Raw genomic sequence first — 111,991 nt, forward strand, 5'->3', positions numbered from 1 at the left:
CGGCATTCGCAAGATCATGGCCATCATCGGCGATTCTGCCAACGCGGGATCGGTCGGCCTGCACCGCGCGCTCGGCTTCACGCTGGTGGGCGTCGTCGAGTCCTGCGGCTGGAAGATGGGCGCCTGGCGTGATATTGTGATCATGCAGAAAACACTGGGCGCCGGCGACACTTCGCCACCCCTGGATACCGCGCCCCCCTCTTCCTCACCCTCCCGCCCCTGATTGCATTCATGAAAAACAAGAACAAGACACTGGCCGCCTGGCTGGCTTTTGCCGGCGGCCAGCTGGGCATCCATCGCCTCTACCTGTACGGATGGCGCGATCTGCCGGCCTGGCTGCATCCCCTGGCCGCTGCCCTGGGCTGGTGGGGCGTTCAGCGCGTGCGGCAGTACGGCCAGGACGACCAGCTGGCGTGGGCGCTGGTACCGCTGCTGGGTTTCACCCTGGCGGCCACGGCGCTGACGGCGATTTATTACGGCCTGATGGCCCCCGAAAAATGGAATGCCAAACACAACCCGTCGGTTGCACCGGACAGTGCTTGCGGCAAAACCAACTGGATCACCATGGCGGCCGTGGTCCTGGCCCTGCTGTTCGGCACGATTGCGCTGATGTCCAGCATCGTGTTCAGCTTCCAGCGCTACTTTGAATACCAGGTTGAAGAAGCGCGCAAGATCAGCCAAAAGAGGTAGCGCCCCCACGGTTGCTCACTGCGTGTAGCGCCCTGCCCCCCGAGGGGGCCGCTGCGCCTGCGGACTGGCAAAGCCAGATCCGCGGCCCCTGCTTGACGAAGATCGCCCGCGCGCTAAATCCGGACGTGATCAGAAAACCTGCAGGCTGACCCAGTAGGCGATGGCCGCGACAAAGGCCGAAGCCGGGATCGTGAAAACCCAGGCCCAGACGATGTTGCCGGCCACGCCCCAGCGCACCGCGGAGGCGCGCTGGGTGGAACCCACCCCGACGATGGCGCCGGTGATGGTGTGGGTTGTCGACACCGGAATGCCCAGACCGGTGGCCAGAAACAGCGTGATGGCGCCGCCGGTTTCCGCACAGAAGCCGCCCACGGGCTTGAGCTTGGTGATTTTCTGGCCCATGGTTTTCACGATGCGCCAGCCGCCGAACATGGTGCCCGCGGCAATCGCGACGTAGCAGCTGACAATCGCCCAGGTTGGCGGGGCGCTGTCGCTGGCCGAGGTGTAGCCGGTGGCAATCAGCAGCATCCAGATGATGCCAATGGTTTTCTGCGCATCGTTGCCGCCATGGCCCAGGCTGTAGGCGCCGGCCGAGACCAGCTGCAGGCGCCGGAACCAGCGGTCCACGCGCGACGGCGTGGCGCGGCGGCAGACCCAGGCGACCAGCACCATCATCAGCGAGCCGAGCAGAAAACCCAGCAACGGCGAGACAAAAATGAAGGCCACGGTTTTCAGGATGCCGCCGGCCACCAATGCCCCGGCGCCCGACTTGGCCATCACCGCGCCGACGATCCCGCCAATCAGCGCATGCGAGGAACTGCTGGGAATGCCGTAGTACCAGGTCACCAGGTTCCAGCTGATGGCGCCTATCAGTGCGCCGAACACCACATGGGTGTCGACAATACCCGGCTGCACAATGCCCTTGCCCACGGTGGCGGCCACACTGAGGTGAAAGACAAAGATGGCGACAAAATTGAAGGTCGCTGCAAACAGCACCGCCTGCCCGGGCTTGAGGACCCCGGTCGACACCACGGTGGCAATCGAGTTGGCCGCATCATGAAAGCCATTCATGAAGTCGAAGGCCACCGCCAGAATGACCAGCATGACCACCACCCACAGGGCCGTCTGTACGGTCTCCATGTTCAGGAGTTTTCGAGGACGATGCCCTCGATCAGGTTGGCCACGTCTTCGCATTTGTCCGTGATGGTTTCCAGCAGCTCGTAAATCGCCTTGAGCTTGATGACTTCGCGCACATCAGGCTCTTCGCGAAACAGCTTGCTCATGGCCGAGCGCATGACGCGGTCGGCATCGGACTCGAGCTTGTCGATTTCCTCGCAGGTCTTCAGGGCGGCTTCGGCCGTGGCGGCGTCGCTGAGCCTGCCGATCAGGGCGACCGCGTCTTTCAGGCGCTCGCAGCATTTGACGCTGAGGTCCGTCAGGCGCACGATCTCCTCGGTCATGTGGTGCACGTCGTACAGCGCCATGGTTTCGGCCGAGTCCTGGATCAGGTCGCAGACATCGTCCATGGTGTTGATCAGCGAATGGATCTGCTCGCGGTCGATCGGCGTGATGAAGGTCTTGTGCAGCATGCGGTTGACCTCCTGCGTGATCCGGTCGGCCGCGCGTTCGGCGTTGTCGACTTCCCGGTTGTAGGCTTCGCGCTTTTGCACATCGCTGTAGTTGGCCACCAGGTTGGAGAACGCGCGGGCAGCCTCCACGATGCGGTCAGCATGCTGGTTGAACAACTCGAAAAAATTGCCTTCACGCGGCAACAGTTTGCCAAACAGCATCTTCAACTCCTCGGGGGTGCATGTCAGTTATATATGACAGATTTGTGACTATCGGGAGTTTAACGCCCCCACGGTCGCGCACTACGTGTCGCTCCCTGCCCCCCCGAGGGGGCCGCTGCGCCTGCGGACTGGCAAAGCCAGATCCGCGGCCCCTGCCTGGCTAAGATCCGCTCGCTCCCAAGGCCCTGGGTCAGGCCGACCGGAAGATGAAGTACACCGCGCCCACCATGCACAGCGCCGCCCACAGGTAATCGAGCTTGAGCGGCTCGTTGAGGTAGAACACCGCGAAGGGGACAAACACCGTCAGGGTGATGACCTCCTGCATGATCTTGAGCTGCCCGATGTTGTACAGCGTGAAGCCGATGCGGTTGCCAGGCACCTGCAGCAGGTACTCGAACAGCGCAATGCCCCAGCTCACCAGCGCGGCGATGTACCAGGGCGCGGTCGCCAGGTTCTTCAGGTGGCCGTACCACGCAAAGGTCATGAACACGTTGGACAGCAGCAGCAACCCGATGGCTTGTGCCGAGATCGGAAGGGATTGCAGAAATTGCATAAAACTCCGTGTTGAGTCGTTGGGCCGCCCCGAGGTCACTCCAGGTCAGGCAGCAGCAGAAACACCAGGCTTGAGAGGTTTTTAATGGCTCCAGCCCTTATCCAGCCTGCTCGACCAGCTATAAAACCCATAGCAGTCAACAACACCACCGGAAACAGGGCGGCAAACACAGGTGAATTCATGCGGCGATCTTAGCCGCGTGCCCTACACGCGACGGGCGCCCTGCCCCTCAGGCCCGGGCAATCCAGCGCTGGTGGGCGGCGAGTTTTTCCACATCGCGCCAGGACTGGCACTGTCCGGCCATGCGCGGCCAGATGCGCAGCAGCAGCTCGCACTCGGCCAGTGTGTCGGCCGCCGCCTGGTGCCGCGGCGCGCAGATGATGCCGAAATGAGCCAGCCATTCGTCGAGTGCGCGCGCCTTGACCCTCTCATGGGTCACGGCGCACAGCTGCTCAATGTCCACCCAGCGGTTCGGCAGCCCCGCGCCCAGGTGCTGCAGGACATGCCGGCCAATCATGGCCTGGTCGAACGGAGCGTGAAAGGCCAGCAGCGGCGAGTCGCCGATGAAGTCCGCAAAGGCGCGCAGGGCCTGGTCGGGCGGCACCCCTTCACTCTGGCGCTGCAGCCCGATGCCATGCAGCAGGATGTTGTCTTTGCTTGATCCGACCGAAGACTGGCGCAGCACCACCTCGAAACTGTCGCCCGGCATGATGCTCAGGCGTCTGGCCGTCCAGTCCACCTGCACGGCAATGGCGGCAATCGCCAGCAACTGGTCGCGCTGGGGATCCAGCCCGCTGGTCTCCACATCAAGCACCACCCAGCGCGCCTCATCCGCGCCGGCCAGCGCGGCGAAAGGCTTTTTCAGCCAGTCCGCCCAGCTCATCGTTCGTAGTCCAACTGCAGGCGCTGCTGCAGCGAGCGCGCCACGCGAAACGACTCGCGCAGGATGCGCCTGTCGATGTCGTTCAGACGGTCGACTTTCAGGTGATTCGGCTGCTGCGGCGAGGCCGTGCCTTCGAGCTGCACGCGCAACCGCAGGGTCTGCAAAAATTCGAAACCGCTGACCCAGGCCTGGTATTCGGACGGGGCCAGCCCCAGCAGCGGACCAACGGCGTCCAGCCGTTCCCGGGTGTTGGTGGCCGTCACGCCGCGGCTGAGCGAATAAATGCGCGCGACATCGACAAAAATCGCGGCGCCCTGCAGCTTGAGGTCAATCATGCCGTCGTCGTCCACCGCAATGGAGCCGGTCCAGTTCAGCGGCGGGCTGTGCATCAGCGCGTTGGTCGCCAGTTGCTTGATGAAGCGCGGCGCGCGCCGCGCCGACTCGCTGATCTCCTGGCGCAGGCTGTCGGCCAGGCGCGCATCGCCGGCCAGCGGCCGGAAGTCGAAGTAAATGCTCGCATTGAGCAAATCCTCGGGCGCCCCGTGTTCTATCCAGTGCGCAAAACGCTCACGCCACTGATGCAGGGTCAGGCAGCAGGCCGGCTCGCTGGCCATGATGCCGCCGCGGCACAGCGGGTAGCCGCAGGCATCGAGCGCCACATTGACCTCACGGGCAAAACGCAGCGCGGCCTCGCGCTGGGCCGGCGTCGTGTCGTCAGGCAGGATCAGCGCGTTGTCCTGGTCGGTCGCAATGGTCTGCTCGCTGCGCCCTTCCGAGCCCAGCGCCAACCAGCACAGGCGGCTCAGATCGATGCCGTGCTCCCCGGCCTTGATCTCCAGCAGGCGCAAGGTGAGCACGTCGTTGAGGTGGCTGATCAGCGCCGTGAGCTGGCGCGCATGCACCCCCTGGCCCAGCAGGCTGTGCGCAAACCGCCGGATGTCCTGCGCCACGATCTTGAGCATCTCCACATCGGCGGCAGAACGGATCGAGGTGCTGACCTGCTTGAGGCTCAGGCGCTGCATCGCAAACAGGTCGCGCTCCGACACCACACCCACGGCGATCCCGTCACGCGTGACCGGTACATGGCGGATGCCGTGTTTGCTCATCAGGAGGGCCGCGTCCAGCGCCGTGTGTTCGTGGCTCAGCGTCAGCACCGGCTGCACCATGGCCTGCGCGATGGGCGTGTCCAGCGGCAGCTCCGCCAGCGTGACACGGCCCAGGATGTCATACCGCGTGAGAATGCCCAGCGGCCGCCCGCCCTCGTCGGTCACCAGCATGGAGCCGATGCGCTGCTGGTGCATGCGGCTCAGCGCCTCGCGCAGCGGTGTGCCGGGCGGACAGGTCACCGGCGCCTGGCGCGCGACATCGCCCAGCGGTGTCTCCAGCGACTGTTCGGCCAGCGCCTGCGAGGCATAAGCCACCTGCAGGGCGCGCCGCGAGAGGTCCAGGAACTTGAGGATGCGCCGGTTCAGGAAGTCGGCAAACGGCGGGCTCATCACGGCCAGCGCATGCATGGAAGCCAGCGGCAGGGCCAGCACAAAGGTGTCGGCCACGGCGCGGTAGGACGCCGTCACCGCGCGCTGCGCCAGCGCTGCACTGACGGGAAACAGCTCGCCCGGTTCGTAGTGGAAAGCACCGCCCGACAGCTCGGCCAGCCCGCGCTCGCCGATCACCGCGCCCTGGCGGATGAAGAACAGTTCCGTGACCGGCCCGCTGTCGGGCTCGATCAAAATTTCTTCGGGTGCGAAGTAGTTTTGCCGGGCATGGCTCAAGAAGAAGTCCACGTCGCCGGCCTGCATCTGCGCAAACGGCGGATGCCGCATCAGTTCCTGGCGCAAATTGGCCAGCAGGCTGCTCGACGGGCTCAAGTCGGCGTTGAGCAGGGAAAGAGGCTGTTCGGCATCCGTCACGGGCGTCTCCTGATATTTTGAAAACCATTATCCGGGAAGGACTTGCTGTTGTGCTGATTCAGCGCAAACGGGGCCACCGTTTTGCCCCAATCCCACTCCTGCCCGTTCGGGCTGAGCCTGTCGAAGTCTGTGCAAGCTTGCGCTTCGATGGGTGTTCAAACAAGCCGGGTCTCGGCCCGGCGGCCGACTCACTTTCTCTTGCGTCGCCAAGAGAAAGTAAGCAAAGAGAAGGCGACCCGATGGTCTGGGACCCTCCGCTTCGCTACGGGCAACCTGCGGTGCTCGACAAAAGCGGGGGCTCGCTCGAACTCGGCTTCGCTCAGACAATCGCAAGCCCTGATCCGTTTTTGCCTGTGCTCCTCGGCCCAGCCCGACGGGTGGAGAAGAGAAACCAAATACCAGAGACAAAATCCGGAGTCCTTGAAGCGCGCAGCGCTTCAAGGACGGGAATCCCAACAGACCGTCACGTTTGCACGCGAGCAAAACAAGCACACGTGATGCAAGGACCTGCCTTCAATCAAGCAGGGGCCGCGGAACCGGCTTTGCCGGGCCGCAGGCGCAGCGGCCCCCTCGGGGCTGGTGCCTTCGGCTCCGAACCTGCTTGAGCAGGTTTGGACAGGCACCAGAAGCGAAGCCTCTGGCGAGCGGCGGCCTGCAAGGTGCGGGAGCTACGCGCAGCGAGCGACCGTGGGGGCTCTAGAAGCTCGCCTGCAAACCCACCTTCAAGCTGCGCCCCGGCAGCGGCGCTTTCGGAAACGCCGTGCTGGTCAGCACCGAACTCGCGCTGTAGGCCAGCCTGTCGGTGAGGTTGTCCAGCCGCGCATACCAGAGCAGCGTCGCGGCGCCGGCCTTGACGCGGTAGGACGCGGCGGCGTTCCACAGCGTGTAGGCCGCGGTTTCCCCGGTGGGCGACGCCGGTACACGCTTCTGCGCGGCGTTGTGGTCGAAGCCCAGGCTGGTGCCCCACGGACCGCTGGCCCACAGCAGCGAGGCGCCCACGCGCCAGGGCGCAATGCGCGGCAGCGGCTGGCCGTTGCTGAGGTTGGTGGCGCGCACCATGTCGCCGCGCAGCGCCAGGTCCACCTGCGAGGCACCTTCCAGCAGGCGGATGTTGCCGCTGGCCTCGACGCCGGTGAAACGTGCGCGCACCTGCTCGTAGCGGAATTCGGCCAGCGGCTTGAACTCGGCACCCGTCGCGGTGAAGCCCGGGTTGCCAGTGTCTTCCACCGGATTGACCGCGCCATCTTCCGCATTGCGCCTGACGCCAGCCGTCTGGTTCAGCGCGATGTAGTTCCTGAAGCGGCTCACATAGCTGTTGACCTTGAAGCTGTGCCCGCCCGACTTCCAGGCCGCGCCTATGTCGAGGTTGCCTGACTGTTCTTTTGTCAGGCTGGCGTTGCCTACTTCATAGGCGGCCGTGGCAATGTGCGGGCCGTCGGCAAACAGCTCGTAGTCTTTCGGCGCGCGTTCCGTATAAGCCAGGTTGCTGGTCAGTTGCCAGCCGGGCGCGGCATTCCACAGCGCGCCCAAGGCATAACTGCCGGGCTTGAAGTCCCGCGTTGCCGGCGTGAAGCGCGTCACCAGCGGATTGCCGAAAGACTCGACCTTGACCGACTCCAGCCGGCCGCCCAGGCTCAGCTTGCCCCAGTCCGTGCCCAGCTCTTCATAGGCAAACACCGCCGACTGCGCCGTCTTGCTGTAGGGGGCAAAGGCTTCCGTGCCGTCGGCGGAAAAACGGTTGGACTCGGTCTGGAAACCCAGCACGCCGTCGAGCTTGCCGAGTTTCGCGTGACGCGCTTCCAGCCGGAAATCGCTGCCCTTGTTCTTGAACACCGTTCCGGCGGTCGCGCCTTCGAACTCGGTGTGGCCGTAGTCAGTCTGGCTGTACTGGCCCTTGATGCTCTGGATGGGCCCGCCCAGGTTGCGCACTTCGCCTTCGATCGCATAACGGTCCGACTTCATGCCGAGGGTGACTTCGTCTTCCGCCACCGTGCCGTAGGTGCTGCGGTAATTGCTGGCCGACGCGCCGAGGTAGCCGTTGTCGAAAAACACCGAGCCGCCGACGGCACCGCCATGCACGTCGCTGGCCGAGTTGCAGATGCGGCGGGAGCTGGTGGTCACCCCGGCCTTGGTGCAGTTCAGGTCGCGCGGTACGCGCGCGTCGCTGGTCTCGCGGTCGAAGGCATCGACGTGCAGGCTGTAGCGCTTGTTGCCGCCTTCGAGCAGCACAGCCTTGCCGCGCTCCGAGTTGCCGCTGGCCAGGCTCAGGTCGGCCTTGCCGCTGATCCCACCCTTCTCGTCGAACTGCGGCTCGCGCGGGATGCGGTTGTCGATCACGTTGACCACGCCGCCGACGGCGCTGCCGCCGTACAGCAGGGCGCCGGGGCCGCGCAGCACCTCGATGCGTTCGATGCTGATGGGATCGGCCGTGACCGCGTGGTCATAACTCAGGCTGGAGGCATCGAGCGCGCCGCCACCGTTGGCCAGGATGCGGATGCGGTCGCCGTCCAGCCCGCGAATCACGGGCCGGCTGGCGTTGGGGCCGAAGTAGGTGCTGCTGACGCCAGGCATGCCATCCAGCGTTTCACCGAGCGTGGTTTTGGAGCGCAACAGCAGGCCGGCGCCTGAATACTGCGTGGCGGGGGTGATCAGGTCCGTCGCACCCAGCGGGTTGCCGGTGACGGTGATTTCTTTCAGTGTGGGCGCCGCTGTCTGGGCGTGGGCCAGCGAGCAGCCGAGCGCGAACAGGGCGAACGTGGCCGTGCCGATGGCAGGGCGGGGGAATGGTTTTTTCATGAGGGCTCGTTGAATCGGAAACAGAAAACGTCAAGCAACGACCATGCGGCCGCGCTCGACAACTTCGGGAGTTCAACGAGCCCGGGGTGGGCCGCGTGCTTCGAAAAGCGCGGCCCGGCGGGCGAGTACTTCGCCTTCCAGAAATTGAAAAACAAACGGGGAAAGCACCATGGGCAGCGCCAAGGGCGGCGCAGCCGGCAGCACATCGCTGTGGCACAGCTGATCGAAAACGCGGCAATCCGAATCGTCAAGATGGACGGAGAAAAGATCCGCGAGCCAGCCATGTCCACCCGCGCGTTCATGCGCGTGGTCGTGCGCATGAGCATCGACCTCAAGGAGTTGTTGCGCAGCCGGACGGTCGCCACCAGCGCCGTGAACCAGGCCGTGAACCAGGCCGTGCATCTGGCCGAGCACCGGCGCAAGCAGGAGCACCAGGACCAGATAGCCCCAGGCTGCCCGCCACACCATGCGCCTGAAAACCATGGGTGTTTACTTCACCGTCACCGCATCGTTGATGCGGTAATACAGGCCATAGGAGTCGTCGTGCAGCACCTGCAGGCGGCCTTCCACCACCACGACCTCCATGCTGTATTTCACCGGGGTTTTGGTCTTGACCTCGACCATGCTTTCCGGCCCGCCCGGCACGCAGAAGGAGCAGGTCAGCGGCACCGACGACAGCAGGAAGTGGCGCTGCTTTTCACCCGGCTCCAGCGGCATCATGAAGCCCTGGATGCGCTGGGTCTTGCCGTTCATGCCGAGCTGGCTTTCATTGAACACCGGCAGGATGCGGTTCTTCTCGTTTTTGGTTTTCACGTCGGTCAGCACCGACCAGGGCACCACGTCGCCGCGCGGGGCCAGCGGCGCATACGGGCTGTTGGCCCCGTGCACACCCGCGCCCTGCCCGGCCGGCAGCGCCAGGCCGTCCGGTGCGGCAGGCGCCGCCTTGGCCGCCGCGGGCTTGCCGCTGCCGGCAGGCAGGGGCGAGCTCAGCTGCGCGCGTGCGGCGCCTGCGGCGAACAGCAGGGCCAGCAACAGCGGTGCCGTCTTGAAAGTGGTGGAAGCAGAGGGGCTCATGGGTTCTCCAGAAACGTTGCAGTGGCGGCGCGTCAATGCGCGTGTTTCATGCCGCAGTATTTTCCCACCGCCAGCCCCTTGCAGGAAGCCTGCAACTCTTTGATGCAGACATCTTCCTTCTTGCCCGACTCCAGGCATTTGGCCGCGGCCTCATGCGCGGCCGCCATGGCGCGGTGGCGCTGGATGTCTTCCTTGGTTTCTGCGTCCTTGTGTTGCGCATGCGCTATTGAAAACGTAGCTGTCAGCGCAAGCGTGGCAAGGGCAGGAAGCATTTTTTTCATATATTTCTTGATCATGGGGTTCACCTCGACTGTAAAAGTTCAAACACAGGGACCCGGTAGGCCTCGTACGCGGGCAGCAGCGCTGACAGCAGCGCCACACCGACGGCCAGAACCGGCACACTCACCAACCCGACCGGCCACGACAACGCACCGACCAGGACCGACTTGTCCAGCTGCAGCAGCCAGGCGAGCAGCGCCATCAGCCCCTGCCCCGCCAGCACGCCGATCACGGTCGCCAGCAGCGCCAGCCACAGCGCCTCGCACAGCAACAGCGCCGCCACCTTGCGCGGCGGCGCGCCCAGCAAACGCAGCAGCGCCAGGTCGGCGCGGCGCTCGCGCACGGCGCTCCACAGCGCGATGAACACGCTCAGGCCCGCCGTCAGCAGCAACACGCCAGCCAGCGCGCGCAACACGTCGGTGCCCACGCCGATCATGCCCAGCAGACGCGTGATCTCCAGCGCCGGCGCGGCCGCCTGCATCTCGGTGCTGCTGTTCACAAAGCGCGGAAAGGTCACCGCCGCCAGCGGCGTGCGGTACTGAATCAGCGCCAGCGTGATTTCGCGCTCGTCTTCCAGCACCTGGCGGTCGTCGGCGTCGAGGGCCGTGTGATCTTCATGGACCTGCCAGACGGAATCCAGCGCCGTCAGCACCAGCCGGTCCAGCACCGAGCCGCCGGGCGCCAGCACGCCGCTGACGACGTAGGGCGTCTGTCCATGGCTGTCACCGCCGCCGGCCAGGCCGTGGCTGCCGGCGAAGCGGTCGCCCACCTTCAGGCCGGTTTGCTTGGCCACCTGCGCGCCCAACACCGCCTGCATGGGCGCCGTCCAGACGCTGCCCTGCGCAAACGTCGCCTGGTAATGGGTGAGGTAGTCCGGCGTGGTACCCACAATGCGGAAGCCGCGCAAGCTGTCGCCCAGGCTGAGCGGGATCAGCTTCGCCACATGCGGGTGTTGTTCGAGTTCCTTCACCGCCGCCAGCGGCACGTTGCCGGTGGGCGCGTCGATGTGGAACACGCCCGAGAGGATCAGCTGCATCGGGCTGCCCTTGGCGCCCACCACCACGTCGATGCCGGCCAGGTCGCGTTCAAACGCCTGGTCGATCTGGTGGCTGACCAACAGCACAAAGCTCAGCGACGCCAGCCCGAGGCTGAGCAGCAGCACGTTGAGCCCCGCCGCAAGCGGTCGGGACCAGAGGAAACGCCAGGCAAATGCTATGGTATTCATAGCTGCTCGCGCCCGAGGTACAAGGGCTGGAAGCCGATTTGACTATCAAGACTGGCTGAAACACGCGAATCATGCGTTGCAATCACCAGCGTGGCGCCCTGCTGCCTCGCCGTGGTCTGCAGCAATTCCACAGCTTGCCGCGCCGCGTCGTCGTCCAGACTGGCCGTCGGTTCGTCTGCCAAGATCACCTGCGGCTGCAACAACACCGCCCGCGCCAGCGCCACACGCTGCGCCTGCCCGCCCGAGAGCTGCGCCGGCTTGCGCATGGCGAGCTCATTCACACCGAGCGCCGTGAGCGCCTCGCGGATGCGTCCATCGTCCTGCGCCTGACCGGCGGCCCACTGCGCGATCGCCAGGTTGGCGTGCACCGTCAGCGCGCTGCTCAAATGAAGTTTCTGCGGCAGAAAACCAATCGTCTTCGCGCGCCAGGCATCACTCGCCACTTTGCCCAGCGCGGTCAGCGACTGCCCGGCTACCGTGATGTCGCCAGCGGTCGGCGTCAGCAGCCCAGCCGCGAGTGCCAGCCACGTGGACTTGCCCGAACCCGATGCGCCGCGCAGCAGAAGCACCCCGCCCTGCACAACATCGATGTCGTCAAAGCGAAGCGCCGGCCCGCCGGGGTACTGGTAGGCCAGTTGCCGCGTACGGATCACGCTGGCAGGCCCTTGGCGCTGGTGGCGCAATCGGCGCACACGCCCCGCACCGCAAAGTCCAGGCTCATGCCCTGGTAACCCAGCGCCTTCAGGGCTTCGAGCGCCGATTGCGCCGCACGGTCGAGGTCGCCGGCGCTGGCCTGCAAGGCGTTCTCCAGCGGGCTGTCGCGGTGGCAGCTCTGGCATTCAAAGTGCGGCATCGCATGCACACCCGCCGGCATCGCCTGGTAGCGGCGCACCCGGCTCGCATCCACCCGGCAAAGCAGCAGGCCGACTTGTGTGAGGCGGTCGATCAGGCGGTAGAGCGTGACGCGGTCCAGCGGCGCAATTTCCGCCGCCTTCGCCTTCTTTCCCGTCTTTGTCATTGCGGACTGGATCCGCAATCCAGGCCGTTCTTCTCCCTCGGTCAGCGCCGCCTGCAACTGGGCATGCGTGTAACTCGTGTCCGGATGCGCCAGTAGCCACCCCAGCACGCGGCGCGCAGCAATCGTGCGGCGCAGGCCGTGGGCTGACAGCAAGGCGTCGATCGGGTCTGCTTCTTTGTGGTGGAGGACAGTGGCCATGGGATATCGGGCAACATGCGCTGCAAGTGGTGATACATAACGCAATTTGGTTGCATTATCACCGAAACCCCGGAGGCTGGCCAGGCGAACACTGTAAAAAATCAGGGGGTGTCCCAGGCACGGCGGCATGGGGCAACCCGAATGCCGAATTCTCTACGAATGTCGCGCAAGGGCATGTGCAGGTACGGCTCAAAGTTGTTCTAGGGCCAACGGCGCCGTTGCCGCGCACAGCGAACCAAGGTGCGCGGAATCAGGAGCCTCATCGTCGTGCGCTAAAAGGGGATGTCGTCGTCGGCGTCAGCGGCCTTCGCGGAGTCTACCTCGTACAACTGTACCTCTTTGCCTCCGACTAATGGAGACTGCGATAGTTTCAAGAAGGCCACCGATCCTGCCTCAATCTCTTGCTTGAGTTTTGTCTCGAAGTCATCAATATTTTGATTCACCAGTCTACGCTTCGGTCCAAGCAGACCTGAAAGACTAACTGCAGTTGAGCCCGTAAAAGTCTTTGCAGAGGTACTCAAAATCTTCAAGAAGTCGTCAAAACTCTCAGCGATGGTGTCGAGCGCCTTCGCTTTTTTCTCAAGAATGAAGACGGAATTCAATAAATGTTCCACGATCTCAAGTGCAACGCGAATGTCAGATTCCTTAGGTTCCTTAATTTCATGGGCCGCATCGTTACCCAAAAACCTAATGGCATGTAGGCGACGCTTATCGCCGTTGGACACATGCCCTGCTTTGTATAGCTGATCAATGCGCTTTTCAAGATTCGTTCCAGAAACCTTGAGATGGTTGCACACCGCCTCGATGCAGGCACGAAGTCCAACACTTGCTAATACATAGGCTCGTTGGCTAAGCGCACTCAATGTCTGCTTATAGACCCGCTGAATCAGTCGTGGAAGAAAGTAGGTGTCGGAGAGCGGGCGATGCCCAGATAGTACGCTTGGATATAAGTGAGTTGTGACTTGATGGGAGTAACTCCCTTCGTCATCTTCCTCCACCATTTCGTAGTCATCGTTGCGGTGCCTGAAGCCGCATGTGTGGCATCCGAGGCAACGAATGATTTGCCAAGTGTCCTTCTCGTGGTAAACGTCTGGACTGGACTCGTCCACATGCTGAGACAGGACCTCATGCCTTGTGCTGCGAGAGCACGCCCTGCAGTCGGCTCTGATGGTTTTGTTGGTGCTCATGTAGATGGGCAAATTGGGCGAGGTCTAACTATGTATGTGCACGACCAAACCAATGGTGTAGCTTGGTGAATGCGGGTTAACGAGAACATCAGGTCGATTTTTAAGTCTATGTCAGCCAAGGAGTTCCGGCACATTGCGGCTCCCAGTTAAGTCGATAAAATGAAAACCGCACATCGCAGATCATAGGCGCGAAACTGGAACCCTTCATCCTGCAAATGCAGGAGAGACCGAAACCTCAACACCGGTCAAACCCAGTCCAGGTACCGCACAAAACAATCCTCATGACCGACAAACAAACGCCCGTCGTTTCCGAACCTCGCCCCACCCACCTGCGCACCCACAGCTTCCACGGCCTGGCCCCCGGCCCCAAGCTGCTGGTCCTGGGCGCCGTTCACGGCAACGAGGTCTGCGGCGCGAAAGCCACCGCGCAGTTGCTGCAGGACATCGACAGCGGCCAGCTCAGCATTGAACGCGGCACGGTCACCTTTGTGCCCGTCACCAACCCGCTGGCCTACCAGCTCAAGCAGCGCACCGGCGAGCGCAACCTGAACCGCAACATGGCGCCGAGCGCGATTCCGCAGGATTTTGAAGACCGCATAGCGAATGTGTTGTGCCCACTGCTGGACGCGCATGACGTGCTGCTGGACCTGCACTCCTTCCACACCGGCGGCGCACCGTTTGTGATGATCGGCCCGCAGAACAACATGGGCACGCTGGAACCTTTCAGCCAGGCCGAAGCAGAAATGCAGCTCGCCCTGTGCACCGGCGCCCCGCGCATCGTGGAAGGCTGGCTGGACACCTACGCGCGTGGTGTGTCGCGCCGCGCTGCGGCGCCTCCTGTTGCTGGTGCGGCGCGCGCGCTGACGCTGGCGATCAACCCGAACTACGGCGTCGGCACCACCGAATACATGCGTTCACGCGGCGGCTACGGCGTGACGCTGGAATGCGGCCAGCATGACGCCCCGCAGGGCGTGCAGGTGGCGCGCCATGCGATCTTGCAGACGCTGGCGCTGCTGGGCATGGTGTCGCAGCCGATGGAAGCCTCAACTGCCGAGCGCGAAATCCTCCGCCTGGTCGATGTGACGGACCGCGAACACGCGGGCGACAGCTTCAGCCGCGAGTGGCGCAGCTTTGATGCGGTGCAGGCCGGCGAGCTGATCGGTATGCGCCAAAGCGGCGCCGAGGTAAAAGCGCCGCACGACGGTTTTGTGGTGTTTCCCAACCCACGCGCCGAGCCGGGGCAGGAGTGGTTTTACATGGCGCGGCGCCGGGGCTGATTTCAAGCAAAAAATGCCTGTAGCCCAATAATAACGGGCACCATCAGCTATCACATCAGGAGCATCCACACCCTGTAGGGAGCATCACAGACTCTTCGCCGGGCAGGCAGCTGTGCAACACAAGCTCAGCTAAACACGCCAATATGCCTGCGCTTCCGGCGGGAGCGATGCAAGCACATGCTCCAGTTCCTGCGGGTCCACATGGCGGCGCAGGGCCAGGGCCACGTCGTGGATGGCCGTGTCGGGCGAGAAGTTGTGCGCCTTGCGCAGTTGCTTCACTTCCCCGGTCATGGACGCGCGATCGCTGAAGGCCAGCCGGGGCTGTTCGGTGTCCCAGTCGGACACAAAAATAGCGCGCAGCACTGCCGGAAGAACACCTGCAAACCGAAGCGCCTCCGGCACGCTGAGCCGGCGACGAAACACATGCAGCACGCCGACCACCATGTTGTAAGCCATGTTCGTGGTGGACAGCCCGGCCAGGTCACGCGCGTCGACCATGAACTTCTCGAACTCGACGGAGGCGCGCTGGTATTCGGCGGGGATGGTCATGACGTCGGGGCGGAGGATGTGCTCGGCACGGGACGCTCAGGTCTTGGCGTATTCCGAAAACGTCTTGCGGAACTTGGCCACCTTGGGACCGGCGACCGCCATGCAATAACCCTGGTTGGGATTTTTCTCGAAGAAGTCCTGGTGGTACTCCTCGGCCGCGGAGTAATTGCTGACCGGCAATACCTCGGTGACCACCGGCTTGCCGAACAGCTTTTGCGCGTTCAGCTCATGGACCATGTCCTCGGCCACCTGCTTCTGCCCGGGCGTCGAGTAGTAAATGCCGCTGCGGTATTGCGTGCCGCTGTCGTTGCCCTGGCGGTTCAGCGTGGTCGGGTCGTGGATCACGAAGAAAATTTCAAGAATGGCGCGCAGGCCGATTTGTGCCGGGTCATAGACCAGCTTGACGACTTCGTTGTGCCCGGTGGTGCCGGTACACACCTGCTCGTAAGTCGGGTTGTTGACATGGCCGTTGCTGTAGCCCGACTCGACGTCCACGATGCCGCGCACCTGCACAAACACCGCTTCGGTGCACCAGAAGCAGCCGCCGCCCAGCGTGATGGTCTGCGGGCTGGTGCTGTTCGATGGGTCTTGTGTCATGGGTGGTGGTCCTTGTTTGGTTACGATCGGTCGGTTCCGGCTTGTTTTCGCGGCCCCGACCGAATGGTATTGAATTCAGGCGTCGATCATCCGGCAAACAGAAAAACCCCTTGACCGTCCTGCCGTCGCCCGACAACCTGTTTCCTGAAGTTCATGAGTCAAATTGGCCTCCAGGCCTTTCTGTACCTGCGCAAGCAGCTATTTATTTGAGAGCATTTTGAATGATGTCACTGGGTGAACTCAAGCCGATTCTTGCCACGCTGGTGCTGCCGCCCGCGGCACCGCTGCTGCTCGCCCTGCTGGGCCTGTTGCTGGCGATCCGCAAAAAGGCGCCTGGCCTGCTGCTGGCCTTTGCCGGTGTGGCCCTGCTCTGGTTCCTGAGTTGCCACGCGGTCGCGGTGTGGCTGGCGCAGACCCTCCTGCCGCAGCATGCGCCGGTGACGGTCGCCGCGCTGAAAAGCAGCGGCGTGCAGGCGATTGTGGTGCTGGGCGGCGGAGTTCACCCCGTTGCACCGGAGTATGGCGAGGCGCAGTCCTCCCCCGCCGCGGCCATGCGCCTGCGTTACGGTGCCTGGCTGGCACGCCAGACCGGCCTGCCGGTGGCGTTTGCCGGCGGCATGGGCTGGGGCACGGCGGAAGCACAAGTCCTGTCGGAAGGCGAAGTCGCCCGCCGCATGGCTCAGCAGGACTACGGCCTGAAGCTGCGCTGGATCGACGACCGCTCGCGCGACACGGCGGAAAACGCCAGCCTGCTCAGGCCGCTGCTGCAAAAGGACGGCGTGCAGCGGATCGCGCTGGTCACTCATGCCTGGCACATGCCGCGTTCGGTGCTGGCGTTCGAGCGCGCCGGCTTCACCGTAACCGCCGCGCCCATGGGTTTCATGCTGCCCAGCCGCAATGGTGTGCTGGAATGGCTGCCCTCCGGCAATGGCCTGGAGGATTCGCGGGCCATCCTCAGGGAGTGGCTGGCCCTGCGCATTGCCCGGCCTTGATCTGCCGCAAGCTTTACCCCACCTTCACCTGCCCGAGCCCGGATAAAGTGGGTGGGTCCCTTGACGGACGGGGAGCAAGGCACTACATTACTAACCAGTCAGTCAGTAACTAATGTCCATCTCCAAATTCCTCAGTGATACCACCGCCACGCTCTCGGCCAAACGCGAGCGGCGCAAGGAAGCGCGCCCCGGCGAGCTGCTCGATGCCGCGCTTGACCTGTTTGTCGAAAAAGGTTTCGCCGCGACCCGCGCCGAAGAAGTAGCCGCCCGCGCCGGCGTTTCCAAGGGCACGCTGTTCCTGTATTTCCAGAGCAAGGAAGAACTGCTCAAGGCGGTGGTGCGCGAAAACATCTCGGGGCGCTTCAAGGAGTGGAACGACGAGTTCGAACGTTTTGAAGGCACGGCCGCCGAGATGCTGGCCTACTGCATGACGGTGTGGTGGGAGCGTGTCGGCGCCACCCGGGCCTCGGGCATCACCAAGCTCATGATGAGCGAAGCCGGCAACTTCCCCGAAATCACCGCGTTCTATCAGCAGGAAGTCATCCTGCCCGGCCAGGCGCTGTTTCGCCGCATCATGCAGCGCGGCATAGACCGGGGTGAATTCCGGCCGATGGACCTGGACTACGCCATCTACAGCGTGATTGCGCCCATGATTTTCCTGATTCTGGCCAAACATTCCGCAGGCACCTGCGCAGACCCCAGCCTGCAGGGCAACGCCACCAAATACATCGCCACCCAGGTCGACACCATCCTCCACGGGATCTGCGTGGCCCCCACCACCGGCAAGGCAAAAAAATGAAACCCTGGATCAAATGGGTCATCGCCCTCGTCCTGCTGCTGCTGCTGGCCACGGCCGTGTGGGGCACGCTGTCAGCACGCAAAAAGCAGCAACAGGCGCTGGCCGACTCCACGGCCGCCAAAGCGCAAACCGTGGTCGAGCTGGCGGCCACCGATGTGTTCCAGGCCAAAACCATGGAGCTGAGCCAGGGGCTGCCGGTGTCGGGCTCGCTCAAGGCCGTCAACTCGGCCTTCGTCAAGACACGGGTGGCCGGCGAACTGCAGGGCCTGACGGTGCGTGAAGGCGATACCGTCAAGGCCGGGCAAGTGCTGGCACGTATTGACGCCAGCGAATACCAGTCGCGCATGCGGCAGGCGCAGGAGCAGGCCGATTCGGCCAAGGCGCAGATCGACATCGTGCAGCGCCAGTACGACAACAACCAGGCCCTGGTCAACCAGGGCTTCATTTCCAGAACGGCGCTCGACGCCTCGCTGGCCAACCTCAACGCGGCCAAAGCCACCCACCGGGCCGCCCTCGCCGCTGCCGAGGTGGCCAAAAAATCGCTGGACGACACGGTGCTGCGCGCACCCCTGTCGGGCCAGGTTGCACAGCGCCTGGCGCAGCCCGGTGAACGCCTCGGGGTGGACGTGCGGGTGCTGGAAATTGTGGACCTGAGCCGGCTGGAATTGGAAGCCAGCCTGAGCGCGGCCGATGCACTGACAGTGCGCCACGGCCAGAGCGCGGTGCTGCAGATAGAAGGCAGCGCGCAGACCGTCAAGGCGACGGTGGCACGCATCAACCCCAGCGCGCAGGGCGGCAGCCGCAGCGTGCTGGTGTACCTGGGCATCGACAACCCGGCCGCGCCCCCGGGCCTGCGCCAGGGCCTGTTTGCGCAGGGCACGCTGGGCACGACGCGCGTGCAGGCCCTGGCCGTGCCGCTGAGCGCCGTGCGTACCGACAAACCCGCGCCTTATGTGCAGGTGGTGGACAACAACCAGGTCGTGCACAAGCCGGTGGAGATGGGCTTGCGCGGCAGCAGCGGCGCAGACGCGGGCAACGGCACCCTGGTGGCGGTCAAAGGGCTGGCGGAAAACGCGGTGGTCATCGCCGGTGCCGTGGGTGCCCTGCGCGAGGGAACGGCCGTGAAGTTCACGCAGGCGCCCGCCTGGGCCCAGGCTCCTGCCGCGCCCGCACCCGCTTCCGTCAAAACCGCGCCCTAAACCGGTATGTGGTTCACCCAGGTCAGCCTGAAAAATCCGGTCTTCGCGACCATGGTCATGCTCGCCATCGTGGTGCTGGGCCTGTTTTCCTACCAGCGCCTGCAGGTCGACCAGTTTCCGAACATTGACTTTCCGGTGGTGGTGGTCACCACCGAATACCCCGGCGCTTCGCCCGAGATCGTCGAGAGCGAAGTCACCAAGAAAATCGAGGAAGGCGTCAATTCGATTGCCGGCATCAATGCGCTGACGTCCCGCAGCTACGAAGGCCAGTCGGTCGTCATCATCGAATTCCAGCTGCAGATCGACGGCCGCAAGGCCGCAGAAGACGTGCGCGAAAAGATTGCTTCGCTGCGTCCGCTGCTGCGCGACGAGGTCAAGGAGCCGCGCGTGCTGCGTTTCGACCCGGCCAACCGCGCCATCTGGTCGGTTGCCGTGTTGCCGATGGCTGCAGGCGCCGGTCCTGCAGCGGCAAGCACAGCGGCCTTGCCCACCGCCGTCGAACTGACCAACTGGGCCGACCAGGTGCTCAAGAAGCGGCTGGAGAACGTGCGCGGCGTCGGCTCGGTCAGCCTGGTGGGCGGCAGCAAGCGCGAAATCAACATCTACCTGAACCCGCAGGCCATGGAAGCGCTGGGCATCACGGCCGACCAGGTGGCGAGCGCCGTGCGCAACGAAAACCAGGACCTGCCGGTGGGCGCCATCCGCTCACTGGCGCAGGAACGCGTCGTGAAAATCGACGCCCGCATGAAACGGCCCGAAGACTTCGGCAAGATCATCGTGGCGCGCAAGGTGTCCGCCGCCGGCGCGGGCAGCACCGTCACTGTGGACCAGGTCGCCAGCATCCGCGACGGCTCGCAGGAGATCGACAGCCTGGCGCTGTACAACGGCCAGCGCACCTTGCTGCTGACCGTGCAGAAAGCCCAGGGCGAAAACACCATTGCGGTGGTGGACGGGCTGAACAAGGCGATCAAGGATCTGGAGGCCCAGCTTCCGCCCGGCACGCGGCTGGAGCAGATTGGCGACGGATCGCGGCCCATCCGGGTGGCGGTTGAAAACGTGCGCCGAACACTGATCGAAGGCGCGTTGCTGACCATCTTGATCGTCTTCCTGTTCCTGAATTCGTGGCGCTCCACGGTGATCACCGGCCTGACGCTGCCAATCTCCATCATCGGCACCTTCCTGTTCATGAACCTGTTCGGCTTCACCATCAACATGATCACGTTGATGGCGCTGAGCCTGTGTGTGGGCCTGCTGATCGACGACGCGATTGTGGTGCGCGAAAACATCGTGCGCCATGTGCAGATGGGCAAGCCGCCCTACCAGGCCGCGATGGAGGGCACGCAGGAAATCGGGCTCGCGGTGCTGGCCACCACGTTTTCCATCGTGGCGGTGTTCCTGCCCATCGGTTTCATGGGCGGCATCATCGGCAAGTTCTTCCACGAGTTCGGTGTCACCATCGTGGCGGCGGTGCTGATCTCGATGTTCGTCAGCTTCACGCTGGACCCCATGCTGTCGAGCATCTGGCATGACCCCAGCATTCATGCACACGGCCAGCACGGCAAACCGGTCACTTTCTACGACAGGACCATAGGCCGGGTGACCGGCTGGTTCGAACGCGCCACCGACTCGCTGGCCGAGACTTACCAGCGCATCCTGCGCTGGTCCCTGGTGCACAGGCTGGCCACGGTGGGCCTGGCCCTGGCGATTTTTGTGACCAGCGTTTTCATGGTGCCCCTGCTCGGCACCGAGTTCGTGCCCAAGGCCGACTTCTCGGAAACCTCGCTCAATTTCTACACGCCGGTGGGTTCGTCGCTGGAGGCCACCGAAGCCAAGACGCGGCAGGTCGAAACCATTCTGCGCGAATTCCCGGAGGTGAAATACACGCTGTCGACCATCAACACCGGCAACGCCCAGGGCAAGATGTACGCCAGCTTCTACGTGCGCCTGGTGGACCGCAAGGACCGGAGCCGCAACGTGGACGAGATGTCTGGCGTGCTGCGCGAACGCCTCAAGCAGGTGCCAGGCATCACCGTCACCCACGTCGGTCTGCTGGACTCGGTGGGTGGCAACAAACAGGTCGAGTTCTCGCTGCAGGGCGCCGACCTGAAGGAGCTGGAACGCCTGACCGGCCTGGTGATGGCCAAAATCAGCGGCATCCCCGGCCTGGTGGACCTGGACTCCAGCCTGAAGGCCGACAAACCGACCATCGAAGTGGACGTCAAGCGTGATGCCGCGTCCGACCTCGGCCTGTCGGTCTCGCAGATCGCGGCCTCGCTGCGCACCCTGGTGGCCGGGCAGACGGTGGGCAACTGGCGCGCGCCCGACGACCAGACCTACGACGTGAATGTGCGGCTAGCACCCAACGCCCGCAATACACCGCAGGACCTGGAGCGCCTGCCCTTCATCAGCAGTGTCATCGGCAGCAATCCCGACGGCTCGGCCCGCACGGTGCGCCTGAGCCAGGTGGCCACGGTGAAAGAAGCCACCGGCCCGAACCAGATCAACCGGCGCGACCTGACCCGCGAAGTCGCCATCAACGCCAACGTCTACAACCGCTCGGCCGGTGAGGTCTCTGCCGACATCCGCACCGCGCTCGACAGCATCAGCTTTCCGCCCGGCTACCGCTACCAGTTTGGCGGCTCGACCAAAAACATGGCCGAGTCCTTTGGATATGCCATCTCTGCGCTGGTCATGGCGATCCTGTTCATCTACATGATCCTGGCCAGCCAGTTCAAGAGCTTTCTGCAGCCCATGGCCCTGATGACCTCGCTGCCGCTCACGCTGATCGGCGTGGTGCTGGCGCTACTGCTGTTTCGCTCGACGCTGTCGATGTTTTCCATCATCGGCGTGGTGATGCTGATGGGCCTGGTCACGAAAAACGCGATTTTGCTGGTCGATTTTGCTATCCGCATGCGGGACGAAGGCATGGAACGCAGCGAAGCCCTCTTGACGGCCGCCCGCGTACGCCTGCGCCCGATTCTGATGACCACGCTGGCCATGATTTTCGGCATGGTGCCACTGGCCTTTGCACTGACCGAAGGCTCGGAGCAGCGCGCCCCCATGGGCCAGGCCGTGATTGGCGGCGTCATCACCTCCTCGCTGTTGACGCTGGTGGTGGTGCCGGTGACCTATTGCTACCTGGATGATCTGGCGCAATGGTTCAAACGAATCTTCACCGGCCGGCGTGCCCTGCCCGCCCCTGGGGGTGCCTCCCAACTAAAATGATGGGTTTCCCCCGACAGTCCCACCGTTTATTACAGACCACACCATGAACTACGAACAAGCCCGTTTCAACATGATCGAGCAGCAAATCCGCCCCTGGGAAGTGCTGGACAGCCAGGTGCTTTCCCTGCTGGCCGTGGTCAAGCGCGAAGACTTTGTGCCGACCGCGATGCGGGCCCTGGCTTTTGCCGACATGGAGATCCCGCTGGGCTCCAAACCCGGCCAGTGCATGCTGGCGCCCAAGGTCGAGGCGCGCGTCCTGCAGGACCTGGCGGTGCAAAAACATGAAAAAGTGCTCGAGATCGGTACGGGCTCCGGCTACATGGCGGCCCTGCTGGCCCACCGCGCCCAGCAAGTCATCACGCTCGAGATCGACCCCGACCTGGCCCAGCTGGCCCGCGACAACCTGAAGAAAGCCGGCGTCTACAACGCTGAAGTGCGCACCGGCGACGGCGCCGCCAAACTCGGCCAGGCCGTCTCCGGCAACGACCCGCTGAGCGGCCCCTTCGACGCGATTGTGCTCAGCGGCTCGGTCGCCGAAGTGCCGCCCGCGCTGCTGGCGATGCTGAAAATCGGCGGCCGGCTCAGCGCCATCGTGGGTTTTGAGCCTGTCATGCGCGCCACACTGGTCACCCGCGTCGGCGACGCCGCCTTCCGCACCACGCAGGGCTGGGACACGGTTGCTCCACGCCTGCGCAACTTCCCTGAACCCTCGAAATTCAACTTTTAACCCGAGCCGTCCCGATGATTGACCAACTGTCCCCCGCCGACTTCACCGCCTGGCTTGCCAGCCTGCCGGCCGGCGGCCCCGCGCCCATCGTGCTCGATGTGCGGGAGCCGTGGGAAGTGCAGACAGCGTCGGTCAAGGAAGACGGTTTCAGGCTGCTGCACATTCCGATGCGCGCCGTCCCCGCGCGGATTTTTGATCTCAAGGAAGAACTGCCGGCCGACCAGCCGGTGGCCTGCCTGTGTCACCACGGGGCGCGCAGCCAGCAGGTGGCCAACTTTCTGGCGCAAAACGGTTTCACGCAAGTGGTCAATCTGCAGGGCGGCATCAACGCGTGGTCCGTGCTACGCGATGCCTCCGTCCCACGCTACTGACCCCTGGCCCGCCCTCTTCACCGACTTCACATTTCATCAGGACACACCATGAAAACGCTCTTCAAAAAACCGGCCCTGCTGCCCCTGTCTCTTGCGTTAGGTACCGTGCTGGCGGCTTTTGCGCCGGCCGTCCAGGCGCAGAATTTGGTGGAGCTGTACCGTTCGGCGCGCGAGTACGATGCAGCCTACCAGTCGGCACGTTCGCTGTACGAGGCCAACCTGGCCAAGGCCGAGCAGGCCAAGGCCGGCATTTTGCCAACCGCCGGGCTGTCGATGGGTGCCTCGCGCACCAATTTTGAAAACAACAACCCGGTCGCCGACCGCAGCTTCCCGACGCAAACGGCCTCGCTGAACGCCTCGCAGCCACTGTACCGGCCCGGCAACTGGGCCACCTACGAGCAGGGCAAGCAGCAAGTGGTGCTGTCCAGGGCCCAGCTCGAAGCCGCCGAGCAGGACCTGATCGTGCGCACCAGCCAGGCGTATTTCGATGTGCTGGCCGCGCAGGACACGCTGGCTTTTGTCAGGGCGCAAAAAGCCGCGGTGGGCGAGCAGTTGGCTTCTGCCAAACGCAACTTCGAGGTCGGCACCTCCACCGTCACCGACTCGCGCGAGGCGCAGGCGCGTTTCGACCTGGTAACCGCGCAGGAAATTGCCGCTGAAAACGACTTGCGCGTCAAGAAAATCGCGCTCGACCAGCTGGTCGGCAAAACCGACGCCCAGCCCAAAGGCCTGCTGGTGCCCGTCGAGCTGCCGCCGCTGGTGCCCGCCGACGTGAACACCTGGGTCCGGCAATCCGAAGACCTGCACCCGACGGTGCGCCAGGCCCAGGCCAACCTGGAAGTCGCCAAGCTCGAAATCGACAAGGCCGAAGCCGGCCACAAACCCACGCTGGACCTGACCGCCAGCTACGGCGTGCAGCGCAACCCCCAGGGCAGTGCCACCAGCCCGCTGGACTACCGCACCAACAGCACCACGGTCGGCCTGGCGCTGAACCTGCCGCTGTTCGCCGGCTTCGCCACGCAAAACCGCATCCGCGAAACGCTGTCACTCGAAGAAAAAGCCCGCACTGACCTCGAAGGCGCCAAACGCGGCGTTGCCCTGAGCACGCGCACCGCCTACTTCGGCGTGTTGTCGGGCCAGGGCCAGGTCAAGGCGCTGGAGGCCGCCGAAGCGTCCAGCCAGAGCGCGCTCGACGCCAACAAGCTGGGCTACCAGGTCGGCGTGCGCATCAACATCGACGTGCTCAATGCACAAAGCCAGCTGTTCCAGACCAAACGCGACCTCGCACAGGCGCGTTACAACGTGCTGATTGGCGGCCTGCGCCTGCGTCAGGCCAACGGCACGCTGACGCCGGAAGACTTGCTGCTGATCAATTCACTGTTGACGCAGTAGCTCATCGCAGGCGGCACCAACATGCCATGCCCCTGCCCCACGTAGTAGCCCGCTAACACCCAGGCCACTGCCATGCGCTGAATAATTCGGGGCTGAGAACTTGCTCAGCAACCCAAGGAGACAGACATGGCGGCCAAAAAAATCCTGATGATTTGCGGTGACTATTGCGAAGACTATGAAACCATGGTGCCGTTTCAGGCACTGCTGGCGGTGGGGCACACGGTGCACGCGGTCTGCCCCGACAAGAAGGCGGGCGACCAGATCAAGACGGCGATTCACGACTTCGAAGGCGCCCAGACCTACAGCGAGAAGCCGGGCCACAACTTCGCGCTCAATGCAACATTTGCCGACATCCGGGCCGAAAGTTACGACGCACTGCTGCTGCCCGGCGGCCGGGGGCCCGAGTACTTGCGCACCTACCCGGCGGTGACCGCGATGGTCAGGCATTTCTTTGATGCCGGCAAGCCCGTGGCCGCCATTTGCCACGCGGCCCAGTTGCTGGCCGCCGCCGGCGTGCTGAAGAACCGCACTTGCTCGGCCTACCCTGCCTGTCGCGCCGAGGTGGAGCTGGCCGGCGGCACCTACGCCGAAATCGCCATCGATGCCGCACACACGGATGGCAACCTGGTCAGCGCACCGGCCTGGCCGGCGCATCCGGCCTGGATCGCCCAGTTCCTGGCACTGCTGGGCACACGCATCAGCCACTAGTGCGTCTCCGGGCAGCGGTGGCGCGGCGCTTGCAGCGGCACCGCGTTTGCCGCATCATGGCGGATCCCTCAGGAGGCCAAAGCATGTGCAAGGTATTCATCAGCGCCGACCCCAGCTTGTATGAAAGCCGCGCCCGCTCGGTGCGACTCCACGGCGCGGCAACCAGCATCAAGTTGGAAAATCTGTTCTGGCGGGTACTCGACGAGATTGCCCGGCGCGACGGCATGAGTGTGCCGCAGCTCTGCACCCGGCTTTACGACGAGCTGCTGCATGAACGCGCCGAGGTGGAAAACTTCGCATCCTTCCTGCGCGTGTGCTGCGGGCGCTACCTGGCCTTGCAGCTCTCCGGCGGCATTCCCCAGGACATCACGATTCCCATCAGCAGCCTCAACGCAGGCCGCGTGCTGGCCAACGAGCGGCGCGCCATGCCCAGCCCTGCGACGGAAGTCCAGGCCGCTTAGCGCAGTGTCTGACCCTGGAGCGATTCGCCGTTAGTCCTTGCTGGATTCAGGTAGCTTCGCTATCACCTTGATCTCGAACTGAAAACCGTAGAGCCACGTCACGCCGACACCTGTCAGCGTCGGGTGCGGTGCGTCGCCCCAATAATCCGGCAGAACTTTCCAGATCGTCTCGAGTACCGATTCCGGATCGACGATGAATACAGTCACGTCCACCACGTCGTCGAACGTGCAATCTGCGGCCTTCAGAATCGCGTTCAGGTTGTCGAACGCAAGGCGAACCTGCGCCTCCATATCCGACTCGGGCGAGCCGTCCTCGCGGCTACCGACCTGCCCCGAAACGAACAGGAAGCCGTTGGACTTCACTGCCGGGGAATAGCGGTTGCGCTCATACAGCGCCTGGCGGCCGGGCGGAAAAACGACGTCACGTTGTGTCATTGATGTGCTCCATCATGGGGGCCAAGCGACCCCGGGTTTAAAGATGAACTCACTTTAGGCCGCGACGTCTGCCGGATAAACAGGCAAGCCTGTCCATCACTGTTCGTAGAATCCAAACAATCAACAACGCTGGGAGCCCGCATGGACCGTTTCGATGCAATGCAGGCCTTCGCCCGCGTGGTGGAAACCGGCAGCTTCACCAAAGCGGCCGAAACGCTGCACATGAGCAAAACCAGCGTGACGCAACTGGTGCAGCAACTGGAGGCCAGGCTGCGCGTCAGGCTCCTCAACCGCACCACACGCAAGGTCAACGTCACGGCTGATGGCGCCGCCTACTACGAGCGTGTGCTGCGCGTGCTGGCCGATGTGGACGATGCCGAAACCAGCCTGTCCAGCGCTTCCGCGTCGCCCAGGGGCCGGCTGCGGGTCGATGTGCCCAGCCCCCTGGCCCGCATGATCCTGATACCGGCACTACCGGCCTTCCACGCGCAATACCCCGACATCCAGCTCGACATGGGCGTCAGCGACCGCATGGTGGACATCATCAGCGAGAACGTGGACTGCGTCGTGCGTGGCGGTGAACTCACCGACCTGTCACTGATGGCCCGCCACGTGGGCGACCTGCAGCTCGGGGTCTATGCGGCACCGAGCTACCTGGCGCGTGCCGGCACACCCTTGCACCCGCGCGAGCTGGAGGACACGCACCACCGCATCGTGGGTTTCCTGTGGGCGCGCACCGGCAAGGCGGTTCCGTACGCCATGCACTCAGGCAGTGAAAGCATCAAGGTGCAGGGGCGTTACGTGCTCTCGGTCGATGACGGCAACGCCTACCTCGCCGCCGGCCTGGCCGGCATGGGCGTTCTCTGGCTGCCGAACTACATGGCCAAGGCGCACTTGGCAAGCGGGGAGTTGGTGCCGCTGTTCGAAGGGTGGAGGCTTGATGCCATGCCGCTGTACATCGCGTTTCCGCCTAACCGGCATGTCAGCAGCAAGTTGCGGGTGTTCATCGAATGGGTGGCTGAGCTGATGGCGGAGCATGCGCCTGTCGCTGAACGGCATTCGTGACGATGGCGTTGGGAGTGCCACGAAGCCAGGTCAAGGTTCTCGAAGCGACCGAAGCGTTCAGCCAGAGCGCGCTCGATACCAACAAGCTGGGCTACCAGGTCGGCGTGCGTATCAACATTGATGCGCTCAATGCCCAAAGCCAGCTGTTTCAGACCAAACGCGACCTCGCGCAGGCGCGCTACAACGTGCTGATCGGCGGGCTGCGGTTGCGTCAGGCCAATGGCACGCTGACGCCGGAAGATTTGTTGTTGATCAATTCGCTGCTGGTGAAGTAAGTGCGTCCGCCACGTCGCAAAGTCATCTTCAGGGTCTAGCCGACCCGCGGGGTGCCGCAGTCTCTGTGGTCAATTGAACGCTTCTACCAGGAAATCCACAAAGGCCCGGATCTTCGGAGCAAGGTGTTGGCGGGACGGATACACCGCATAGAGTGTGGTTTCCACGGTTGTCCAGTCCTCCAGGGCGGATTGCAAGCGCCCATCTCTCAAGTCGCTTTCGACATAGGGATACGGCATCAAGCTGAGACCGAAGCCCTCACGCAAGGCATCCCGAACAGCGAGGCTTGAGGTGACGGAGTATCGAGCGCGTATCGGTACCCGTTCTGTACGACCATCTTTGTTGAACACCCACTGGTCCGAATGACCGGAGAGGCTGAAACGAACGCAGGTGTGAGACGCAAGGTCGGAAGGCTTTGTTGGCTTCCCATTTGCCTCGAAGTAGGACGGGGCTGCACAAAGCACATGCGGCATGACCGCCAGCTTCCTGGCGACCATTCTGGAGTCCTCCAGGTTGTCGCTGCCGCGAATGGCAAGATCAAACCCTTCCCGAATCAGGTCAACGCGCCTGTCGTCCAAGTGGAGGTCAAGGCTCAGCTCAGGATAGCGCGATAAAAAGTGGGGAATGGCCGCTGAGAGTTTTGTCAGGGTGACAGTCATGGGCGCGCTGATCCGCAGGGTGCCACTCGGGTCTTTTTTTGTGGGACACAAGGCCTCATCCGCCTCCGAGAACGCGTCAAGTCCGCGAACAACATGCTCCAGGTATGTTTTTCCCTCTTCCGTCAGCGCCATACGCCGTGTCGTCCGGTTGATCAGGCGCGCGCCAACATGCGCTTCCAGCTCAGCGATGTTCTTGCTGATCGCCGCTGGTGATAGGCCCAGGCGCCTGCCGGCCTCTGCAAAGCTGTTCAGTTCCGCCACGTATCGATAAACCTTAAAAGCGGTAAAGCGGTCCACACTATTCTCTTCTATTAGTGAATTATCTCTTTAGTAATCTTTGTATTATATTTTATTGGTGGATTACCTAAACTCGTTTGATCCTTTGAATTCATCGAAATAATGATCCACCCCACCATCACACTTATTGAACAACGCACATCAGTCAACCATTTCGATGCAGAGCATCGATTGTCAGATACTGAGATCGAGCAGCTTGTTCGGCTTGCAACAAGGGCGCCCACCGCCTACAACCTTCAAAACTGGCGATTTATCGCGGTGAGAACGCCGGCGGCGAAAGCTCTGTTGCACGACCTTGCCCACGGACAGGCCAAAGTATTGGAGGCAGCCGTAACTTTTATCGTCTGCGGCCAACTCCCCAACCACCTCGACGTCCCCCAAAGACTCCTCCCCTTCATAGACGCCGGCTACATGTCCGAAGCTATGGCGTCAGCGTGGAAAACCGGTGTGAGAACGCAATATGCTGATCCACGGATTGCTCGTGACGAGGCTGTCCGCTCCGCCACCTTTGGCGCCGCGACCCTCATCTTTGCGGCCGAGGCAATGGGCCTGGCCACCGGCCCTATGGGTGGCTTCGACGCTGACAGCGTGGCGGGTCAGTTCGGCCTAACCAGCGAGGAAATTCCCGTGATGCTCGTGGCAGTCGGGCGCGCAGCGGGAACCAGCTGGCCGCAAAAACCGCGCCGCCCGCTTGCCGAGGTTCTGGGGGTCGCGTGAAAAAAAACAGTTCTGATCTGTTGTTGACGGCAATAGCACCGGTGGTCTGGGGCAGTACCTACATCGTCAGCACCGAGTTCTTGCCCAATTACTCTCCAGTGACAGTCGCAATGCTTCGGTCGCTGCCGGCTGGGTTACTGCTACTCCTGTTTGTGCGGACCCTTCCAACTGGCATCTGGTGGGCACGTGCCTTCATCCTCGGTGCGCTGAACTTTTCGATCTTCCTCAGCTTGCTGTTCATTGCCGTTTATCGGCTTCCCGGCGGGGTCGCAGCAACTGTGTCGTCGGTGCAACCCCTCCTGGTGGTGTTTCTCGCCTACTTCGTGCTGGCCCAGCCAATCCGACGGGTATCGATTGGTGCTGCCCTTGTTGGAGCTGCAGGCGTGGCGTTGTTGGTGCTGACGCCCAGCGCCGCACTTGACCCAATCGGCGTTCTGGCGGGGCTGGTCGGAACCGGTGCAATGGCATGTGGCACGGTACTTAACCGCAAGTGGCAACCCACGGTATCGCTGATTACCTTCACTGCATGGCAACTGACCGCCGGGGGCCTTCTTCTAGTGCCTGTCGTACTTGTGTTCGAGCCACTCATCCCCGTTCCGACGACAACCAACCTGCTTGCTTTTGCATGGCTTGGTCTGATCGGCATGGCTTTGACATATGCCCTGTGGTTGCGAGGGGTAACGCGTCTGGACTCCTCCGCGGTCTCATCGCTGCTCTTGCTCAGCCCTGTAGCCGCCGTATTGTTGGGATGGCAATTCCTGAACCAGACCCTGACCTGGCCCCAGATGGCTGGCGGCCTGCTCGTTGTGGGAAGCATTTGGCTTGGGCAACGCGCTCCCGCTCAGCCTGGCAACACCGGCAAAATCTGACAAGCGCGTGCATCACGCCAACTCAAATGCGCCCAGCGCCCTCGCCTGCCCATTCAGCAACACCTCCACCCGATGCAGCCCCGCATGGTGTTTGCGCGTGGTCATCTCCGCGGTGGATACCGTCTTTCTCAATCGCACCGTTTCTTTCGGTGCAAGTTTCAACACCTTGAGCTTGAAAACCTTGGCGCTGGTCTTGCCGCTGGCCTTGACGTAGTGGATGCAGAAGTCCACCAGCACGTCCTGCGGCTTCGCGCTGGTGTTGGACACGTCAAACGCGATGTTGACCTTCTCGCCCATGGGCACACGCGCGGGCGTGATGCGGGCGTTTGCCACTTCGACCTTCGCGCTTTTGCCGAAGCCCAGCACCTCCAGTGCGCCGGCCTCGCCGCGTTTGACGGCCGAGCGCAGCGCGTGCTGGACGATCCAGCGGCGCTCTTCGCTGGCGCCCTTCAGCCACTGCCTGGCGGTTTTGGCCAGCAGCTCCGGGTGGTCCTTGCCGATGTCGTTGAGGTTGTTGGCGACTGAGCGGCGCACGTACAGCGCGGGGTCGTCCTTGAGCAACTCCAGCAGTTCAAGCACCGGCGCCGGGTTTTTCTGGAAGGCCGGCAGGCGGGCGGCCCAGGGCAGGCGCGGGCGGCTGCCTTCGGACACCAGGCGGCGCACGTGTTCACTCGGGTCGCTGGCCCATTGTTTGAAACGCGCCAGCGTGGCGGCTTCGTGCTTTTGAAAAAAGGCGCGGATGCTAAACTCGGCGGTAAAGCGCTGCGTCAGCGCATGTTGCGCGCGCATGGACTCTTCGAAATGATCGAGCCCGAACTCGGCCACAAACATCGTGTGCGGCAGGTACAGGAAAGAGCCCAGGGTCAGCCCCGCATCGCGCCCGTGCGGCTGGTCCAGCGAGGCCAACAGGATATCAATCGCCTTCGGGTAGTCGGGCGGCAGATGCCGCTGCAAGGCGCGCGCGATGTGTTTGCCGCGTGGCATCAGGGCCAGGGCGTCATAACCCTTGAGCGCATCGGCGACAAACTTGCGCAATTCAAACGCCGGATGCACGGCGGTGATCATGCGCGCGATGGCTTTGGGCACATCCGCGCCGTACTGGTTGACGAGAGGCTCTGCCATGCCTTCAGTCCTTGAGTAGTTGTTCCAGTGCCTGCACGGTGTTGGCGGCCGCGCCGCGGTGTTGTGCCGAAAACTGCCGGCCGGCGGCCGCGGCGGCTTGCTGCGCGCTCGGCCGGCTCAGCATGGCGCGGGCTGCGCGCACGGCTTCGGCCATGTCTGAAACACGGCGCGCGGCACCGGCGGCTTCGGCGAGTTCGGCGACTTCGGCAAAGTTGAAGGTGTGCGGCCCCATGATGACGGGGCAGCCGCAGGCGGCCGCCTCGATCAGGTTTTGCCCGCCCAGCGGCGCGAAGCTGCCACCCAGCAAAGCCACGTCGCTCATGGCGTAATACAGCGCCATCTCGCCCAGCGAGTCGCCGAGCCAGACATCGGCCGCTGCCGGCGGCGCACCGTTCCGGCCGGAGCGACGCGACACCGTCAAGCCGTGTTTTTCAACCAGCGTTTGCACCTCGTCAAAGCGCTGCGGGTGGCGCGGCACGATCAGGATCTGGAAGTCGGCGGCCGGCGGCGGCTCTCCATCTGCTCTCTTTTCAGGAGCTGCCTGCGCCCGTGTGGAAAGGGCCAGGGCCATTATTTGCTTCAAAAAGTCGTCTTCCTCGCCCTCGCGCGAGCTGGCCAGCATCAACACCGGGCGGCCCAGCGCCTGGCGCCATTGCCGCCCGAGTTCCTGCTGGGAAGCGTCGGGCGCGGCGTCGAACTTGAGGTTGCCGAACACGCCCTGCACGGGCGCGCCGAGCGCACGCAGGCGTTCGGCGTCGTTGTCGCTCTGCGCGTACACCGCCGCCAGCGCCGCATAGGCCGGCCGCGACAGCCATGCGATGCGCAGCGCCTGTTGCAGCGACTTGTCGGACAGCCGCGCGTTGACCAGCACCAGCGGCACGCCGCGCGCCTGCGCGCCGGCCACGGTGTTGGGCCAAACCTCGGTTTCCATCAACAGTCCCAGGCGCGGCTTGAAGTGTGTGAAAAACCGTGCCACGGCGGCCTGGCTGTCCCAGGGCTGCCAGACCTGCACGTCGCCCGCGCGCAGCAGGCCCGCGCCCTCCGCCCGGCCGGTGGCGGTGCCGTGGGTCAGCAGGATGCGCAGCCCGGGCCACTGCGCGCGCAGGGCCGCCAGCAAAATGCCCGCGGTGCGGGTTTCGCCCAGCGACACGGCATGCACCCACACCAGCTCGGAGATGCTTTCAGCAGCTTGCGTGTAATGGCCGAAGCGTTCCTCGATGGCGTCGAGGTAACCCGGCTCGGCCAGGCCGCGCCTGCGCAGCTTGCGCCGCAAAAAGGGCTGGGCCGCCCACATCAACAGTGAATAAAGCTGGCGGATCATCAGGGAAGCGGCGCCCATTCGGACACCTGCGCCGGGAGCGGCTGGCAACTGAGCCAGGCGTCCCAGACCGCCTGCACCGACGGTGTGGGCTGGGCAAAAACGCTGAGCTGGCGCGGAGCACCTGCGCCTGTCGAATCAGGCAGTGGCCCGGTACGCCAGGCGGTGTCGAAGTTGTAGATCTGCACATGCGGCAGGTCGAGCGCGACGGCAATGTGGCTCAGGCCGCTGTCCACGCCGACGACGCCGGCGCACTGCGCGAGGTGCTGCGTCAGCGCATCGAGCGGAAGGCGGGGCCACACGATGACCTGATCTTCCGCGCTTCCGGCGTTCAAGCCCGCAGCAATGGCCTGGCTCGTCGCCAGTTCGTCGGCGCTGCCGTGCGGCAAGGCAATGCGGTAACCCTGCGCCATCAACTGACGGCCCAGCGTGATCCAGTTTTCCAGCGGCCACTGCTTGTCGGCGCGCGAGGTGCCGTGTACAAATGCTACTGTTTCAGGAGCATCTTGCGCACGTTCCATAAGGGCTGAAGGCACTTTTAACCCAAAATCCGGAACCGGCGGCAAGGCGTAGCCCAGGGCGCGCGCGCACAGTTCGCGTCCGCGCTGCATGGCGTGAATGTGCGGCGCCATGGCAATCGCCACGTCGGCGACCCAGCGCGTCGGCGCCTCGTAGGCCGAGCCTTCGGTCTGGTTGGCCAGCGCATAACGCTTGCCGCCCGGCGCCAGCCGCGCCAGGCGCGCCACCACGGCCGATTTGGTCAGGCCCTGCAGGTCGATCACCGCGTCGTACGGCTGGGCCTGCAGTTGTTTTTTGAAAATATGCCACTCGGCCCTCGTGGCGGCCGCCAGCGGCGCGTTGCGCCAGCGGCGCAACTCGCAGGGGATCACGTGCTGCACATGACCGCTCACCAGCAGCGGGGCCAGCAAAGGCGCAAACGCCTGTTCCACCACCCAGTCGATCTGCGCGCCGGGGCGCGCCGCCAGGATGTCCTGCACCACCGGCAAGGTGTGCACCACGTCGCCGAGCGACGAGAGTTTGACAAGAAGTATTTTCACCACGCGCCGGCCGCCCCAAGCAAGACCAGCCCCGAGATTGGCGACTCCCTCTTGACCAGCAGGGGCCGCGGAACCGGCTTTGCCGGGCCGCAGGCGCAGCGCCCCCTCGGAGGGCAGCGCAGTACGCGAAGCGACAAGCGTGGGGGCATTAGTGAACGGCCGCCGCGAAGCTGGCATCGGGCTTGACGCTGCGCAGCAGGCCCATCATGTCGGCCTGGATGCGCGCCAGCGCCTCCGGTGTGCGGCCTTCAAAACGCAGCACCAGCACCGGCGTGGTGTTGGAGGCGCGAATCAGGCCGAAGCCGTCGGTCCAGTCGATGCGCACGCCGTCTATCGTCGAAATTTTGGCGCCCGCGTTGACGGCCTCGCGCAGCGCGCTGCCGCCCGAGGGATCGGGACTGGCCGGCGCAGGACCGGCATCGCGCATGGCCTCCATGGCCAGGGACACCAGAGCCTCCACCACCGTGTGCGGCTCGCCCTCGCGGCAGGCCACGTTGAGTTCGGGCGTGCTGAAGCTGGTGGGCAGGGCATTGAGCAGCGCCCCGGCGTCGGGCGCCCGGCTGACGATTTCCAGCAGGCGGGCGCCGGCGTAGGTGCCGTCGTCAAAACCGAACCAGCGCTCCTTGAAAAAGATGTGGCCACTCATCTCGCCGCCCAGCGGCGAATTGACTTCCTTCATCTTCGCCTTGATCAGCGAGTGACCGGTGCGGTACATCATGGGCACGCCGCCGGCGGCCTCGATCTCGGGGGCCAGGCGCTGCGAACATTTCACGTCGAACACGATCGCGCCGCCCGGCGCACGCGATAGCACATCGCGCGCAAACAGCATCATCTGGCGGTCGGGGTAGATGTTGTTGCCGTCGCGCGTGACGATGCCGAGCCGGTCGCCGTCGCCGTCAAAGGCCAGGCCCAGCTCGGCGTCGCCGGCCTGCAGCACGGTGATCAGGTCCTTGAGGTTTTCCGGCTTGCTCGGGTCGGGGTGGTGATTCGGAAACGTGCCGTCGACCTCGCTGAACAGCTCGGTCACCTCGCAGCCCAGCGCGCGGAAGATGTCGGGTGCCGACGCCCCGGCAATGCCGTTGCCGGAGTCGATGACAATTTTCATCGGCCGCGTGAGCTTGATGTCGGCGACGATGCGGTCGCGGTAGGCCGCGAGCACATTGACCTGGGTGATTTGCCCCACGCGGGCCGGTGCGGCCCAGCCTTCGGCTTCCATGCTGCGGCGCAGGGCCTGGATGTCCTCGCCATAAATCGCGCGGCCGGCCAGCACCATCTTGAAACCGTTGTAGTCTTTGGGGTTGTGGCTGCCGGTGATCTGGATGCCGGAGCTGGCCAGCGTGCTGGCCGCGAAATAAAGCATGGGCGTGGTGGCCATGCCAATATCGACCACATCCACGCCGCTGGCCGCCAGGCCGCGCATCAGCGCCGCGCTCAGGGACGGCCCGCTCAGGCGCCCGTCGCGCCCCACCGCCACCGTCTGTTCCCCCTGGGCCAGGGCGATGCTGCCGAAAGCCCGGCCCAGGGCCTCGGCAACCGGTTCGTTGACGGTGGAGGGCACCACGCCGCGGATGTCGTAAGCCTTGAAAATGGATGCGTCAAGCTGCATGGGGTAGGCACTCCTGGGGTTGCAAAACAGCGTCGATTGTAGGCGCCGGGGGCGCGCGGGAGATGTCCGGAAACGGCCAGTCAAAACCCGCCCGGCACGTATCATCAAGCCCATGAACCCGGAAGCCACCCCTCTCGCCGACGACGCCTGCTACCTCGCGCTCAAAGCGCGGGACGCCCGCTTTGACGGCCGCTTTTTTACGGGTGTTACCTCCACGGGCATTTACTGCCGGCCGGTCTGCAGCGTGAAGACGCCCAAACGCGAGAACTGCCGCTTCTTCGGCCATGCCGCCCAGGCAGAGAACGCGGGCTTCCGGCCCTGCCTGCGCTGCCGGCCCGAACTGGCGCCACACTCGGTGGTCTGGTCGATTCAGGACGCCTCCTACATCCTGGCGCACCAGGCGGCGCGCCTATTAGATGAGCCCGAGGCCTGGACGGAAGCTGCACCTTCCGTCGAACTGCTGGCCGCGAAACTGGGTATCAGCGACCGCCACGTGCGGCGGATCTTCGAGACGCAATTCGGTGTGTCGCCCATGCAGTACCTGCAGACGCGCCGGCTGCTGACCGCCAAGCAGCTGCTGGCCGACACCGCCCTGCCGGTCACGCAGATTGCGCTGATCAGCGGCTTCGCCAGCGTGCGGCGCTTCAATGCGGCCTTTGTTGACCACTACGGCCTGAACCCGACGCAGATGCGGCGCCAGGGGGCCAGCTCGCCGGACACCGGCATCACCGTCCGGCTGGGTTACCGGCCGCCGTATGACGTGGCCGCGATGACGGGGTTTTTCAGGAAGCGTCAGATCAACGCTATCGAATTTGTAGCTGATGGCCCAGGCAGCATGGGAATAGGGCGCACTTTTCGTGTGGAAGTCGGCGGCAAGGTGCATGCCGGCTGGATTCACGCCAGCTTCGACGAAAGCCGCTGCCACGTCGCGCTGCGCATCAGCGACTCGCTGCGCGAGGTGTTGCCGCTGGTGATACGGCGGCTGCGCGCCATGCTGGACCTCGACGCCGACCCGCAGGCCATCAACAGCGTGCTGCACGCCGCTTTTCCGGGCGGCGACGGCCTGCGCGTGCCCGGTGCGATGGACGGTTATGAACTCGCGGTGCGCGCGGTGCTGGGCCAGCAGATCACGGTGGCGGCCGCGCGCACGCTCGCGCAGCGCATGGTGGACAAGTTCGGCGAGCCGATAGAAACGCCCTGGCCCGCCCTGACGCGGCTTTTTCCTGCGGCGGCGGTGCTGGCGCAGGCCAGCGGCGACGCGCTGGGCCAGCTCGGCATTGTCAGGCAGCGGCAGACCGCCATCGTCGGCATTGCCCAGGCCGTGGCCGAAAAGCGCCTGCAACTGCATGGCGGCGCCGATGTCAACGCCACCATCGCCGCCTTGAAAGCCCTGCGCGGCATTGGCGACTGGACGGCGGAGTACATCGCGATGCGGGCACTGCGCTGGCCCGACGCCTTCCCGTCCGGCGACGTGGCGCTGCACAAGGCGCTCGGTGTGCAGGGGCTGAAAAACCCGGCCAAGGAAGCCAGGCTCGCCTCGCTGGCCTGGAAGCCCTGGCGAAGTTATGCCGTCATCCGGGCCTGGAGCGGGGCGATGCAGCCCAGCGGCTGACGGCGCCTGGGATCCATGCGTTCAGGGAATGAATCAGGTGCCTCGATTTCATTGGACGAAAATGCGCCGTCGCGCGAGGATCCATGGCGAATGATCGAGGTTCTGTTTTTCCTGAATGCCCGCAAGGCGAACGACGTCTGAGAAGAAAGTTGTTTTGCTACTGAATTTATAGCTGGACACGCCCGCGCTTAAAGGGGAAAAACGCAATAACAGCCTGAATGACAGGCAGAACCCGAAACCATTCAAAGGTGAACATCATGAAATTTACCCGCTCCGTCGTTCAAACCACTTTCCAGAGCCCTCTGGGCAAGATGATCATTGCCGCAACCGACAAGGGCCTGGCCGGGCTCTGGTTCGAGGGCCAGCGCCACCTGCCGCCGGAACTGGTGGACCCTCCGGTCTGGCCCAGCGATCCGGCACATCCCGTTCTCCAGCAGGTGATGACCCAACTGACCGAATACTTTACGGGACAGCGCACGCAATTCGATGTGCCACTGGACCTGGCCTATGGCACGGCTTTCCAGCAATCCGTGTGGCAGGCGCTGCTGAAAATCCCGCAAGGCGGCACCGCCAGTTACGGCGAAGTGGGCCGGCGCATCGGCAAACCGGCTGCCGTGCGCGCCGTGGGCGCCGCCGTGGGCCGCAACCCGGTCAGCATCATCGTGCCCTGCCATCGCGTGATGGGTGCCAACGGCGCGCTGACCGGTTACGCCGGCGGGCTGGACCGCAAAACCGCCCTGCTCAAGCTCGAAGGCGTTCTTCAGGAGCACCGGTCTTGAGTTCAACATCCGCAAGTGCAAGTGCAAGCGCCGGCGCCCGCCCGAAACACTGGGCCATCGACTTCGTGCTGCTGGCCGCCATCTGGGGCTCGTCCTTCCTGTTCATGCGCATAGGCACGGTCGAGTTCGGCCCGTTGCCCACCGCCGCCGTGCGCGTCGCTATTGCGGCGGCCTTTTTGCTGCCGCTGGTGCTGCTGCGCGGTCTCGGCACGACCCTGGTGAAAAACTGGCGCCATGTGTTCCTGATCGGCATGTTCAATTCCGGCATTCCGTTTGCCTGCTTTTCGTTTGCGCTGCTGTCGATCACGACCGGACTGTCGGCCATCCTCAATGCCACCGTGCCCATGTTCGGCGCACTCGTGGCCTGGCTCTGGCTCAAGGACAAGCCCAACCACTCGCGCCTGCTGGGCCTGGTGGTCGGTTTTGCCGGGGTCGCCATGCTGGCCTGGGACAAGGCCACCTTCAAGCCCGACGCCTCGGGCGTGGCACCGGGCTGGGCCGTGCTGGCCTGCCTGTTTGCCTGCATTTGTTATGCGCTGTCAGCCAGCTACACCAAGCGTTACCTGACCGGGCTGCCGCCGCTGGTCACCGCCGCGGGCAGCCAGATCGGCGCCACCCTGGGCCTGGCGCTGCCGGCCCTGTGGCTGTGGCCGGCAAAGATGCCCGGCAGCAGCGCCTGGCTGGCCCTGCTGGTGGTTGGCGTGTTATGCACCGGCATTGCCTACATCCTGTACTTCCGGCTGATTGCATCCGCCGGCCCGGCGCGCGCGCTGGCCGTGACGTTTGTGGTGCCGGTGTTTGCCGTGTTTTACGGCGTGCTGTTTCTCGGCGAGGCCGTCACGCTCTGGATGCTGCTGTGCGCGGTGGTTATCGTCTGCGGTACGGCGCTGTCCACCGGGTTGCTTAAAATCGGGCGATGAGTTCTGCACGCAAAACCAAGATCAAGCTCAAGATCAAGGTCACCCGGCCGCGCAACCCGCTGGTCGTGCCGGCCCTGCAGCGCAAGGCGGGAGCGCACCGCAAGTCGCGCTCGGCCGCCCGGCACGCTGACAAAAGAGCCCTCGACAAGCAGTTGCGCGAAGAATGACCGGCAGGCCCTGGTGCGGGGTCAGTGCAGGGAGCCCGCCACCACATTGATGCTGAGCGCCAGGATCAGCATGTTGAAGGCAAAGGACAACACGGCGTGGACCGTCGTGAGCCGGCGCATCGCGCGCGAGGTCACCTGCACGTCGGACACCTGCGAGGTCATGCCGACCACATGTGCGTAATACAGAAAATCAAAATAGTCGGGGTCCTGCCCACCAGGAAACAGCAGGCCGGCACCCGCTGGCTGCTTGCGTTTTTCTTCCTGGTAATAGCGGTGCGCGTAATGAAACGCAAAGATGGCCTGGATGAACAGCCAGGACGCCGCCAGCGCCGCCATCGACAGGGCAATCTGCAGCGTGCGTGCCACGCCCGAGAGCTCCCGGCTCTGCTGCATCATGAACACAATGGCTGCCACGCAGGTCAGGGTGGCCAGCAGCAGCATCAGGAAAATCACCACGCCGGGCTCGTCCTGCGTCTGGGCGCGTTCACGGGTGCCTTTCGCGTCAAAAGCCATGGCCAGCCACCAGGCCAGCAAGAGGTAGACGGCCACGCCCACACACCAGCCGAGCAAGCCGCGCAAGGGCCAGGCCAGCGGCAGCGGCAGCGCTGCCGTGACCAGGCCCGCCGCGAGGCCATACATCAGGCGCTGCGGACCCGTGGTTTCGGAAAAGTGTTTGCGCATGCGCCCATTGTGATGCCAGCGACAAGCGGCCTCAAGGCTTGAGGGACGCGGCTCACCGGCGCGTTGCGGGAGAAAGCAGGGGCTGGCCGCAAGGGCCGGAAGGCCGGCGATCTATTTCTTCTTCAGCCCTTCAATCACCAGCGCCGCCTCGATGTCGGCCTCCTGCAGCTTCAGGTTCTGTACCACCAGGTCAAAGGCAGCGCCCATCATGATGGCGCGGGTGCGTTCGGGGATCTGTTCCCAGTTCTCGGCCAGCTCGTTGATCAGCACTTCGGCCAGTGTGCCCATGTCAAACACCCGCCCCTCGGACAGGTCCGCCTGGTCCATCCGCTCATGGAGCAGACGCATGACAAAATCCCGGTTCATTTTTTCTCCCTGATGGACGATTCGGCGAAAAGATCGGCCGCCTGTGTATTTTCGGCAATAACCTGACGAAGGTTACCGCGTCCGCGGGCGCCCTGCGCGCGGCAACCTGGAAAACGCCGACAATGACAGGTCACAAGGCCGGGCGACGACTCCACCCCGGCCGGTCATCTCCACCGGATCACACATTTCCATGGAATTTTTCAAGCCATCCGCCCTCTGGGTCGTGGACTTCCACTACGAAGGCCGTGCGCGCCGCTGGTTCAAGGCCTTCGGCCCCAAGGACGATCCGTTCCAGAAAATGACGGACACCCTGCAAGACCTGTACGGCGACCGCGCCAAACTGGCGACGGTGCGCAAGGCAACCGAGGAAGAGGAATTGCAGTACCTGCGCGGCGAAGAACCGAAAAACAGCTACTGCCCGACGGGGCGCTGACCGGGCGCTAAACGGGGAAATTCATGCGGCATGGCCCGCCGCGCCATGGCGCGGCTTCACACCTGTCTGCGCGCGCGGCCGCATGAAATTTCAGGGGGTCATTCGCCGAGCCAGAACCGTTCGCTGCTGTCCAGGAAATCGTGCACGTGGACCGTCACAGACTCCTCCTGGAGGAGGACCACGCTGTACTGCGGTGGCTCATGGCTGCCTGGAATATTCGTTGTTTCATCCAGCCTCAAGGCCACCTGGTGATTGGTGCCCCGCATGGTCGAAAACGGGATGCCGCGCCAGCTGCCGAAAATAGGCCGATGAATGTGGCCGAAGAACAAATGCCTGATGCGCTGGGTATGCCCTTGCAGCGCCGCCTGAAAAGGCCCGGTCTCCAGCAAGGCAATGCGGTCCATGGAGGGAATGCCCAGGGCAAACGCCGGGTGGTGCATGAACAGCAACACCGGCCGGTCATCCTCCGCCAGCCGGTCGGCCAGCCATTGGGCGCGTTTTTCGCACAACACGCCGTAACTCACGCCGGGTTCGTTCGTGTCCAGGAAGATGCCGCGGTACTCGCCGATGGGCGACTCATACTGGACAAAACCGTTCGCATCAGTCTGTACCTGCGGAAAAAATTCCCGGAAATTGGCGCGGTTGTCATGGTTGCCCAGGATGGGCAGGACAGGCATCGGCAGCCGGGCCAACTGCTCGGACAGCTGGCGGTAGGCGTCCCTATGGCCCACATGCGCCAGGTCGCCCGTGACCACGCACAAGCTGGCGTCGGAGTGGTCCTGAATGACACTGTCCAGGCAACGCGCCAGTCGCTTGCAGGGGTCCAGCCCATAGAGGGCATGGCCCTGCTCGACGAGGTGGGTATCGGTGATGTGAATGAACTTCAGCACGACAGCTCCTGATCAGCGTGGCAGCAAGGCCTGCACAGCCTTGCTCATGTCGGCCAGCGCGGCCTCGGGCTGGGCCGCTTTCGACACCACGGTCTGCAGCCGATCCTTGATGACGTCCGTGATCTTGAGGCCGTTTTCGCCGGGGAAAGCGTACCAGCCCGTCAGGACGGGCAACTGCTTGACGGCCGTGAGGTAGTTCGGGTTTTGCTCATAAAACGGCTTGAGCATGGTGGCGTCGTTCGCCGGAATCAGGTTGGCTGGGAAATAACCCGTTCCCTTCACCATCGTCGTGGCGCCCAGGGGGCCCGTGGTGAATTTGATGTATTCCCACGCGGCTTTCTGTTTGGCCGGGTCCTTGGTGAACATCATCGCGACATTCCCGCCGGCAGGCAGGCGTCCGGTGCCAGTCGGGATGGGGAAACGCGCCGTGCGCACTTCGAAGCGCTTGCCGACTTCCTTCATCACGGTACCCAGGTTGGACGTGGAGTGCGACCAGATGGCCAGGTTGCCGGACACGAAGTCCTGCCGCGAGGTGGCCGACGACACGTCGCGCATGGTGCCCTCGTTGACCATCTTCGCCAGGGTCTGGATGGATGCCTTGCCCGGCGCGCCGTCGAAGGCCACCTTCTTTTCGTCGGCGCTCAGCATCGTGCCGCCGTTCGAAAACACCAGCGCTTGCCACATCCAGTTGCCGGTGATGTCCCAGTCGAAGTGGAACCCGTGCGTGCCGGCGCCACTGGCCTTGGCCTTGCGCGCCAGCTCGAAGATGCCGTCCCAGGTGGTGGGGAACTGGTCGACGTTACCGCCGGCCTTGCGAATCAGGTCGGCGTTGAAATAAATGATGGGCGTGGACAGCGCAAAGCCGATGCCGACCTGCTTGCCGTTGACCTGACCCAGGGAGAGCAGCGCCTTGTCATAGCCCATTTGGGACCAACCTTTTTCCGCCTGGATGAAGGGCGTCATGTCCACGGCGATGCCACGATCCGCGAAGATGCGCTGGCGGTTCAGCCCCTGGTAGGACACGTCGGCCAGCTGGTTGGTGACCGCCTGGCGCAGGGACTGCTGTGTTGCTTCCTCGTAGCCCGGGGTCGGCGCGCGGAAGCTGACCTTGTACTGTGGGAATTTCGCCATGAAGTCCTGGGCGACTTTCTCGTGGACTTCCTTGAAAAGCTGGGGAAATGGGTAGTCGACCACGATCTCAACCGGCTGCTGGGCTTGCACCACGCCACAGGTCAGCAGCGCAGCGGCGGCGATGGATTTCAGAAAAATGCGTTTCATGGGGTTTACTCCTAAATTGATGAACTAACCTTTGACGCCAGTGAGCGTCACACCTTCAATAAAGCGCTTTTGCGCTGCGATAAAAAACAGAACCAGCGGCGCGGTGATCAGCACCGTGCCCGCCATCAGGGGGCCGTAGTCGGTGCCGGCCTCCTCGTTGCGAAAGAACATGGTCCCGAGGGGCGGCGTGGCGAGTTCGGGCGAAGCGATGACCAGCAGCGGCCAGAAGTAGTCATTCCAGTGCCACACCACGGAAAATATGGAGAAGGCAAACAGGGCCGGAATCGCGGTCGGCAGCATCACCCGCCAGACCAGTTCCAGCTCGCTCATGCCGTCCAGGCGCGCGGCGTGAATCAGGTCGTCGGGCACCGTACGGAAGAATTGCCGCATCAGGAAGATGCCAAAAGCCGAGATGATGAACGGCACAATCAGGGCCGACAGGGTGTTGAGCAGGCCCAGGTGATGCAGCATCACGTAGATGGGAATGGCCGTGGCCTGATGGGGAATCATCAGCGCCAGCAGCACCAGCCGCCAGGCCCAGGTCTTGCCCCGGAAGTCGAGCTTGGCAAAGGCGTAAGCCGCCGGCAGCGCCACCACGATCTGCAGGACCAGAATGGCCGCGCACACGACAATGCCGTTCCAGAGATAACGCAGCAGGGGCACCTTGGTCAGCGCCTGTGTGTAGTTTTCAACCAATGCCAGCCTGCTTGGCAACAGGGAGAATTCCCGCGTGAAAATCTCGTCGGCCGGTTTCAGGGAGGTCAGCACCATCCAGATGAACGGGGCAAGGAAGACGGCGGCACCGGTCATCAACACCAGATGGCGAAAGCTGCGAAAGAGGATGGATGGACGTTTCATCAGTAGTGGGTCTTTCGTTCCATGGCCAGGTGCTGCAGCTGGGTGAGAAAGAAGATGCCTGCAATGAACACCACCGTCATCGCACTGGCATAACCCATGCGGAGAAAACTGAAGCCTTCCGAATAGATGGTGTGGAGCAGAACTTCGGTGGCCTTGTTGGGGCCGCCCTTGGTCAGCACATGCACGGTGTCGAACACCTGCAGGGCCCGGATGGCGCAGACGGTGACGACAAAAAGCGTGGTGGGCCCCAGCAGCGGCCAGGTGATGCGCCGGAAGCGGTCCAGGGGATGTTCGATGCCGTCCAGGGCGCCGGCGTCGCGAATGTCCTGGGGAATGCTCTTGAGCCCTGCCAGGAAGAGGACAAGGGCCAGTCCGGACATCTGCCAGATGCCAATCGCGGCGAGCGAGTAAAGCGCGGACCGGCCGTCATTGAGCCAGTTGCGTGGCTCCATGCCCAGCAATCCAAGCACCTGATTGACCAGGCCCACACTGGGGTGCAGCAGAAATTGCCAGACCACCGCCATGGCGATCAGGGTGGAGGCCACCGGCATGAAAAATGCCGTCCTGTAGAAGGTGCGGAGCTGGGTGTCCGACTCAATCAACAGAGCCGCCCCCAGGCCGATGGTGATCGAGCCCAATGTCACCACGACCAGGTACGTGAGTGTGTTGGAAATCGATTTCTGAAAGACCGGGTCGGCCACCAGCTCGCGGTAGTTCGCCAGCCCGACCCAATCCAGGGTCGCGGCGCCGAATTGCCAGTTGGTCAGGGACATGACCGCCACGATGGCAACGGGCACCACAAGCAGCATCAGGATGAGTACCGTCGCTGGCGTAAGCAACAGGGCGGTGTGTAGCGGATTGACTCGCATGGTCCGGCCTCAGGCGGCTTTGCTCATGACAGGCGGGAGGGCTTCAAACGGCTGGCGCTGGCCATCGGCATCGAACAGATGGATTTCACCAATGGGCACCGAAACCCGAAGCGCCTGGCCCACCCGGATCGCCGGGCTGTTGGCGGGGAAACAGAATACGCAGGCGTCTTCGATGCCATCGACCTGGAGCGATGCAATCAGTTCGGCGCCGGTGTACTCCACATTCACCAGGGTGCCTTCAACTTCCAGTCCGTCCACGGACTCCAGCGTCCCGGCCTGGGGCCTGAACGCAATGCGGCAGGGGCCGGTCTTGCCGTGGGAGTGACCAACCAGCCGGCCTTGCGCCCACACGACACCATGCGCTTTGACTTCGCCGTCGAGCAGGTTGATGCGCGGCGCGCCCACGAAGCGGGCAACGTCGAGGTTGGCGGGCCGTGTATAGATTTCCTCGGGTGTTCCGAGTTGCAGAATGCGCCCTTCACGCATCACCGCGACACGGTCCGACATGGACATGGCTTCATGCTGGTCGTGGGTGACGTAGATGAAGGTCACGCCCAACTGGTCATGAAGCTGACGGATTTCCCCGCGAAGTGCCTGGCGCAGGTTGGCGTCGAGGTTGGACAGCGGTTCGTCAAAAAGGAAAACGGCCGGGCGGCGCACCATGGCGCGCGCGAGGGCCACGCGCTGACGTTGACCGCCGGACAGTTGCGCAGGCTTTCGTTCCCAAAGCCCGTCAATGCCGAGGCTCTGCGCCACCTTGCGGGCACTTGCCTGCGCCTCGGCCTTGATGCGGCGCGTATTGGCCGAAAACAATCCCGCACCCGGCAGCCGCCCCCAGAAACCGAGCCCCCGCATCAGCAAAGGCGTGCAGATGTTGCCCCCCACCGTCATGTGGGGATACAGCGCGTACGACTGGAACACCATGGCACAGTCGCGCTGACTGGGCGACAGGGCCAGCAGGTCGCGCTCGCCCAAGCGGATCGACCCTGAATCGGGCTGGTCCAGTCCGGCAATCAATTTAAGCAAGGTGGACTTGCCACAACCCGACGAGCCCAGCAGCGTCAGGAACTCGCCGTCCCTGACGGTCAGGTCCAGCCCCTTGATGACCTTGGTATTGCCGAATTGCTTGGTGAGTCCGGAAATATGAATGTCAGGCATGGCAGGCCTCCTTGTTGGCAGATTGGCGACCGAGCACCCAGTTGGTGAACTCGTTGTAGTCGCTGAAACTCGTCATGTGGGGCAACAGGTCACCGGGGTGCACTGCATATCCGCCGAGATGGGCGGCGAAGCCAACCTGCGACAGGCGGGCGCAAGAGGCATCCATGTAGGAGTCACCCACAAGCAGGGCCGCCGCGGCCGGTATTCCCATACGCTCGATAACCATGAGCAGAGGGTCTGCGGCGGGCTTGGGACGTGGCGCATCCCCCATCCCAACGACGGTGTCGAAAAGGCCGGCAATGCCAGCCTGCGTCAACAACACGTCGGTCGAGGCCCGGTCCCGGTTGGTACAGATGCCCAGCCTCATGTCGAGCGCCTTGAGCGCCAGCAATGCCTCGTGCACGTGGTCAAACAGGGGCGCTGCCGGCAGCCATCGCTGCATGTACTGGTCCATGTACTCTTCCTCAAGCTGGCGCGCCAATCCCGGCTCCACCGCAGACGCCTGAAGGGCAATGGACTGGCGGAACATGGGCCTCAACCCTTCGTTGAGCGCCGCGCGCAGAAGCGGAGTCGAGACCTCGTGAAGGCCAGCCTGCCCCAGCACACTGTTGGCAGCCGCTGAAAGCGATGGCAGGGTATCAAACAGGGTGCCATCGACGTCGAAAATGATTGCTCGAAACTGAGCGTTTTTGTTCATAACGTGAATGCTACGAACACAAAATGTCAATTTCATGACTCAGAAGGCCTTTTTCATGAATGAAAAATGTTCTTTGTTGTTTGTTTCTGGTTTCTAATACCCCAAATCTTTCACCCTGGATCCGCATGCTCAAAGCCGCTCGCCACAAGGAAATCATTGCCCTGCTGCAAAGCGGTGGGGTGGTCGAAGTCAACACGCTGGCCGACAGGTTTCAGACCTCGCCCATCACGATTCGGCGCGACCTGATCGAACTCCATGAACGGGGGCTGGTTGAGCGAACCCGTGGCGGCGCCGTTTCCGGCGAGGTCATTGCCGAGGGTTGGGCCCGCTACGAAAGCATCAGCTACGCGGAACGCGAGCGGGAAAATGTCCGGGAAAAACGCGCCATCGCCGAACTCGCCGCGCAGCATGTTTCGGACGGTGACTGCATTCTGGTCAACGCGGGGACAACCTCACGGCATTTGGCCGAGGCCCTGCGCGGTCACCAAAACCTGCATGTCGTGACCAACGGACTGACGGTCGCCATGGAGTTCGCCAGAAGCCGGAACGCTTCCGTCTATCTTTTGCCAGGCACCGTTGACTTCAAGAAAATGGCGACCGTCTGCCGCCCTGCCCCCGGCACCTTTGACGACATCTCGGTTCGTGCCGCTTTTCTTGGCGTCAACGGCATCTCGCCTTCGGGGGGGATCGCCATGCTTTCGCCAGAGGAGGCCGCCATGAACCGGGCCTTCATCGACGCGGCGCAGACTGTCACCGTGATGGTGGACTCGTCGAAGTTCCACTCCCAGGCCATCTTCCGGATTGCCCACCTGGACAAAGTAACGCGCATCATCACCGATGCAGGCATCGACCAGGACATCAGGGACGAACTCGAAAAGTTGAGCGTGGAGGTGCTTGTCGCGTCGCCGGATGATGCGTCATCATGAAGCGAGCGGTATTGACGCGGCGTCGCCTCACGTTTCGCGCGGCGGCGGCCAGTTCCTGAAGAACTTGCGCAAAGGGAAGCCCAAAGCAAAAAGGGTTTGCTTCTATTTTCATAGCAGCAAACCCTTCAATACTGGCGGAGTGGACGGGACTCGAACCCGCGACCCCCGGCGTGACAGGCCGGTATTCTAACCAACTGAACTACCACTCCTGGTAGTGACAACTTTCGCTCTTTCGAGCCAAGTCGCCTGCTTGCGCAGGCTTGTTGTCAACTTGTGCCTTGTGCTTCACATCGCTGTGAAGAATTCTGGCGACCCTAAGGGGATTCGAACCCCTGTAGCCACCGTGAAAGGGTGGTGTCCTAGGCCTCTAGACGATAGGGTCTAAACCTTGGAACTTCCGTCAGCAGGCTTTTTGTTTTTACACAAAGGCCCGCCAAAAAAACTCTACTCAAAAAACTTTTCGACCATTTAATGGTGGAGGTAAGCGGGATCGAACCGCTGACCTCTTGCATGCCATGCAAGCGCTCTCCCAGCTGAGCTATACCCCCCTGTTGCAAGTTTCCCTGCAATCGTCGAGCCTTGAATTATAGCCCGAAAATCAGAGCCTTTTCAAGTGGACGAGACGCGCGATCACGTTTTCCCTGTCCATCAATGACAAAAAAGCATCGAGCGACGGCGTTTGCTGGCGCCCGGCAACCAACACCCGTACCGGCATGGCCAGTTGCGGCATCTTCAGGCCCTTGTCCAGCAGCACCTGCTTGATGGCGGCCGCGATCGCCGGCTTGTTCCACTCGCAGCTGGCCAGCAACTCCGCGAGCTGGTACACGGCCGGGGCCACATCGGCCGGCACATGGGCCTGGATGTCTTCAGCACTGACCGGCTCATGGCTGACCAGCACGCCCATCCAGTCGGCCAGTTCCACCAGGGTGCTGCAACGGTCTTTCAGCAGGGCGCAGGCGGCCACGCGCCGGTCTGCATCGAGGCCGGCCAGCGCACGCTCATTGAGGAAGGGCAACACCAGTTCGGCAAGCCTGTCGTCGGCCAGCGCCTTGATGTGCTGGGCGTTGACCCAGCGCAGCTTGGTTTCGTCGAACTGCGCCGCACTTTTGCCGAGGTGGTCGAGGTTGAACCATTGCAGGAACTGTTCGCGGCTGAAGATTTCATCGTCGCCGTGGCTCCAGCCCAGGCGCGCCAGGTAGTTGACCATGGCATCAGGCAGGTAGCCTTCTTCGGCGTACTGCGTGACCGCCTTGGCACCGTGGCGCTTGCTCATTTTTTCGCCCTGCTCATTGAGCACGGTCGGCAGGTGGGCGTAAACCGGCACATCCTTGCCCAAGGCACGGAAGATGTTGATCTGGCGCGGCGTGTTGTTGATGTGGTCGTCGCCGCGGATCACATGGGTGATCGCCATGTCGAGATCGTCAACGACCACGCAGAAGTTGTAGGTCGGCGTGCCGTCGGGCCGCGCGATCACGAGGTCGTCGAGCTCGTCGTTGCTGATCTCGATGCGGCCCTTGACCTTGTCGTCCCAGACCACGGCGCCGTGCTGCGGGTTCTTGAAACGCAGCACCGGCAGCACGCCTGCGGGAACCGGTGGCAGGGTCTTGCCGGGTTCCGGCCGCCAGGTGCCGTCGTAACGGGGTTTCTGTTTTTCGGCCATCTGCTTCTCGCGCAGGGCATCAAGTTCGGCCATGCTCATGTAGCAGGGGTAGACATGGCCTGCGGCCTGCAACTCGGCCAGCACCGCCTTGTAGCGGTCCATGCGCTGCATCTGGTAGTACGGACCTTCGTCGTAGTCCAGGCCCAGCCAGCGCATGCTTTCGATGATCACGTCCACCGCGGCCTGCGAGGAACGCTCGACATCCGTGTCTTCAATGCGCAGGATGAAGTCACCGCCGGTGGCGCGTGCAAAAGCCCAGGGGTAGAGCGCCGAGCGGATGTTGCCGAGATGGATGAAGCCTGTCGGTGATGGTGCAAACCGGGTTCTTGTTTTTGGTGTCATGTCAGGGTGCCCAAGCCGCGCAGCAGGTCGGCCTTGATGTCTTCAATATGCTCCAGCCCCACGGCCACGCGGATCAGGCCCTGCCCGATGCCGGCGGCCTGCCGCTGCACTTCGGTCAGGCGCCCGTGCGAGGTGGTGCCGGGGTGGGTGATGATGGTCTTGGTGTCGCCCAGGTTGGTGGCGATGCTCAGCACGCGGGTGCTGTTGATGACGTGGAAAGCATTGGCGCGTGCGGTGTCGGGGTCGCTGCCCACAACGTCGAACGACACCACGGCACCGCCCTGCCCCGACTGCTGGCGCATGGCCAGTTCGTGCTGCGGGTGGGAGGCCAGGCCCGGGTAATAAACGCGCGCCACGCCGGGCTGCGCTTCCAGCCAGCGGGCCACGGCCAGCGCATTGGCGCACTGCGCCTGCATGCGGATGCCCAGGGTTTCGAGTCCCTTGAGCACAACCCAGGCATTGAAGGGCGACAGCGTCATGCCGGCGGTGCGCACGACCGGGCCAAACACATCGACGATCAGCTTCGACGGGCCGCAGATCGCCCCGGCCATCACGCGGCCCTGGCCATCGAGGTACTTGGTGCCGGAGTGGATCACCAGGTCAGCACCCAGTTCAGCCGGCCGCTGCAGGGCCGGCGTGCAGAAACAGTTGTCGACCGCCAGCAGCGCACCGGCGCCGTGCGCGAGATCGGCCAGGGCGGCAATGTCGCAGACGTCGGTCAGCGGGTTGGTCGGCGTTTCGGCGAACAGCAGCTTGGTGTTGGGCTTGATCGCCGCTTTCCACTCGGCTACATCGGTCTGCGAGACAAAGGTGGTCTCGACGCCGAACTTTCCGAATTCACGGCCGATCAGTGTCAGCGTCGAGCCGAACATCGAGCGCGAACACACGACATGGTCGCCGGCCTTGAGCAGGCCCATGCACATCATGAGGATCGCACCCATGCCGGTCGAGGCGCCTATGGCGGCTTCGGTGCCCTCCAGTGCAGCCAGCCGGCGCTCGAAGCTGCTGACGGTGGGGTTGGACGTGCGGCCGTAGGTGTAGCCGTCCTCGGTGCCGGCAAAACGCCGGGCCGCGGTTTCGGCATCGGGCTGCACGAAACCGCTGGTCAGGTAGAGCGCTTCGGAGTGTTCGCCGTATTGGCTGGATTCCAGCGCCACGCGCACGGCCAGCGTGTCGCGGTGCAGGTTGTCGGGCAGTTTTCTGTCGGCCATGCTCAGGCTTCCTGCGGGTTGGGCAGCGCCAGACGCGAGACGTCGACATCGCCGTCTTCGCTGCTGTCAACGCGCTGCTCGTTCATTTTGGCAATGCTCTCGGGCGTGATGTCGCCGGTGATGTAGACGCCGTCGAAACACGAGGCGTCAAAGCCGTCGAGCTTGCCGTTGAGCGAACCGATGGCGCGTTTCATGCCTTCGACATCCTGGTAGATCAGCGCATCACAGCCGATGGCGACGCGGATTTCCTCGACCGTGCGGTCATGCGCCACCAGCTCGGCTGCGGTCGGCATGTCGATGCCGTAGACGTTGGGGTAACGCACCGGCGGCGCGGCGCTGGCCAGGTAAACCTTCTTGGCGCCGGCATCACGCGCCATCTGCACGATCTCGCGGCTGGTGGTGCCGCGCACGATGGAGTCATCGACCAGCAACACGTTGCGGCCCTTGAACTCGCTGGCGATCACATTGAGCTTTTGCCGCACGGATTTTTTGCGCACGCCCTGGCCCGGCATGATGAAGGTACGGCCCACATAACGGTTCTTCACGAAACCCTCACGGTAGGGAATGCCCAACAGGTGCGCGAGCTGCGTTGCGCTCGGGCGGCTGGACTCGGGGATAGGAATGATCACGTCGATTTCGTTGGGTGGCACGGTGGACACCACGCGTTTGGCCAGCGTCTCGCCCAGGTTCAGGCGCGCCTGGTAGACCGAGATGCCGTCAAGCACCGAGTCGGGCCGCGCCAGGTAGACAAATTCAAAAATGCAGGGCATGAGCTGCGGATGGGCCGCGCATTGCTCGGCGTGGACCGTGCCTTCCATGTCCACAAACACCGCCTCGCCCGGCGCGATGTCGCGCTCGAACTGGTGGGCCGTGCCTTCCAGGGCCACCGACTCGCTGGCCACCATGACGGTGTTGCCGCTGTCGTTCTGGCCGCGGCCGATACACAGCGGACGAATGCCGAAGGGGTCGCGAAAAGCCAGCAGGCCGTGGCCGGCAATCAGCGCCACCACGGCATACGAACCCTTGATGCGTTTGTGCACGCCGCGCACGGCCGCAAACACGTCAGCGGGCGTGAGCGGCAGGCCGCGCGTGGTTTTTTCCAGCTCGTGCGCCAGTACGTTGAGCAGCACTTCGGAGTCGCTGTCGGTGTTGATGTGGCGGTGGTCGGTGTTGAACAGTTCCGCCTTGAGTTCGGCAGCGTTGGTCAGGTTGCCGTTGTGCGACAGCACCAGGCCAAACGGCGCGTTGACGTAAAACGGCTGCGCCTCGTCTTCGCTGAAGGCGTTGCCGGCCGTTGGGTAACGCACCTGGCCCAGGCCCACGTTGCCCGGCAGCGCGCGCATGTTGCGCGTGCGAAAGACGTCGCGCACCATGCCCTTGGCCTTGTGCATGAAGAACTTGCGTCCTTGCTGCGTGACAATCCCGGCCGCATCCTGGCCACGGTGCTGCAGCAGAAGCAGCCCGTCGTAAATCAGCTGGTTCACCGGTGCGTTACTGACAACGCCAACTATTCCGCACATACATTTCCGTTCATCAATTCGCCAATCATTAGAGGTACTTTGCAAACTGTTCGGGCAACACCGGCTTCAGGCCCTTGACCGCCGCGGTCAGCACGCCGGCACCGACGGACTCCTGCCACCAGGCGCTGGCCTTGAACGCGGTCATGTTGACGACCACCGTCACCGCCAGCAGCAGGATCACCCCGCGCACCAGGCCAAAAGCCGCCCCCAGGGTGCGGTCCACCGGCCGCAGGCCGATGGCCTCCACCAGCTTCTTGAACAACACCGCCAGCAGGCCCGCCAGAAACACGGACACGATGAAAATCAGTACAAAGGCCGCGGCGTAGCGCACCGGATCGGACGCACTCTGCAGCGGCAGTACGGCAGCCACCGCCGGCGCAAACCATTGCGCGATGTAAAACGACAGCGCCCAGCCGAGGACGGACAGGATTTCGTACACCAGCCCCCGCCACGCGCCGATGATCAGCGACACCACCAACACCCCCAGAAACGCCCAGTCCGCAACAGCCACGCTACAAGGTCAGGATGGCGGCCGGCAAATCAAGGCCTTTGATCTTGCTGGCCGCCTTGTCGGCATCGGCCTTGCTGGCAAAAGGCCCGACCCGCACGCGAATGCGCTTGCCGTCCTTGGTCTCGGCCACCTGGGTGTAGGTCTTGAGCCCCGCCCGTTCCAGTTTCTGGCGCACTTCCCGGGCCTTGTCGGCGTCGGCGAAAGCGCCGACCTGCACCACCAGGCGGCCTTCCGCCTCGGCCGGCGCGGCCTTGGCGGCGGGCGCGGCGGCAGGCACCTTGCCTTCGAGCAGGGCCTTGGCACGGGCACTCTCGTCGGCGGCAGGTGGTGTTGCGGACGTTTTGGCCGCGACCTTGGGCTCTGGTTTGGGTTCTGGCTTCGGTTCGGGTTTTGGCTCTAGTTTTGCTTCTTTTTTGATAGCAGTCTGCGCAGATTCAGCGGGCGCCTCGGCCTTTTTTTCCGTGATGATTTCTTCGCGGGGCGAGAGGCTGGTCGGCGTGGCGACCTTCTCGCTGCCTGCCGGCACCGCGCTGGCTGCAACGGCTGGGGCTGTGGCCGGCATCATCAGCGGCTTGACCCCGCTCTTGGCAGGGATCTCGATCGGAATATCGACCGCGACCGGCCGTGGCTGGGTGTCGAACAACAGGGGGAAACCGATCACCCCGGCCAGCACCAGCACCACCGCACCTATCAGGCGGTGCTTGGCGCGTTTGCGCATCACTTCCACACTCTCGGTCTGGGCGGCAGACCCGGCAGCAGCAGAAGGTTGGCCCCGGCGAAAGTTGAAAAACGGCATGGCGATGACGGTATCTTAGGGCCTGTTCACACTATTTATGCAAGTGCGAACGTGGTTAAAAAAGCGCCAATCTAGGCGCGCGACGACGCTCAGCCTGGGCGGCTGGGCTAGGAGTGCAACGACGAGTGGTGCTGTTTTAACCACGTTCCCTCCGGGTTGCGGCCAAAAAGGCCATGCGCAGCGTTGCAAAGCCTTGCCGGGCGCCAGCCCGGCTGCATTTTGCGCCTCGCGCATGGCCTTTTTGACTCGCAACGCATCTTGCATAAATAGTGGGAACAGGCCCTAGGTATCGGTTGATGAAGCGTGGCGCTCAGGCGCAGCGTGCGGGGCGAAAAGACGCGGCAGGCCGTCCTTCAAAACACCACCCACCGTATAGAACGATCCGAACACCACAATTCTATCAGCGGGGTCTGCGGCGGCGACGGCGGCCTGCAGGGCCTGCACCGGGTCGGCATACACGCTGGCGCGGGCATCCTGGCGGGTGTTCAGCGCCTGCCACGTGGCCAGCAAATCGTCGGCTTTGGCCGCGCGGGCGGTCGGCAGGTCGGTGAAATACCAGCGGTCCACCAGTGGCCCCACCCGCTTGAGCATCTGCGCCAGGTCCTTGTCGGCCATGGCGCCGAATACGCCGTGGGTGCAGGGGTAAAAACCCATGGCGTCGAGGTTCTCCGTGAGCGCCGCCACCGCGTGCGGGTTGTGCGCCACGTCCAGCACCAGCGTCGGCTGGCCGGAAATGATCTGGAAGCGGCCTGGCAACTCCACCATGCCGAGCCCGTTACGCACCGCCTGCGCGGTCACCGGCAGGCGGTCGCGCAGGGCCGTCAGCGCGGCCAGCACGCCCGAGGCGTTGACCAGCTGGTTGGCGCCGCGCAGCGCCGGGTAGGCCAGGCCCGCATAACGCCTGCCGCGGCCGGCCCAGGCCCACTGCTGCTTGTCACCGGAGAAGTTGAAGTCATGGCCCAGGCGCCACAGGTCAGCACCCACTTCGGCAGCATGGTCCAGCACGCTTTGCGGCGGCACCGGGTCGCCCACCACCGCAGGCTTGCCGGCGCGCATGATGCCGGCTTTTTCAAAACCAATGCTTTCACGGTCCTTGCCCAGCAGTTCGGTGTGGTCGATGTCGATGCTGGTGATCAATGCGCAGTCGGCATCAATGATGTTGACCGAGTCGAGCCGCCCGCCGACGCCGACTTCGAGGATGACCACGTCCAGGCCGGACGCGGCCATCAGGCTGAAGATGGCGAGCATGGTGAACTCGAAATACGTCAGCGAAATGTCACCGCGCAGCGCCTCGACCCGCTCGAAATGCGGCAGCAGCTGGTCAGCTCTAGCCATCTCGCCGCGGATGCGGCAGCGTTCTTCAAAATGCACCAGGTGCGGCGAGGTGTAGACGCCGGTGCGGTAACCGGCCTGCCCGAGGATGGCTTCGAGCATGGCGCAGCTCGACCCCTTGCCGTTGGTGCCGGCAACGGTGATGACCGGGCAGTCAAAACGCAGCACCATGCGTTCGGCGACGCTGCGCACGCGCTCCAGTCCGAGGTCAATGGCGTGGGGGTGCAGGCGCTCGCAGTGTGCGAGCCAGTCGGCTAGGGTGGTGGGCTTGTCCATGGAAGCGGTATTGTCGCCGCTGCCGCGCCACGCCCCTTGTTGGTGCGGGCCCGACCGTACCCCGGATGGGGTTGCACAGCTATCAAATTCATAGCTACCTGCGCCCGTCCATCAAGGGGAAAGAGCCAATTTTATGCCAAACCATGCGAAAATGAAGACATGATCACTGTTTACGGCATTCCCAACTGCGACACCGTCAAAAAAGCCCGCGCCTGGCTGGCTGCGCACGATGTTGCCCACACTTTTCATGACTTCAAAAAACAGGGCGTGCCGGCAGACCGGCTCACCGCCTGGGAGCGCGCGGTGGGCTGGGAAAAACTCGTCAACCGCCAGGGCACGACCTGGCGCAAGCTGGACCCGCAACTGCAGGCCGCCACGGTGGACGCGGCCAGCGCCCGGGCCCTCATGCTGGCGCAGCCCAGCGTCATCAAGCGCCCGGTGGTGGACTGGGGGTCGCAGGTCACGGTCGGTTTTGACGAAAAAAGCTGGTCTGAACGGCTTTGAAACGGCCGGGTCCCGGGCCAGCTTTACAGGGCTTTACTGAACTTGTGTGCACCAAATCCACTCTGAATCATTAAACTGATAGCCGTCGTTTTGGCCGCCCCGGGCGGGGCTCTTCCAGCAGGCTGAAAAGGGATTTGAACCATGAAAAATGCACTTGTTTTATCCGCTGTTGCCGCAGCCTCCGGGCTGTTTGCCGTCAACGCATCGGCCACGGACATCCTGGCACGCGTGATCTCCAGCACGCCGGTGGTCCAGCAGGTCAGCGTGCCGCGCCAGGTCTGCACCACCCAGCCCATGATCACCGAAGCCCCGCCCTCGGGCGCCGGCGCCGTGATGGGCGCCCTGGCCGGCGGCGCCATGGGCAATGCCATCGGCGACGGCGGCGGGCGCGCCCTGGCGACCGTGATCGGCCTGGTCGGTGGCGCCATGGTCGGCAACAACATCGAAGGCAACCGCAGCCAGGTGCAGAACGTGCAGCAGTGCGGCACCCAGACTTCCTACGAAAACCGCACCTCGCACTACAACGTGGTCTACGAATACGCCGACAAGCAGTACACCGTGCAAATGCCCAGTGACCCCGGCCTGTACGTCCGGCTGCAGGTCACGCCGGTGGGCGCCATGCCTGCGCCGCAGGCCGGTGTTCAGCCCGGTTATGCCCAGCCAGCCCAGCCGGTGTACTCGCAGCCTGTCTACACCCAACCTGTTTATTCACAGCCTGTCTATGCCCAACCGGTGTATTCGCAGCCGGTCTATGTGCAGCCGGCGGTGGTCGCCTACCCCGGTTATTACCCGCGGCCTTACTACCCGCCGGTGGGCGTGTCGCTCAATTTCGGTTACAGCCGCGGCAGCTACGGACACCGCCACTGGCGCTAAGCCGGTCAATAGAAAAGGGGCTTTTCAGCCCCTTTTTTGTTGCCCGCCGCTGAGGCCTGAAGCGCTTTCCGGCCTTACAGCGCGGTCTGGAGCAACGCCCCCTTGAACAACACCGGCCCGCTCGGCCCGCTGCCCGCCGGGACGCCGCCCCGGGGTTCCAGGCTGAGGGCCAGCGCCGGCACGTTGTTCACGTCACTACTGCCGGCAGGCAGGCGGATCACCGTGCCCTCACCGAGCACGCCCAATGACTTGGGTCCACCGCCCTGCGGCAGCGCCCACAACTGCAGGGACTTGTCCGGCCCGGTGTGGAACTGGCCCACATGTTTGAGCTGCAGCTGGCTGTGTTTGGGGTCGTAGGTCACCAGCACCGCGGGCGCGGCCTTGTCGTCGGCAAGCACCGCCACATAACGGATTTCGGGGGTGGCCGCCAGCCGGGCGCTGAGTTCCTGCACCTGGCCGTTGAGCGCGGTGTTCAGGTTCAACCCGGTAACCACGGCCACCACCGCCGCCATGGCACCGGCTGCCGAAGCTCCGCGCCACAAGCCCAGGCTGGCCCACCAGCCGCCGCCGGCCCCAACCACCGGCGCCTGGCGCGCAGCCTGCATGGCCCGTGCCTGCTTGTCCGCCTGGACGAGGTTTTCAATCCGCTTCCAGACCGCCGGGCTGGGCGCCTGCTGCGCCTGCAGTTCGGTGACCGACGCCATGCGCCCTTGCCAGATCAGCGCGGCGGCACGCACGGAGGCATGGGTGCGCGCCAGTTCCTCGAACCGTCGCCGAGCACCGCCACGCAAGGTGCCCAGCGCATAACTGGCCGCCAGCTGATCGATCAGCGCGGGATTGCGGGTCAGGTTCATACGCCACCTTCTTCAGAAGTTTCCCGCCGCAACGCAGCAGGAACAGACAGGGCAAACAGGGCAAACAAAACAAACATCGGTTTCATCTCATGCAAACCGGGCCATACAGCCGCGCAGCTGCTCCAGGCCGCGGCGTATCCAGGTCTTCACGGTGCCCAGCGGCAGCTTGAGCTGCTCGGCCAGCTCCCCGTGGCTCAAATCGCGCAGGTAGGCCAGGCTCACCACCTCGCGCTGCTTGTTGCCCAACTGGCTCAGGCACTGGTGCAGGGCCCAGGCCTGCTCGCCGGCCAGGGCGGTGTCCATCGGGTTGGCGGAGTCGCCTTCTATCGTGTCGGACATCACATCGTCGAGCTCCTGCACCGCATCGGCCCGGTCGGAGTTGCGGCGCCGCAGAAAGTCCAGCCCCCGGCTGCGCACGATCAGGCACAGCCAGGCCATGGGCGGCGACAGCGTGGCCTTGTAGTCGCCCGCAATGCGCCAGATGTTGATGAAGGCCTCCTGCAGCACGTCCTCGGCCCAGCTCCGGTTGCTGACCACACGTACCGCCACACCATACAGCTTGGAAGAGGTCAGCTCATACAGCTCCCTGAGGGCCGATTCATCGGCCAGCGCCACGCGGTCTATGAGCGCGATCAATTGGGTATCCGGGCTTTCTGCTTTCATGGACCTGATTGTCTTGCATTCGTGATACGCCCGAACCCGGCGAACGGATTCAGGTGCCCTTGCCCGGTCAAGACCATCCCGCGACGTGCAAGAGGCCCGGGTGACCTAAAATCAGGGGTTTTGCATCCCCAGCCCGGCAGCCGGATGTTTTCCCCGCCCACTTTCACACCACCATGACTACAGAAAAAATCGACAACATCAGCGTCACCACCCAGGCCAATGTCTATTTCGACGGCAAGTGCGTGAGCCACGGCATCACCTTTCCCGATGGCACCAAAAAATCCGTCGGTGTGGTGCTGCCCTCGACACTGACCTTCAAGACCGGCGCACCCGAAATCATGGAATGTGTGGCCGGCGCCTGCGAGTACAAACTCGCCGGCAGCGACGCCTGGCTCACCTCCGCACCGGGCGAAAAATTCAGCGTGCCGGGCAACTCGAGCTTCGACATCCGTGTCGGCGAGGCCTACCACTACATCTGCCACTTCGGTTGATCCGCAGCGACTTACTCTTAATTTCATAGCAGCCTGCGCTTACTCCACAAGGGCTAGAGGCCAATTTCATGTCTAACACCATCCTGCAAAACATCCCCGCCGGCCAAAAGGTCGGCATCGCCTTCTCCGGGGGCCTTGACACCAGCGCCGCGCTCTTGTGGATGAAACAGAAGGGCGCCCTGCCCTATGCCTATACCGCCAACCTGGGTCAGCCCGACGAGGCCGACTACGACGAGATTCCGCGCAAGGCCATGGAGTACGGCGCCATCAAGGCGCGCCTGATTGATTGCCGCCCGCAACTGGCTGCTGAAGGCCTGGCCGCGCTGCAGGCCGGCGCCTTCCACATCACCACCGCGGGCTCCACCTACTTCAACACCACGCCGCTGGGCCGCGCCGTGACCGGCACCATGCTGGTCAGCGCCATGAAGGAAGACGACGTCAACATCTGGGGCGACGGCAGCACCTTCAAGGGCAACGACATCGAGCGCTTTTACCGCTACGGCCTGCTGACCAACCCCGCGCTGAAGATTTACAAGCCCTGGCTGGACCAGCAGTTCATCGACGAGCTGGGCGGCCGCTCCGAGATGAGCGCCTTCATGACGGCCAATGGCTTTGGCTACAAGATGAGCGCCGAGAAGGCCTACAGCACCGACAGCAACATGCTGGGCGCGACGCACGAAGCCAAAGACCTGGAAAACCTCAACAGCGGCATCAAGATCGTCAACCCCATCATGGGCGTGCCGTTCTGGAAAGACGACTGCTTCGTCAAGGCCGAAGAAGTGAGCGTGACCTTTGAAGAAGGCCGCCCCGTGGCACTGAACGGCATGCACTACCCCGACCTGGTGAGCCTGATCCTCAAGGCCAACGAAATCGGCGGCCGCCACGGCCTGGGCATGAGCGACCAGATCGAAAACCGCATCATCGAGGCGAAAAGCCGCGGCATCTACGAAGCCCCCGGCCTGGCGCTGCTGTTCATTGCCTACGAGCGCCTGGTCACCGGCATCCACAACGAAGATACCATCGAGCAGTACCGCGACAACGGCCGCAAGCTCGGCCGCCTGCTGTACCAGGGCCGCTGGTTCGACAGCCAGGCCATCATGCTGCGCGAAACCGCCCAACGCTGGATCGCCAGCGCCATCACCGGCACCGTCACGCTGGAACTGCGCCGCGGTAACGACTACTCACTGCTGAACACCGAATCACCCAACCTGACCTATGCGCCTGAGCGCCTGAGCATGGAAAAAGTAGAAGACGCGCCGTTCTCGCCGCTGGACCGCATTGGGCAACTGACCATGCGCAATCTGGACATCACCGACACCCGCGCCAAGCTGGGGATTTACTCCAATGCTGGGATGCTGGAGTTGGGCAAGGGGGATGACTTTTTGAAGTTGGGTAAGTAAGCCGATTCAAGTCCCAAAGACAAAAGCCCGTCAGGTGGGAGCCTGACGGGCTTTGTTATTTCAGTCAGACTGAGCTATGCGGCTTGCGTCCTTCGTAAGCAGCAATCCAGGGCTCGACCAATTCGATAGATAGCAACTGCATCAGGGCAGCAAGGGCAAGCCTAGCTCCCTGAGAAAGTCGTTGTGTTTTTCTCGTGCCTTAGCGATATCTTCCTCGATGCCGACCAGTTGGTCGTGCACCGCCTTGAGGTTGATCTCTTCTTCCGCCACCGAAGTACTAACATAGCGCGCGATATTCAGGTTGAAATCGTGTTTAAGAGCGATCTCCTCCATGCTCACACGCCGCGCATAGCGTGGTTCTTCCTTGCGGAACTGATATGTTTCAACGATCTTGTCGATGTTCGCCTGCGTCAGCTGGTTCTGCCGTTTGCCCTTCTCAAAATGATCGGCAGCGTTGATGAAGAGCACATCGTCGGGCTTCTTGCACTTCTTCAGCACAAGGATGCAGACCGGGATGCCCGTTGAGTAAAACAAGTTCGCTGGGAGCCCGATCACGGTATCGATGTGCCCGTCTTGTAGCAGCTTGCGTCGGATGCGCTCCTCCGCGCCGCCACGGAACAAGACCCCGTGCGGCAGGATGATGGCCATCACACCATCATCCTTGAGATAGTGCAGCCCGTGCAGCAGGAAGGCAAAGTCGGCCGCGCTCTTCGGTGCGATACCGTGGTTTTTGAAGCGCATGTCCTCGCTGATCGCGTCAGTGGGCTCCCAACGGTAGCTGAAGGGCGGGTTAGCCACCACCGCGTCAAACTGCGGCCTCTTCGCCGGATTGGTCTCACGCAGGAAATCCCAGGCATTAGTCAGCGTATCGCCGTGGTAGATCTCGAACTCGGTGTCTTTCACGCCGTGCAGCAGCATGTTCATGCGCGCCAGGTTGTAGGTGGTGACGTTGTATTCCTGCCCGTAGATTTTGCCGATGTTGCCGCCCGCTTTCTTTATGCGGTGCCGGATATTCAGCAGCAGCGAGCCCGAGCCGCAGGCGAAGTCGAACACACTCTCCAACTTCTTGCGCGGCCCCTCTTTCGGCTCCTGGCTATCGAGCGTCACGATGGCCGAGAGGATGTTTGAGATTTGCTGGGGCGTATAGAACTCCCCCGCCTTCTTGCCCGAGCCCGCCGCAAACTGACCAATCAGGTACTCATAAGCGTCGCCCAGGGTGTCGGTGTCGGTGGAGAACAGCGACATACCGCGCGCCAGCTCCGAGATGATTGAGCACAGCTTGGCATTGCGATCGTCGTACTTGCGACCCAGCTTGTCGGAGCCGAGGTTGATCTCCGAAAACAGGCCTTGGAAATTGCTCTGGAACGAGTCTTCCTCGATGTACTTGAAACCCTTCTGCAGGGTATCAAGCAACTCACCGTCCTGAAATTTCGCCATTTGCACGATGTTCCCCCAGAGGAACTGCGGCTTTATCACATAGTGCAGCTTGCGGCGCATTTGCTTTTCAAAAGCTGGGACGTCTTCAAGATTCGCTTCGTACCAAAGTTGCAGTGGGGTGGATACGGAGTTGTCGATGTCGCTCGGATAATCCGTCCCGAGCTCTTTCTTCGCCGCCTGCTCGTAGTTGTCTGAAAGGTAGCGCAGAAACAAAAAGGACAGCATGTAGTCGCGGAAGTCGTCAGCGTTCATCGACCCGCGTAATTGGTCCGCGATGTTCCAGAGGGTTTTGCCCAGTTGTTTCTGATCTTGTTCGGTCATGGTTTTGGTCGTTTCCTAAGCATGCATTGCAGTGCCATTGAGTTTGCTCATGGCGAACCGCCAAACAGTGCCGGACTGAATGGATGGGTGTTGATGAATTGCCGCAGCGCTCTGCCGAAATGTTCCTTATTCTCCGGCAGCATTTCCCTTGGCTCATACAGCGAATAGTCGCCGTGGCTCATCAGGTCGATTACTCGTTTGTAGCCGGTATGGTTGATGTCGTCGGCCTCGGGCTTGATGCACTCTTCCCACTTGTCGTAGCCAAAGAAGCTGGCTGTCTGCTCCATCACCCGGCGCATCATGTTGAAGTGATGGGTGTACACCTCGCCGGATCGCTCCACCCGATCCAGTTCAACTAGCGAGGACAGATGGTAAAGAAATGGCGTGCTATCGGTTTCCTGAACGGTAAAGCCACGCCCACGCCGCTCTCGCGTCAAAAAGTACTTCCTGGGCTTACTGATTTCATTGCACAGCACGTTGAAGAACAGCACATGGTGAGTCGAAACAACTACTCGTAAATCTCTGGGTGGGTCTTTCAGCATTTGTGCAAGATGGTGCGCAACCATCACCACGTTACCTTCGTCGAGCGACGACATCGGATCGTCAATGTAGATGTAGCGCACCCACTTATAGGACTCCGCCTGGTCCAACACAAGTTGCACAATGGCCAAGAAGAAACACCAGATGAAAATACTCTCCTCGCCACGAGATGCCTTGATCGGAATGGGATCTCCGCTTTCGTCTCGTTCGCGGAAGAACAACACAGCAGGCGGCAACTTCATCTCTGCATTGTCAGAGCGGTCCTGCTTGCGACGGTCGTAGTCGATGTAGAAGCTGAAATCGGCATAACGATCCAAAAACTTGCCTATTTTGACCTCCATCTCCAGTTCGCGAAGACCATTGAAGAACTTCGAGTCGGTATTAAGTTCAAGGACTCGCTCTTGATCGTTCTCCAGGTCATTGTCCCAAATAAACAAATCTTCCGTATAAGCATTGAAATACAAGGTATCGCGAGTCGTCACTTCGCCGTCCTTGTTGACTTCTTTGCCAAGATCTTTGAACGTCGTGCACAAGCGCGTCTTGCCAGTACCGTTATAGGCGTAAAGCAAGATGGTCTTCTTAGCTCGCAGTTCTTCGCGGAGATGCTCCGCAAGCCAAGTTAAATTGAAGTAGCTCACATTGGCCATGACTTACCTATTCTCCAGCGCGGGAAAAAGCTGCTGCATGAGACCCTTCTTGTGCATCTTCAAGGAACCGAGTTTGCCGGATTCAATGGTAATTTTTCTGTCGAGCGACGACAGGCAGTTGGCGATTCTCGTTTGCTCATTAACTGAAACCGGCAAAGCGACTTCTATGCTCTCAAATTCCTTCTGACCCAACGTCTTATTTCTACCCGCTCCACCCGGCGATGCCACTCCCAATAAGCGCTTGCCTTCTTTGGTGAGAAAGAACCCTTTGACGTACTCGACATCGCACTTGCCAGGTTTCGCCACATGCATTGGAAATCTATGAGAGGCGATCATCCCAACTTCCTTTTCAGAAGTTGTCGCTACTGCTTGCTCCCATGCAAAAACAATATTAAGAACAAGTGCATCTCGCACCACATGGAACACGCGTTTGTCACCAATGACTTTTCCAAGAACTGGCCCCTTGTGAAAGATGCCTTTTCCATGCGATCGAATTCCGATTTCGCGATACGTCTTTTCGGCCTCGACGCCCACCGGCAAGGAGGCTTTGCTCAGCAAACTGCCAATCTTTTGGAAATGCCAAGCGCCATTGCTGGCGAACCCGGGAAAGCGGAGACGGGGGTCGGCTTCGCCTTCGCGAGGAAACAGTTGTTGGATCAAGCCGCGCTTGTAGACTTTCAGAGCCTCCACTTTCCGGCTCTGAGCGGCCACCACATCGTCCAGCGAAGTCAGACAGTCGGCGATTTTTCGTTGCTCATCCTGATTGCCTGGATAGGTAATTTCAATACGTGCCAATCGCGTAGGCGAAATCGCATAGACCTTCGTGCCCTGGGCTTCGTGCTGGATTTGCGAACGAACTCGAACCGACTGAAAAACATGCCCGCCAAACCCAATAATCAGCTCGTCGTTCTTCCGGCGCGCGAGAATCGTATGCTGTCCCCCAAGCAATAGCTGACCTTCCAGTCGAAGAATTTCGACGCACTTCCCTACATCGTTCGTGTCCTCCGATGAATCTGCAAAGATGATGTCGCCTTCGACGCAGTAATCATCGGAATCGACTTCCGGAAGCTCTTCGGTTTCGTTGATGTACGGCACGGACTCTTTAGTGATGTCAAACAGAGTTGAAAACTTCGTATGAATATCGCCGTAATGAATGTTTTTAACCGTACCTGCCTCGTAATTAAGTTTGTCCCGGGATAGCGTGTTGTTTCGCACGAACGAGTAGAGCGAGTCCATGCGCCCGGCTCTCCACCCGCCGCTTCCGCGGAACTCCGGAAATCTCAATTTTGGCGAAACGGCTTTTTTTTCCTTCTTCATCGCTCAATCCTCGTAAGCTTGGAGACCAGAAATCTCCCGACCTCCGGCGCGCTTCTTGAGCAGTGGTACCAGCTCGCTCATTAAGGCAAGTTCCTTCTGTGTGCGGGCCTTCCAACCTAGATCCAGCGGAGTCAATAGTTCGGTAAGCTGTTCGCCGTCGAAGATGCGGCGCTCCAGCACGCTGTCCACAAAGCTTTGCAGTGCGGCAGCTGTAAGGCCGTGGCAAGCGGCGACGTCGGTCAGCTCACGCGCGGCCTTAACAGCCTTGAACTGCTGGTAGCCGGCACGGATGGCACGCTCGTCCAATCCTTCGCCGGCCTTCAAGCTCATGACGTACTCGGTGATGTCGTCGCGCTCGTCGATGAACTTGGCGTCGCTCGCGATCAAGCCGACCAGTTGCTCGCGGCTCATGGTGGCCTTGCCAGGTTTCTTGGTGGAAAAGTCGGCAATGAGCTTCATGATGTAGTCGTAATCAATCGTCGCAGAGGCAAAGAGCACGAACTCGAAATCGAGCTGCGCCAAGTCTTCGTTTCTGTCGTCGACCGCACGGTTGCCCGCGCTCGCGCGCTCGTCGCGCAAGCGCTTGGCGATTTCCAGGTACTGGCCGCGGAAGGCGTTGAGTTCGTCTGGCGGCAGGATGGTGTGGATGGTTTCTGCCTGCTCGGGCGTGACGTCGGTGTACTGGTCGAGCTGGGTTTGCAGCTTCTGCACGTCCTTGAAGGCCTTGACGAAGCCGACGCGGGCTTCGTCACCCATTAGCTTGGCAACGTCTTCGGGTTTGCTTGAAAGCCCGTGTGCCTGCATGTAGCTCTGCAAGGCAACCTTCGCCTCTTGCAATTTTTCAATGACAACGGGAGCCTTGTCGACCAGCCAGATTTCGCGTGCACGCGCCTTATCCGCTGCGCCGGAAAACATCGTAATTGCTGCTTTTACCGCGTCTTCCTGACCACGGAAGTCAAGAATGTGGCCGTAGGGCTTGGTGTCGTTGAGCACGCGGTTAGTGCGACTGAAGGCCTGAATGAGACCGTGGTGCTTGAGGTTCTTGTCGACGTAAAGGGTATTGAGGTACTTGCTGTCGAAGCCGGTGAGCAGCATGTCAACAACGATGGTGATGTCGATCTTGTGTTGCGCGGCGCCCGGGTTCGCTTTGCGCAGATCTGCATCGGGCCATTGCTGGTCTTTGATGCGTTGCTGTACGTCCTGATAGTAGAGGTCGAACTCTTCGATGCGGTGGTTGGTACCGAAGCGGGCGTTGTAGCTGGCGACGAGTCCGGCAAGCGCGGCCTTCTTGGCGTCTGGCTCTTGCTTATTGTCTTCCAACTCGGTAGGCAGGTCTTCCTGCAACTGGCGCACATCGGCACTCACATCGCTGGGCGGTGAGAACACGGCGGCGACATTCAGCGGAACGAAGCTGGCATCAGCCTGCTGCTTCTCAGCCTGGGCTTCATCGAACAGGCGGTAGTACTCGATGGCGTCGTTGATTGATGCCGTGGCGAAGATGGCGTTGAACTTGCGCGCGCCGGTGGCGGCATCGTGCTTGGTGAGGATGGCTTCAATGATTGCACGCTTGGCGATCTTCTCGCCCTGCTTGGGCGGGTTCTTACCGTCGGGCTTGAAATAGTCGACGTGAAACTTCAGGACGTTGCGATCTTCAATTGCGTGGGTGATGGTGTATTCGTGCAGGCACTGCTGGAAAAGGTCTTCAGTGGTCTTCAGCGTTTGCTCTTCACCCGTGATCTGCTTGTAGGTAGCGTTGTCCGAAAAGATTGGCGTGCCGGTAAAGCCGAAGAGCTGGGCCTTGGGGAAGAACTCCTTAATGGTTTGGTGGTTCTCGCCAAACTGCGATCGGTGGCATTCGTCGAAGATGAAGATGATGCGCTTGTCGCGCAGCGCTTCGAGCTGGACGGCATAAGTGGAGAGCCCGCGCGTTTCGCGACTCTTGTTGCGCCTGCTGTTTTCGTTCAGCGCAAGGCCGAGCTTCTGAATGGTGCAAACGATGACCTTGTCGGCCGCGTCGTCGGACAATAGGCGGCGAACCAGTTCGCCGGTATTGGTGTTGCTCTCGACGCAGCCTTCCTGGAAACGGTTGAATTCCTCGCGGGTCTGGCGGTCAAGGTCTTTGCGGTCGACCACAAAGAGGCATTTCTCAATGTTCGGATTGGCCTTGAGCAGCGTGGAAGCCTTGAAGCTGGTGAGCGTCTTGCCGCTACCGGTGGTGTGCCAGATGTAGCCGTTGCCGCTGTTCTCTTCAATGCATTTGACGATGTTCTTAACAGCATAGATCTGATACGGCCGCATCATCAGGAGCTTCTGCTCGCTGGCTACTAGCACCATGTAACGACTGATCATTTGGCCGAGCGTGCACTTCGCGAGGAAAACATCGGCAAACTCATCGAGCCCGTTGATCTTGGTGTTGTCAGGTGCGGCGAACTGGTAGATCGGCAAGAAGCGCTCGTCGGCATTGAAGCTGAAGTGCCGGGCGTTGTTGTTGGCAAAGTAGTAAGTGGAATGCTGGTTACTGACGACGAAAACCTGCATGAAGCACAGCAGCGTGCGCGCAAAGCCGTTGCCGGGGTCGTTCTTGTATTCGACAATTTGCTCGATGGCTCGGCGGGGGTTGATGCCCAGGGTCTTGAGTTCGATCTGCACCACGGGCACGCCGTTGATCAGCAGAACGACATCGAAGCGGTGGTGGCTGTAATCGGTGTTGATTCGCAGTTGGTTGACAACCTCGAAGGTGTTTTTGCACCAGTCGTCGATATTGACCAGCGTGTAGTTCAGCGGCGTGCCGTCTGCGCGGATGAAGCTGGTGCGCGTGCGCAGGGTCTGTGCGGCGGTGAAGACATCGGGTGTGGTGATCTCTTCGAGCAGGCGAGCGAACTCCTCGTCGGTGAGTTTGACGCGGTTGAGTTCCTGGAACTTGTCGCGAAAGTTGGCCTCGAGCGCGGCGCGGTCGCGAATGTCGGGACGGTATCCGTATTTCAGGCCCTGCAACTTGCCGATGAAGCCGTATTCGATCTCACCCTCTTTAACGCTGTGGCGGAGCGCGCCAGGGGATTGGTCGTAGATTGACGTGGATGAAGGCATAGCTAAAAGATCGCGCTTTTCGACTGAACGGGGTGAAACCGGCTAGGTTCGCGGTAACGGAATGGGGAATCAATAACCTTCAGAGCATATCCCCTGTCGTGTAGGAAAAGGATCGCACCGTCCAGCAGGGGTGACTGCTGTAAATCCTGCAGCAACCCCAGGCGCCTGGACTTGTCGTCGGCTGATTTGATAAGCATGCTCCCCTCCCCTTCGGAATTCTTATGGTCAGACTTTACCCGAGGGGCGTGGCGACCAGGCCAGTGGGAGCATGGACACATCAGTCGCTGCAGTTCAATCGCCCCGACGCGCTTCAAATGCTGGCTGATGGGTGCCAGTGGCGCGGACGGTGCGAAAGAATTCTTTAATTGGGTGAAGTCACATTCAAGCAATCTTTAATACGAAGCGCACGCATGAAAGCAGGTTTGAACGGGGAGGCAGACGGCCAGAAAACCCGAAATTGGCATTTTTTCTACGCCAAATCGGCCTCTAGCCCTCGTGGAATCTGCGCGAGCAGCTATCAAAACAGTAGCGTTTCGGGGCGCCGCAGAGCCACCAGCAACCCGCGCAGCAGGCTCTACCGCTCTTACACCACCACCGGCTCCGGCTCCAGCAGGATGCCGAAACGTTCATAGACGCTGGTCTGGATGGCCTTGGCCAGGGTCATGACCTCGCCGCCGGTCACCGGGTCGGTGCTGCCGCCGCGGTTGACCAGCACCAGGGCCTGGCGGTCGTACACGCCGGCGTTGCCTATGCTCTTGCCTTTCCAGCCGCAGGCGTCGATCAACCAGCCCGCCGCCAGTTTGACCGAGCCGTCGTCCAGGTGGTAGTGGACGATCTTGGGCTCGCGCTGGATGATGTCGGCGCACTGCTCGGGCGTCACGGTCGGGTTCTTGAAGAAGCTGCCGGCATTGCCGATCACCTTCGGATCAGGCAGTTTGGCCTTGCGGATCTCGCAGATCCACTCATAAATCTGTAGCGCATCGGGCTGGGTGATGGCGGACTGCGCCATCTTTTTCTCGATGTCGGCATAACCCAGCACGGGCTTCCACAATTTGGGCAACGCAAACCGCACGCGTGTGATCAAGGCCTTGCCGGCCAGGCCCAGGCCCGGGCGCCCGTTCGGGCCGGTGCTGCTGTGTTTGAAGACCGAATCGCGGTAGCCAAATGCGCACTGCGCGGCGTCCAGCGTGAAACTTTTTCCGGTGGTCAGATCAATGGCGTCGAGTGAATCAAAACGGTCCTGCAACTCCACGCCGTAGGCACCGATGTTCTGCACCGGCGAGCCGCCGACGGTACCGGGGATCATGGCGAGGTTTTCCAGGCCCGGGTAGCCGTTGTGCAGGGTCCAGCCCACCACCTCGTGCCAGTTCTCGCCGGCGCCGGCCTCGACGATCCAGGCTTTGGCGGTCTCACCCACCAGCTTCCTGCCCATGATTTCCACCTTGAGCACGACGGATTTGACGTCGCCGGTGATGACGATGTTGCTGCCGCCGCCCAGCACGAACTTGGGCGCCGCCTGCAGCGCCGGATCGGCCAGCACGGCGGCCACGTCCTCTTCACTGGCGATACGCACCAGCGTGAGGGCCTTGGCCATGATGCCAAAGGTATTGGAAAACTGGAGGGGAACGTTTTTCTCGACTAACATCACGGGATTGTCGCACCCTGACATCCCTGCAACGCTACCCCGGAAGCCGGAAAACCATGCCCTCTTTTGACACCGTTCTCGAAGCCGATCTGGTCAAGGTCAAAAACTCGGTTGAAAACACCGCCAAGGAAATCGGCACGCGTTTCGACTTCAAGGGCACGGCAGCAGCCATCGAGCTCAAGGACAAGGAAATCACGCTGATCGGCGACAGCGACTTCCAGATCGACCAGATCACCGACATCCTGCGCAACAAGGCCACCAAAAGCGGCGTGGACGTGCGCTTTTTCGACGCCGGCAAGGTGGAGAAAATCGGCGGCGACAAGGTCAAGCAGGTCATCAAGGTGCGCAACGGCATCGAGACCGAACAGGCCAAGAAAATCTCGCAGCTGATCAAGGGCAGCAAGGTCAAGGTGCAGGCGTCCATCCAGGGCGACGCGGTCCGGGTGACCGGCAAAAACCGCGACGACCTGCAGGAGGCGATGGCCATGATCAAGGCGGACCTGCCCGACATGCCGCTGAGCTTCAACAACTTCAGGGATTAAACGTGGCCCCCACGCTCCCCACTTCGTGTGGTTCGCTGCCCCCCGAGGGGGCGCTGCGCCTGCGGCCCGGCGAAGCCGGTTCCGCGGCCCTGGCTGGAAGGGGATGGGGGCCTCACGCTCGCCGACTCGTGCTGTGGTTTGCCGCGCTGGTGGCCTTTGGCGGCATGGCACACGCGCAAAGCGTCGCGCTGGCCGGCATGCTGGGCAGCAAGGCGCTGTTGGTCGTCAATGGTGGCGCCCCGAAATCGGTGGCGCCCGGGGAATCCCACCAGGGGGTGAAGGTGGTCTCCACCGGCGGCGACCAGGCCGTGCTGGAGCTCTCGGGCAAGCGCCACACCGTGCGCGTTGGCGATGCCCCGGTCAGCGTGGGAGCGGGCGGTGGCTCGGGCGGCGGCGCTGGCAAGGGCACACGCATCGTGCTGACCGCGGGCACCGGCGGTCATTTCTTCACCCCGGGCCAGATCAACGGCCGGGCCGTCCAGTTCATGGTGGATACCGGCGCGACCGGCGTGGCCATGAGCGCTGCCGATGCTGAGCGCGCCGGCATCAACTACAAGGGCGGCCAGCCGGTGCAGATGAGCACCGCCAACGGCGTGACCCAGGGCTTTCGCGTGAAACTCAATTCCGTGCGGGTCGGCGATGTCGAGGTGTACGACGTGGACGCGGTGGTGTCGCCTCAGTCCATGCCCTACATGCTGCTGGGCAACAGCTTCCTGACGCGTTTCCAGATGATCCGCGAAAACGACCAGATGACGCTGGTCAAGCGATTTTAGAAACAAAACCGGCTAAAACCCACACCACACAAGCGCTAGCAGCTATCTGATTGATAGCAATCGGCGGTCTGGTCAGCCCTTCTTCTTCGCACCCAGCTTCGATTCCGTGCCCTTGAGGAGCTTGTTGATGTTTTCCCGGTGCCGGAAAATCAGGAAGGCGCTCATGGCCACAATGGCCAGCGCGATCATCTTGTCGACATACCAGAACGAGCGGTCGCCGATCAGGTAATACCAGGGCGCAAAAATGGCGCAGGCAATGGCGGCCAGTGACGAATAACGCGAAAAGAAGGCCACGATGACCCAGGTGGCCAGCGTTGCCAGGCCCAGCACCCAGTGCACGCCAAACAGCACGCCGGCAGCCGTCGCCACCCCCTTGCCGCCCTGGAAACCGAAAAACACCGGATAGAGATGGCCGACGAAGGCCGCCAGGCCGACGGCGGCCAGCGTGCCTTCGCGCATGCCGTAGTCCTTGCCGAACCACATGACCAGCGCCATCGGCAGCCAGCCCTTGAGGCCGTCGAGCAGCAGCGTGAGTGCGGCCGCCGCCTTGTTGCCAGAGCGCAGCACGTTGGTGGCACCTGGGTTTTTGCTGCCGTAGCTGCGCGGGTCGTTCAGGCCCATCAGCCGGCTGACGATGACCGCGAACGACAGCGAGCCGATCAGGTAGGCCGCCAGCACGGCCAGGGCGGAATAAGCGTAGTCCATGGTGTTCTCTCCAGTATTGTTGTTGTAGTTTTGTCTTCAGTCAGCCAGCGCGCAGTGGACCGATTTTGCACCCAGCAGGTCCACGCACACCTGCGGCGCGATGCCGACGAGGTAACCGCGCCGGCCGCCGTTGATGGCGATTTTAGGCAAGGCCAGGATGCTTTCCTCGATATACACCGGCATCACCTTGCGCGTGCCGAACGGCGAGGTGCCGCCCACCAGGTAGCCGCTGTGGCGGTTCGCCACCTCGGGCTTGCAGGGCTCGACCGACTTGGCGCCAATCTGGCGCGCCAGGTTTTTGGTCGACACCTTGCGGTTGCCATGCATCAGCACCAGCAGCGGTTTCGCGTCCTGGTCCTGCATGACCAGGGTCTTGACCACGGTGAACGGATCGAACCCGAGCACCTCGGCGCTGTGCTGCGCGCCGCCATGCTCGAGGTACGCGTAAGGGTGTTCGGTGAAAACCACCCCGGCGGCCTTCAGCATCTGCGTTGCAGGGGTGGTTTTAGCCCCCACGGTCGCTCACTTCGTGTAGCTCCCTGCCCCCCGAGGGGGCCGCTGCGCCTGCGGCCCGGCGAAGCCGGTTCCGCGGCCCCAGCTGATTTGGGAACGGGTAGCTGGTCATTGATTGCCTTCCCGCACTCGATCAGAGGGCCGGATCTCGCATGTCCCAGCGGATCGCGTCGATCGCTGCCAGCAGTTCGGCAGGCAGCTGCGTACCCCAGGCGTCGAGGTCTTCGTCGAGCTGGGCCACCGAGGTCACCCCGATGATGGTGCTGGCCACCTGCCACTTGGTGTAGCAAAAAGCCAGTGCCAGCTGCGTGGGCGTCAGGCCGTGTTCGCGGGCCAGCGCGTTGTAGCGGCGCGCGGCGGCCAGCGCTTCGGGCCGGCCCCAGCGCTGCTTGCGCACCGACTCGTAGCGGGCAATGCGGGCGTCCCCGGGCGCGCCGGCGCCGGTGGTGCCGCTGGTGTCGTACTTGCCGGTCAGCAGGCCAAAACCCAGCGGCGAATAGGCCAGCAGCGACACGCCGAGCCGGTGCATGGTTTCGTCGAGCCCGTTTTCCACCGTGCGGTTGATCAGGCAGAACGGGTTCTGCACGGTCGCCACCTTGGGCAGGCCGTGTTGCTCCGCCAGGCGCACAAATTCATGCACGCCATACGGGGTCTCGTTGGACAGGCCGATGGCACGCACCTTGCCGGCTTTCACCAGGCCGGCCAGCGCTTCGAGTTGCTGATGAATCGAAGAAACCACCTTGTCTTTGGCGGGCTCGAAATACGCCAAGCCAAACATCGGCACATTGCGCGCCGGCCAGTGGATCTGGTACAGGTCGATGACATCGGTTTGCAGGCGCTTCAGGCTGTCGTTGCAGGCCTGGACGATGTCCTGCGGCGTCAGGTCGGGGCTGCCGTTGCGTATCCAGGGCATGCCGCGTGCGGGGCCGGCGACCTTGGTGGCCACCACCAGTTGGTCACGGGCGTCCGGGCGCCGGGCCAGCCAGTTGCCGATGATGGTTTCGGTGGCGCCGAAGGTTTCGGCGCGGGCCGGCACCGAATACATTTCCGCCGCGTCGAGGAAATTGACGCCGCGCTCCAGGGAACGGTCAAGAATCGAATGTGCCGTGGCTTCGCCCACCTGCTCGCCGAAAGTCATGGTGCCCAGACAAACCGGGGTGACTTGCAGGTCGCTGCTGCCTAGCTGTACTTTTTGCATTGAAATGGAAGATGAAATGGGTTGAATGGAAGGCCGCGGCTAGTTTAAGGGGTCACCAGCATCGCTGCTGGCGGGCAGGATTTCGGGCGATTCGCTTACAAATACATACCAGAAGACCTCATACGATTCACACACTAAAGCGTTAATCCACTCTAAATCTTTCTTCTACAACAACTTCCCAGGAGCCTTCCATGAAACTCGTCCTCACTTCCCTGACCTGTGCCGCCCTCTTTCTGAGCGGTTGCGCCAACATGAGCGAAACCCAGCAGGGTACGGCCAAAGGTGCGGGCATAGGCGCTGTTGCCGGCGCTGTGCTGGGCGCAGCCACCGGCGGCTCCAAAGGCGCGGCTACCGGCGCTGTGCTGGGCGGCGCTGTCGGCGCTGGCGGCGGTTATCTGTGGTCGCAGCGCATGCAGCAACAAAAGGCTGCCATGGAACAGGCCACGGTCGGCACCGGCGTGGCTGTGAGCCAGACCGCCGACAACCGCCTCAAGCTCGACATCCCCTCGGACATCTCGTTTGCAACCGGCCGCTCTGATGTCAGTACCACCTTCGCACCCATCCTGAACCAGTTTGCCACCAGCCTGAACCAGAACCCGGTGACGACGGTGACCATCATCGGTCACACCGACAGCACCGGTAGCGACGCCATCAACAACCCGCTGTCCATCGACCGCGCCAACAGCACGCGCAATTACCTGGTGGCCCGTGGTGTTGCAGGCAACCGCGTGGCCACCGACGGCCGCGGTTCGCGCGAGCCGATCGCCGACAACAACACCAACGAAGGCCGCGCCAAAAACCGCCGCGTCGAGATTTATGTGGCCGAGCCCGTGCAGGCTGTTGCCCGCTAAGCGCCTGTCCCGGCTGAAAAAAACCCTCCGGTGTCCCGGAGGGTTTTTTTTATTCCAGGGTGCGCCGGCACGCAGACAAGCTGCCGCAAGCACCCGCGATAGCCTGAATATCGTTCCCCCATCAGAGAGGCTCCCTCATGCGACTTGCCACATTTCTCCGATCCAACGCGGAAGAAATCCTCACCTCGTGGGACGAGTTCGCCGCCACGGTGGTGCATGACGGAACCAGGCTGGACCAGAAAGCCTTGCGCGATCACGCAGGTGAAATCCTCGCGGCGATTGCCAATGATCTGGAGCAGCCCCAGACCGCTGCCGCGCAGGAAGAAAAATCCCGGGGCGAAAGCAGGCAGCCCCAGGGAGAGCTCGAGACAGCGGCCGAGACCCACGCCGACACACGCATGGTCTCCGGCTTCGCCATCGACGCCATGATCACCGAATACCGCGCCCTGCGGGCCAGTGTCGTCCGGCTCTGGACCCTGGCGGGCGGCGGACAGGATCACCGAAACGACATGCACGACCTCATCCGGTTCAATGAAGCGATGGACCAGGCGATTGCCGAATCCGTGGCGCGCTACACCGACCAGACCAAAAAATCGACCGACCTGTTTATCGGCATCCTCGGCCATGACATCCGCAATCCGCTGGGCACGATTTCCATGTCGGCGCAATACCTGGTGCGCTCCGGAAAACTGGCGGCCAGTGCGGCGGAAACCATCATCAACAGCGTGGTCCGCATCAACAGCGTGATCGAGCACGTGGTTGATTTCACGCGGGTGCAATCCGAGGGCATGATGCCGATCAGGCCGGTGCCGGGCGACCTGCTCGCCCAGTTCGGCAAGGTGCTGGCGGAGACACGCGTGCGCTACCCGCGCCGCCTGCTGAGCCTGGAGAGCACCGGCGACTTCAACGGCTTCTGGGACGAGGGCCGCATGGGGCAATTGCTGTCCAACCTGCTGGGCAATGCCCTGACCCATGGCGCGCCAGATGAACCGGTGACGGTGCGCCTGTGGGAAAACGCAGAAGGCGTGGCCTTTTCGGTGCACAACCTGGGCACGCCGATTCCGCTGAAGGAACAGCAACTGATCTTCAAGCCGCTGGTCCGCGGCATGGCCTCCGGCAAGGCCGAGCAACGGGAGCCGACCGGTCTGGGCCTGGGTCTGTTTATCTGCCAGGAAATTGTTCGTGCGCACGGCGGAAGCATCGCCGTCACCTCGGACGCCACCAGCGGCACGACGTTTACCGTCACCCTGCCCCGAAGGGCTCAGTTCACCCCTGTTGGCGCTCGCTACGCGTAGCGCCCTCTCCCCTTCCAGGGGACGGCGCCTGCAGACTGGCAAAGCCAGATCTGCGGCCCCTGCTGGTAAAGAATGACTGCTCAGCCCGCCTGGCGAAAGCGCTCTTCTTCCTGCAATCTGAGCACGCGCCGCTGCACCTTGCCGGTGGTGGTCATCGGTAGCGCGTCAATGAACTCGATCTCCTTGGGGTATTCGTAGGGCGCCAGCAGGCCCTTGACGTGGGCCTGCAACTCGGCCGTGAGCTTGATGTCAAACTGGCCCTCAGCCCCCGCCTGTCGTGCGCGAGCAGCTACAAAATCAGGAGCAAGCACAATGAAGGCCTTGACCACGGCGCCGCGTTCGCGGTCGGGCTTGGGCACCACCGCGGCATTGGCCACCGCCGGGTGCTTGACCAGGCAGTTCTCGATCTCGCCGGGGCCGATGCGGTAACCGGCGGCCTTGAAAACATCGTCGGCCCGGCCTTCGTACCAGAGGTAGCCGTCCTCGTCGCGGGTCGCCAGGTCGCCGGTGCGGCACCAGTCGCCGCTGAACTTGGCCTGCGTGGCGGCTTCCTTCTTCCAGTAACCCAGAAAGAAGATCGGGTCCGCATCGCCGTGGATGTCAAAGCGGTTGACCGACACGTCGCCTGGCACGCCGACAGCACACTCCCGGCCCTCGTCATCGATCACCGCCACGCGGTGGCCCGGGTAGCCCTTGCCCATGCTGCCGGGCCGGGCCGGCCACAGGGCCGAGCAGTTGCCCACCACGTAGTTGATCTCGGTCTGCCCGAACATCTCGTTGACGAGTACACCGAGCTCGTCGCGGCAGTACGCAAACACCGCGTCGCCGACTGCTTCGCCCGCGCTCATCATGGCCTGCAGCTTGAGCTTGAAGTGGCGCCGCGGGTGCGGGTAGGCCTTCATCATGGCTTTGAGCGCGGTCGGAAACAGAAAGGTGTGCGTGACGCCCTGCTGCGCCATCAGCGTGAAGGCCAGCTCGGGGCTGAAGCGCCCGTTGAAGGCGACGATGGGCCGGCCGAAATAAAGCGTCGGCAAGAGTGCATCCATCAGTCCGCCGGTCCACGCCCAGTCCGCCGGACTCCAGAACACCGCTTCGGACGTCGCATTGGTCTTGCCGTCAAAGCCAAACCAGTTCTGGCTGCAGACAAAGCCCGGCAGATTGCCGATCAGCGCACGGTGCGCCAGCAGCGCGCCCTTGGGCGGGCCGGTCGTGCCGCTGGTATAGATCAGGATGGCCGCGTCGTCGGCCTTGGTTTTCACGGCGGTGAAGGCGCGTTGTTGCGCCGCCAGAGCGGGTTCGTAGTCCACGTCGCCCTGGCCGGCCGCCGTGCCGGCCGCGATCACCGTGCGCAGGGCCGGGCAGTGGCTGCGGATGGTATTGACGCTGGCAATCGAGTTTTCGTCGCAGATGGCCAGCACCGCGTCGCTGTCCTGCAGGCGGTACTCGAGCGCCTCGGGGCCGAACAGCATGGACAGCGGCATGGCCACGGCACCCATCTGGAACACCGCCATGTAAGCCACGGCGGTTTCGAAACGCTGCGGCATCACAATCGCCACCCGGTCGCCGCGCTGCACGCCCAGCTGAACCAGCACATGGCTCAGCGCGTCGGCGGCCTGCTGCAGCTGGACATAGGTATAAAAAGTGGTCGCAGCCCCCTTCTGATGGGCGCGGATAGCTACTCTTTTGGGAGCACTTTTACCGCTGCCGGCCACCCAGCGCCGGCAGCAGACGTCGGCGATGTTGAAGTATTCGTCCACCTGCCAGCGAAAGCCCTGGTGCAGGGCTGCGTAATGGTCGGGCTGCCGCGCGGCGGCCATGTCCCTGTCTTGACTGCGCTTCAAATCGGGTCTCCTTATGATGGGCATCAATGTACAAAGAAAAACGTCTTTCCCGCAGCGAGTATGTCCCTATACGCGGCATCAATTACCACGTGCTTCACTGGGGCGAGGCCCAAAGCAGCCTGCCACCTCTGGTGTTGGTGCATGGCTGGATGGACGTGGCCGCGTCCTACCAGTTTGTCATTGATGCCCTGTCGGACGCCTTTGTGCAGGGCCGGACCATCATCGCGCCCGACTGGCGCGGTTATGGCCAGACCGGCAGCGCGGGGGCCGACAACTTCTGGTTTCCCGACTACCTCGCCGACCTCGATTTCCTGCTCGACCACTATGCACCCGGCCAGCCGGTGGACCTGGTCGGCCACAGCATGGGCGGCAACGTGGCCATGCTCTACGCCGGCGTGCGGCCCGAACGCATACGCAAACTGGTCAACCTCGAAGGCTTCGGCATGCCCGCGACCCGGCCCAGCCAGGCGCCCGCCCGTTTTGCCAAATGGATGGACGAGCTCAAAAGCCTGCACAAGGGCGAGATGGCGCTCAAGCCCTACAACGACGTGGACGGCGTGGCCCGGCGCCTGATGCGCACCAACCCCCGGCTGAGCCAGGACAAGGCCGACTGGCTGGCCCGCCACTGGGCTGCGCCCGACGCCCAGGGCCAGTGGCGCATCCTGGGCGACGCGGCCCACAAGATCACCAATGCCCAGCTTTACCGGGTCGACGAGGTGCTGGAGATTTACCAGCGCATCAGCGCACCCACGCTGGCGGTCGAAGCCTCGGACGATTCCCTGGGCAAATGGTGGGAGGGCAAATACACGCTGGCCCAGTACCACGAGCGCCTGCAGTCCGTGCCGCAGGTGCGCACCGCCGTCATTGTGGACGCCGGCCACATGCTGCACCACGACCAGCCGGAGCCACTGGCCCGCCTGTTCGAAGACTTCCTCAGCTAGCGTCTGATGTACGGGAGCCCGAAAAGCCCCTCAGGTAAGGTTTAAGTTCGGTAACGCACACAAGAAAAGCCCGCTTTGTAGGACAATCAGGGCTTTATTGCGCTTGGCGCGGGGAAGATTCATGACCGCACCCAGCGCCATTCAGCAGGAAAACTTTCGCCGCATTCTGACGCGCAATGTCAGCCTGCCGCTGGGCGTCGGCGCCCTCAGTGCCGCGGTTTTTGTCGGCCTGATCTTCTATCTCCTGTCCGCGCTGGGCGGGGTCGAACAGGCCGAACGGGCCATCAGCAATGCCAACCAGATCGCCAAGCTGGGCGCCGACATGGAAGCCAGCATGTCCGGCTACCTGGTCACCGGTGAAGAACCCCTGCTGCAACCCTTTGAAATTGGCAAACCGCGCATCGCCGCCGAAACGGCCACGCTGGCCGGCCTGGTGCGCGACAACCAGGACCAGGTCAGCCGGCTCAGGCGCATCGCCGCACTGCAGACACAGTGGAACGAGTTTGCGCAAACCATTGTCGACCTGCGGCGCAAGGACCTCGACTACCAGGCGCCGGTGCGTTCTGCGGGCGGGAAAAGCCTGACGGACGAGATCCGGCGCGAACTCGCGGAATTCATCAACATTGAAGAGCGCCTGCTGCAGGACCGCAACGCGCAGGCGCGCAGCAACACGGCGTGGGGCATGGCCGCCTACCTGCTGTTCAGCCTGGGGCTGAGCGGCCTGCTGGCGCTGCTCGGGCGCCGCGAACTGCAGCACCTGTCGGACACTTACGGAGAAGCGGAAAACAAGCAAAAAGCCACGGCGCTGCTGCTGGACCAGCAGCTCTGGCTGCGCACCGGACAACGGCAGCTGGCCGAGCACACCCTGGGCCAGCACGCCATTGGGTCGCTGAGCCGCAGCGTGCTGGAGTTTCTGGCGCGGTATCTCGATGTGGCAGTCGCGGCACTGTATATCCGCCAGGAAGACGGCCGGCTGCAGCGGGTGGCCGCCTACGGCCTGACCCATGACAGCGACGAGGCCGGGCAGTCGCTGGACAGCGACCAGGGCCTGGTCGGCCAGGCGGCCCTTGAAAACCGGGTGCTTCAGCTTGACGATCTGCCGGCCGGCTACCTCAAGGTCAGCTCCGGCCTGGGCCAGGGGTCGGCGCGCCATGTACTGGTGGTTCCGGTGCACAACGACGGGCTGGTCAACGGTGTGGTCGAACTCGGTTTCCTGCGGGCCCTGGCGCCACGCGACCTGGAATTCGTCACCATGATTGCCAGCAACATCGGCAACTCCATCCACGCGGCGCTTTACCGCCGGCGCCTGGAGGACGTGCTGAGCCAGTCCCAGGAGCTCAATGAAGAGCTGCAGGTGCAGCAGGAAGAGCTGCGCACCACCAACGAGGAACTGGAAGAGCAGTCCCGCGTGCTCAAGGAGTACCAGGTCACGCTGGAGAACCAGCAGGCCGAACTCGAGCAAACCAACGAGCAGCTGTCGGAAGTGGCCCTGTCGCTGGACCACAAGAATGCGGCGCTCAACCAGGCCCAGACCCTGCTGGAGGAACGCGCCACCGAGTTGAGCCGGGCCAGCCGCTACAAGTCGGAATTCCTCGCCAACATGTCGCACGAGCTGCGCACGCCGCTGAACAGTTCGCTGATTCTTGCCAAGCTGCTGGCCGACAACCCCAAGGGCAACCTCAGCCAGGAAGAGGTCCGGTTTGCGCAGTCCATTTATTCGGCAGGCAACGACCTGCTCAGCCTGATCAACGACATCCTCGATATTTCCAAGGTCGAAGCCGGCAAGCTGGAGCTTTCCCCCGAGGACATGGTCGTGAGCGCGCTGGTGGATTCGCTGAAAAGCACGTTCGAACCGCTGGCCGGCCAGAAAAACCTGACCCTCTCCATCCGCATCGAATCAGGCACCCCCGCGACGCTGAAAACCGATCGCCAGCGGGTCGAGCAGATCCTGAAAAACCTGCTCTCCAACGCCATCAAGTTCACCGATGCCGGCGAGGTCAGCCTGCGCGTGTCGCTGCAGCCGCACGGCAGCATTGCCTTTTCCGTGCGCGACTCGGGCATCGGCATCCGCCCCGACCAGCAGCAACTGATTTTTGACGCCTTCCGCCAGGCCGACGGCACCACCAGCCGGCGTTATGGCGGCACCGGGCTGGGCCTGTCGATTTCGCGCGACCTGACCACGCTGCTGGGCGGCTCGCTCTCGGTGGAAAGCAGCGAGGGCGGGGGCAGCACCTTCACCCTGCTGCTGCCCTGCGAATGGAGCCCGGCACCGACGCCCCAGCCGGACACCAAACCCGCCCGGCGCGCGCCCGGCCGGCTCCGCAACCCGGCGCCGGTGATGGCGCCCGCCCCCCTGCCGGCGCCCGTTCCCGCCGCGGCTTTTGCCGACGACAGGGAGCTGCCACGCGGCGACCGCCTGGTCCTGGTGATCGAGGATGACGTCATTTTTGCGCAGATCCTCTACGACCTGGCGCGTGAAATGAACTACAACTGCCTCGTGGCCCACGGCGCCGAAGACGGTTTTGCCCTGGCCATGCAGTTCCTGCCCCATGCCATCCTGCTCGACATGGGTCTGCCGGACCGCCCGGGCCTGTCGGTGTTGCAGCGGCTCAAGGAAAACCCGAAGACACGACACATTCCCGTGCACGTGGTGTCGGGCGACGACCTCAGCGAGGAAGCCCTGCAGATGGGCGCCATCGGTTACGCGCTCAAGCCGACCACGCGCGAGCAACTCAAGGACGTTTTCCAGAAACTGGGCGACAAGCTGGCCCAGAAGATCAAGCGCGTGCTGCTGGTCGAAGGCGATGCGCTACAGCGCGCCAGCGTCGTGCAACTGATCGGTGACGGCGACGTCGAGATCACCGCGGTGGAGACAGGCGGTGAAGCGCTGGGGCTGCTCACCAGCACCGTTTTTGACTGCATGATCATGGACCTGAAGTTTCCCGACATGCAGGGCCACGAGCTGCTCCAGCGCATGTCAACCGAGGGGATTTCTGCCTACCCTCCCGTCATCGTCTACACCGGCGGAGAGATGACCCGTCAGGAAGAAACCGAACTGCTGAAGTATTCGCGCGCCATCATCATGAAGGGCGCACGCTCGCCCGAGCGGCTGCTCGACGAAGTCACCCTCTTCCTGCACAAGGTCGAGTCGGAACTGTCGGCGGATCGCCAGATCATGCTCAAGAGCCTGCGCAGCCGGGACACCGCCTTTGAAGGCCGCAAGGTCCTGGTGGTGGACGACGACGCGCGCAACATCTTTGCCCTGACCAGCGCGCTGGAGCAAAAAGGCATGCGGGTCGAGATCGGCCGCAACGGCTTCGAGGCGATCAGCAAGCTCGACGAGATCGCAGGCATCGATCTGGTCCTGATGGACATCATGATGCCGGGCATGGACGGGCTGGAGGCGACGCGCCGCATCCGCAAGGATGCACGCTTCAAAAAGCTGCCCATCATTGCCGTCACCGCCAAGGCCATGAAGGACGACCAGGAGCAATGCCTCAAAGCCGGCACCAGTGACTACCTGGCCAAGCCGATTGACTTGGACCGCCTGTTTTCCCTGCTTCGCGTGTGGATGCCGGCCACGGATCGCAGCTGAATGCCCAAAAAGCCTGACGCCCAAACGCCGGCCCCCGTCAGCGGTGCCGCCGAGGAGCACCCGGAAGCCGACCTGCACCGCCTGATGCAGGCCATCTACAACCAGTACAGCTACGATTTCCGCGATTACGCGGGTGCGTCGCAGAAAAGGCGGGTGCTCAAGGCGCTCGCGCAGCTCGGCTATCCGACGGTCCCGGCCCTGCAGGCGGCCACGGAGCAGGACCCCGCCGTCTTCATGCAGCTGCTGCAGTACCTGACCATTCCCGTCAGCGAGATGTTTCGCGACCCCTCGTTTTTCCTGGCCCTGCGCCAGCAGGTCGTGCCCGTGCTGCGCACCTATCCCTCGCTGAAAATCTGGGTCGCAGGCTGCAGCACCGGCGAAGAGGTGTATTCGCTGGCCATCCTGCTCAAGGAGGAAGGCCTGCTCGACCGCTCCCTGATTTATGCAACCGACATCAACCCCAAGTCGCTCGCCAAGGCACGCCAGGGCATTTTTTCGCTGGCCAGCATCCAGGGCCACACCGCCAACTACCAGGCCGCCGGCGGCCAGCAGGCATTTTCCGACTACTACACGGCCGCTTACGATGCGGCGATTTTCGACAAGTCCCTGCGCGACAACGTCACCTTCGCCGACCACAACCTGGCCACGGACAGCGTGTTTTCGGAGACCCAGCTGGTACTCTGCCGCAACGTGCTGATCTATTTCAACAAGAAGCTGCAGGACCGCGCGCTGGGCCTGTTTCACGAATCGCTGAGCCGCCGCGGCTTCATGGGCCTGGGCAGCAAGGAAAGCATCGACTTCTCGGCCCATGCCGCGCGTTTTGAGCCGCTGGACCGGCCCGAGCGGATTTTCCGCAAGCTGGAGGACTGAGCAGCTTCATGGATATCCAGCAGGTCGCAGCAAGGCATGCCGTGGAGGCCGTGGTGATTGGCGCCTCGGCTGGCGGGGTGCACGCCTTGCTGGCGCTGCTGTCAGGACTGCCGGAGCACTTTTCCCTGCCCATCATCGCGGTGCTGCATCTGCCGCAAGAGCGTGACAGCCGGCTGGCAGACGTCTTCCAGCAAAGGCTGGCCATGACCGTGCGCGAAGCCGCCGACAAGGAAACCATCGCCCCGTCCACCCTGTATTTCGCCGGCTCCGGCTACCACCTGTCCATCGAGACGGACCGCACTTTTTCCCTCAGCTGTGAAGAACCCGTCAACTATTCCCGCCCATCGATCGATGTGCTGATGGAGTCCGCCGCCGACGCCTATGGCACCAGCCTGGCGGGCGTGCTGCTGACCGGCGCCAATTTTGATGGCGCGGCGGGCCTGGCCCGCATCAAGCAGCGCGGCGGTCTCACAGCGGTGCAGGACCCGGCGGAAGCCCAGGTCGCCACCATGCCGCAAGCGGCCATCCGCAAGCTCAGACCCAACCTGATCCTCACACTGGACCGCATCCGGCAACTGCTCATCCAACTTGACCACAACCATGCGAACACCTGACGTTGCAAAAGTCCTGATCGTCGACGACCTGCCCGGCAACCTGCTGGCGCTCAATGCGCTGATTCGCCGCGACGGCCGGGAAATCTTCCAGGCCAGCTCCGGCGAGGAAGCGCTGGACCTGCTGCTCGAACACGAGTTTGCGCTGGCCATCCTGGACGTGCAGATGCCGGGCATGAGCGGCTTTGAGCTGGCCGAGCTGATGCGCGGCACCGAAAAGACCCGGCAGATCCCCATCATTTTCGTCACTGCCGCCGGCAAGGAACAGAACTACGCCTTCACCGGCTACGAAACCGGCGCAGTGGACTTTCTCTACAAGCCGCTGGACGTGGATGCCGTCCGCAGCAAGGTCAGTGTCTTTGTGGACCTGTACAGCCAGCGCATGGAAACCCGCCGGCAGGTCGAGGCGCTGGAGAAGAGCCGCAAGGAGCAGGAGTTGCTGATGCAGCAATTGACTGCCATGCAGGACGAGCTGCAGGCCGCCGTGCGCACGCGCGACGACTTCATCTCCATGGCCACCCACGAGCTGCGCACGCCGCTCAACACGCTGTACCTGGAGTCGCAATTGCGCAAGATGCAGCTGGACCGGGGCCGTGCGGACATTTTCGACCTGCCCTATCTGAACGCCATGGTGGCGCGTGACCGGCGCCAGATCGAAGCCATGATGCGCCTGATCGACGACATGATGGATGCCTCGCGCATCAACAGCAAGCAGTTGTCCATCCGGCCCGTGCCCACGGAACTGTCGGCCCTGCTTGCCCGCGTGGTGGGCAACCTCACCCACCAGGCCGCAGCCGCCGGCAGCACCATCACCCTCGATGCCGGCCAGCCGGTCACCGCCCTGTGGGACGAATTCAGGATCGAGCAGGTGGTGATCAACCTGCTGACCAACGCGCTGCGTTATGGCGAAGGCAAGCCGGTGGAAGTCAGCCTGCGCCTGCTGCCCGAGAGTGCGTGCATTTCGGTGCGCGACCAGGGCCGGGGCATTTCCGCGCCCGACCAGCTGCGCATTTTCGAGCAGTTCTCGCGCGTCGCCAGCGACGACGGCACCGGCGGGCTCGGTCTGGGCCTGTTCATCACCCGCCAGCTCGTGCAGGCGCACGGCGGCAGCATCAGCGTGGCAAGCCGCCAGGGCGAGGGCTCCGTGTTCACCGTCACCCTGCCCCTGACGCCCCCGGGCTCGCCGGCGGCCTGATCCCCGGGCGGGCGGACGCAGCCATGGGGTTGCGCCGGGCATGGCCCTTTTGCGGCCGCGCGGCCGCGCGGCCCGGAGCATGAGAAAATGCTGGATTGAACCCCAGATACCAGGACAGGACTTTCCCATGGACGCAGAACACATCAATATCATCGGCAACCAGCTCGCAGACCTGAGCAACCGGGTCAACGAGCTTCGGGGGTATCTTTGACTACCCTGCCAAAGAACGTAAATTAAGCGAAGTCAACGCCGCGCTGGAAGACCCGAAAGTCTGGGACAACCCCAAGCGCGCGCAGGAACTTGGCAAGGAAAAAAAGTCGCTCGAGGACGTCGTCCATGTGATCGACCGCCTGAGCTCCGAGCTGGCCGACAACACCGAACTCTTCGAGATGTCCAAGGCCGAAAGCGACGACGCCGGCATGCTGGCCATTGAGGAAGACGCTGCCAAGGTGGCGGTGGAAGTCGAGAAAATGGAATTCCGCCGGATGTTCAACAACCCGGCCGACCCGCTCAACGCCTTCCTGGACATCCAGGCCGGCGCCGGCGGCACCGAAGCCTGCGACTGGGCCAGCATGCTGCTGCGCCAGTACCTCAAGTACGCCGAGCGCAAGGGCTTCAAGACCCAGATCGAGGACGAAACCGCGGGCGACACCGCCGGCATCAAGGGCGCGACCATCAAGATCGAGGGTGAATACGCCTTCGGCCTGCTGCGCACCGAAACCGGCGTGCACCGCCTGGTGCGCAAGTCGCCGTTCGACTCCTCGGGCGGGCGCCACACCTCGTTTGCCTCGGTGTTTGTCTACCCCGAGATCGACGACTCGATCGAGATCGAGATCAATCCGTCCGACGTCCGGGTTGACACCTTCCGCGCCTCGGGCGCCGGCGGCCAGCACATCAACAAGACCGACTCGGCGGTGCGCCTGACGCACATCCCGACCGGCATCGTGGTGCAGTGCCAGGACGGCCGCTCACAGCACGGCAACCGCGACGTGGCCTGGAAGCGCCTGCGCTCGCGCCTGTACGACTTCGAGCTGCGCAAACAGCAGGAAGCCCAGCAGAAGCTGGAAGACACCAAGACCGACGTGGGCTGGGGCCACCAGATCCGCAGCTACGTGCTGGACCAGAGCCGCATCAAGGACCTGCGCACCAACTACGAGACCTCGGCCACCCAGAAGGTGCTCGACGGCGACCTTGACCCGTTTATCGAAGCTTCACTGAAGCAGGGCGTTTGATGAATACACGCGCTCTCCCCTTTCACTTTTCAGGAAACCACCATGCTGCGTGAAGGACAAGCCACGGCCATCCACCGTGCAGACTACGTTGCCCCCGCCTACTGGATCGACACCGTCGATCTGTCATTTGACCTGGACCCGGCCAAGACGCGTGTGCTCAACAAGATGACGCTGCGGCGCAATGCCAACGTGCCGGCCCAGCCCCTGAAACTCGACGGCGAGGAACTCAACCTGGCGCGTGTGCTGGTCAACGGTCAGGGCACCTCGTTCAAGATGGATGGCGACAAACTGGTGCTGGAGAACCTGCCCGAAGGCCCTGAGCCCTTCGAGCTGGAAATTTTCACCACCTGCGCGCCGGCCAAAAACACCAAGCTGATGGGCCTGTACGTCAGCAACGACTCCTTCTTCACCCAGTGCGAGGCCGAGGGCTTTCGCCGCATCACCTACTTCCTGGACCGTCCCGACGTGATGGCCAGCTACACCGTGACCCTGCGCGCCGACAAGGCGAGGTACCCGGTGTTGCTGTCCAATGGCAACCTGGTCGAGCAGGGCGAGCTCGAGGGCGGTCGCCACTTCGCCAAGTGGGTGGACCCGCACAAAAAACCCGCCTACCTGTTTGCACTGGTGGCCGGCCAGCTGGTGGCGCGCGAGCAGCGCATCACCTCGCGCGCCGGCAAAGACCATTTGCTGCAGGTTTATGTGCGCCCCGGCGACCTGGACAAGACCGAACACGCGATGAACTCGCTGGTGCATTCAGTCGCGTGGGACGAAGCGCGCTTCGGCCTCTCGCTGGACCTGGAGCGTTTCATGATTGTCGCGACCAGCGACTTCAACATGGGCGCCATGGAAAACAAGGGCCTGAACATCTTCAACACCAAGTACGTGCTGGCGAACCAGGCCACCGCGACCGACACCGACTATTCGAACATCGAAAGCGTGGTCGGCCACGAGTACTTCCACAACTGGACCGGCAACCGCATCACCTGCCGCGACTGGTTCCAGCTCAGCCTGAAAGAAGGCCTGACGGTGTTCCGCGACCAGGAATTCAGCCAGGACCTGTGCGGCGAGGCCTCGGCCCGCGCCGTCAAGCGCATCGAGGACGTGCGCGTGCTGCGCACCGCGCAGTTCCCCGAGGACGCCGGCCCGATGTCGCACCCGGTGCGGCCCGACAGCTACATCGAGATCAGCAACTTCTACACCGTCACCATTTACGAAAAAGGCGCCGAAGTTGTCCGCATGATGCAGACCCTGGTGGGCCGCGACGGTTTTGCCAAGGGCATGAAGCTGTATTTCGAACGCCACGACGGCCAGGCCGTGACCTGCGACGACTTTGCACAAGCCATTGCAGACGCCAACCCGGCCTCCGATCTGGCGCGCCTGCTGCCGCAGTTCAAGCGCTGGTACAGCCAGGCCGGCACGCCACGCGTGCATGCGGAAGGTGTGTACGACGCCGCCGCGCGCAGCTACACCCTGACGCTGGCGCAAAGCTGCGCCCCCACGCCCGGCCAGTCGGCCAAGGAGCCTTTTGTGATTCCCGTGGGCCTGGGCCTGCTCGGCACCGACGGTGCCGACCTGCCGCTGCAACTGGAAGGCGAACCTGCTGCCGTTGCCGGCCCGCGCACCTTCGTTCTGACCGAAGCCAGCGAGACGCTGCGTTTTGTCAATGTAGATGTCGAGCCGGTGCCGTCCATCCTGCGCGGTTTCAGCGCGCCGGTGGTGCTGGAGTTCGACTACAGCGATGCGCAGCTGCTGCACCTGCTGGCGCACGACAGCGACCCCTTCAACCGCTGGGAGGCCGGGCAGCGCCTGGCGGTGCGCAGCGCTATTAAATCAATAGCTGCTTCCGCTTATCCGGTGGGCGCTGAGCCCCTGAATGATGCATATATCGCTGCCATGCGCAGCGTGCTGCGCGACCCGGCGCTGGACGCCGCCTTCAAGGACCTGGTGCTGACCCTGCCGTCGGAAACCTACATGGCCGAGCAGCTCGACGTGGTGGACCCGCAGCGCATCCATGCGGTGCGCGAAGCCATGCGCCTGCAGCTGGCCACGGCGCTGCAGGGCGACTGGGAAGCCACGTACGAGGCCAACCACGACACCGGCGCCTACATGCCCGACCCGCTGTCCTCGGGCCGCCGCGCCCTGGCCGGCATGGCGCTGACGCAGCTGTGCCTGGCCGCCGTCGCCAGCGGCGATGCCGTCTGGCCCGGCAAGACCTACCAGCGTTTCAAGGACGCCGGCAACATGACCGACCGTTTCAACGCGCTGGCCGCCCTGGTCTCCAGCGGCCACCCGCTGGCCGCCGAAGCGCTGCAACGTTTTCATGCGATGTTCAAGGACGAGGCGCTGGTCATCGACAAATGGTTCAGCCTGCAGACCAGCGCGCCGGACCGCGGCGGCAACATCCTGCCGGCCGTGAAACAGCTCATGAAACACGCCGACTTCAGCCTGCGCAACCCGAATCGCGCGCGCAGCGTCGTCAGCACCTACTGCCAGGGCAACCCGGCCGCCTTCCACCGCACCGATGCGGCGGGTTATGTGTTCTGGAGTGAACGCGTGATTGAGCTCGACGTGATCAACCCGCAGGTGGCGGCACGCCTGGCACGTGCGCTGGACCGCTGGAGCAAGCTGGCCGAACCTTACCGCAGCGCGGCACGCGAAGCGATTGCCCGCGTCGCCGCCCGCACTGACCTGAGCAAGGACACGCACGAGGTTGTTACCCGTGCGCTGGCCGACTAATCATGCGTGTCATTGCGGGCCTGACCCGCAATCCATGCAGGCACACCAACCTGGATCCCGGATCAAGTCCGGGATGACAAACCGAGGAGCTTCACGATGTCTTCAAAAGTATCTCTCACGCGTTACCTGGTCGAGCAGCAGCGCATCGACGGCCACATTCCCTCGCAGCTGCGCCTGCTGCTGGAAGTGGTGGCCCGCGCCTGCAAAAGCATCAGCCAGGCCGTCAACAAAGGCGCGCTGGGTGGTGCGTTGGGCACGGCCGGCAGTGAGAACGTGCAGGGCGAGGTGCAGAAGAAACTCGACATCATCGCCAACGAAGTGCTGATCGAAGCCAACGAATGGGGCGGCCACCTCGCCGGCATGGCGTCAGAAGAAATGGACACCATCTACGTGGTGCCGAACCGCTATCCCAAAGGCGAATACCTGCTTCTGTTCGACCCGCTCGACGGCTCCAGCAACATCGACATCAACGTCAGCATCGGCACCATCTTCAGCGTGCTGAAAATGCCGGAAGACGACCGCGGTGTGGACGAAGGCGACTTCCTGCAGGCCGGCAACAAACAGGTGGCCGCGGGTTACTGCATCTACGGCCCGCAGACCACGCTCGTGCTGACAGTGGGCGACGGCGTGGCCATGTTCACGCTGGACCGCGAACAGGGCTCGTTTGTGCTGATCGAGGAAAACGTGCAGATCCCCGAAGACACGAAAGAGTTCGCCATCAACATGAGCAACATGCGGCACTGGGACGAGCCGGTCAAACGCTACGTGGACGAACTGCTGGCCGGCAAGGACGGTCCGCGCGGCAAGGACTTCAACATGCGCTGGGTGGCCGCCATGGTGGCCGACGTGCACCGCATCCTGTGCCGCGGCGGCATCTTCATGTACCCCTGGGACAAACGCGAGCCCGAAAAGGCCGGCAAGCTGCGCCTGATGTACGAAGCCAACCCCATGAGCTGGCTGATCGAGCAGGCCGGCGGCGCCGCCACCAACGGCCACCAGCGCATCCTGGACATCCAGCCCGGCAAGCTGCACGAACGTGTCAGCGTGATCCTGGGTTCGAAGAACGAAGTCGAGCGCGTCACCAGCTACCATGGCGAGAAGCTGGCCAGGCCCTAGTGGCCTATCGTCATGCCGCGTGTCCTGCCGGCCCTGATGAAGACCAGCGCCTAGCCCGGAAACGTCCTATCGGGCGAAAAACGCGCCCACCAGCTTCACCCAATAACTCGACCCGATCGGCAGCAACGCGTCGTTGAAGTCATAGTTGGGGTTGTGCAGTTCGCAGGGGCCCATGCCGATGTACTTTTCGTCGCGGTGCGCGCCTTCGCCATTGCCCAGGAACAGGTAGCAGCCCGGCACTTTCTCCAGATAGAAAGAGAAGTCCTCGGCGCCGCCGTGCTGGGGCGTGTGGCCGTCAACATGGTCAGCGCCGAACGCGTCTTGCGCCACCTTCATGGCAAAGTCGGTCTGCTCGTCCCAGTTGACGAGCGGCGGGTAAGCGCGGTGGAACTTGAGCTCGCCGCTGCCGCCATGCACCTGGGGCAGCATCTCGGCCACACGGCGCATGTTGGACTCGATGTCGTCCAGCACCTGGGTACTGAAGGTCCGCACGGTGCCGCGGATCACGGTCTCGCCGGGCAGCACGTTGTACGCATCGCCCGCGTGAATCTGCGTGATGCTGAGCACCGCAATGTCAATCGGGTTCTTGTGGCGCGAGATGAGCGTCTGCAGCACGCCCACCATTTCAGCCGCGATGACGATGGTGTCCACCGACTTGTGCGGCTGCGCAGCGTGGCCGCCGGTGCCGCGCACAAAAATGTCAAAGCGGTTGCTCGACGCCATGGTCGGTCCCTTGCGGAAACCGAAATGGCCGACGTCAAAGCCCGGCATGTTGTGGATACCGTAAATCTCGTCGCAAGGAAACTTGTCAAACAGGCCATCGGCCATCATGGCCTTGGCGCCGGCATTGCCACCCTCCTCTGCCGGCTGAAAGATGAAGTTGACGATGCCGTCAAAGTCGCGGTGCGCGGCCAGGTACTTGGCGGCGCCCAGCAGCATGGCGGTGTGGCCGTCGTGACCGCAGCCGTGCATGCGGCCGGGGTTTTTGGAAGCATGGGCAAAACGGTTGTGCTCGGGCATGGGCAGCGCGTCCATGTCGGCGCGCAGGCCAATGGATCGCGGCTTGCTGCCGGCTTTGGTTTGGGAGCCTTTCAGCACCCCCACCACGCCGGTCTGGCCCAGCCCGCGATGCACCTCGATGCCCCAGGACGCGAGCCGCTCAGCCACGACGTCGGACGTGCGGTTTTCCTGGAAGGCCAGCTCGGGATGCGCGTGGATGTCGCGGCGCAGCGCGGTGAATTCGTCGTGGGTGGCTTCGATTTCGGCGATCAGGCTCATGGCGGGGTTCTCTGGTCAGGAAGGGATCTGGGCTTGGACGTAAGCGGCAATTTCAGCAGAAATGCCCGCCAGTGCGCTTTGCAGGGTGACAAAGTCCACGCTGCGGGCTCGGGTCTTTTCGTCCATGTAGAGGCCGCGGTGCAGTTCGACCTGCAGGCTGTGGCGGCGCTCGGCCGGCCGGCCCAGTCGGGCGATCAGCGCCACGCCCTTGAACGGGTCGTTGATGGCGACGCTGAAACCGCGCTGGCGGAATGCGCTGGCCACCATGGCGGTGAATTCGGGGGCGGCGGTGGTGCCGTCACGGTCGCCCAGCACCACGTCGGCCAGCGGGTGGTCGCTCTGGATCTGCAGGCTCTCGTACGAGTTGGCAGGCATTGAATGCAGGTTGAGGTGCCAGACAGCGCCAAAGCGCGCATAGGCCGCTTCAATCTGCGCCTGCATGGCCGCGTGGTAGGGCGCGTGGTAGCGGCTGATGCGGTTTTGCACCTCGGCGACGCTGAGCTTGCGCGCGTAGATGGGGTCTTGCCCGCCCTTGCTCGCGTCGCGCCAGATCAGGCCAATGCCCAGACGGGTTTTTTCGCTGGGGGCCAGGGGGGTGGGCCAGGGCGCGTCGAGCAGGGTGGCGTCCAGGTCTTCGACGTCGCGGTTGGGGTCCACATAGGCACGCGGAAAGTTCGCGGCCAGCAGCGTAGCACCGACCGACGGCAGCGCCTCCCACAACACATGCACATCGGTGTCTTCACCCTTGCGCAGTATTTCAAACGGCAAGGCGTAGCCGAAGTCGTCGGGGTACAGCGTGCCGCTGTGCGGTGAATCGCAGATCAGTGGCACGACGCCGGCTTCGGGCAGGCGCAGAGTGTAGGGGTCAAACGGGGTGAGGACGCGGGGCAGAACAGGATGGGTCATGAGGTCAGGCTGGACACGGCAGGCGCCGCGTCGTTGAGATGGCAGGCGCTGAGGTGGCCGGTGGCCAGGGTGCGCAGCGGGGGCAGTTCGATCTGGCAGCGCGGCATGGCGTGCGGACAGCGCGGGTGAAAGGCGCAGCCCGTGGGCGGCCGCAACGGTGAAGGCAGCTCGCCCTTGATGGGCTGGTAGTCGCGCCGCTGGGTGTCCAGCGTAGGCAGCTCCGACAGCAGGGCTTGCGTATAGGGGTGGTTGGGGCGGCTGAAAATCACCTCGGTGGGCGCGATCTCGACCACGCGGCCAAGGTACATGATGACCACGCGGTCCGACACATGGCCCACCACGCCCAGGTTGTGGCTGATGAACAGATAGGTCAGATCAAAACTGCGGCGCAACTCCAGAAACAGATTGAGCACCTGCGCCTGGATGGAAACGTCCAGCGCGGCCACGGCTTCGTCGCACACGATGAGCTGCGGCTTGAGCGCCAGCGCGCGCGCAATGCCGATGCGCTGGCGCTGGCCGCCCGAGAACTGGTGGGGGTAGCGCTGGCCGTAGTCGGGGTCCAGCCCCACCTGCCGCATCAGACCCGCCACGTAGTCGGCCATGCCGGACGCGGGCACCAGGCCGTGCACCACAGGCGCCTCGCCAATGATGTCGAGTACACGCATGCGCGGATTGAGCGAGGCCATGGGGTTCTGGAAAATCATCTGCACGCCCAGGCCGTAGGCTCGGCGCTCGGCGGCGGTCATGTCGGCCAGCTTCCTGCCCTGGTAGCTGACCTCGCCGGCCGAAGGCGGGTTGATGCCTGCAACGACGCGGCCCAGCGTGGACTTGCCGCAGCCCGACTCGCCCACCACACCAATCACTTCGCCGGCATGGATGTCCAGGTCCACCTCTGACACGGCCTGCACCACAGCGGGGGCATTGTGGGCGCCCAGCAGGTTGGCGATCTTGCCCGCCAGATCAACGGGCTGGACAAAACGTTTGCTGATACCGCGCAGTTGCAGCAGTGGCGTTCCGGCTGGCGGGGTGGGGGTCAAGAGGGCGTCCATACGGGTCATTCAGGTGGCGTTCAGGCCATTCAGGCAAGCGCGTGCCAGCAGCGGACGGTCTTGTGATGCGCAACCTCGGTGGGCTGCGGCACGGTCAGGCACTGGTCGGTGGCGTAGCCGCAACGCGGCCTGAAAGCACAGCCTTGCGGCAGTTGCAGCAGCGACGGCGTCATGCCCGGAATCTGCCGCAGCAGGCTGCCGTGCGTGGCGCGCGTGGGAATGGAGTTGATCAGCCCTTGCGTGTAGGGGTGCGAGGGGCGGTGCACCACGTCTGCCGTGGCGCCGCTCTCCACAATCCGGCCGGCATACATCACGGCAATGCGGTCCGCCAGACCGGACACCACCGCCAGATCGTGGGTGATCCAGATCATGGCCGTGCCGGTTTCGCGGCAGAGCTTTTGCACCTCATACAGGATCTGCGCCTGAATGGTGACGTCGAGCGCGGTGGTGGGCTCGTCGGCAATGATGAGCTTGGGCTGGTTGAGCAGCGCAATCGCAATGGCCACCCGCTGGCGCATGCCGCCCGACAACTGGTGCGGGTAGGACAACAGGCGTTCGGCGGGCGACGGGATGCCCACCATCGCCAGCGCATCCTGAGCGCGCGCGCGGGCGGCGGCCGGGCTGACTTTCTCATGCGCGTGAATGGCCTCGACCATCTGGGTGTCCACCCGCAACACCGGGTTAAGCGTCATCATCGGGTCCTGGAAAATCATGGCGATCTCCTTGCCGCGCAGCTGCTGCAGGCGTTTTTCGGAGGCGCCCACCAGCTCTTCACCCAGGTAGCGGATGTGCCCGCCCGCGATGCGGCCCGGCGGGTCAATCAGGCCAATGATTGAAAAACCGGTGATGCTCTTGCCTGAGCCGGACTCGCCGACCAGCCCGAGAATTTCGCCGGCGTTGACCTGCAGATTAACCCCGTCCACGGCCTTGACCACGCCGCCATGCGTGAAAAAATGGGTTTGCAGGCCGCTGATCTGCAAGACCGGTGTGCTGTGTGAACCGTCCATGATTGGCTGCGCGCTCAATGTGCGTTATGCGGGTTGAGGATGTCGCGCAGGTGGTCGCCCACCAGGTTGATGCCGACGATGGCCAGGGCCAGTGCTATGCCCGGGAAGAACGAAATCCAGTAGTGGCCGCTGAGCATGAACTCAAAGCCGTTGGCAATCAGCATGCCCAGCGAAGGCTCGGTCACCGGCACACCCACGCCCAGAAACGACAGCGTGGATTCCAGCGCAATGGCGTGAGCCAGGTCGATGGTGGCGATCACGATCAGCGGCGGCAGGCAGTTGGGCAGCATGTGGCGCAGCAGGATTCGCGGAGAACCCAGCGCCATGCATTGCGCAGCCTCCACATACTCCTTGGCGCGCTCCACCAGCGCCGCGCCACGTGCGGCGCGTGCAAAGTAGGCCCATTGCACAATGACCAGCGCGAGGATGACCTTGTCCACCCCCTTGCCCAGGATGGCCAGCAGGATCAGCGCCACCAGGATGGAGGGGAAGGAAAGCTGGATGTCGACGATGCGCATCAGCAGCGCATCCACCCAGCCGCCAAAATATGCAGCCGCCAGCCCCACGATGCTGCCAATGACCAGCGCCGCAGCCACCGAGATGCCGCCCACCATCAGGCTGGTGCGCAGGCCGTAGAAGATGGCCGAGAGCAGATCGCGCGCTTGGCTGTCGGTGCCCAGCCAGTAAGTCATGGTGCCAGCGGCGTCCTTGCTGCCCGGTGGCAGCTTGGAATCAAAAATGTCGAGCTTGCCGATGTCGTACGGGTTCTGCGGCGATATCCACGGGGCGAACACGGCCACCCCCATGGCAAGCAGCAGGAGAGCCAGGCCGGCCACCGCGAGCTTGTTGGCAAAAAACTCGCGGCGCAGACGCTGCCACGGCGTTTCAGGGGGCGGTAGGGGCGTGGGATCAATCACCACCGTGGGGGGCGTCAGGGTAGTCATGCCTTGGCTGCCTGCAGGCGCACGCGCGGGTCGAGCACCGAATAAAGGATGTCGGTCACCAGGTTCAGCATGACCAGAAAGAAGACGATAAGGATCAGGTAGGCCACCACCACCGGCCGGTCCAGCGTGATGATGGAATCCAGCAGCAGCTTGCCCATGCCCGGCCAGGCAAAGATGGTTTCGGTCACCACCGCAAACGCCACCACCTGGCCAAACTCCAGCCCGAACACCGTGACGATGGGGATCATGATGTTCTTGAGCAGGTGCACGCGCAGGATGCGGCTCCAGGTCAGGCCCTTGGCACGGGCAAACTTGATGTAGTCCATGGGCAGCGCCTCGCGCGTGGCGGCCCGGGTGACGCGGATGATCAGCGCCGCCTTGGCCATGGCGATGGTGCAGGCCGGCAGGATGAGGCGACTCCAGCCATCGAGCGTCAGCACGCTGAGGTCGAGCGGGCCCAGCATGACCGTCTTGCCGCGGCCGCTGGCCGGCACCCAGCCCAGGTACACGGCAAACACCATGATCAGCATCAGGCCCACCCAGAAGTTGGGCAGCGAAAAACCCAGCACCGAGCCGGTCATGATGCCGCGCGTGCTCAGTGCGTCAGGCCGCAAGCCGGCCCAGATGCCCAGGGGCACACCCACCAGTCCGGCCAGCGTCATCGCCACCACCGCCAGCTCCAGTGTGGCCGGCATGCGCTCCAGAATGAGGCCCATGGCCGACTGCCCCGTGAGGAAGCTCTTGCCAAAGTCAAACCGCACGGCGTGCGACATGAAGATGGCGTATTGTTCCAGCAAGGGTTTGTCGAGGCCGAAGTTGGCCCGGATGGCGTCGCGCTCCAGCTCCGTCGCTTCGGGGCTGGCCATCATGGAGACCGGGTCGCCCACCACATAAAGCCCGACGAAAACCAGGCCCGACATCACGGCCATGACCAGCAGGGCCTGAAGCAGGCGGCGAATGATGAAAGCAAGCATGGATTGAATGGCCCGCCACCGGGGCGGCGGGCTTGCGGGTTGCGGGGTAACCGGGGCTTACTTGACGACGGTGGCGTACTGCACCATGGTCTGCTGGTCAGCACGCCCCTTGAAGCTGATGCCCTTTTTCATGGCCCACACCGAATGCTCGAAGTGAATGGGCAGCATGGCGAAGTCGGCCATGGCAACCTCACTGGCCTTGGCCAGGGTGGCGGCGCGCTGGGCATCGTCCATCTGGTTGGCCGACTCGGCGACCAGCTTGTCCATTTCAGGGTTGGAGTAGCGGCTGCGGTTGGTGGTGCCCTGCCCTTTTTCCTTGTTGGGGGTGACCAGCAGGGAGTTGAGCGTGTTGGACATTTCACCCGTGGACGTGCCCCAGCCTGCCATGTAGGCGCTGTAGGAATAGGCATCGCGGTTCTTGAAGAACACGGCGGGAGCGTTGGAATCGATGGTGGTCTTGACACCCACGCGCGTCCACATGGAGGCCAGCGTCTGCGCAACCTTGCTGTCGTTGATGTAGCGGCCGTTCGGCGAGCCCAGCACCATGGTGAAGCCACCGGGGTAGCCAGCGTCCTTCAGCAGGGCCTTGGCCTTGTCGGTATTGACCTTGGCCGGCGTCACCAGGTTCTTGCTGGCGCCAAACATCGGGTAAGGCAGAAGCTGGGCGGCCGGCGTGCCCACGCCACCCATGATGCGGGCCACCAGGGCCTGCCGGTCAATGGCCAGCGACAGGGCTTCGCGCACGCGCTTGTCGAGCAGCGGGTTCTTGCCGTTGGTCCCTTCGATACCCGGCGTCTTGTCGCCGTTCTGGTCGAGCGCCACGTAGATCACACGGTTGGACGCCTTGGTTTCCACCGTCAGTTTGGGGTCTTTTTGCAGGCGCTCAAGGTCGTCGGTGGGCGGGTCTTCGACCAGGTCCACGTCGCCGGCCAGCAAGGCCGCCACGCGCGCGGCGGGGTTGCTGATGGGCCGGTAAATAACCTTGTCCCAGGCGGGGGCCGGGCCCCAGTAATGCGGGTTGCGCTCGAAGATGATTTCGCTGCCGCGCTTCCAGGAGACAAAACGGTAGGGGCCTGCGCCCACCAGACCGCTGCCGGAATTCAGCTCGGTGGTGGTCTTGCCTTCAGCCGCCGGGCCGGCCACCGCCTTGGCCGACATGATGGGCAGACCCACCATATTGATCGCCAGCAACGGGTAAGGCTCGGACGTGGTGATGCGCACCGTGAGCGGATCGACCGCCTCCACCTTCTCCACCTTTTGCAGGTACACCTTGAATGACGAAGGGCTGTTGGGCACCTTGGCCACACGGTCCAGCGTGAAGACCACGTCTGCAGCGGTGAGCGGCGAACCATCCGAGAATTTCACATTGGGCCGCAACTTGAAAGTCCAGCTCTTGCCACTGGCCGTCCACGACTCCGCCAGGCAGGGCTTGATGGCCAGATCAGCATCGGCACACACCAGGCCGTCGAACAGCGTTTGCGAAAGCTGGATGTTGGGCGTGAGGGCGTGGTACTGCGGGTCCATGGAGGTCGGCTCGGTCTTGAGCGCCACAACGAGGTCGCGGGCATAAGCTCCACTCGACAATACGGTGATGGCGGCCATTGCGGCGGTCATCACCCCGCGACGCATGCTCGGTCGGACAGCGGAGTTGACGGGCATCTGGAATTCTCCTGAAGGATTGCTGAATGGAATTAAGGAAAGATTGGCTTCGTGAACCACGTTAGCAAGAAACAAGCCCGCCTCACCTCATTGATGTAACAGCATAACCAACAGCGCCCGGGGTGATACCGGGAATAACCCGCTGATGCGACCAGACGTAACCGCGGGCTTGGGGAAGTCACGGCGGTTCATGAGGCCGGCCAGGTGACGGCATGCATGATCTTCTGAATTCCGGGCACGAAAGACGCCGTGCGGGAAGACCAAAGTCCAGGCGTATGCAGGCCACGGCAGCCTGCGCGACGCGCGTGCTGCAGGCATGCCGACCGGCGGCCCGGATTCGCCACGCCAGTTTGCTGGACGACGCACCAGCGATCAGCCCGGTGAATTCTGCCGGGCTATAATCGCAGGCTGTAATTCAGGAAGCGCTGAATAAGTCCTGGTGGATGCGCGGCAGGCGGATTGGGATGGGATGCAAGGCGGATTTCGCAGCCAATAGCCGGCTATTGGCAAGAAGTTCAACGCAGCAGCCCGCCCAAGTCCGGCTGATTGCGCGCCGCAGGGGATTTATTCAGCGCTTCCAAAATTCGCCGGTGTAGCTCAGTCGGTAGAGCAGCTCATTCGTAATGAGAAGGTCGGGTGTTCGATTCATCTCTCCGGCACCAAATGAAACGCCCCTAGCTGTCATGGTTAGGGGCTTTTTCATGTAACTAACGCGTAACTCAACGACCATTATGCGTACTAGGGTTAGCCGAGACAAGCTACTTTGGACCCTCAAGAAGAAATTTCTTAGCGGCCTCAAGGGCAAACTCTCTCGCTTCCTTTGATTTCCCCAACACCTTTAGACCGGTAAGTAAGCGCCCCCCGGCCATCCGATACCAAGTACCTCGATTGATCGTTGATGCGGCTTCCTGGAGATCACTAACAGTCTTTTTCAGGACATTCATCGCTTCTTCAAGCTCACTATTTCGCTCGGCAATATCGGTCAAACGTGCTGAAAATTCCGCCAATTTTTCGTTCAAAGAGTTCGCTTCTTCTCGCGAAAAAAAACCACTCAACTCCTCTCCTAAGTTGGCAAGTCGTTCTTCTACATGCGCCTTGAGCTCTGAAATTTCCTTTGCAAAAGGATTCACAGCAATCAACTCCTCTCGAATCCTTTCCGTCCAAGGTATCAAGCGATTGACCCCAGATTCAAAGCTAGAGATACCGATAGTTTCCGGCGTTAGAAACTTACTTCCGGGCGCCTCAATACACCAGACGTTAGCACTGTCATTACGCGCTAAGATTTGAAAACTAAATTTGGGATCTGGCAAAAACGTTATCAACACAATCCGGTCATCTGTTCCCGTGAATTCAACTGAATAGTTATCGATACCAAAATAGGTGCTCTCCAATAGCCCGATAATTTTCTGCCTGCTTGCCGCTCTTAACATGTCGTCCTCCTTGGTGAATTTCACCGATGGTACCTCCAGATTCGATCTAGTTTGCACGGATGGCTCCCGCACTGAGCAACGTATCCAACCTATTAGCTGCAGCTTGCAATCCTTCCGGTGCAACATGCGCGTACCGCTCCACCATAGATTGCGTTTTCCATCCTCCCAAGCGTTGCAGTTCGTGTGTGGGCGTGCCCGCTTCACGGTGCCAAGTAGCGAACGTATGTCGCAGGTCATGCCAGCGAAAATCATGAATCCCTGCCCGCAGCAATGCGTTGCGCCAAGCCTTGGTATTGACCTGGACAATCGAGTTGCCTTCATACGTGAAAACGTGGGTTGGGTGATCGCCCTGCCTCCGCTGCAACACATCTAACGCAACCTCATTCAACGGCACAGAATGCGGCCGACCGTTCTTGTGGTCGTTGCCTGCCACCCACAAATGGCGACGCTCAAGGCTGATCTGCTTCCATTGCAAGCGCGTCACGTTGGCCTGCCTCAGCCCTGTAGCAACGGAAAACTGCGCCATGTCCGCAAGGTGTGGCGGCAGTTCGGCCAGCAGGCGACTGAACTCTTCGCGAGACAGTGACCGAATCCGGCCCTCTGCATCCCGGAACATACCGACCTTCGGAGCGCGATCTATCCACTCCCACTCGTTGCAAGCCTTCCGAAGAATGGTTCGCACCAGTGCCATGTAACGATTAACCGTGGCCGTGCTGACACCCTTCCCCCTGACCACCCTGACCTGATCGAGCAGCGCCCGATTAATGTCAATCAAGTCTTTCCCCCCTAGAAGGGGCTGAAACCAGCGCAACATAGACTTGTCCCATTCATGCGTGCGCTTGTGGCTGGTTTCCTCCAGAAACTTGGCCGCAGCCTCGTCCCATGTGTAATGCGGCTTCACGCCGAGCTTGTCTTGCTCCCAGCGTTCAGCCATGAGCTTGTCGTGATACTTCTGTGCATCGCGCTTGACGGCTGTGCCGGTGCTTTTGAAGAATGGCTTTAGCTCACCCTTGATCGGCGCGAACTTGACCCACCAGTATTTCTCTCGCTTGTAGAGGGTCATGACGCCCCCGTCAGTTCCCGATCAAGCATCGTCGGGTTTTGCTTGACGTGATAGCTGTAAGCGTCAATGCGTGCAGGATAGCCAGGACGACGCAGGCTTTCGACAACCCCAGCGAAATCGCCACCGAGAACGTCAAGCATCAGGTTGATGGTCTTGCCGCAATGGCGCTTGGCATTTTCGACTGCGGTGTCATAGGCGATCTGCCCACCCTTGGCAATCGTCTTGATGACGGACTGCTCCTCAGTGAGGAAGGCAAGACAGGGATAAGCGCCCGCCAGATAGTGACCCGGACGCGTGAGCACGTCATAGGGGATGTAGCGATCCTGCGCACGCCATTCGACCTCGATGCGCGTCCATGGGCTGGTGGCTTCCCCGAGCTGCTTTCCCTTCTCGTAGATGCGCGCATATTTGCCGCTGCTCCGGTTGCCTATGCCGAGCGTTCGCCCCTTGGTGGACGCTTCCCCCTCCAGCCAGTCGCCAAACAGCGTATGGGTCGGTTTGCGGCCTCCAGCGTTGAAGCCTTCTCCCCGGTACTGATCGACGGCCCACGCGATGCTGACGAGCTTGCCCTCCATGTCGTCATAGGCCACGTCTGCGCGTTTGATAACGGCCTTGTGCGCTTCCAGCCATACCGCAAATCCGGGCCAGTCTTGGAGCATTGAGCAGCCCTTGCCCATGAGGCTGAAATAGACCCGCCCTCGCTGGCTGTCCCCACCCCAAGCAACCATACCGGCGCCATCGCCAAAGCGTGCCGAGCGTTGAAAGCCGAACAGGCCTTTACGTTGTTCGACAGAGCCGAGGTCAAGAAATTGCGCCATCTCCTGCAGCACCCATACATACGATTTTTCGTCAGGCGGCACCACCGAAAAAGCCAATGCATCGATGAGCGCGACGTGCGTTGAAACTGACTCCAGCGGATCGAGGTGTCGGGTGATACCTATGCCCCGACTTGTGGCGAACATTTCAACGCGTTCACCGGTTTCGTCATCCACAGCTACCGGCTTATTAACCTTTCTCCCCGTGGTTACTACACGGGGCAGGCGCTGCGCATCGGCGGAGTCCCCGCAGAGCGGGACCCCTCCGCCGATGGCGCAGCTTTGCCTAGTGTCGGAATTATGAGAAGTTGAATCAAACATGCGAACTCCAGATTCTTGGGTTCGCTTATGCAATGCAGCAGCGAACCCGGTTGAAGGGATTCGCAAACGCATTGGTGCTTGATAGTCGGGTCTCAGGCCCTCAGGCCGCGCGAGACAAATTAACCGACAGAGCGTTTTCGTGACCGGGACGCCATACCCGTTATTTGCAACCCAATGCTATGCGAACCGCTCATGCACCGTCAAGGCGGTGTTGCTAATTCACACAGCCTTGGCGTCGGCGTCGTCTGGTTCGTTGTCTTCCGGCGAGCGAAACGAGTACGTCACACGCTTGGCGGAAGTGTCGTAATTAACGATGACTTTGAAGCGTGGCCCGAGCAACTGGAGCAACATCGGGTCATCCGACAGCTTGTCCGCAATGCCCATCACGTATGGCTGGGCACGGCCAGCAGGTAAAGGTATGGTCGGCTTCTGCTTCATGCCCGCACCTGGCGAACAGCCGTTTGTCTTTCAAGGCGCGGCACATGCCAACCCAGTGCGACCAATGCGCCCGCGACGGAAAACGTCACAGCGCCAGCACCTCCATGCGGGTTCAGCTTCGCTTCGCTTACATGGGGGCAGGCCCCCATACCCCAAAGAAATTTGACTCTCATTCTCGTAACTCCAGTGTTGCTCGATGACAGCAAACAGATGGAGTTACGCGTTATGACCTCAGAGGCGAGGACAGTCTAGGAGCCGTTCGTAATGAGAAGGTCGGGTGTTCGATTCATCTCTCCGGCACCAAATGGAAAGCCTCTGTTTCGAAAGGAACAGAGGCTTTTTCATGCAGTCAACTTGTAACCGACAAAATGGCAGCTCAGTTCTTTGAAGGTGATTTACCCATTGAATTTTTGCCTGATTGCAGCGGCAACTTTTAGAGCCGGAATGGGAAGCTCATCTTGGCTACGCGCTGTGATCTCTGCTACCGGCTTGGCGTGCGCAATTTTTAAGACACGGCGTTCTTCCTCTCTAATTTGCTGATCTGTTCGATCCAACAAAAGAGAGGCCAAATCGCGTAACTCCTTGGCGCCGTCATCACCAAACATAAAGCGCCCCGGATCAACCGAAATGTGAGTAACCGAAGCCGCTACACCTTCACCACGAACCCAAACCCACACTTGGTTGTCCTCCAAAGGGTTAACTGAATGCGCAATTGATCTATCGCGAAGGGCTTTAAAGTGGTCATGAGCTATCTTCATTCCAGGCGGTAACTCCTCTAGCCACTCTCTAGGTATTCCTTGGCGAACGCCTGTACCAATAGTTCGCCCATATCGGACAACCGCGGCCTCAACGAGATCCGAGACCGCAGATCTTTCCTCTATCCATTTAAGCGGTTCCCTTTGCATAAGGTTTTGCAACTCTGGCGCGATTCGCATAACCCTGTCGCATATCCGTATCACGGCTTTCAGATCTTGAGATATACCAGTGAGGTCCGAAAGAGCCTGAGCCTCAGGTATCGAAAAATCGAAGCGGCGAGAAAGCGCTATCTCCGGTATTTGCATGGTTAACCTTTGATGTTTGAATTGCCGCCTCCGCCCCAGAAGCTGCAAGCTGCAGATCGTGTGGCGCGAAACAGGTACCCAACGCAGCCGCGCCACTTTATCAAGAATCCGTTGGTTGTCTCTCCTCCAAAAAGAGGAGACGCCTCGGTTTCACCGCGCCCGGTGAATCGCCGCATTGTCATAAACGACGTAATCCGCCTCGTACTGCTTGACCCAGGCGTTCCACCCGATGTGCCCGTTGGCGCCCTTCCCCGTCTTGGTTGACTCGATGAAGTGCGGGTACATCTCGCCGGGCACCCAGGCGATCAGGTCTTCTTCGACATCGCTGCGGAAGGGGTTGCCCAGGTCGTCGTTGTGGTGGAACATGTCGCCGCCCTTGTAGCCGTTGGCGCGGATGCGGCGGTTCATCTCGCGGGCGGTGTGCAGGGTCAAGGCCGAGATGTTTCCTTTTTCACGGTCTTCCGTGTACTTGCCGTACACATGGTGGGTGCGCGCGACGGCCTGCTTCATCGTCGCCTTCTGGAGCTGGCCGACACGGTCCTTGATGCCCTGCGACACGCCGGGCACGGCGGCCGAGAAAACCTGCATCTGCCTGTCCATGCCGTGCATCGCGAGCGAGCGCGTGCTGGCCACTGTGGAATTGCGCTTCGCGAAAACGCCCCACAGGTCGTAGTCGCCGGTGCAGCAGCGGCGGTGCGGGTCGTGCGGTGTTCCGCCGGGTGCCGTGTTGGCCATGCCGCGCGCGAATGTCCATTGTCCGCCGTCGGCCAGGGTTGTATTGACGCCTGCGGCCCGTTTGAAGTTGTCGCGATGCAGGATGCCCCAGGTGGCGGAGCTACCTGTCTTTAGATTAGCCAGGATGAACATCAGGCGGCCGAAGGGCGAATCGCAGTAAATCCGGGCACCGTCGTACACGGCCTCGAACTGGATGACGTTCTGGCGCTTGAGGTACTCCAGGCGCGGCTTGGAGAGTTTGAGGATGTCGGCCTCGGCCATGGAAGAGTGGGCCTGCCCCGCCAGGGCAGCGACGCCGCCAACGTCGGTGGCCAGGAAACCGGTGTCGCTGCGGGCGTGATCGAAAAAGTTCTTCTGCTTGTTGTAGGCCGCGAGCGAGGAGCCGTCGGCAAATTTCGAGTACTCGATATGCGCCATCGCGAAGCCGGTAAAAGGCCCCCAGTCGCAGCTCTTGGCCTTGATGCCGAACCCCTTGGACGAGTAGCCTTCGTCCAGCAGCTGGATGCCGGCCGGCGTCGCGCAGCGCGAGATGACGATGCGCTCAAGGTCATTGGCGACGGACTGTATCGCCAGCCCGTGCGAGGGGTGGACGCCGGCGCGCTCCAGGATGGGGCCCGCGGGCCCCGGGACTTTCCATATCTCTGAATTGGTGATTTTTGGCATGGCAGTGTCCGGTTCTGCTTTTGGGAAATCAGCTGCTTGCGGTTCTAACCATGCTGGTCTGCAAAGTCAAGCGCACCGGCGCACTGCCTGTGCGCAAGGGCGGAACCCGCCCCGGCCCGGCTTTATGAAAAAAAACAGGGCCCGAGCCTTCGCCAGCCGGGCGTCATCAGCTATCAAGAAGATAGCAATCGGCAGCACCCGCCCTGCCCCGCTACAGAAACAGAAAAGCCGCCGCAGCCACCGCTGTCGGCCCCAGGGCGCCGAGCAGCAGACCGCCGGCACCCACGGTTTCGTCGGAGAAGCCGCGTTTGAGCAGTGCCACGCCGGCCGGGTTGGGCGCGTTGGCAATCACGGTGAGGCCGCCGCCTGCCACCGCGCCGGCCACCAGCATGTACTTGGACTCGTCGGAGATGCCGGCGATCAGCGAGCCCAGGTAGGTCAGCGCCGCGTTGTCGGTGATGGCGGTCAGGCCGAGTGAACCCATGAACAGCGCCAGCGGCTGCAGGCTGGCCACAATGGGCTGCAGCCACCAGGCCTGCATGCCGCCCAGCACCACCAGCCCGGCCAGGAAGAAGCCGACCAGCAGCGCCTCCTTGATGATCAGCGGGCTCTGGTGCCGTTCATAGGCCTGGGTGAAACCGAGGAACAGCAGGAAGATCGCGAGAAAGGCCACGGGGTGATGCGCCATCAGCACCACCGCGGCGAGCAGGCCGATGTGCACGGCCACCACCGACAGCGGCATGCGCACTTCCCCGCCCCTGGGCGCAGGCTGCGTGCGCAGGTGCCGGCGCATCACGAAGGTGGCGGCGGTGGCATTGATCACCACCGCAATGGCCGCCTTCCAGCCGAAGTTGGCCGCCATGAAGGCGCTGTCCCATTGCCAGGCGGCAGCCACCATGAGCACGGGCGGGGCCGCGTAGGCGGTCAGCGTGCCGCCGATGGACACGTTGACAAACAGCACGCCGAGCGCGAAGTACTTCACGCCTTCGGGCACGGTGGTGCGAAAGATCTGCGGCGCCAGCATCAGCGCGGCAATCGTCATGGCCGCCGGTTCGGTGATCAGCGAGCCGAGCAGCGGCACCGCGGCCAGGCCCAGCCAGGCGGTGGCGATCGGCGTCGGCACCGGGATGTAATGGGCCAGGGTGTTGACCGAGGCCATCACCGCGCGCAGCACCGGCCGTGACGCCGCGATGACCATCACCACGAAGACGAACAGCGGCTCGGTGTAGTTGCGCGACTCGGCATAAGCCAGCGCGTCGCCGCCGCCCACCAGCAGCGCCATGCTGAGTACCAGCACGATGGCCCAGAAACCGAAGACGACCTCGACCTCGCCAAGCAGGTGAAAGAGCCCGGCATGGCGGGGAAAGCGGTGGGACAGCCGCTCGAACTGTTTGGCGGCAAAGGTGTGCAGCAGGGCCACCGCAAAAATGGCGGCAGCAATCACCTGGATATTTTCAGGGGTCGAAGGCATGGGCGCAGATACTCCGCGTGGCGGCCCGACCGACGCATACCTGCCCTGGCGCGAATGCGCTGACACCCGATGCAAATTTTAACAGGGGGCCTGGCGCGGCTCGAACCGGGACATCGACCGGAACACAGCGTCAGCTTCGGTGCTGCAAGACCCACTTCGCATAAACACGAACATACTCATGCACCGCCGTGTCGGTTTCGGCCTGTTCCAACGCGAGCCACTGCCACCTGGCATGTTGTTCGCCGGTGCCCTGCGGCAACTGGAGATGTTTTTCCTCGCCCTGCGTCAGCTGCAACCACAGCGGCAGGTTCACGTAATGGGTGGACACCTTGGGGTCAAAGGCGCTGTCCGGGTAGAAGTGGTCCCAGGTGCCCATCAGTGTCGCGCGTTCGAGCACTGATGCGGGCAAGCCCAGCTCGTCGTGCGCAACGCGCAGTTTTGCATGGGCCAGGGGCTCGTTTTTCCGTATCCGGCCGCCCGGCGTGAACCACCAGCCGCGGGCCGGCGCGTTGTTGCGCAGGCCCAGCAACAGCTGGCCGTCGGTGTTGGTCAACACCAAGTCGATGGACACCAGCGGCAAAGCCGCGCAGGCTGCAGAAAACTGGGCAATGGGTAACGGAAGGGGTAAGGGTGGCAAGCTCATGGATCGTTTTCGCTAACGGCACATTCTCGACGATGGCTTGCACCTCCAGGTGAAGGTGAAGGCGGCGCCCGCCACCGCTGGTCCGCCGGCATGGATCCCGGATCAGGTCCGGGATGACAGCCCGGGGCGGGCCCGGCTTGATTTATTGAGCAGAATCGGGCCCCAGCCCAATCACCACCTGCGCCACCAGCTATCAAAACAGTAGTGGCGGCCGGCCCACCCACCGGCCCTCACCGCGGTGGCGGCAGCGGCTCGCCCCACATGCGCCGCCACAGCCAGGGCAGGGCCGTCGCCACGTCGGGCCGCGCGCTTTTGAGGGTGGGTACATGGCTTTGCGCGGCGCGAGCGGCGGCGGTGCCCAGGTCGAAGTGGAAGGTGTAGGCCGGCTCCTGGCCCATGCGCAGGTCGGTGACAAACAGGCGCCCGCCCGCTTCCGACAGGCGGAAAAACCCGTGGCTGAAGGCCGCGATGCGCGCCACCGGCGGGTCCTGACCGTGCAGCGTGATCAGCTCGGCGCCGCGGTCGTGCGCGGTCCAGGTGATGCGCGGTGATACGTCGAGCAGCGAGTAGTGGCCTTCAAAATACTGCGTGGGGGTGGTAGCCACCAGGCGCCACAGCAGCGTGTTGAAGGGCGCGGGCGTCACCAGCAGCGCATTGGCGGTGATGCCCTCGGCCTGCAGCGAGCTGCGCGCCACCCCGGTCGCCTGCTGCTGCGCCAGCACGCTCCAGCCCAGGTAAAGCGTGCTCAGCACCAGCGCCGCCGCGTTCCAGCGCAGGCCGCGTGCGCTTTGGAGCCGCAGCGCGGCCACCACGCCGACGATCAGCGGCACGGTGTAAAGCGGGTCGATGATGAACACGCTGCCCACGCCGAACGGGTAGTTGGTGAACGGCAACAGCAGCTGGGTGCCGTACACCGTCATGGCGTCGAGCAGGGGGTGGGTGATGAGCACCAGCCAGAGCGCCAGCCACCAGCGCTTGAACAGCGCGCCCTCGCCGTGCAGGCGCGAGACCCCCCAGGCCAGCGGCGGCGCGGCCAGCGTGAGGTAGAACAGCGCATGGCTTTCGGCGCGGTGCAGCGTCATGTTGAGGATGGCGTTGCCGTGGTCGATGAAGGCGTCCATGTCCGGCAAGGTGCCGGCCACCGCGCCCCACAGCGCGGCCTTCCACACGGCGGTGCGCCGGCCCATGACGGCCACGCTCACGGCCGAACCCAGTGCAATTTGCGTCAATGAATCCATGGCGGGCAGCTTAACGCAGCGGCCCGCTGGCAGGCGCAGCGTGTGGCCCTTGCCCCCTGACCGGGCCGTGGCGTTGGGCGCGCAGCGGACGACTGCCCCGTGCGCGTACGCCCCGTTACAATCTCGCTGCCTGATCGCCGGCATGTGACCACCGGCGGCCTCTGGTGCGGCATCACGGTGCGGCCAGAAATGTGTCACCGCCTACCGGGTTCCAACCATGACGTCCATCAAGACCCTGCTCGTGCTCTCCACCACCTTCGCGCTGCTGGCCTGCAGCTCCATGGGCAGCACGCCCATGAGCAGCGACAGCACGGTGACCGAGGCCACGTCCAAACAACTGGCGGGGGACGTGCCGCTGCCGCAGGGTGCGGTCATCAAGCAGCAGGACACACTGGTCATGGGCTCGGGCAACACCTGGATGGGGCGGCTGAGCCTGACGGTGCCGGGCGAGGCGCAACCGGCGTTTGCCTGGTTCCGCGACAACCTGCCCGCCGCCGGCTGGACGCTGACCTCGAGTTCGTTTTCCAAACTCAGCCTGCTGACCTTCACCAAGGCAGAACGTGTGGCCACGGTGCAGATGCAGGGCAGCAACTTTGGCGGCAACGAGGTGCTGATCACGGTGGCGCCGGCGGTGCGGCCGGCCAGTCGGCCATAAGCTGGCCCTACGCCGGCCGTCAACCGGACTGCTATTGAATCAATAGCTTCCTGCGCCCGTCCTGCTTGGGCTGGAGTCCGAAAACGCTGTAAAAATTTAACTACTCAGATGGTCTGGGCTGGTTTTGCTCCCTCTCCCTCTGGGAGAGGGCGGGGGTGAGGGATGGCGGTCTGTGCAGGGAGGTATCGTGGGTTGTGGCTTGCTGGCCCTACTTGAGTCGTTACGTAAAAATAAGGCCTGCGGCCCGATAACTCTTTAAAGCAGGCTCTTTCAGGCCGTCTCATCCGGCTGGCCGGCAATCTGGCTGACCAGCACCTTGTCGATGCGTTTGCCGTCCAGGTCCAGCACTTCAAAACGCCAGCCCGCGGCGTCCACCAGATCGCCGGTGCCCAGCAGGCGGCCTGACACGCTTTGCAGCAGGCCGGCCACGGTGTTGTAGCGGCCCCTGTCCTCGTCGGGCAGCTCCCGGATGTCGAGCCTGGCCTTGAGCTCGGACACCGGCATCACGCCGTCAATCAGCCAGCTGCCGTCGGCGCGGCGTGTGGCCCAGGCATCCACCTGCGCGCCGGGCTGCAGCTCGCCGGTGATGGCTTCGAGCATGTCGATCGGGGTCATCAGGCCCTGCACCACGCCATATTCGTCGACCACAAACACCATGCGGGTGGACTGGGTGCGAAACTGCTCCAGCAGTTCCATGCCGGTCAGCGTTTCAGGCACAAACATGGCCGGAATCGCGTAGGTGTCGATGCGGTCGGCCAGTGTCGGTGTGATGCCGGTACCGGTTTCCTCGCCGACCGGCTGGATCTGGCCGCGCAGGGCCAGCAGCTTGGCAATGTTCACCACACCCACCACGTCGTCGAGGCTGCCGCGGCACACCGGGTACCACGAGTGGCCGGTGGCGCCGGCCTTGACAATCGCCTGCGCCACGGTGTCGCTGGCATCCAGCCACTCGATGTCCGAACGCGGCCGCATCAGCGAGGTGAGCAGCCGGTCGTCGAGCAGAAAAACGTTCTGCACCATCTGGTGCTCGTGCTCCTCGATCAGCCCGGCATCGACGCCCTCTTCCAGGCTGGCGGCAATTTCCTCGTCGGTCACGGTGCGCTCGCCGGCGTTGTCCACCCGCAGCAGCTTGAGCACGCTGTGGGTGCTGAAGGACAGCAGCCGCACAAAAGGCTTGGCGCCGGTGGCCACCCACATCATGGGGCGCGACACCAGCCGCGCCACGGTTTCGGGGTAAAGCTGGCCGATGCGTTTGGGCACCAGTTCGCCAAACACAATGGTGATGAAGGTGATGACGGTGACCACCAGCGCGGTGGCCGTGATGTCGGCCGCGCGCGTGGAGGCGCCGAAGGTCTGGATCCAGCTTGACAGGCTGCCGCTGAAGGCCGCCTCGCCGATGATGCCGTTGAGCATGCCGATGGAGGTGATGCCGACCTGTACCGACGAGAGAAACTGCGTCGGGTTCTCCAGCAGTGTCAGCGCCGCCCCCGCACCCTTGTCGCCCGACTCCGCCATGGCGTTGAGCCTGGCCTTGCGGCTGGAAGCGAGCGCCAGCTCGGACATGGCAAAAACGCCGTTGAGCAGGGTCAAAAAGGCGATGAGGATGAAATCCATGGATCCAGAGGCAGAATGAACACATGGCACTTTACTTGATTGGCGACCTGCAGGGTTGCAACGAGCCGCTGCAGCGCCTGCTGCGCAGCGTGGATTTTTCCCCCAGCCGCGACACGCTGTACCTGCTGGGCGACCTGGTCAACCGCGGCCCGGACTCGCTGGGCGTGTTGCGCAGCCTGTCCGCCCTGGGTGATGCGGCGCAGTGCCTGCTGGGCAACCACGACCTGAACCTGCTCGGCATCCGCCACGGGCTGCGCAAGCCGCACCGCAGCGACACGGTGCAGCAGGTGCTGGACGCACCCGACTGCGAGCCCCTGCTTGACTGGCTGCGGCACCGCCGCATGGCCATGCTGGAACACGGCTGGCTCATGGTGCATGCCGGCGTACTGCCGCAGTGGAGCGCCGCGCAAACCATGGCGCTGGCCGGCGAGGTCGAGCAGGCACTGCGCGGCCCCGATCTGGCGGGATTTCTGAAAGCAATGTACGGCAACACACCGGACCAGTGGCAGGACACGCTGGCCGGCGCCGAGCGGCTGCGCGTGATTGTCAATGCCCTGACACGCATGCGTTTTTGTACCGCCGACGGCGCCATGGAATTTGCCACCACCGGCAGCACGCAGACGGCGCTCCCCGGTTACCTGCCGTGGTTTGAAGTGCCGGGCCGGAAAACGGCCGGTCTGCCCATCGCCTTCGGCCACTGGTCCACGCTGGGCGCCGAGACCGTGGCCAGCGGGTCCGGCCTGCTGGCCAACACCTTGCCGCTGGACACGGGCTGTGTCTGGGGCGGCTGCCTGACGGCGGCGCGGCTGGGCAGCAAGCCCGGTCAGTTCGAGTTGATCCGTGTGCAATGTCCGCAGGTCCAGGCACCGGGCTGAGTGCTGCCGGAAATTCAAGGAAATCCAAGCATTTCAGGCTTCCAGCCCAATGACTGCGGACGCCATCTGCTATCAAAAAAGCAGCAAACCAGCGGCCTACCGGGCACTCAGGCGGGGGCCGGGCCGGCTTTCCTGAGCGCCGCCTCGTCGGACAGGGCGCGCGCCACACTGGCCGAGAGCAGCAGCACGGCGGACGAGAAGTAGATCCACATCAGTAGCACCACCAGCGAGCCGGCCGCGCCGTAGGCAGACACCACGGCCGCGGTGGACAGGTAAATCGCCATCAGGTACTTGCCCAGCGCAAACAGAATGCCGCCGGCGATGCCGCCCATCACCAAGTAACGCATGGCAGGTTTGGGCCCGGCGCTCATGCGCATCAGCGCGACGAACAGCCCCGCGGAAAACGCCATGGACACCAGCTCGTTGATCACCACCGCCACGCGCTCCAGCGGCATGTAGCTGCCGGCCCAGGTGGTCAGGAAACTCAGCACAGCGGAGATCACCAGCGACACCAGCAACAGAAAACCAAAGGCCAGAATGTAGGCAATGCCGCGCACGCGCAGCGACGCGCCGTACCACCACTTCTGCTGCGGCGGCACGCCGGTGTCCTGGCGCCAGAGCCGCTCGAAGGCGTCCTGCAGTTCGGCAAACACGCCGGTGGCACCCGACAACAGCAACACAAACGCGATGCCCGATGCCAGCAACCCCTCCGACGGCTCCTGCGCGCTGGCCAGCGCCTGCTTGATCATCTGCGCGCCCTGCTCGCCGATCACGCCGCCAATCTCCCGGATCAGGCTGCTTTCGATGTAGCTGCGGTCCAGCCACCAGCCCAGCACGGCCACCAGCAGCACCAGCAGGGGCGCGAGGCTGAGAATGCCGTAGAAGGACATGGCGGCACTCATGCGCAGGCCGTCCGCGTTCATCCACAGGTCGACAGCGCGGCCTACCGGGCGGAACAGGGTGGGAAAGGAAGAGCGCTGGTAGGCGCGGCGCAGGCCAGCGTAGGAGGGCATCATGGCCCCAGCTTAGCCCGGCTGACGGTGCAAAACCATCGGACGCCTGCGCGGGAAACAGTAGGCCCCGGCTGACTGCCGGCGGCCTCCTGCTGCCTCAGCTGCCTGTCTTGAACAGCGCAGCGACTTTTTTCTTAGGCTTGATGTTGGCCGACACGCCGCGTGCGGCGCCGCCCTTGGCGGCCGCTTCCCAGGCCGGCTGCGCTTCGGCCGGCAGGCTGGATTCGTAAGGCTTGTCAAAGAAGGGGTCGCGCGAGGCCGACTGGCGTTGCGGCGGTGCCTCGCGGCGTTCCCGGCGTTCCGGCCTGTCGCGCTGGGCCCCGGCCTCCTCGCGCACGGGCTGGTCGCCGCTGTCGCGGTACATGCGCCGGCCGTCGTTGATGCGGCCCTGCTCCTTGATGCGCGGCTGGTCTTCCTCGAACTCCATGGGTTCGAGCTCGATCTTGGTCTTGATGAGTTTTTCGATATCGGTGACCAGGCGCTGGTCGCTGGCGGCCGCAAAACTCACCGCCAGGCCGGAGGCGCCGGCACGGCCGGTGCGGCCGATGCGGTGCACATAGTCTTCCGCGTTGAAAGGCACGTCGAAGTTGAACACCGCCGGCACGTCCTTGATGTCCAGGCCGCGCGCGGCCACATCGGTACACACCAGCAAATCGACTTCGCCGCTTTTGAAGGCCTCGAGCGCTTTGAGCCGCTCGTCCTGGCTTTTGTCACCGTGCAGTGCGGTGGTCTTCAGGCCTTCGCGCTCCAGCGAGCGGGCCAGGCGCGCACAACCGAGCTTGCTGTTGACAAACACAAAGGCCTGCTTGATGCCGCGGGTCTTGAGCACCTGGTGCAGCGCGCGGCGCTTGTCGTCGGCACTGACGGCGTAGAAATGCTGCTCCACCGTGGACGCCGTGGCGTTGGAACGCGCCACCTCGATGGTCACCGGGTCCTGCAGGAAGCTGGATGCCAGGCGCTTGATCTCGGGCGAGAAGGTGGCGGAGAACAGCAGGGTGATGCGTTGCTTGGGCAGGTAGCTCAGGATGCGCTGCAGGTCGGGCAGAAAGCCGATGTCCAGCATGCGGTCGGCCTCATCGAGCACCACGTACTCGACCTGGTTGAGCACGGTGTTCTTGGCTTCGATGTGGTCGAGCAGGCGGCCCGGCGTGGCGACCAGCACCTCCACGCCTTTCTTCAGCTCGGCGGTTTGCGGCTTCATGTCCATGCCGCCGAACACCACCGCGCTGTTCAGGTTGGTGTACTTGGCGTAGAACTTCACCTGCTCGGCGACCTGCACCGCCAGTTCGCGCGTGGGCAGCAGCACCAGCGCACGCACCGGATGGCGCGCGGGCGAGGTCGAAGCGTTCTCGTGTTTCATCATGCGCTGCAGCAGCGGCAAGGCGAAAGCGGCGGTTTTGCCGGTGCCGGTCTGGGCGGCGCCCATCACGTCCCTGCCCTGGAGAACGACCGGAATGGCCTGCTCCTGGATGGGGGTCATGGTTTCGTAGCCCATTTCGGCTACGGCGCGGGCCAGCGGTTCTGCCAGCGAAAGGTTCGAAAAAGATGATGTCATTTAGCCTGCTATTGTCGCACTTTGGGTGACAAAGGCATTTCAGCCGGCCCGCCGCCCGGTCGGGCCTGCGGATGACCGGGCTCCCGTCGCCTGGATGCTATTCATTTAATAGCTGCTTGCGCATACAGGACGTGGGCTGAAAGCCTTTTTTCTATAAATTCCGGGCGGAGAAGGTGTCGCACGCCTTGAC

Annotated in this window: 105 protein-coding genes, 4 tRNA genes and 2 pseudogenes (2 of these 111 cut by a window edge); 41 read left to right on the forward strand and 70 right to left on the reverse strand. The window is 63.0% G+C overall.

Annotation, left to right across the window (positions count from 1 at the left end; all coding sequences use genetic code 11):
* Positions 1–223: the 3' portion of a GNAT family N-acetyltransferase gene (locus tag B7X65_RS02925; protein ID WP_293592547.1), read on the forward strand. Its footprint begins 335 nt before the window's first position; 223 of the gene's 558 nt are visible here — the last part of the coding sequence; its start codon lies beyond the left edge, outside the window; it ends in the stop codon at positions 221–223.
* Between the two features lie 8 nt (positions 224–231).
* Positions 232–690 (forward strand): hypothetical protein, encoded by a 459-nt coding sequence (locus B7X65_RS02930; RefSeq protein WP_293592549.1) that lies wholly within the window; start codon positions 232–234, stop codon positions 688–690.
* Between the two features lie 129 nt (positions 691–819).
* On the opposite strand, the gene B7X65_RS02935 is transcribed toward B7X65_RS02930, so the two are convergent.
* From B7X65_RS02935 to B7X65_RS03000, 14 genes and pseudogenes are all read right to left on the reverse strand, one after another.
* On the reverse strand, positions 820–1,830 hold the full coding sequence (locus B7X65_RS02935; protein WP_293592551.1) for an inorganic phosphate transporter: 1,011 nt from the start codon (positions 1,828–1,830) through the stop codon (positions 820–822).
* Between the two features lie 2 nt (positions 1,831–1,832).
* The gene (locus B7X65_RS02940; protein ID WP_293592553.1) at positions 1,833–2,480 is read right to left on the reverse strand and encodes a DUF47 domain-containing protein; all 648 of its coding nucleotides are present in this window, start codon (positions 2,478–2,480) and stop codon (positions 1,833–1,835) included.
* Positions 2,481–2,670: 190 nt separating this feature from the next.
* Complete coding sequence (locus tag B7X65_RS02945) at positions 2,671–3,033, reverse strand: DMT family protein (RefSeq protein ID WP_293592555.1); 363 nt, start codon at positions 3,031–3,033, stop codon at positions 2,671–2,673.
* Between the two features lie 50 nt (positions 3,034–3,083).
* A pseudogene (locus tag B7X65_RS02950) lies at positions 3,084–3,215 on the reverse strand (AEC family transporter); the annotation flags it as partial.
* A gap of 47 nt (positions 3,216–3,262) precedes the next feature.
* Complete coding sequence (locus B7X65_RS02955; protein WP_293592557.1) at positions 3,263–3,916, reverse strand: 3'-5' exonuclease; 654 nt, start codon at positions 3,914–3,916, stop codon at positions 3,263–3,265.
* On the reverse strand, positions 3,913–5,826 hold the full coding sequence (locus B7X65_RS02960; protein WP_293592559.1) for a DUF294 nucleotidyltransferase-like domain-containing protein: 1,914 nt from the start codon (positions 5,824–5,826) through the stop codon (positions 3,913–3,915). The genes B7X65_RS02955 and B7X65_RS02960 overlap by 4 nt, the downstream gene beginning before the upstream one ends.
* Positions 5,827–6,522: 696 nt before the next feature.
* Positions 6,523–8,622, reverse strand: a complete 2,100-nt coding sequence (locus B7X65_RS02965) for a TonB-dependent receptor (protein WP_293592561.1) — start codon at positions 8,620–8,622, stop codon at positions 6,523–6,525.
* Positions 8,623–8,694: 72 nt separating this feature from the next.
* Positions 8,695–9,105: a hypothetical protein gene (locus B7X65_RS02970; RefSeq protein WP_293592563.1), complete on the reverse strand. Its 411-nt coding sequence runs from the start codon at positions 9,103–9,105 to the stop codon at positions 8,695–8,697.
* 6 nt (positions 9,106–9,111) lie between these two features.
* On the reverse strand, positions 9,112–9,696 hold the full coding sequence (locus tag B7X65_RS02975; RefSeq protein WP_293592565.1) for a DUF3299 domain-containing protein: 585 nt from the start codon (positions 9,694–9,696) through the stop codon (positions 9,112–9,114).
* A gap of 32 nt (positions 9,697–9,728) precedes the next feature.
* Complete coding sequence (locus B7X65_RS02980; protein WP_293592999.1) at positions 9,729–9,977, reverse strand: hypothetical protein; 249 nt, start codon at positions 9,975–9,977, stop codon at positions 9,729–9,731.
* A 20-nt stretch (positions 9,978–9,997) separates the two neighbouring features.
* Positions 9,998–11,200, reverse strand: coding sequence for an FtsX-like permease family protein (locus B7X65_RS02985; RefSeq protein WP_293592567.1), 1,203 nt, complete (start codon positions 11,198–11,200; stop codon positions 9,998–10,000).
* Positions 11,197–11,853, reverse strand: coding sequence for an ATP-binding cassette domain-containing protein (locus tag B7X65_RS02990; protein WP_293592569.1), 657 nt, complete (start codon positions 11,851–11,853; stop codon positions 11,197–11,199). Before B7X65_RS02990 ends, B7X65_RS02985 begins: the two co-directional genes overlap by 4 nt.
* Positions 11,850–12,416, reverse strand: coding sequence for a Fur family transcriptional regulator (locus B7X65_RS02995; RefSeq protein ID WP_293592571.1), 567 nt, complete (start codon positions 12,414–12,416; stop codon positions 11,850–11,852). Before B7X65_RS02995 ends, B7X65_RS02990 begins: the two co-directional genes overlap by 4 nt.
* Before the next feature lie 272 nt (positions 12,417–12,688).
* The gene (locus B7X65_RS03000) at positions 12,689–13,603 is read right to left on the reverse strand and encodes a DUF4145 domain-containing protein (RefSeq protein WP_293592573.1); all 915 of its coding nucleotides are present in this window, start codon (positions 13,601–13,603) and stop codon (positions 12,689–12,691) included.
* A gap of 281 nt (positions 13,604–13,884) precedes the next feature.
* Here B7X65_RS03000 and B7X65_RS03005 point away from each other — a divergent pair, with 281 nt between their 5' ends.
* A complete protein-coding gene (locus B7X65_RS03005) occupies positions 13,885–14,880 on the forward strand; it encodes a succinylglutamate desuccinylase/aspartoacylase family protein (RefSeq protein WP_293592575.1) in 996 nt (331 codons plus the stop codon).
* Between the two features lie 129 nt (positions 14,881–15,009).
* Here the strand turns inward: B7X65_RS03005 and B7X65_RS03010 are convergent, their stop codons facing one another.
* Positions 15,010–15,429 carry a DUF2267 domain-containing protein gene (locus B7X65_RS03010; protein WP_293592577.1) on the reverse strand — a complete coding sequence of 140 codons (420 nt, stop codon included), beginning with the start codon at positions 15,427–15,429 and terminating at the stop codon, positions 15,010–15,012.
* 36 nt (positions 15,430–15,465) lie between these two features.
* Positions 15,466–16,026 (reverse strand): peptide-methionine (S)-S-oxide reductase MsrA, encoded by a 561-nt coding sequence (gene msrA / locus B7X65_RS03015; protein ID WP_293592579.1) that lies wholly within the window; start codon positions 16,024–16,026, stop codon positions 15,466–15,468.
* Positions 16,027–16,247: 221 nt separating this feature from the next.
* Between msrA and B7X65_RS03020 the strand changes: the two genes are divergently transcribed.
* The 9 genes from B7X65_RS03020 (at position 16,248) to B7X65_RS03060 (ending at position 25,900) form a co-directional block, all read left to right on the forward strand.
* Positions 16,248–17,018, forward strand: a complete 771-nt coding sequence (locus tag B7X65_RS03020) for a YdcF family protein (RefSeq protein WP_293592581.1) — start codon at positions 16,248–16,250, stop codon at positions 17,016–17,018.
* A 112-nt stretch (positions 17,019–17,130) separates the two neighbouring features.
* Positions 17,131–17,817, forward strand: a complete 687-nt coding sequence (locus B7X65_RS03025; RefSeq protein ID WP_293592583.1) for a TetR/AcrR family transcriptional regulator — start codon at positions 17,131–17,133, stop codon at positions 17,815–17,817.
* The gene (locus B7X65_RS03030) at positions 17,814–19,016 is read left to right on the forward strand and encodes an efflux RND transporter periplasmic adaptor subunit (protein ID WP_293592585.1); all 1,203 of its coding nucleotides are present in this window, start codon (positions 17,814–17,816) and stop codon (positions 19,014–19,016) included. The genes B7X65_RS03025 and B7X65_RS03030 overlap by 4 nt, the downstream gene beginning before the upstream one ends.
* 6 nt (positions 19,017–19,022) lie before the next feature.
* Positions 19,023–22,241 carry an efflux RND transporter permease subunit gene (locus B7X65_RS03035; protein WP_293592587.1) on the forward strand — a complete coding sequence of 1,073 codons (3,219 nt, stop codon included), beginning with the start codon at positions 19,023–19,025 and terminating at the stop codon, positions 22,239–22,241.
* 43 nt (positions 22,242–22,284) lie between these two features.
* Positions 22,285–22,968, forward strand: a complete 684-nt coding sequence (locus tag B7X65_RS03040; RefSeq protein ID WP_293592589.1) for a protein-L-isoaspartate O-methyltransferase — start codon at positions 22,285–22,287, stop codon at positions 22,966–22,968.
* A gap of 14 nt (positions 22,969–22,982) precedes the next feature.
* Complete coding sequence (locus tag B7X65_RS03045; protein WP_293592591.1) at positions 22,983–23,339, forward strand: rhodanese-like domain-containing protein; 357 nt, start codon at positions 22,983–22,985, stop codon at positions 23,337–23,339.
* A gap of 48 nt (positions 23,340–23,387) precedes the next feature.
* Complete coding sequence (locus tag B7X65_RS03050; RefSeq protein ID WP_293592593.1) at positions 23,388–24,731, forward strand: TolC family outer membrane protein; 1,344 nt, start codon at positions 23,388–23,390, stop codon at positions 24,729–24,731.
* Positions 24,732–24,857: 126 nt separating this feature from the next.
* Complete coding sequence (locus B7X65_RS03055; protein ID WP_293592595.1) at positions 24,858–25,439, forward strand: DJ-1/PfpI family protein; 582 nt, start codon at positions 24,858–24,860, stop codon at positions 25,437–25,439.
* 83 nt (positions 25,440–25,522) lie between these two features.
* Complete coding sequence (locus tag B7X65_RS03060) at positions 25,523–25,900, forward strand: ribbon-helix-helix domain-containing protein (RefSeq protein WP_293592597.1); 378 nt, start codon at positions 25,523–25,525, stop codon at positions 25,898–25,900.
* Positions 25,901–25,930: 30 nt separating this feature from the next.
* Here the strand turns inward: B7X65_RS03060 and B7X65_RS03065 are convergent, their stop codons facing one another.
* On the reverse strand, positions 25,931–26,335 hold the full coding sequence (locus B7X65_RS03065; RefSeq protein ID WP_293592599.1) for a RidA family protein: 405 nt from the start codon (positions 26,333–26,335) through the stop codon (positions 25,931–25,933).
* Positions 26,336–26,476: 141 nt separating this feature from the next.
* Between B7X65_RS03065 and B7X65_RS03070 the strand changes: the two genes are divergently transcribed.
* A complete protein-coding gene (locus B7X65_RS03070; RefSeq protein WP_293592601.1) occupies positions 26,477–27,400 on the forward strand; it encodes a LysR family transcriptional regulator in 924 nt (307 codons plus the stop codon).
* 26 nt (positions 27,401–27,426) lie between these two features.
* Positions 27,427–27,675, forward strand: a pseudogene (locus tag B7X65_RS03075) (TolC family protein); the annotation flags it as partial.
* A 69-nt stretch (positions 27,676–27,744) separates the two neighbouring features.
* On the opposite strand, the gene B7X65_RS03080 reads toward B7X65_RS03075, so the two are convergent.
* Positions 27,745–28,629 carry a LysR family transcriptional regulator gene (locus B7X65_RS03080; protein ID WP_293592603.1) on the reverse strand — a complete coding sequence of 295 codons (885 nt, stop codon included), beginning with the start codon at positions 28,627–28,629 and terminating at the stop codon, positions 27,745–27,747.
* A gap of 102 nt (positions 28,630–28,731) precedes the next feature.
* On the opposite strand from B7X65_RS03080, the gene B7X65_RS03085 reads away from it, so the two are divergent.
* Together B7X65_RS03085 and B7X65_RS03090 are read left to right on the forward strand one after the other, a co-directional pair.
* The gene (locus tag B7X65_RS03085) at positions 28,732–29,346 is read left to right on the forward strand and encodes a nitroreductase family protein (protein WP_293592604.1); all 615 of its coding nucleotides are present in this window, start codon (positions 28,732–28,734) and stop codon (positions 29,344–29,346) included.
* Positions 29,343–30,215: an EamA family transporter gene (locus tag B7X65_RS03090; protein WP_293592605.1), complete on the forward strand. Its 873-nt coding sequence runs from the start codon at positions 29,343–29,345 to the stop codon at positions 30,213–30,215. Before B7X65_RS03085 ends, B7X65_RS03090 begins: the two co-directional genes overlap by 4 nt.
* Positions 30,216–30,227: 12 nt before the next feature.
* Here the strand turns inward: B7X65_RS03090 and B7X65_RS03095 are convergent, their stop codons facing one another.
* The 4 genes from B7X65_RS03095 to B7X65_RS03110 form a co-directional block, all read right to left on the reverse strand.
* On the reverse strand, positions 30,228–31,337 hold the full coding sequence (locus tag B7X65_RS03095) for a DNA alkylation repair protein (RefSeq protein ID WP_293592606.1): 1,110 nt from the start codon (positions 31,335–31,337) through the stop codon (positions 30,228–30,230).
* 4 nt (positions 31,338–31,341) lie between these two features.
* Positions 31,342–32,676: a 3-deoxy-D-manno-octulosonic acid transferase gene (locus tag B7X65_RS03100; RefSeq protein WP_293592607.1), complete on the reverse strand. Its 1,335-nt coding sequence runs from the start codon at positions 32,674–32,676 to the stop codon at positions 31,342–31,344.
* Entirely contained in the window at positions 32,658–33,713 is a 1,056-nt protein-coding gene (gene waaC / locus B7X65_RS03105) for a lipopolysaccharide heptosyltransferase I (protein ID WP_293592609.1), read from the reverse strand. The genes B7X65_RS03100 and waaC overlap by 19 nt, the downstream gene beginning before the upstream one ends.
* 148 nt (positions 33,714–33,861) lie before the next feature.
* The gene (locus tag B7X65_RS03110) at positions 33,862–35,319 is read right to left on the reverse strand and encodes a phosphomannomutase/phosphoglucomutase (protein ID WP_293592611.1); all 1,458 of its coding nucleotides are present in this window, start codon (positions 35,317–35,319) and stop codon (positions 33,862–33,864) included.
* Positions 35,320–35,431: 112 nt separating this feature from the next.
* Between B7X65_RS03110 and B7X65_RS03115 the strand changes: the two genes are divergently transcribed.
* The 4 genes from B7X65_RS03115 (at position 35,432) to B7X65_RS03130 (ending at position 38,797) form a co-directional block, all read left to right on the forward strand.
* On the forward strand, positions 35,432–36,931 hold the full coding sequence (locus B7X65_RS03115; protein ID WP_293592613.1) for a DNA-3-methyladenine glycosylase 2 family protein: 1,500 nt from the start codon (positions 35,432–35,434) through the stop codon (positions 36,929–36,931).
* Positions 36,932–37,188: 257 nt separating this feature from the next.
* Positions 37,189–37,710, forward strand: coding sequence for a methylated-DNA--[protein]-cysteine S-methyltransferase (locus B7X65_RS03120; protein ID WP_293592615.1), 522 nt, complete (start codon positions 37,189–37,191; stop codon positions 37,708–37,710).
* The gene (locus B7X65_RS03125; protein WP_293592617.1) at positions 37,707–38,630 is read left to right on the forward strand and encodes a DMT family transporter; all 924 of its coding nucleotides are present in this window, start codon (positions 37,707–37,709) and stop codon (positions 38,628–38,630) included. The genes B7X65_RS03120 and B7X65_RS03125 overlap by 4 nt, the downstream gene beginning before the upstream one ends.
* Positions 38,627–38,797: a hypothetical protein gene (locus B7X65_RS03130; RefSeq protein WP_293592619.1), complete on the forward strand. Its 171-nt coding sequence runs from the start codon at positions 38,627–38,629 to the stop codon at positions 38,795–38,797. Before B7X65_RS03125 ends, B7X65_RS03130 begins: the two co-directional genes overlap by 4 nt.
* A 21-nt stretch (positions 38,798–38,818) precedes the next feature.
* Here B7X65_RS03130 and B7X65_RS03135 read toward each other — a convergent pair whose 3' ends face one another.
* Together B7X65_RS03135 and B7X65_RS03140 are read right to left on the reverse strand one after the other, a co-directional pair.
* The gene (locus B7X65_RS03135; protein ID WP_293592621.1) at positions 38,819–39,478 is read right to left on the reverse strand and encodes a DUF1345 domain-containing protein; all 660 of its coding nucleotides are present in this window, start codon (positions 39,476–39,478) and stop codon (positions 38,819–38,821) included.
* Positions 39,479–39,589: 111 nt separating this feature from the next.
* Entirely contained in the window at positions 39,590–39,844 is a 255-nt protein-coding gene (locus B7X65_RS03140) for a hypothetical protein (RefSeq protein ID WP_293592623.1), read from the reverse strand.
* Positions 39,845–40,034: 190 nt separating this feature from the next.
* On the opposite strand from B7X65_RS03140, the gene B7X65_RS03145 reads away from it, so the two are divergent.
* Entirely contained in the window at positions 40,035–40,277 is a 243-nt protein-coding gene (locus B7X65_RS03145; protein ID WP_293592625.1) for a hypothetical protein, read from the forward strand.
* 98 nt (positions 40,278–40,375) lie between these two features.
* Here B7X65_RS03145 and B7X65_RS03150 read toward each other — a convergent pair whose 3' ends face one another.
* The 6 genes from B7X65_RS03150 to B7X65_RS03175 are packed head-to-tail and all read right to left on the reverse strand — an operon-like array spanning position 40,376 to position 46,027.
* Complete coding sequence (locus tag B7X65_RS03150; protein WP_293592627.1) at positions 40,376–41,167, reverse strand: phosphodiesterase; 792 nt, start codon at positions 41,165–41,167, stop codon at positions 40,376–40,378.
* Between the two features lie 12 nt (positions 41,168–41,179).
* Positions 41,180–42,445 (reverse strand): ABC transporter substrate-binding protein, encoded by a 1,266-nt coding sequence (locus tag B7X65_RS03155; RefSeq protein ID WP_293592629.1) that lies wholly within the window; start codon positions 42,443–42,445, stop codon positions 41,180–41,182.
* Between the two features lie 24 nt (positions 42,446–42,469).
* Positions 42,470–43,303, reverse strand: coding sequence for a carbohydrate ABC transporter permease (locus B7X65_RS03160; protein WP_293592631.1), 834 nt, complete (start codon positions 43,301–43,303; stop codon positions 42,470–42,472).
* Complete coding sequence (locus tag B7X65_RS03165) at positions 43,303–44,172, reverse strand: carbohydrate ABC transporter permease (protein WP_293592633.1); 870 nt, start codon at positions 44,170–44,172, stop codon at positions 43,303–43,305. Before B7X65_RS03165 ends, B7X65_RS03160 begins: the two co-directional genes overlap by 1 nt.
* A gap of 9 nt (positions 44,173–44,181) precedes the next feature.
* Positions 44,182–45,330 (reverse strand): ABC transporter ATP-binding protein, encoded by a 1,149-nt coding sequence (locus B7X65_RS03170; RefSeq protein ID WP_293592635.1) that lies wholly within the window; start codon positions 45,328–45,330, stop codon positions 44,182–44,184.
* Positions 45,323–46,027 carry an HAD hydrolase-like protein gene (locus B7X65_RS03175; protein ID WP_293592637.1) on the reverse strand — a complete coding sequence of 235 codons (705 nt, stop codon included), beginning with the start codon at positions 46,025–46,027 and terminating at the stop codon, positions 45,323–45,325. The genes B7X65_RS03170 and B7X65_RS03175 overlap by 8 nt, the downstream gene beginning before the upstream one ends.
* A gap of 59 nt (positions 46,028–46,086) precedes the next feature.
* Here B7X65_RS03175 and B7X65_RS03180 point away from each other — a divergent pair, with 59 nt between their 5' ends.
* The gene (locus tag B7X65_RS03180; protein ID WP_293592639.1) at positions 46,087–46,953 is read left to right on the forward strand and encodes a DeoR/GlpR family DNA-binding transcription regulator; all 867 of its coding nucleotides are present in this window, start codon (positions 46,087–46,089) and stop codon (positions 46,951–46,953) included.
* Between the two features lie 132 nt (positions 46,954–47,085).
* On the opposite strand, the gene B7X65_RS03185 is transcribed toward B7X65_RS03180, so the two are convergent.
* The 9 genes from B7X65_RS03185 to folC form a co-directional block, all read right to left on the reverse strand.
* A tRNA-Asp gene (locus B7X65_RS03185) sits at positions 47,086–47,162 on the reverse strand.
* Between the two features lie 97 nt (positions 47,163–47,259).
* A tRNA-Glu gene (locus tag B7X65_RS03190) sits at positions 47,260–47,335 on the reverse strand.
* 90 nt (positions 47,336–47,425) lie between these two features.
* Positions 47,426–47,501, reverse strand: a tRNA-Ala gene (locus tag B7X65_RS03195).
* A gap of 50 nt (positions 47,502–47,551) precedes the next feature.
* A complete protein-coding gene (gene gltX, locus B7X65_RS03200) occupies positions 47,552–48,955 on the reverse strand; it encodes a glutamate--tRNA ligase (protein ID WP_293592641.1) in 1,404 nt (467 codons plus the stop codon).
* Positions 48,952–50,166: an O-succinylhomoserine sulfhydrylase gene (locus B7X65_RS03205; protein WP_293592643.1), complete on the reverse strand. Its 1,215-nt coding sequence runs from the start codon at positions 50,164–50,166 to the stop codon at positions 48,952–48,954. Before B7X65_RS03205 ends, gltX begins: the two co-directional genes overlap by 4 nt.
* 2 nt (positions 50,167–50,168) lie before the next feature.
* A complete protein-coding gene (gene purF, locus B7X65_RS03210; RefSeq protein ID WP_293592645.1) occupies positions 50,169–51,686 on the reverse strand; it encodes an amidophosphoribosyltransferase in 1,518 nt (505 codons plus the stop codon).
* Between the two features lie 28 nt (positions 51,687–51,714).
* Positions 51,715–52,197, reverse strand: a complete 483-nt coding sequence (locus B7X65_RS03215; protein ID WP_293592647.1) for a CvpA family protein — start codon at positions 52,195–52,197, stop codon at positions 51,715–51,717.
* A gap of 1 nt (position 52,198) precedes the next feature.
* Positions 52,199–52,993 (reverse strand): SPOR domain-containing protein, encoded by a 795-nt coding sequence (locus tag B7X65_RS03220; RefSeq protein ID WP_293592649.1) that lies wholly within the window; start codon positions 52,991–52,993, stop codon positions 52,199–52,201.
* Between the two features lie 282 nt (positions 52,994–53,275).
* The gene (gene folC / locus B7X65_RS03225; protein ID WP_293592651.1) at positions 53,276–54,601 is read right to left on the reverse strand and encodes a bifunctional tetrahydrofolate synthase/dihydrofolate synthase; all 1,326 of its coding nucleotides are present in this window, start codon (positions 54,599–54,601) and stop codon (positions 53,276–53,278) included.
* Positions 54,602–54,760: 159 nt separating this feature from the next.
* Between folC and B7X65_RS03230 the strand changes: the two genes are divergently transcribed.
* Positions 54,761–55,105, forward strand: coding sequence for an ArsC family reductase (locus B7X65_RS03230; RefSeq protein WP_293592653.1), 345 nt, complete (start codon positions 54,761–54,763; stop codon positions 55,103–55,105).
* A gap of 141 nt (positions 55,106–55,246) precedes the next feature.
* Positions 55,247–55,978, forward strand: coding sequence for a glycine zipper 2TM domain-containing protein (locus tag B7X65_RS03235; RefSeq protein WP_293592655.1), 732 nt, complete (start codon positions 55,247–55,249; stop codon positions 55,976–55,978).
* A 74-nt stretch (positions 55,979–56,052) separates the two neighbouring features.
* On the opposite strand, the gene B7X65_RS03240 is transcribed toward B7X65_RS03235, so the two are convergent.
* Both B7X65_RS03240 and B7X65_RS03245 read right to left on the reverse strand, forming a co-directional pair.
* Positions 56,053–56,832, reverse strand: a complete 780-nt coding sequence (locus B7X65_RS03240; protein WP_293592657.1) for an anti-sigma factor — start codon at positions 56,830–56,832, stop codon at positions 56,053–56,055.
* A gap of 87 nt (positions 56,833–56,919) precedes the next feature.
* Entirely contained in the window at positions 56,920–57,495 is a 576-nt protein-coding gene (locus B7X65_RS03245; protein WP_293592659.1) for a sigma-70 family RNA polymerase sigma factor, read from the reverse strand.
* A 173-nt stretch (positions 57,496–57,668) separates the two neighbouring features.
* Between B7X65_RS03245 and B7X65_RS03250 the strand changes: the two genes are divergently transcribed.
* Both B7X65_RS03250 and argG read left to right on the forward strand, forming a co-directional pair.
* The gene (locus B7X65_RS03250) at positions 57,669–57,986 is read left to right on the forward strand and encodes a pyrimidine/purine nucleoside phosphorylase (RefSeq protein ID WP_293592661.1); all 318 of its coding nucleotides are present in this window, start codon (positions 57,669–57,671) and stop codon (positions 57,984–57,986) included.
* A 68-nt stretch (positions 57,987–58,054) separates the two neighbouring features.
* Positions 58,055–59,386 carry an argininosuccinate synthase gene (gene argG, locus B7X65_RS03255; protein ID WP_293592663.1) on the forward strand — a complete coding sequence of 444 codons (1,332 nt, stop codon included), beginning with the start codon at positions 58,055–58,057 and terminating at the stop codon, positions 59,384–59,386.
* Positions 59,387–59,527: 141 nt separating this feature from the next.
* On the opposite strand, the gene B7X65_RS03260 is transcribed toward argG, so the two are convergent.
* The 5 genes from B7X65_RS03260 to murB form a co-directional block, all read right to left on the reverse strand.
* Positions 59,528–61,144 (reverse strand): type I restriction-modification system subunit M, encoded by a 1,617-nt coding sequence (locus tag B7X65_RS03260; RefSeq protein WP_293592665.1) that lies wholly within the window; start codon positions 61,142–61,144, stop codon positions 59,528–59,530.
* 47 nt (positions 61,145–61,191) lie between these two features.
* On the reverse strand, positions 61,192–62,331 hold the full coding sequence (locus B7X65_RS03265) for an AAA family ATPase (protein ID WP_293592667.1): 1,140 nt from the start codon (positions 62,329–62,331) through the stop codon (positions 61,192–61,194).
* 3 nt (positions 62,332–62,334) lie between these two features.
* Positions 62,335–63,648 carry a restriction endonuclease subunit S gene (locus B7X65_RS03270; protein WP_293592669.1) on the reverse strand — a complete coding sequence of 438 codons (1,314 nt, stop codon included), beginning with the start codon at positions 63,646–63,648 and terminating at the stop codon, positions 62,335–62,337.
* A 3-nt stretch (positions 63,649–63,651) separates the two neighbouring features.
* Complete coding sequence (locus B7X65_RS03275) at positions 63,652–66,735, reverse strand: type I restriction endonuclease subunit R (RefSeq protein ID WP_293592671.1); 3,084 nt, start codon at positions 66,733–66,735, stop codon at positions 63,652–63,654.
* Between the two features lie 583 nt (positions 66,736–67,318).
* Positions 67,319–68,380: a UDP-N-acetylmuramate dehydrogenase gene (gene murB, locus B7X65_RS03280; RefSeq protein ID WP_293592673.1), complete on the reverse strand. Its 1,062-nt coding sequence runs from the start codon at positions 68,378–68,380 to the stop codon at positions 67,319–67,321.
* 56 nt (positions 68,381–68,436) lie between these two features.
* Between murB and B7X65_RS03285 the strand changes: the two genes are divergently transcribed.
* Both B7X65_RS03285 and B7X65_RS03290 read left to right on the forward strand, forming a co-directional pair.
* The gene (locus tag B7X65_RS03285; protein WP_293592675.1) at positions 68,437–68,922 is read left to right on the forward strand and encodes a YajQ family cyclic di-GMP-binding protein; all 486 of its coding nucleotides are present in this window, start codon (positions 68,437–68,439) and stop codon (positions 68,920–68,922) included.
* A gap of 164 nt (positions 68,923–69,086) precedes the next feature.
* A complete protein-coding gene (locus B7X65_RS03290; RefSeq protein ID WP_293593001.1) occupies positions 69,087–69,695 on the forward strand; it encodes a TIGR02281 family clan AA aspartic protease in 609 nt (202 codons plus the stop codon).
* 72 nt (positions 69,696–69,767) lie between these two features.
* Here B7X65_RS03290 and plsY read toward each other — a convergent pair whose 3' ends face one another.
* From plsY to B7X65_RS03305, 3 genes are all read right to left on the reverse strand, one after another.
* The gene (gene plsY / locus B7X65_RS03295) at positions 69,768–70,400 is read right to left on the reverse strand and encodes a glycerol-3-phosphate 1-O-acyltransferase PlsY (protein ID WP_293592677.1); all 633 of its coding nucleotides are present in this window, start codon (positions 70,398–70,400) and stop codon (positions 69,768–69,770) included.
* Between the two features lie 36 nt (positions 70,401–70,436).
* Positions 70,437–70,886 carry an aminoacyl-tRNA deacylase gene (locus B7X65_RS03300; RefSeq protein WP_293593003.1) on the reverse strand — a complete coding sequence of 150 codons (450 nt, stop codon included), beginning with the start codon at positions 70,884–70,886 and terminating at the stop codon, positions 70,437–70,439.
* A 160-nt stretch (positions 70,887–71,046) separates the two neighbouring features.
* Positions 71,047–72,111, reverse strand: coding sequence for an aldo/keto reductase (locus B7X65_RS03305; RefSeq protein WP_293592679.1), 1,065 nt, complete (start codon positions 72,109–72,111; stop codon positions 71,047–71,049).
* 191 nt (positions 72,112–72,302) lie between these two features.
* Between B7X65_RS03305 and B7X65_RS03310 the strand changes: the two genes are divergently transcribed.
* Both B7X65_RS03310 and B7X65_RS03315 read left to right on the forward strand, forming a co-directional pair.
* Positions 72,303–72,962 (forward strand): OmpA family protein, encoded by a 660-nt coding sequence (locus tag B7X65_RS03310; RefSeq protein WP_293592681.1) that lies wholly within the window; start codon positions 72,303–72,305, stop codon positions 72,960–72,962.
* Positions 72,963–73,099: 137 nt separating this feature from the next.
* Entirely contained in the window at positions 73,100–74,257 is a 1,158-nt protein-coding gene (locus tag B7X65_RS03315) for a sensor histidine kinase (RefSeq protein ID WP_293592683.1), read from the forward strand.
* A gap of 80 nt (positions 74,258–74,337) precedes the next feature.
* Here the strand turns inward: B7X65_RS03315 and B7X65_RS03320 are convergent, their stop codons facing one another.
* Positions 74,338–76,074 carry an AMP-binding protein gene (locus B7X65_RS03320; protein WP_293593005.1) on the reverse strand — a complete coding sequence of 579 codons (1,737 nt, stop codon included), beginning with the start codon at positions 76,072–76,074 and terminating at the stop codon, positions 74,338–74,340.
* 50 nt (positions 76,075–76,124) lie between these two features.
* Here B7X65_RS03320 and B7X65_RS03325 point away from each other — a divergent pair, with 50 nt between their 5' ends.
* The 8 genes from B7X65_RS03325 (at position 76,125) to B7X65_RS03360 (ending at position 88,394) form a co-directional block, all read left to right on the forward strand.
* The gene (locus B7X65_RS03325) at positions 76,125–77,039 is read left to right on the forward strand and encodes an alpha/beta hydrolase (RefSeq protein ID WP_293592685.1); all 915 of its coding nucleotides are present in this window, start codon (positions 76,125–76,127) and stop codon (positions 77,037–77,039) included.
* Positions 77,040–77,160: 121 nt separating this feature from the next.
* On the forward strand, positions 77,161–80,634 hold the full coding sequence (locus B7X65_RS03330; RefSeq protein ID WP_293592687.1) for a response regulator: 3,474 nt from the start codon (positions 77,161–77,163) through the stop codon (positions 80,632–80,634).
* The gene (locus B7X65_RS03335; RefSeq protein ID WP_293592689.1) at positions 80,635–81,504 is read left to right on the forward strand and encodes a protein-glutamate O-methyltransferase CheR; all 870 of its coding nucleotides are present in this window, start codon (positions 80,635–80,637) and stop codon (positions 81,502–81,504) included. It begins immediately after the preceding gene.
* An 8-nt stretch (positions 81,505–81,512) separates the two neighbouring features.
* On the forward strand, positions 81,513–82,118 hold the full coding sequence (locus tag B7X65_RS03340) for a chemotaxis protein CheB (protein WP_293592691.1): 606 nt from the start codon (positions 81,513–81,515) through the stop codon (positions 82,116–82,118).
* Positions 82,105–83,310, forward strand: coding sequence for a hybrid sensor histidine kinase/response regulator (locus B7X65_RS03345; protein WP_293592693.1), 1,206 nt, complete (start codon positions 82,105–82,107; stop codon positions 83,308–83,310). Before B7X65_RS03340 ends, B7X65_RS03345 begins: the two co-directional genes overlap by 14 nt.
* A gap of 127 nt (positions 83,311–83,437) precedes the next feature.
* Positions 83,438–84,542, forward strand: a protein-coding gene (gene prfB / locus B7X65_RS03350) for a peptide chain release factor 2 (RefSeq protein ID WP_293592695.1) whose coding sequence is annotated in 2 segments (ribosomal slippage) — positions 83,438–83,518 and positions 83,520–84,542 — 1,104 coding nt in all. Because the reading frame shifts where the segments join, the coding sequence is not laid out codon by codon here.
* 42 nt (positions 84,543–84,584) lie between these two features.
* On the forward strand, positions 84,585–87,278 hold the full coding sequence (gene pepN, locus B7X65_RS03355; protein ID WP_293592697.1) for an aminopeptidase N: 2,694 nt from the start codon (positions 84,585–84,587) through the stop codon (positions 87,276–87,278).
* A gap of 96 nt (positions 87,279–87,374) precedes the next feature.
* Entirely contained in the window at positions 87,375–88,394 is a 1,020-nt protein-coding gene (locus B7X65_RS03360) for a class 1 fructose-bisphosphatase (protein WP_293592699.1), read from the forward strand.
* Positions 88,395–88,460: 66 nt separating this feature from the next.
* Here B7X65_RS03360 and B7X65_RS03365 read toward each other — a convergent pair whose 3' ends face one another.
* Genes B7X65_RS03365 through B7X65_RS03395 form a run of 7 tightly spaced genes read right to left on the reverse strand, consistent with a single transcriptional unit; the run spans position 88,461 to position 96,181 of the window.
* Complete coding sequence (locus B7X65_RS03365; protein WP_293592701.1) at positions 88,461–89,672, reverse strand: M20 aminoacylase family protein; 1,212 nt, start codon at positions 89,670–89,672, stop codon at positions 88,461–88,463.
* Between the two features lie 15 nt (positions 89,673–89,687).
* Positions 89,688–90,578 (reverse strand): N-formylglutamate amidohydrolase, encoded by an 891-nt coding sequence (locus tag B7X65_RS03370; RefSeq protein ID WP_293592703.1) that lies wholly within the window; start codon positions 90,576–90,578, stop codon positions 89,688–89,690.
* Entirely contained in the window at positions 90,575–91,627 is a 1,053-nt protein-coding gene (locus tag B7X65_RS03375; RefSeq protein ID WP_293592705.1) for an oligopeptide/dipeptide ABC transporter ATP-binding protein, read from the reverse strand. Before B7X65_RS03375 ends, B7X65_RS03370 begins: the two co-directional genes overlap by 4 nt.
* A 29-nt stretch (positions 91,628–91,656) precedes the next feature.
* Positions 91,657–92,634 carry an ABC transporter ATP-binding protein gene (locus tag B7X65_RS03380; RefSeq protein WP_293592707.1) on the reverse strand — a complete coding sequence of 326 codons (978 nt, stop codon included), beginning with the start codon at positions 92,632–92,634 and terminating at the stop codon, positions 91,657–91,659.
* A 14-nt stretch (positions 92,635–92,648) separates the two neighbouring features.
* The gene (locus B7X65_RS03385) at positions 92,649–93,578 is read right to left on the reverse strand and encodes an ABC transporter permease (protein WP_293592709.1); all 930 of its coding nucleotides are present in this window, start codon (positions 93,576–93,578) and stop codon (positions 92,649–92,651) included.
* Complete coding sequence (locus B7X65_RS03390; protein ID WP_293592711.1) at positions 93,575–94,552, reverse strand: ABC transporter permease; 978 nt, start codon at positions 94,550–94,552, stop codon at positions 93,575–93,577. The genes B7X65_RS03385 and B7X65_RS03390 overlap by 4 nt, the downstream gene beginning before the upstream one ends.
* Before the next feature lie 57 nt (positions 94,553–94,609).
* Positions 94,610–96,181 (reverse strand): ABC transporter substrate-binding protein, encoded by a 1,572-nt coding sequence (locus B7X65_RS03395; protein ID WP_349769855.1) that lies wholly within the window; start codon positions 96,179–96,181, stop codon positions 94,610–94,612.
* 616 nt (positions 96,182–96,797) lie between these two features.
* On the opposite strand from B7X65_RS03395, the gene B7X65_RS03400 reads away from it, so the two are divergent.
* Positions 96,798–96,873 (forward strand) — tRNA-Thr (locus B7X65_RS03400).
* Between the two features lie 96 nt (positions 96,874–96,969).
* Here B7X65_RS03400 and B7X65_RS03405 read toward each other — a convergent pair.
* The 9 genes from B7X65_RS03405 to B7X65_RS03445 all read right to left on the reverse strand — a co-directional run bounded on the left by B7X65_RS03405 (position 96,970) and on the right by B7X65_RS03445 (position 106,089).
* Entirely contained in the window at positions 96,970–97,665 is a 696-nt protein-coding gene (locus tag B7X65_RS03405) for a hypothetical protein (RefSeq protein ID WP_293592713.1), read from the reverse strand.
* 22 nt (positions 97,666–97,687) lie between these two features.
* Positions 97,688–98,704 carry a site-specific integrase gene (locus tag B7X65_RS03410; protein WP_293592714.1) on the reverse strand — a complete coding sequence of 339 codons (1,017 nt, stop codon included), beginning with the start codon at positions 98,702–98,704 and terminating at the stop codon, positions 97,688–97,690.
* Positions 98,701–99,840, reverse strand: a complete 1,140-nt coding sequence (locus B7X65_RS03415; protein WP_293592715.1) for a replication initiation factor domain-containing protein — start codon at positions 99,838–99,840, stop codon at positions 98,701–98,703. Before B7X65_RS03415 ends, B7X65_RS03410 begins: the two co-directional genes overlap by 4 nt.
* 219 nt (positions 99,841–100,059) lie before the next feature.
* Positions 100,060–100,278, reverse strand: coding sequence for a hypothetical protein (locus tag B7X65_RS03420; protein WP_293592716.1), 219 nt, complete (start codon positions 100,276–100,278; stop codon positions 100,060–100,062).
* A gap of 395 nt (positions 100,279–100,673) precedes the next feature.
* Entirely contained in the window at positions 100,674–101,339 is a 666-nt protein-coding gene (locus tag B7X65_RS03425; RefSeq protein ID WP_293592717.1) for a hypothetical protein, read from the reverse strand.
* Positions 101,340–101,489: 150 nt separating this feature from the next.
* Positions 101,490–102,737, reverse strand: coding sequence for an anthrax toxin-like adenylyl cyclase domain-containing protein (locus B7X65_RS03430; protein ID WP_293592718.1), 1,248 nt, complete (start codon positions 102,735–102,737; stop codon positions 101,490–101,492).
* Between the two features lie 211 nt (positions 102,738–102,948).
* Positions 102,949–104,208 (reverse strand): putative Na+/H+ antiporter, encoded by a 1,260-nt coding sequence (locus B7X65_RS03435; RefSeq protein WP_293592719.1) that lies wholly within the window; start codon positions 104,206–104,208, stop codon positions 102,949–102,951.
* Positions 104,209–104,338: 130 nt separating this feature from the next.
* Positions 104,339–104,851, reverse strand: coding sequence for an NUDIX domain-containing protein (locus B7X65_RS03440; RefSeq protein ID WP_293592720.1), 513 nt, complete (start codon positions 104,849–104,851; stop codon positions 104,339–104,341).
* 230 nt (positions 104,852–105,081) lie between these two features.
* Positions 105,082–106,089, reverse strand: a complete 1,008-nt coding sequence (locus B7X65_RS03445; protein ID WP_293592721.1) for a metal-dependent hydrolase — start codon at positions 106,087–106,089, stop codon at positions 105,082–105,084.
* 217 nt (positions 106,090–106,306) lie between these two features.
* On the opposite strand from B7X65_RS03445, the gene B7X65_RS03450 reads away from it, so the two are divergent.
* Positions 106,307–106,744 carry a hypothetical protein gene (locus tag B7X65_RS03450; RefSeq protein ID WP_293592722.1) on the forward strand — a complete coding sequence of 146 codons (438 nt, stop codon included), beginning with the start codon at positions 106,307–106,309 and terminating at the stop codon, positions 106,742–106,744.
* Positions 106,745–107,014: 270 nt separating this feature from the next.
* Here B7X65_RS03450 and B7X65_RS03455 read toward each other — a convergent pair whose 3' ends face one another.
* On the reverse strand, positions 107,015–108,358 hold the full coding sequence (locus B7X65_RS03455; RefSeq protein WP_293592723.1) for a hemolysin family protein: 1,344 nt from the start codon (positions 108,356–108,358) through the stop codon (positions 107,015–107,017).
* A 23-nt stretch (positions 108,359–108,381) separates the two neighbouring features.
* On the opposite strand from B7X65_RS03455, the gene B7X65_RS03460 reads away from it, so the two are divergent.
* Positions 108,382–109,233 carry a symmetrical bis(5'-nucleosyl)-tetraphosphatase gene (locus B7X65_RS03460; RefSeq protein WP_293592724.1) on the forward strand — a complete coding sequence of 284 codons (852 nt, stop codon included), beginning with the start codon at positions 108,382–108,384 and terminating at the stop codon, positions 109,231–109,233.
* Between the two features lie 107 nt (positions 109,234–109,340).
* On the opposite strand, the gene B7X65_RS03465 is transcribed toward B7X65_RS03460, so the two are convergent.
* The 3 genes from B7X65_RS03465 to B7X65_RS03475 form a co-directional block, all read right to left on the reverse strand.
* Positions 109,341–110,246 (reverse strand): YihY/virulence factor BrkB family protein, encoded by a 906-nt coding sequence (locus B7X65_RS03465; protein WP_293593009.1) that lies wholly within the window; start codon positions 110,244–110,246, stop codon positions 109,341–109,343.
* Between the two features lie 97 nt (positions 110,247–110,343).
* A complete protein-coding gene (locus B7X65_RS03470) occupies positions 110,344–111,801 on the reverse strand; it encodes a DEAD/DEAH box helicase (RefSeq protein ID WP_293592725.1) in 1,458 nt (485 codons plus the stop codon).
* A gap of 151 nt (positions 111,802–111,952) precedes the next feature.
* A protein-coding gene (locus B7X65_RS03475; RefSeq protein ID WP_293592726.1) for a neutral zinc metallopeptidase crosses the window boundary here: on the reverse strand, positions 111,953–111,991 show its final stretch. It continues 834 nt past the right edge of the window; 39 of the gene's 873 nt are visible here — the last part of the coding sequence; the start codon falls outside the window, past its right edge — the gene reads right to left on this strand; the stop codon is at positions 111,953–111,955.

It is taken from the genome of Polaromonas sp. 39-63-25 (assembly GCF_002278925.1).
Classification (GTDB): domain Bacteria; phylum Pseudomonadota; class Gammaproteobacteria; order Burkholderiales; family Burkholderiaceae_C; genus Polaromonas.

Excerpts from the sequence above, each read along its gene's own strand:
- B7X65_RS02930 (WP_293592549.1), top strand. The coding sequence starts at position 232 with ATGAAAAACAAGAACAAGACACTGGCCGCCTGGCTGGCTTTTGCCGGC.
- B7X65_RS02935 (WP_293592551.1), bottom strand. The coding sequence starts at position 1,830 with ATGGAGACCGTACAGACGGCCCTGTGGGTGGTGGTCATGCTGGTCATT.
- B7X65_RS02940 (WP_293592553.1), bottom strand. The coding sequence starts at position 2,480 with ATGCTGTTTGGCAAACTGTTGCCGCGTGAAGGCAATTTTTTCGAGTTG.
- B7X65_RS02945 (WP_293592555.1), bottom strand. The coding sequence starts at position 3,033 with ATGCAATTTCTGCAATCCCTTCCGATCTCGGCACAAGCCATCGGGTTG.
- B7X65_RS02955 (WP_293592557.1), bottom strand. The coding sequence starts at position 3,916 with ATGAGCTGGGCGGACTGGCTGAAAAAGCCTTTCGCCGCGCTGGCCGGC.
- B7X65_RS02965 (WP_293592561.1), bottom strand. The coding sequence starts at position 8,622 with ATGAAAAAACCATTCCCCCGCCCTGCCATCGGCACGGCCACGTTCGCC.
- B7X65_RS02970 (WP_293592563.1), bottom strand. The coding sequence starts at position 9,105 with ATGGTTTTCAGGCGCATGGTGTGGCGGGCAGCCTGGGGCTATCTGGTC.
- B7X65_RS02975 (WP_293592565.1), bottom strand. The coding sequence starts at position 9,696 with ATGAGCCCCTCTGCTTCCACCACTTTCAAGACGGCACCGCTGTTGCTG.
- B7X65_RS02980 (WP_293592999.1), bottom strand. The coding sequence starts at position 9,977 with ATGAAAAAAATGCTTCCTGCCCTTGCCACGCTTGCGCTGACAGCTACG.
- B7X65_RS02985 (WP_293592567.1), bottom strand. The coding sequence starts at position 11,200 with ATGAATACCATAGCATTTGCCTGGCGTTTCCTCTGGTCCCGACCGCTT.
- B7X65_RS02995 (WP_293592571.1), bottom strand. The coding sequence starts at position 12,416 with ATGGCCACTGTCCTCCACCACAAAGAAGCAGACCCGATCGACGCCTTG.
- B7X65_RS03000 (WP_293592573.1), bottom strand. The coding sequence starts at position 13,603 with ATGAGCACCAACAAAACCATCAGAGCCGACTGCAGGGCGTGCTCTCGC.
- B7X65_RS03005 (WP_293592575.1), top strand. The coding sequence starts at position 13,885 with ATGACCGACAAACAAACGCCCGTCGTTTCCGAACCTCGCCCCACCCAC.
- B7X65_RS03010 (WP_293592577.1), bottom strand. The coding sequence starts at position 15,429 with ATGACCATCCCCGCCGAATACCAGCGCGCCTCCGTCGAGTTCGAGAAG.
- msrA (WP_293592579.1), bottom strand. The coding sequence starts at position 16,026 with ATGACACAAGACCCATCGAACAGCACCAGCCCGCAGACCATCACGCTG.
- B7X65_RS03020 (WP_293592581.1), top strand. The coding sequence starts at position 16,248 with ATGATGTCACTGGGTGAACTCAAGCCGATTCTTGCCACGCTGGTGCTG.
- B7X65_RS03025 (WP_293592583.1), top strand. The coding sequence starts at position 17,131 with ATGTCCATCTCCAAATTCCTCAGTGATACCACCGCCACGCTCTCGGCC.
- B7X65_RS03030 (WP_293592585.1), top strand. The coding sequence starts at position 17,814 with ATGAAACCCTGGATCAAATGGGTCATCGCCCTCGTCCTGCTGCTGCTG.
- B7X65_RS03035 (WP_293592587.1), top strand. The coding sequence starts at position 19,023 with ATGTGGTTCACCCAGGTCAGCCTGAAAAATCCGGTCTTCGCGACCATG.
- B7X65_RS03040 (WP_293592589.1), top strand. The coding sequence starts at position 22,285 with ATGAACTACGAACAAGCCCGTTTCAACATGATCGAGCAGCAAATCCGC.
- B7X65_RS03045 (WP_293592591.1), top strand. The coding sequence starts at position 22,983 with ATGATTGACCAACTGTCCCCCGCCGACTTCACCGCCTGGCTTGCCAGC.
- B7X65_RS03050 (WP_293592593.1), top strand. The coding sequence starts at position 23,388 with ATGAAAACGCTCTTCAAAAAACCGGCCCTGCTGCCCCTGTCTCTTGCG.
- B7X65_RS03055 (WP_293592595.1), top strand. The coding sequence starts at position 24,858 with ATGGCGGCCAAAAAAATCCTGATGATTTGCGGTGACTATTGCGAAGAC.
- B7X65_RS03060 (WP_293592597.1), top strand. The coding sequence starts at position 25,523 with ATGTGCAAGGTATTCATCAGCGCCGACCCCAGCTTGTATGAAAGCCGC.
- B7X65_RS03065 (WP_293592599.1), bottom strand. The coding sequence starts at position 26,335 with ATGACACAACGTGACGTCGTTTTTCCGCCCGGCCGCCAGGCGCTGTAT.
- B7X65_RS03070 (WP_293592601.1), top strand. The coding sequence starts at position 26,477 with ATGGACCGTTTCGATGCAATGCAGGCCTTCGCCCGCGTGGTGGAAACC.
- B7X65_RS03085 (WP_293592604.1), top strand. The coding sequence starts at position 28,732 with ATGATCCACCCCACCATCACACTTATTGAACAACGCACATCAGTCAAC.
- B7X65_RS03095 (WP_293592606.1), bottom strand. The coding sequence starts at position 31,337 with ATGGCAGAGCCTCTCGTCAACCAGTACGGCGCGGATGTGCCCAAAGCC.
- B7X65_RS03100 (WP_293592607.1), bottom strand. The coding sequence starts at position 32,676 with ATGGGCGCCGCTTCCCTGATGATCCGCCAGCTTTATTCACTGTTGATG.
- B7X65_RS03110 (WP_293592611.1), bottom strand. The coding sequence starts at position 35,319 with ATGCAGCTTGACGCATCCATTTTCAAGGCTTACGACATCCGCGGCGTG.
- B7X65_RS03115 (WP_293592613.1), top strand. The coding sequence starts at position 35,432 with ATGAACCCGGAAGCCACCCCTCTCGCCGACGACGCCTGCTACCTCGCG.
- B7X65_RS03120 (WP_293592615.1), top strand. The coding sequence starts at position 37,189 with ATGAAATTTACCCGCTCCGTCGTTCAAACCACTTTCCAGAGCCCTCTG.
- B7X65_RS03130 (WP_293592619.1), top strand. The coding sequence starts at position 38,627 with ATGAGTTCTGCACGCAAAACCAAGATCAAGCTCAAGATCAAGGTCACC.
- B7X65_RS03135 (WP_293592621.1), bottom strand. The coding sequence starts at position 39,478 with ATGCGCAAACACTTTTCCGAAACCACGGGTCCGCAGCGCCTGATGTAT.
- B7X65_RS03140 (WP_293592623.1), bottom strand. The coding sequence starts at position 39,844 with ATGAACCGGGATTTTGTCATGCGTCTGCTCCATGAGCGGATGGACCAG.
- B7X65_RS03145 (WP_293592625.1), top strand. The coding sequence starts at position 40,035 with ATGGAATTTTTCAAGCCATCCGCCCTCTGGGTCGTGGACTTCCACTAC.
- B7X65_RS03155 (WP_293592629.1), bottom strand. The coding sequence starts at position 42,445 with ATGAAACGCATTTTTCTGAAATCCATCGCCGCCGCTGCGCTGCTGACC.
- B7X65_RS03160 (WP_293592631.1), bottom strand. The coding sequence starts at position 43,303 with ATGAAACGTCCATCCATCCTCTTTCGCAGCTTTCGCCATCTGGTGTTG.
- B7X65_RS03165 (WP_293592633.1), bottom strand. The coding sequence starts at position 44,172 with ATGCGAGTCAATCCGCTACACACCGCCCTGTTGCTTACGCCAGCGACG.
- B7X65_RS03170 (WP_293592635.1), bottom strand. The coding sequence starts at position 45,330 with ATGCCTGACATTCATATTTCCGGACTCACCAAGCAATTCGGCAATACC.
- B7X65_RS03175 (WP_293592637.1), bottom strand. The coding sequence starts at position 46,027 with ATGAACAAAAACGCTCAGTTTCGAGCAATCATTTTCGACGTCGATGGC.
- B7X65_RS03180 (WP_293592639.1), top strand. The coding sequence starts at position 46,087 with ATGAAAAATGTTCTTTGTTGTTTGTTTCTGGTTTCTAATACCCCAAAT.
- gltX (WP_293592641.1), bottom strand. The coding sequence starts at position 48,955 with ATGACACCAAAAACAAGAACCCGGTTTGCACCATCACCGACAGGCTTC.
- B7X65_RS03205 (WP_293592643.1), bottom strand. The coding sequence starts at position 50,166 with ATGGCCGACAGAAAACTGCCCGACAACCTGCACCGCGACACGCTGGCC.
- purF (WP_293592645.1), bottom strand. The coding sequence starts at position 51,686 with ATGTGCGGAATAGTTGGCGTTGTCAGTAACGCACCGGTGAACCAGCTG.
- B7X65_RS03220 (WP_293592649.1), bottom strand. The coding sequence starts at position 52,993 with ATGCCGTTTTTCAACTTTCGCCGGGGCCAACCTTCTGCTGCTGCCGGG.
- folC (WP_293592651.1), bottom strand. The coding sequence starts at position 54,601 with ATGGACAAGCCCACCACCCTAGCCGACTGGCTCGCACACTGCGAGCGC.
- B7X65_RS03230 (WP_293592653.1), top strand. The coding sequence starts at position 54,761 with ATGATCACTGTTTACGGCATTCCCAACTGCGACACCGTCAAAAAAGCC.
- B7X65_RS03235 (WP_293592655.1), top strand. The coding sequence starts at position 55,247 with ATGAAAAATGCACTTGTTTTATCCGCTGTTGCCGCAGCCTCCGGGCTG.
- B7X65_RS03240 (WP_293592657.1), bottom strand. The coding sequence starts at position 56,832 with ATGAACCTGACCCGCAATCCCGCGCTGATCGATCAGCTGGCGGCCAGT.
- B7X65_RS03245 (WP_293592659.1), bottom strand. The coding sequence starts at position 57,495 with ATGAAAGCAGAAAGCCCGGATACCCAATTGATCGCGCTCATAGACCGC.
- B7X65_RS03250 (WP_293592661.1), top strand. The coding sequence starts at position 57,669 with ATGACTACAGAAAAAATCGACAACATCAGCGTCACCACCCAGGCCAAT.
- argG (WP_293592663.1), top strand. The coding sequence starts at position 58,055 with ATGTCTAACACCATCCTGCAAAACATCCCCGCCGGCCAAAAGGTCGGC.
- B7X65_RS03260 (WP_293592665.1), bottom strand. The coding sequence starts at position 61,144 with ATGACCGAACAAGATCAGAAACAACTGGGCAAAACCCTCTGGAACATC.
- B7X65_RS03265 (WP_293592667.1), bottom strand. The coding sequence starts at position 62,331 with ATGGCCAATGTGAGCTACTTCAATTTAACTTGGCTTGCGGAGCATCTC.
- B7X65_RS03270 (WP_293592669.1), bottom strand. The coding sequence starts at position 63,648 with ATGAAGAAGGAAAAAAAAGCCGTTTCGCCAAAATTGAGATTTCCGGAG.
- B7X65_RS03275 (WP_293592671.1), bottom strand. The coding sequence starts at position 66,735 with ATGCCTTCATCCACGTCAATCTACGACCAATCCCCTGGCGCGCTCCGC.
- murB (WP_293592673.1), bottom strand. The coding sequence starts at position 68,380 with ATGTTAGTCGAGAAAAACGTTCCCCTCCAGTTTTCCAATACCTTTGGC.
- B7X65_RS03285 (WP_293592675.1), top strand. The coding sequence starts at position 68,437 with ATGCCCTCTTTTGACACCGTTCTCGAAGCCGATCTGGTCAAGGTCAAA.
- B7X65_RS03290 (WP_293593001.1), top strand. The coding sequence starts at position 69,087 with ATGGCACACGCGCAAAGCGTCGCGCTGGCCGGCATGCTGGGCAGCAAG.
- plsY (WP_293592677.1), bottom strand. The coding sequence starts at position 70,400 with ATGGACTACGCTTATTCCGCCCTGGCCGTGCTGGCGGCCTACCTGATC.
- B7X65_RS03300 (WP_293593003.1), bottom strand. The coding sequence starts at position 70,886 with ATGCTGAAGGCCGCCGGGGTGGTTTTCACCGAACACCCTTACGCGTAC.
- B7X65_RS03305 (WP_293592679.1), bottom strand. The coding sequence starts at position 72,111 with ATGCAAAAAGTACAGCTAGGCAGCAGCGACCTGCAAGTCACCCCGGTT.
- B7X65_RS03310 (WP_293592681.1), top strand. The coding sequence starts at position 72,303 with ATGAAACTCGTCCTCACTTCCCTGACCTGTGCCGCCCTCTTTCTGAGC.
- B7X65_RS03315 (WP_293592683.1), top strand. The coding sequence starts at position 73,100 with ATGCGACTTGCCACATTTCTCCGATCCAACGCGGAAGAAATCCTCACC.
- B7X65_RS03320 (WP_293593005.1), bottom strand. The coding sequence starts at position 76,074 with ATGGCCGCCGCGCGGCAGCCCGACCATTACGCAGCCCTGCACCAGGGC.
- B7X65_RS03325 (WP_293592685.1), top strand. The coding sequence starts at position 76,125 with ATGTACAAAGAAAAACGTCTTTCCCGCAGCGAGTATGTCCCTATACGC.
- B7X65_RS03330 (WP_293592687.1), top strand. The coding sequence starts at position 77,161 with ATGACCGCACCCAGCGCCATTCAGCAGGAAAACTTTCGCCGCATTCTG.
- B7X65_RS03335 (WP_293592689.1), top strand. The coding sequence starts at position 80,635 with ATGCCCAAAAAGCCTGACGCCCAAACGCCGGCCCCCGTCAGCGGTGCC.
- B7X65_RS03340 (WP_293592691.1), top strand. The coding sequence starts at position 81,513 with ATGGATATCCAGCAGGTCGCAGCAAGGCATGCCGTGGAGGCCGTGGTG.
- B7X65_RS03345 (WP_293592693.1), top strand. The coding sequence starts at position 82,105 with ATGCGAACACCTGACGTTGCAAAAGTCCTGATCGTCGACGACCTGCCC.
- pepN (WP_293592697.1), top strand. The coding sequence starts at position 84,585 with ATGCTGCGTGAAGGACAAGCCACGGCCATCCACCGTGCAGACTACGTT.
- B7X65_RS03360 (WP_293592699.1), top strand. The coding sequence starts at position 87,375 with ATGTCTTCAAAAGTATCTCTCACGCGTTACCTGGTCGAGCAGCAGCGC.
- B7X65_RS03365 (WP_293592701.1), bottom strand. The coding sequence starts at position 89,672 with ATGAGCCTGATCGCCGAAATCGAAGCCACCCACGACGAATTCACCGCG.
- B7X65_RS03370 (WP_293592703.1), bottom strand. The coding sequence starts at position 90,578 with ATGACCCATCCTGTTCTGCCCCGCGTCCTCACCCCGTTTGACCCCTAC.
- B7X65_RS03375 (WP_293592705.1), bottom strand. The coding sequence starts at position 91,627 with ATGGACGCCCTCTTGACCCCCACCCCGCCAGCCGGAACGCCACTGCTG.
- B7X65_RS03380 (WP_293592707.1), bottom strand. The coding sequence starts at position 92,634 with ATGGACGGTTCACACAGCACACCGGTCTTGCAGATCAGCGGCCTGCAA.
- B7X65_RS03385 (WP_293592709.1), bottom strand. The coding sequence starts at position 93,578 with ATGACTACCCTGACGCCCCCCACGGTGGTGATTGATCCCACGCCCCTA.
- B7X65_RS03390 (WP_293592711.1), bottom strand. The coding sequence starts at position 94,552 with ATGCTTGCTTTCATCATTCGCCGCCTGCTTCAGGCCCTGCTGGTCATG.
- B7X65_RS03395 (WP_349769855.1), bottom strand. The coding sequence starts at position 96,181 with ATGCGTCGCGGGGTGATGACCGCCGCAATGGCCGCCATCACCGTATTG.
- B7X65_RS03410 (WP_293592714.1), bottom strand. The coding sequence starts at position 98,704 with ATGACCCTCTACAAGCGAGAGAAATACTGGTGGGTCAAGTTCGCGCCG.
- B7X65_RS03415 (WP_293592715.1), bottom strand. The coding sequence starts at position 99,840 with ATGTTTGATTCAACTTCTCATAATTCCGACACTAGGCAAAGCTGCGCC.
- B7X65_RS03420 (WP_293592716.1), bottom strand. The coding sequence starts at position 100,278 with ATGAAGCAGAAGCCGACCATACCTTTACCTGCTGGCCGTGCCCAGCCA.
- B7X65_RS03425 (WP_293592717.1), bottom strand. The coding sequence starts at position 101,339 with ATGCAAATACCGGAGATAGCGCTTTCTCGCCGCTTCGATTTTTCGATA.
- B7X65_RS03430 (WP_293592718.1), bottom strand. The coding sequence starts at position 102,737 with ATGCCAAAAATCACCAATTCAGAGATATGGAAAGTCCCGGGGCCCGCG.
- B7X65_RS03435 (WP_293592719.1), bottom strand. The coding sequence starts at position 104,208 with ATGCCTTCGACCCCTGAAAATATCCAGGTGATTGCTGCCGCCATTTTT.
- B7X65_RS03440 (WP_293592720.1), bottom strand. The coding sequence starts at position 104,851 with ATGAGCTTGCCACCCTTACCCCTTCCGTTACCCATTGCCCAGTTTTCT.
- B7X65_RS03445 (WP_293592721.1), bottom strand. The coding sequence starts at position 106,089 with ATGGATTCATTGACGCAAATTGCACTGGGTTCGGCCGTGAGCGTGGCC.
- B7X65_RS03450 (WP_293592722.1), top strand. The coding sequence starts at position 106,307 with ATGACGTCCATCAAGACCCTGCTCGTGCTCTCCACCACCTTCGCGCTG.
- B7X65_RS03455 (WP_293592723.1), bottom strand. The coding sequence starts at position 108,358 with ATGGATTTCATCCTCATCGCCTTTTTGACCCTGCTCAACGGCGTTTTT.
- B7X65_RS03460 (WP_293592724.1), top strand. The coding sequence starts at position 108,382 with ATGGCACTTTACTTGATTGGCGACCTGCAGGGTTGCAACGAGCCGCTG.
- B7X65_RS03465 (WP_293593009.1), bottom strand. The coding sequence starts at position 110,246 with ATGCCCTCCTACGCTGGCCTGCGCCGCGCCTACCAGCGCTCTTCCTTT.
- B7X65_RS03470 (WP_293592725.1), bottom strand. The coding sequence starts at position 111,801 with ATGACATCATCTTTTTCGAACCTTTCGCTGGCAGAACCGCTGGCCCGC.